We start from the raw sequence: 115,343 nt of genomic DNA, 5'->3' as shown, positions 1-115,343 counted from the left end.
GCGCCCAGGCTTTGGCAGTGCGCAAGGCCTCCATGGAGGGAGAGTGGTTCAGACGACTCCCCAACCATCGCCTTCGCCAGAAGTCAGCGATGCGCGCTGTGGCGTCTCGGAATCGTCCCGGCTCACGTACATACGCCGGGACATCGCAGGTTTCCCCCCGCAGGAATACATCTGCCTCAGGCCACAAGCGAGCGGCATACATGCGACGAGTCTGATCGTGACGCATGAGCACAGTGGGGTTGAATCCGAGGGCGAGCATACCGTTACGGAGCTTGCGAAATTTAGGACTGAACCCCTCACCAAAGATGCTGTTCACCTCTTTGAAATCTTGCAATTCACTCAAAGCGGCCTGCACTGCATGCACCGTGGCATCAGAAAACTGCACCGTACCATAGCCCTCGGTGTCACCAATATGTTTGAAACGCAGCTCGGACTGGTCTGGCGCAATAATGCCAGCCGGTAGGCGCAACCGCTCATACTGACTACTACCAAGTGAGTAAAGGCTGGTGGTGTTTAACCAAGCTAAGGTGCAATCCTTGATACGCTCTGCATTCTTTAATTGCGAGCTGATGATGGCAGCGCGGTGACCATAACGTTTCTGGTAATCATGCGCGATCTCTGGGCTAAGCAGTAGAAGCGCCACCAGTTTACCGCCGAGAAGCGTGTTGTAAGGCGCGATGGCCCCGCAGGTAGTGATCTCAAGAACATTTGTTCCTATTCGATCACTTTTCACTGATGTGAGAGCGGTGTTGATCGCTACTTGGAGCTTTTCGTCCTTCAAGGCCTGCATCGTCGTGACGGGATTCGCCAGCATTACGCTATTTTCCCGCAGAACCAGGCGAGCTTTTAACAGTCTGGCGAACTCAAACGCCCGCTTTTTTGCGACAAGAAACCTTCTTGCACGAGTTTCATGCGAATCTTCCAATGCCTTTTTCCCCTCCAGTTCCAACACCTCCAAAGACACCGGAGGCACCCCATAATCGCGAAGTTCAGTTTCATTCAACGTCAGAGGCACTCCGGCAGCTGCTGCCTCTGCTACCTCCCTCAGCGCTTCTTCACGCTTGCCAGCGAACTCTGCAGCGCGCCTCTGGAGCCTCGCGATCACATCTTCGGAGGGGTGTTCAATTTCCTTAGGGTGTATCAACTCCTTTGGGTTGATTTCGGCCAATGCACTGCTGATCAGCCTATCCAGGTAGTCGCAATATGATGCTAGCAGGATGCCGTCATTCCCTTGGGCTGCCTTGGACATTTGAAGACTGAATTTTTCCAGTGTCCACCCAATGGCATTGTCTCGGATGGGAGAAACGAGCGACGTATTGCTTAATGCCGCTATACCCATCACAGCGTGACAAGAGTGGGCTGCGTCCCTTACAAGGTAAAACATCTGCCTCCCTGGAATGCCCGTCTGTGGGATCGCCCAAGTGTAACGAAAGTAACGCCAAATGTCCCCCAAAGGAATCCTGGTGAACTCATCTAACACCACATCATCCCCCTCTCCCGGCACAAGCTGGAGGTAGGGCTGTATTGCCTTGGCAAGGCAATCTGCTTTATCCTCCGTACCCGCAACCTTCGCTTGCTGGATTCTGCCCGCGATCTCCTTACCGTCTGCGACGAGCTTCAAGATACTCTGCCGTCGCGCCCCTTTGGTGGGAGTCTCCATGTTGCGAATAAAGTCCTGCACCAGCGGGTCCGCGAACTGTTGGCGAAGCGCCGGGGTGAGTTCCTTTCGCACAGCCTCCTTAGATTCACGAACAGCATCCACACTCTTGGCTTTCAGCCGAGGATGTGGCGGGGATTCCAATTCGATGCCACACGAGTCGGCTCGAACCTTCCATTTCAAAAGCCTTAGGTCCGCTAAAAGACGGGCCGATGCTTCGTACGAGCAGCTTTGGCCGTTCAGCGCCTTCGTTCTCGAAACCCATGCTGCCTCACTCTTGACAAATTCCTGCACCGCCCCCTCATCATTTCCCTTATCCGCCAACCTGATTGCAAAATCACGAAGCCGCTCTGCGGCTATTCCATCAAGGGCTGGGTGGATAGTGATGTTCATCTGAGTCGTATTAACTGACTTCGGTCTGGATTTAATGCAAACTCAGCACAAATTCATTCAATCGAAAACACGCGCTGACATTCAAGAATGCAAAAAAAAAACGTGTGAAGGCCCTTGAAATCAGGATCGCGATGGAAGGCATTGTTTTTGGTGAACACAAGACGTTGTTCTAGAGTGTTCCTCAAGACTCGTCAACATTCCTCCGCAAGAAGGTGATCGGGGCTTTTTTCAAGATTAAGCCACCCGAGACCAGATGCCGTCACCCCGCCAGGCACGATCTCACAAGATTTTTGCCGGGTGATTCGCAGCGCTGCCCCCTGTTATGACGAAGATGTGTGCTCTGGCAGGCTTAATGGATGTGCCCTTCACTCATTCTAAATCGTCCTCCCCCCCTCCACCCGCAGCACCTCCAGCGTATAGCCCGCGCCATTGTCGAACGGCTTCACCTCCCCGGTGACCTGTACCACAGGGTAACGAATCGTGTTCAGTCCGAACTTACGGTAAGCATCGGCAAAAATTTCACACTCAACAATGCCCGTCCGGTCGCAAATCGAGATGAATTTCATGGGTTGGCCGTCCTGTTGCAGGTGTGAACGGCTGACAATGATCAAGCCACAGACGGTGACGCGCTGGTTGGGGTAGCGATGGAGGTCGACAATCGGGCAGTAGGTATGCCATGCAACCTGGGGGTGCAGGTCCAGCGGATGGCCGCTGACGGTGTAGCCGAAGAGATCTAGTTCATCTTGAAGCATCTGCAGCATGGTCGGTTCCTCGCGGAAACAGGCTCGGATGTCGTCTTCGCGAGCATCGCGAAACAGCCAATCACCCCCGGTGTTCAGGTCCCGTGAGCAATGCATGCAACGCCAAAACTGCTCGGTGCGGCCACCTCCCAGAGAGTCGAAGGCTCCAGCACGGATGAGGTTCAATGCTTCGGCCCCCTCAGGACGGACACGTTCGCAAAAATCCCGGATGGTGGAAAAGGGTGCTCTAGCAACTTCCGCACGCCAACGAGTTAGAGTGGCTTCACTGAGGTCTTTGATAACCCGTATTGGCAGACGTATCGCTTTGCCCAAAGGCACCGCAGGCGTGCCGTGTAGTGCCGTGGAACACTCGACGGTGAAGCCATCGGCAGGGGTGTTCACATCGGGTGAGAGGAAGCCGATACCCAGACGTCGGCATTCCAGGGTGTAAACCAACGAAGAATAGAACCCCTTGCCATTCGTGAGCACGCCGGCCATGAACTCGGCGGGATGGTAGTGCTTGGCGTAGGCTCCCTGATACGCCTCGACAGCGTAGGCAGTGCTATGAGCACGACAAAAGGCGTATCCCTGGAATCCTGCCACCAGATCCCACACGTGAGCGATACTGTATGCATCGCGTCGGCGTTTCTTGGCTGCCTGCATGAACTCAGTCTTCACCTCATTGATCTTGGCGCGGTCCTGCTTGACCAGGGCTCGCCGTAGGACATCCGCACGACCAGGAGGCAACCCGGCAAAGGCCTCACATATTTGCAAGATGTGCTCCTCATACGCCACAACCCCAAAGGTGGAGCGCAATACGGGAGCCAAGCTTTCATGCGTATAATCCACCGGTTCCAGCCCCTGGGCACGACGAGCAAACTGCGCTTTTTTGAGACCATTGGCAGCACCGGGCCGGATGACGGACACAATCGCGACCAGACGGTCGATGTCCCGCACATCAGCCATGCAGGCTAGACTGGTCATGGCCGGGCTTTCGATATGATGAACCCCACGTGCATTGCCCTTGGCGATCATGTTCCAGACGCCAGGGTCACTCCAAGGCTCTAAGGGCTCTGTCCGGACAGGTTCTTCTGTCCCGCCATGCAGGCCTACTTCCAAAGACTGCAGATCCAAAGCCTTCCCCTGAGCACCCAAGGTGATTTGCGTATCTCGCAAGACAGCAAGCCCCCCCTGGGCAAGAATATCCAGCTTGATCAATCCGACCGCCTCCACTGCATCCATATCGAAATGAGTAGTGGGCCAGCCTTTTGAGCTTATGAACGTAGGCGTCTGATCGCGAATCGGATCACGCGAAAGCACGACACCGCAGGGGTGCATTTTGGCGTATCGGGGAACTCCATCCAGCATCCCCGCCGTGAGCAATGCTGTGCGTAATGGCTCCTCCTGCCATGCAACAAGATCGCACTCACGCGAGACTGCCACGGCATCGGCAGCATGCCTGGCATCCGTCCAGGGCATGTGCTCGGTGAGACGGCGTATTTCATTTTCAGCAACCCCTAGCACTTTGGCGACATCACCGAAAGCTGAGCGTGCCTGAAAGGTATTGAACCCTCCAACGATGGCAGCGTGTTCGGGACCATAACGGTCGAGCAAGAGCCTGACTACATCGTCCTTATGATCATGCGCGAAGTCGATGTCAATGTCCGGCAGCTTTTGCAGGGCCATGCGGTCTCGGTTGAGGAAGCGCTTGAAATAAAGCTCAAAGCGTATGGGGCAAACATTGCTGATGCCAAGCGCATAGCAGACGAGGGAATCGGCAGCACTGCCACGAGTGATCCAGCCAATCCCCTGCCCCGCACACTCCTGAAGCAGGTGCCAGACGGTGAGAAAGTATTCCTCGTATCCGACTTCGGCGATAATCGAAAGCTCCTCCCACAGTTGTGTCACGTGTCGCTTTGCTTCGCCGCCGTAGCGTCGATTCAGCCCCTCATGCGCCAATTGATACAGCATGGCCGCAGGCGTGCTCCCATCAGCAGGCGTATAGCGAGGAAACCGCAGAGTCTTGAAGTCGAAGGCAAAGTCACATTGATCCACCACTTCCCGCACAGCCTGCAAAGCAGTGTTTGAATAGCGTTCGCACCATTTCCCGGGTGGATGAAAGGCAAAATCACCTCGCCGCTTTTCCGCATGCTTCTCATGCAGCAGAGTGAGCGTTCTCATGCTCTGCACGATGTCGAAGAACACCCGGTCTTCCGGTTTGTGGTAGCGAATTTCAGGCAGGGCCACATCAGCAGTATCGGCCGGAATGATGATCAAACCTTCGCGATACGTATCGAGTAGTGCCTGATGGATGCAGGCTTCGTTGTTGTGGGAAAGCAGGCGGCAGAGGTTCTGGTAGCCCCTCACATTTTGCACGTAGGCGAGCAGACGTTGCTTATTGCAGCACAGCTCCGCACCTATGATTGGCTTGATCCCTGCAGCTGCGGCCGCTTGGAAAAATGGCACAGCAGCGTGCAGATTTTTGTCTGTGATAGCCACGGCAGGCATGTCATTTGCAACCGCAGCTTCGATGATGGCAGGAATGGTGAGAGTGGAGTCGAGGAAGCTGAAACAGCTCTTCACGTTGAGCGCAGGAAACGCCAGCCTCCCTGCATGGCTGATTATTTGCGGACTGCCAGGCCGTTCCCGCAATACTCGATTCGTCACGCTTGCCGCTGCATCTGTGACCGGACGCGTCTTGGGCAGTGTCTGACGGGGAGAGTGCTTGTGCTGCGAAAGCCAAAGATCATGACCGCGCATGATGCTGCGCTGTTCCCGCCGCAAATCGTCCACCACGAGAGAGAGTGTATGCAGACGCCCCCGTTTGATGTCAGACTGCTCCAACGGCAAAACACTGCAAAAACCTGCCTCATAAATTTTGGTGAACCGCAGGCCGACTAGACGCACGCTCACTCGACGCTCCCACGCACGATTCAGCATGGCTTGCAGCAGCGGGTAAATATCGTGTTCGAGATCCGTTGGCTCATCAAGGCTGGCTGAGCGCGTCGCCTCGTCCATGTCGTTATAGCGAAGTCGCAACGTAATCGTGCGTATGCTTTTCCCATCCTGCCGCACGCGACTCATGAGAGCGTCGGTCATCGCTCGCAGGCGTGCGAGGATGAATGCCGTATCGGTGGTATCCTGAACGAATGTTTCCTGCTCGCCGTAGCTTTTGGCAGCAGGTGCATCACAAACCACGGGCCTCAAGTCGTTGCCCATTGCGTAATCATGAAGCGTCGGTGCCCCGTTACCGACCAGTAGGAAAAGTTCATCCACGGGTGTTTTGGCGATGTGCTCGATGTGCCGAAGTCCAGCAGTGTTGAGCTTGGCAGCGAGATGAGGGCCGACCTGCGGCAGCCATTTGTTCTCCAGCGGCCAGAGAAATCCCTGCTCATGTCCGGGTTCAACTTCAATGAAGCAGTGAGGTTTGCGAAGTTTGCTGGCGATCTGTGACACCAGTTTGTTCGCACCCACGCCCACCGATACGGACAGCTTCAAGCTCTGCCCGATGGCCTGTTGCAGTTTGGCTGCAGCCTCGCCGGCCCTGGTCTGCTTTGCGCCGTGAAGATCAAGGTAGCACTCATCAATGGATGCCTGCTCGACGATTGGTGTGAAGTCATACGCATAAGAAAACATGAGCCTCGACATCCGTTCGTAGAGGTCGAAATGACACGGCAGCACTATGAGGTTGGGACAGAGCTTGCGTGCCTTTGCAGTGGGCATAGGCGTATAGATGCCCAGTTTTCTGGCCTCATAGCTGGCTGAAGCGATGATGCCGCGCCGTTCACCACCCACAGCAATTGGGCGACCACGCAGCCGTTTATCAGCAGCTTGCTCTGCACTGGCAAAGAATGCATCCGCATCGCAATGGAGGATCATGACACGTCATTTTTGTGGGATGCGCAGCAGTGCTATCAGCACTCCTTGAATGACCAGTTCACGCGCCGGTATGAGATCGGGATAATTCGGGTTTGAAGCCCGCAAGTAAGGCACGCCTCCCTTGACGATGAAACGCTTCAAAGTCGTCTCCCCGTCGATGAGGGCTGCCACGATGTCACCATGCTTGGCCTCGCGAAGCTCCATGATGACAATATCCCCCTCCAGTATGGCCGCCCTGCACATCGAATCGCCCCGCACCTTCAGAGCAAAGGTGCGGGCGTTTTTCGGCAGTCTCAATGTCGTTGGGTCGATGTCGATGCAGCTGTCCACCCGCCCCTCTTGGAACTCCGGCCTGCCTGCAATGATGCTGCCAAGAAGCGGAACCTGATGTCGCAGCCAGGAACGGTCTTGGGACAGCCACAGCAGGTCGAAAGGGTGATTCTGGAGAATTTCGAGCATGGCGCACCAAATACTGTTCTTTGGAACAGTATCAAGTAATCTGTGAACCCAAGTTCTTCCCAGCCAGACGAGGGAGCGAATTCAGCTCAGCCCCCTCGGGAGGGCTCAGAGAGGAGCCCTGGGAGCATGGGCTGGCTGTCAGCATCCACAGCCCTGTCAAGGGGTGCAGACTCGTATGGCCCATGATGAGGTACAGGTGGTGCAATGGGACGCACCACTTCCTCTGTCTTATTGCGGACCTGACTAGCAGAAGTCGAAACACGGTAGGCTTCGAGCTGCTCGCTATCGTACGGTTTAAAGAAAGCCCGAAGATCATCGACCTGCATCTCCGGCTGCAGCCAACTGAGAGCGTTCTCCCCTTCTAGGATCAGCGGGCTACGGTCATGGAACTTGGCCATGTAGGGGCCAGGAGGCGTCGTGACAACACTCATGGAGGTGATGACAGGTCCGTCCTCAAAATCCTCTGGGTAGGGGCTTTCCCACATATCCCAAATACCCGCCAGCAAAAGAGGCTCATGATCCGAGCGATGAATAAAATACGGAGTGGTGCGTTCAGGCCACTCATGCCAGCCACGCACCGGAACAAGGCAGCGTTGACTGAGGATCGGCTGCCGGTATGACGCCAGTTCAAAGATGCTTTCACACCGGGCATTGAAAGTGAGACCAAATTTCTTCACGACCTCCTTCTTGCTGCCCTTGGCCCAAGCTGGCACAAGACCAAAGCGCATGCGCTCAATGCCCACCTCACCCGCCTGCAAGGTCAGGACGTCAGCATAATCCGTTGGGCAGATGTTGTTGAACACCTGAATTTCAGCCTTCTTATCCTCCTCCTTTTTCATTTTCCGCCGCTCAATTTTCAGTTCTTTCCCAGCAACTGCTAGCGCGGGGATGCTGGCGAACTGATTGAGGCGGCTGCACATGGGGAAAGAAACGCCCACGGCGACAGACAGGCAAGGGAATCCGCGTGCGCGGCTAGCATTTAAGGCTTCACAGGCAAGTTTACATATAAAAAACAGGTGTCTTCCAAGCGCCCACTATACATACACTTTTACCTAACAATTTTTCTCTTTTTTAACCAACTTTTTCATGGGCTACAGCGTTCTAATCATGTCAGCAAAACAACAATTAACGCATAAAATAATATGTATTATAAATCCACTTCCTCCTCGCCGTATAACCAAATGGACTGGCTCGTTCCTTCAGGTCGCTACCACGCCACGCTAGCTGATGTCGTTCCATACCACAAAAAGCCAGGCCAATTTCGGCTCATCTTCAAAATTCCTAGACAAGGGGCGCTCGATCAAGACAGGAAGGCTGCCAAAATCTATGATCCGGACGCTCCACACTGGCTTGAACGAGACCTTCGCGCTTGGCTTACAGAGGATCAGCTAAGCCAGTATTTCCCAGACGGGGAAGCAGGGCAAGCTGAGCTGAAGGCTCTTATCGGAGCACGAGCCGTGTTGGTCATCACGAATGAGGACAGAGGCCAGACCAACCCACTCGTCTGCATTTCTGAAATTTTGCCATGCAAAAGACAATTTCTCGAAGGCACGGCAACCGAACCCGCAGGGCGTAAATTCAGGTTTTCGTTCGCTGCTGCTGCGTAAGAAACCAAGGGTGGCCGCAACGAGGCCATGTTCTGTGTGATAAACAACTGACTAACCGAAGCCTTTGATGTCAGTCCGTTGATGGCTTCCTTTTCTAACTCCGGTTAAACCATCCACCATCCAGCCCGGTCTGATTCATTTCAGACCGGGCTTTTCGTAGGTTGGCTGAACCTACCACACCACCATGGCACGCCCTACACACTACACTCCAGCGCTCACCCGTTTTACAGTGAGCTTGCTTTACCACGAGGCACGTCACCGGGGCATCCCGATGACACGTCTGGCAGACGACTTGCTGCGAGAATCCCTCAAAGATTCACACGGCTGGCACAAAGCCACCACTCTCAGAGTGGCAGAGGAGACACCGCCGTATGTCACTGCTCAAGCGGCGGCATAGGAAGAAAAAACAACACATCACGAAACACGCAGCAGCCAGGCCAACGACGGTCTGGCTTTTTCGTGTCCATCCACAACCCACCACCCACACATCCACCCATATGGCCATCAAACTCAGCGCCAACTACAGCAAAAAACTTGGTCTGCCCCAGTACAGCAGTCACAGCTTTTCTGCATCCGTCGAAGTCGAACTCAACGACATCACCCAGGTCGAAGCCGAAGTGCAGAAGCTTTACGCCCTCCTGCAAACCAGCGTTGATCAGGAAATTCAGCATCCAGGCTATGTGCCTGATACCACCACCGGAAAGCCCCCGAGCAACGGACGGACCTACCAGCTCAACGGTGGGGGTCGCACCCATGCCAATGGCTCCAACGGGGCGTTACCGTATCGTGCTGCCAGCAGTGATGCCTGGAACTGCACAGACGGTCAGAAGGGGTTCATCCTTCGGATCGTCAACGAGAACCCCAGCATCACCAAACAGGTAGCGGAGGATCTGTCCCAGCAGCTCTTCGGCATCGGTGTGAAGCAGCTTAACAAGTTGCAGGCGTCCCAGCTCATCGAGGACCTCCTCGTGAAAGCAGGCAAGCCCGCACCTCGCCAGTCTCGCTGGCAGCAGCAACCCGCCAACCGCCAAGCCGCATGAATGCCACCGCAGAAGCTCCACCACCCGTTAGGGAGCCGAACGTGAATGAGATCATCGAAGCCTTGCAGAGAACAGTGTCAGCCTCGCGGTTGTCACTGTTCCTGCAATGCAGGCTGAAATGGTTCTTCCGCTACGTTCTGAAGCTATCCAAGCCGAAGACTCCATCCCTCCATCTCGGCAATTCGGTTCACTCCGTCTTGAAGAGCTGGAACAAAGCGCGCTGGCTCCAAAAGCCGCTGACGCTCAAGCAGGCTCATGATGCATACACCGCAGCATGGGCGGACACCTCCGAAGGCTCCGTCAAATGGGAGCCGGGAGAGGAAGAAGATGAAAAGACGACTGGCTGGCGTCTGGTGGACACTTACCTGCGTGAATCCCATGTTCCCGCAGAGGTGAAGCCCGATGCTGTCGAGGTCCCGGTTGAAGCAGACCTTCACCAGCATGGTCTGCCCAGGCTCATTGGCGTCCTCGATCTCGTGCAGCAACGCCAGATCATCGACTACAAGACAGCAGCCACCACTCCCAATACGGACAAAATAGCCCACAGCCACGAGATCCAGACCACCTCGTACTCCATCCTCTACCGGCACAATACGGGCCAGCAGGAAAATGGAATCCAGCTTCACCACCTGGTGAAGCTGAAAAACCCGAAGGTGGTCATCACTCACCTTCCCCCCATGAGCCAGCAGCAGGAGACCCGGCTGTTACGGCAGATGGAGGCTTACATCACAGGGCTTCAGTTGGAGCGGTTTGTGCCTTCACCGGGCATGCACTGCGCGAGCTGCGAGTTCCAAAACGAGTGCCGCAAATGGCATTGAACCACCCTCACCCACAACACCCAAATCATCCTACCCTTATGTTCCAACTCCTTCTCACCACCATCCTCGATCTTCTTGGCACACTCATCTTCACGATCTGCAGCATCATCGCCAAGCTGAGTCAGTGCCTCATGAAGTGATGCCAGCCAGCCCAGAAACCCCAACACAATAGGAGCCGGACGATTTCGCGATTGTCCGGCTCCTTCATTTTAGAAAGGACACCACCATGGATTCCACCACTCTCTATTTTCGTCAGGGGCCTTCGGACAAAGTGTATCAAGCCAGCATCCAGCCCAAGGATCAAGGCTTTATGGTCCACTTTGCGTATGGCCGCAGAGGCACCACGCTCACCACCGGCTGCAAAACCCAGGTGCCGGTCGAGTATCAGGTTGCCAAAGCCATTTACGACAAGCTCATCAGAGAAAAGACCGCGAAGGGATACGCACCCGGTCCTGACACCGCCAAGCCCAAGCCACCAGATGCACCCAGCCAGCACAGTGGCATCCACTGCCAGCTCCTCAATTCCATCACCGACCAGCAGCTCGATCAATTTCTGTTCAGTGATGAATACTGGATGCAGGAGAAGCTCGACGGCCGACGCCTTCTGCTCAGGAAGGATGGGGACGAAATCACCGGCATCAACCGCCTTGGATTTCCAACCGCAGTGCCGGAAACGATACGCCGTGATGCGGCGAAATACCCGCGCAACTTCCTGCTCGATGGCGAAGCGGTCGGAGACACCTTTCACGCCTTCGACCTGCTCACCATCGGTTCTGAGGACATGCGCAACAAGTGCTTCTCCGTGCGCTATCTGCGCATGCGCGATATGCTCAATGCCTTCTACCATCAGCACATCCGGGAGGTAAAGTGTCTCTCCACCCCAGGTATGGCAGGCTGGTTCCACCAGTTCAAACGCGAAGGCAAAGAAGGCGTTGTCTTCAAGCACAAGGATGCACCCTACACTCCTGGCCGTCCCAACAGCGGTGGCAGCCAGCTCAAGTACAAGTTCTATGAAACCGCCTCGTTCATTGTCACTAAGGTGAACGATCAACGGAGCGTTGCATTGAGCCTTTTTGAGAGCGGAACTTTGCATCCTGCAGGCAACGTCACCATCCCACCAAACCACGACATTCCCGAGGTCGGAGCTGTCGTGGACTGCCGTTATCTTTACGCCTTCAAGGAGTCCGGCAGCATCTACCAGCCCGTTTTCCTCGGCCCGCGTGGAGACATCCGCGCGGAGGAATGCACCATCAGCCAGCTCAAATACAAAGCTGAAGTGCCAGTATCGGTCTGATCAACTCACCGCTCAAGCTCATGCGCCTCATCCGGCTCATGGGCTTTTGCTTACTCACCCATCACCACCACTATGAAACCCATCACACTACCCATCGCAGAATTGAAGCCAGCTCTCGCCGGCCTCGGTAAAATCATCAACGCTAAGGCCACACTTCCTGTCCTCGGCACAATCAAAGTCGAACGCACTGCAGACGGCTGGATTGCGTTGACCAGTACGGACCTTGATCGCTGGGCCACCGTCCGTTTTGAACACCCCACGGAAGGACCACCCTCCATGGTTCTTCTGCCCTTCGACCAGCTTTCCCAACTGGTCAAAAGCTGCGGCAAGGGTGAGGCTCTTGAAGTGTCATCATCCCAGGAAGCCAGCGTCATCCGTTTCCCTCTTGGTGAGTCCAAAGGGGAATCCAGGGTGCCCTTCATCCAGCCGGGGGAATTCCCACTGGTTCCGAAAATGAAAAACGAGGCCATCCCCCTGCCAACGGGGCTGCGAGATTCCATCCTGGAAGCGATGGAATGCGCCAGCACCGACCAGACCCGGCACGTGCTCAACGGCACTTTCATCGACGCCAGGGACCCGAAGGCGCACTACATCGTCGCCTCCAACGGCAGGCAACTGTACTCCGCCAACTCCTTCACGCTGCCACTCAAGGAATCTGTCATCATTCCAGCCCACAAGTTCCTGGAATGGAAAGAATTCCGTTCAGATGGTGAATGGCAGATCCGCGTGGGAGAACAGCACCTCCAGGTCTGCACTCGCCGCTGGCGCTTCATCACCAAGACCATCGAAGGCAACTACCCTGACTGGAAAGCCCCCATTCCCAACCCAGCTGAGACAAAAACGGTTCTCACCCTCGACCCGGCAAAACTGGATGCGCTGATCAAGCTGATCCAGCGGATGCCCTGTCATGAGGATCGTTATCATACACTCGGCCTGGCTTGGGAGGACGACCAACTGGTGCTACTGGGCAGGGACAAGCCTGAAGACACCTGGCTGCGTGTGCCTGTGCCCGACACCAAGGGCACAGGGCCGGAAATGACGATCTTCCTAGATCGCCATCACATGCAGACAGCTCTTTCCTTCGGTCTCAACGTCATCAGCCTCATTGATCCAAGCTCTCCGCTTCGGTTCAGCAGCGGGGGTAAACAGCTTATCGCTGTTCCTGTGCGCCTGGAGACTCCCCCAGTCAGCACACCCACACCAACGGCACCGAAGAAGCAAGATCAGCAAACACCACCGTCTCCTGCAGAACAACCCACATCACCACCCATGCAAACATCCACCAACGGCAGCCATTCCCCTGCCCCAGCAAGCAACAACACAGCACCCTCGCCAACAAATGCCGGGGAGAAACAGGAAACCAAATCCCCTCTTGAAGCAGCCCTGCTTCAGATTGAGAGCATCAAGACTGGTTTCCGCGAATCGATCAACGGGCTCACGAAAGTGGGCGACCAAATCCGCCAGGCCATGCGTGAGCAGAAGGCCAGCGAGAAGGAAATCCAAGGCGTACGCCAGACGCTTCGCTCGCTGCAAAGCGTGCGTATCTAGCAGTTCACCGCATCACCTCCAACTCAAGGCACGGGCCGGCTGCATCTCAGATGCACCGGCCCGCCTTGTTTTACCGAACATTCACCCCAGGAAAACAACACCATGATTGCTCAACTCGATCAAGAAGCCGCCATTATCCTGCCTCCTCGCCGCAGCCCCAACCTGATTCTTCATTGCGGTGCCGAAGCCGTGGACCTGAAGGAGGTCCGTGCTGTCCATACACCTCGCTCCACCTCCAGCTGGCATCCCATTCCACACCATCAGCTCATCAGCACCGTTCAGAAGACGCTTGCGACCACCAGCCTGCGCATCGGGACACAGGCTCATTCCTTGTCCCACGAGGGACAGCGCTACTTCGGCCTGATGGAGATTCACTCGCAGCATTCCAATACGGATTACTGCTGGGTGCTGGGCCTGCGCAACAGCCATGACAAAACCTTTCCCGCCGGAATCGTGGCAGGTGCTAGCGTCTTCGTTTGCGATAACCTCTCGTTTTCGGGCGAGATCAAATTTGGCCGAAAGCACACCCGACACATCAATCGTGACCTGCCCCAGCTGGTCAGCAGATCCATCGGCCTCCTGGTCGCCAAGTGGCATCATCAGGACAAGAGGATCGCCACCTACAAACAGGCAGAAATCACCGACATCAATGCGCATGATTTGGTGATCCGCGCAACGGACGTCGGCGTCTGCTCAAACCGGCTGATTCCTCCAGTTCTGAAAGAATGGCGTGAGCCACGTCATGACGACTTCACGGCAAGGAACGTCTGGAGCCTGTTCAACGCGTTCACTGAATCGCTGAAGGACGGCAATCTGGCAGAACTGCCAAAGCGGACTGAAGCCCTGCATGGACTGCTCGATACATACGTCGGATTGTCCGCCTGACGGCTCAACCACTTCGCTCCGGCAGGCTGCGGTCTGCCGGGGTGTCGTGAATTTAGATATTGGTGAGGATTTTTAAATCTTGCCTCAACTTGGAAAGTCCGGGGGATTTATCGATCAGGTGGTCATGGCCTCCTTCTTCATGAAATGAGTCACCAGATTTACGACCTGCTTGCACTTTAACTGCTTATCGAACCATACCTCTGGCCGTTCAAATAACGGGTGCTCAATCCGCAAAACGGTGATCTCCCGCCCTTCAATAAATACTGAAACAGCGGTGGCAGAGCCACAGCCAATCGCCTCCCAAAATCCGGCCTTATCAGCGGTCTTAACCTGAATGGATGCAATGCTTCTAATCGGCCAAGATCCCCCCGGTCCTGAAAGGACTCCGCCTACAACTTTGAACCCGTAAGCAGTTTCTTCGCCCTCCACCCAGTCCGTCTTGAACAGCCTTGCCTCGGCACCTGCGGGACCCGCTTCATTCACGACATCCTCGTCACCCGCAATGGTGGCATCGTTGATTTCTTCGGTCATAACATTCAGCTCCATGAGGTGCGCAACTGTCTCGACGTGGTCCTAGGCTGTCATCAGATTCACCTACGCAGACGCATCGAACCATTGTCCCTGGGGCAGCGAGGCATGACAGCAGGCTGTAGCGAGTAGTTCTGGATAAGTCCGCAACGATCACATGTGAAGGTGTATGGACCGCCAGTTGGGGCTGGGTGAATATTTGAAGGAGCAGTTTGCTGCTGACCAGTCTGCGGACGTGCCCAATGAGGAACCCCCATGGACTGCATTCGCTGTGCGTATTCCAAAGCTTGTTGAGCCTCCTGCTGCTTCCTCCGCTGATTTGCTTCCTGTTGCTGGCGAGCAGCCTCCTGCTGCTGAGCAAGCTTTTCTTGCTGCATCTGAAGAAGAGGTGCCATCGCGATCCCCATGGCGTATGCATCCTCCGGGCTGATCTGTGGCTGGCTTCCCTGCCCTGGATTGGCACCACGAGCCATGGTTTTGGGGTCTGGCATGGAGAAGAGGCTCGAACTCACACCGGAAGGAGCGTAATAATCGCGAAGTGTCTTCTGCTCAGGGGATGGTGATGGTACAGGCTGTGCCGGGACACTTGCCGTATAGCCCGTAGGCATAGGTGGCTGCTCAGCAAGCATCGAACTGACAAGCAAAATAACCGGGATGAGCAGACCTAGCTGCCAGGGTTTCAGTCCCCGATGCGAGTTTTTAGTGGCGTTGCCTCTTTCACGTCTGGTACTGCTCACGGCTGCTTGGGCGGCAGCTGTGATCGTCGCCAGATATTCTTCAGGAGTGATCGCGCCTTCGATCAGTCGCTCATCCAATTGGAGTTTGGTTTGGGTATTCATGGCTTTAGGCTGGTTGCATTTCTGCGCTGGGGACCACTTCTCGATGGCGTATGATTCGGTAGCCAAAATAGATGGCGATTGGGAACGAAAGGAGACCGAGCGACAAAGCGCCACCCATCATGGCTGCCCACCAGCTGGTGCTCGCAAGTTTGCTTTTCCGATAGCAGCCGATCAAAAACGTTGGGAAACCCACCACGGCACCAACGAGGTAGCCGAGCATAAGATGGAGTGGCACCAACTGTCCCAACTTGGAGATCAAAACTGCTGATGTCACCAAAAGAGCTAGCTGGCATACGGTCAAAAACACTGCGATGCCCCGGTTCCTGGGCCTCTCGTAGTCGCTCGAAGGCTCAGTCGGCACAGGACCAACTGCTGATTGCTTTGTGGGAGGGGTACCCGTCCAATCCCCTGTTGCCTGTGCGAGAATGACGTCAGCAGCTTGAAGAGCCTCCAACTTGCGCTGGTATTCATCGTGGTCTTCAGGGCTCTGCTCTCCAGAGGCGAGTTGATCATCGAGTCTGCGTTTTATCTCCGGGTCCATGCATGAAAGGAGTTTTGTTTAGAAGGAGAGGCCAAGCTGGGTTCATCCTGAGGTTAAACCAGTAGGGTGTGGATTTATCCTCATCCCTAGGCGTGAATTTGTCAATCATGGTCATGGCGTGTCCAAGGATGCGGCCAATTTAATCAATGCCGAACTGAGCAAACGTCTCGCTCAGGAACGGGAGGCCCGTGGCATCTCCAAAAAGTCCCTTGCTGGTCTTGCCGACATCGACCGGGCCACAGTGAAATTCATTGAGGATGAGGAGCAAAACCCAACGATATTGAATCTCATTCGATATGGCCTGGCCCTCAAACTGGATGTCGGCAAGATCCTTTCAGAGTCTCTCCAGCCCCATTTGGCGGCAAAAGAGCCGGTCAAAAAGGCGGGTGGCAAAAAGACATGATTGGTCATGCAGCCAAGATCATTCCGGCAACATATTCGGGATGACAGACAGGGGAGAAGCTGCGGGTCAGCAGCGGATGGGAGGATGCCAGCCATCTTGGCTGACACTCAGGACCACCCTTCACCTGAAAATTCCACCGTTTTAAAATTAACGGCGATGCATTTGAGAAAGGCGGGGAGATCTTCAAAAGCCGAATCATCCTGAAAAATGCGGCCACTTTGAAAAAGCATGCGGGGTTTTTATATGCACAGGCACCGGAGTGCTGGTTATTTGATCTGGATGCCAGCATGATCAGCCCAGCAGCAATCCAAAACAGAGTGCACATGTTTCTGCACCATATGGCTGGGATTCCAATGGGAACCTCGCTTTTTCAAGAGCTTGCCGCATGCCACAGTCCCGTGATGCGAAAAACTTGATATTTAAAGTAACGACGACTCGAAAAAAAATAATTGGGCTATCAAGTAGGCAAAAGGCCGAAATAAGCACATTAATGCTTTATATGAATTGTATGCGTCGCCATCCATTTCGTCAGCTATGCCTAATTTTTACTGCCTTTTAAAAATACAGTATAGCTATTGAGGCCTGAATTCACCCTGGTGGCATCGGACGCATCGGACGCTAGATCGGCAGTATTGAGCATGAGCGTAGAAATCCCGAATTCGGATTCACGACGAACTTCGCGTAATGCGTCCGAGGTGTCCGAGGCGTCCGAGACGTGAGCACCAACACCAAAAAGGCTCCGTGTTCAGGCACCTGAATTCTTGAGATCCCCAGATGAAGCCCCAGTAGATGGATTGAGCGCCAATCGCCTGTACCCCCTCAAAGGCTTACCATCTCGCTTGATGTCATGACTTCTGACCAAATTGTAATGCCTCTTAATTTTTAGCGGCAGATCTCGTAAAAAGCGTCCTTTTGATTCAGATTTCCATCCACGATTTGTGCAAAAAAGTTCGTAGCCCTCAAAAAGCTCATCACTCGTAACGTCATGGTCTTCCCGCAAGCCTAGCCCCTTCTCGACAAAGTAGTCGATTGACTCACTGGCATGTAGCAAGGCTTCCACTCTGGCTCTTTGTTCGGTTGTTGCGGGGAAATCGCTCCCCTCTTGGCAAAGTGCTAAAATTTTTTGGGCTCCCGTAATGAACCAGTTCAGAATTCCGCTCGCTTCTTCAGCGATCAAAATTTTATCAAAATTCACGATTGGTGGACCGCTATGAGCGCGAGCAAACTCAATGATATGCATGCGGCGCTTCCAGGCTGAAACGTCGCCTTGGAGCTTCACCAGAAGTTTACTGTTGGTGGCAATGAGCACATTGTGATCTGCTTTTTGGTAGCCCTTGTCTCCACCCTTCTTCTCACTTGCCACCGTGTCCCCACCTGTAATTTTTTTTATAACCGCAGCCCCCTGATTTGAGAGGAAGTCTTCAGACACGTCTGACCCTAAAAGGAGTGTGGCTTTGCTGAGATCATCAAGCTCAAACCTACCCGCCAAGTGTTGGGTGCGAAGTTCCTTGATTTTGGAGCACCCGACAATTTCCTGAATAATCCTGACGATTGTTCCCTTCCCACTGCGAGCTGCCCCGCTGAGGACCAAAAACACCTGGAACAAATTTCTCCCGAGTAGAAACTGCCCACAAAAGTGCTGCAGCATTTCCGCATCTTGTTGATCCATTGCAGCAAGGACCAGTTCATTCAAAAATCGAGAACAGGTAGCAGTGCTGTCATAGGAAAATGTGGATTTTTGTCTGCTGAAATATGTATAAGAGAACAGATGTTTCTGGACGCCTGAACCGTCAATGTGCAGCATGCAGTCAGCCAGATGAAGCACGCCTTGTTTCTGCTCTGGAAAAGCTTCGAACCGTTTTGCCATCTTTTTCAGGCATTTTATCATTTCACCAAGCTTACCAGGACCTCGTTTTTTCATGAGTATAGGTTCTTTGGCCATCTTTGAAAGTTTTAGGAGATACCTAGCAATGTCATCCAGAAGGTCCTCGTGCCGCATTGCACACCATGTGCCGTCAGTATCTATGTACTGATAAAATTGTGACTCCACCGGAATGTACATGACCAAATTCTCCAAGGCATATCGGGCTGCCCAGTAATGAGTATCCCAGTCAACTACTTCGCCTTCACGTTTTGTAATAAATGGATCACCGTATCTCTCAGCTAAGGTCTTGTGAGTATCTGTCATTTTATCATTCCACAGCGCCTGAATAGGAAACTTTTCCAAAGCACTCGCTGGAGACTTCCCCCCTCCTTCTTCCTCGTCACTTCCGGCTGCTCCGTGGATTATTGCGTATAGTGCCTCAATTTTTTCTGACTTCTTTTTTTGCGTGGGTTTTTCTGTATCACGTGTGCTGAGTGATTTGGGCTGCTGTACAGCTGTACTGCCACCAGCACGCTTTGATGATTTCTTCGTCCGTTTTGTTGAAACTAGTTTCATTGTGAACATTTTTGAAAAGCTTGTGCGCTCGTGATGAGGGCGTGACTGACCGCACGAGCATGATGCTGCCGTGTGGACTATCTTGTGTTTGAACCTATGAAAGGCTCCGGATGCCCCTACCTTCTGGCTGGGGCAGGCGTTCAATCAGGAACTTTGTCCTGGGGGAGGGGGGGAGTTTAGTGGTGGAGAGTCATTTGTCAGTCAGCTGTTAGAGGTTGAGTGTTGTGATTTGGGATTATTTAATCCTCACGCACTCTTCGACGTGACTGATTGAGCGACTATAAGCACCCACCTTAATGCATGGCGAAGCAGAAAGGTGATACATAATCTTACACCGGCAGAAATTGTCAATAAAATTTGAGCGGGGTGCTGCAGCTTGCTGGTGAACTGTAATAATTATGGCTCACACCTTCCCCACCATTGGTGGCACTGCAGGCCATGCTCATAAGAATGCTGCATATACACCCCATTTTTCTTTGCAGCCAGTGTTAACGGCGATCCATTTCCTCGTCTTGGATTCGGACGACGAGCGGAGCAATGGAGAAGTTAATCTCATATGCATCCACTGTATATGTGAGGGCACAGTAAGCTTTCGCAGCTTCTCAACTCCCTCCTCGCTCCGCTCGTCGGTCGCTCGGCGCTTGCTCGGCTTACAAGCCCTCACAGTTAACGCTCCTTTCGCTCACTTCGTGAGCCCTCTCTTTTGAATAAGCTTTTTGTGCTCACTGATTCGCAGGACTAAAAGAACACCGGTGCTGATTTTCAATCGATCAACAAAAAAGGCCCGCCCTTTTTATCATGGCATTAAATTCATCTTCCACCTCTAAATCCTCCACTTCCACCACGGAGGGAATCGAGTCGGCTGGGACAAGATCATCAAGATTAAAGGTCTGCATTTTCCGAGCTTTGATTTTCGCCCTCAACTTGCTTCTGGTCTGTCGTTTTGAGCATCGCACTTGGCAGTATATCTCTGTAATTCCTGGATGACGCATTTCAGCAATAGCCAGAAAATCTTCAATTGAACGACCATTGGGTATGGCGCACTTGTCCGTATTTGCGAATCCAAGCAAAAGCTCTCTATACCGCTCGTAAAGGTCGTCGAAATGAAGGGCTGTTAATCCCATCTTCTTGTCCGCTTTGAACAACTCTGTCAAAAATGCTTTACCCTCGACCTTGAATTCTATTCTCGTAACACCACCAGGCTTGCGGTGCATCTTCAACTTTTTGTCATAAAACACCGCCTTTAAGTTTTTCCCAGAAAAAGTGACATTTTGATTACCGTGCACGGTGGCACTACAGTTAATACGCTTGTGCTTAGCCAAGCGCATTACCGGTGTTAACAGTGGCATAGCCATGTTGTACTGCCACACCAGATCGACACGCTTAAAGTACATCTGATCTACCGCAGATAAACCTTTTACCAAATTTTTGGCGTAATCATCCTCTAATACAGATTTTATCAAGCTATCCAACCTATACAGCGCTTTTTGGAGCAAGCCCTCATTACTGATAAGCCTTCCAGTGTGACCATACAAGAGATGAGGAAGGTCGCATTCAACCTTAAAAAGTTGATTATCTTTATTTAAATGAAACGTGGTGTTAATAGATGATAACTTATGAATTCCACGATCTTCGTTTTGATACATACGAACTGAATTGCTGCATCTTTTATCTCTTGGTAAACTCAACTTTAGCATCTCCAGTTTTCTTTTATTCACTGGCAGACTACCCATCAGTGTAACTGTGTCCGTCATACGTATTAGTGGCAAAAAAATGATTCAAAAGGGAGGTAAATACCCGGTCTGCAATCCGGGCGAACTTTATGCATCAACATTTGAGCTTTAATCGGAAAGGCTCATTCCTGGAAGAAATGGATGCTCGGACAGGTCGCCTACACCGCCGGTCCCTTCGGTTAGACTGTTTAAATGCTCAAGAAGGCTGGCCAGAACAATGAGGCGCACACCTCTGTTCGCTCCTCGTTGCCTGAGGACTACGGATTTCACCGGAGCATCGGCACCCAAGACGAGGGTGTTCAGGCTTGCTCGGCTAAGACTTGTCCAGGGACAACGACTGCCAGCACGTGGCAGCCGAATAAATTCCGGCCTTTGGGATGGCAGATTGTTGGCTGAGTTGGGTCTGGGATCAGACGATGCCGCATCTGTTGTGGAGTAACGGTGACGAAGGTTTATTTCAGTGATTTTGGCGTTCATGACGGCGCAATCGTGCCCTTACTGCCGACAAAATCACGGGTCCTTGCCGCCTACGCGAGAATGACCCACGCCTCTGGAGCCCTTGTCAAACAAGGGAAGGGGCGACCTAATTTATTTCTTTTTATAGGCTCGATAACCGGATGGAGCTGGTGGGGGCAGGTCGGGCTTGGCATGCATGGCGATGAAGGCGTCCTTATACTGCGTAGATTTTTTGCCATACTTCTTTGAAATGGCGTCTAGTTTCCGTCGGTCTTCAGCGAACACTTCTTCCTTCTCCTTGAGCTCCGCCGCTGTGAATCGACCGGGTGGCATGAATGAGAAGGGGTACTCCTTTCCGACCAGGATGGTGAAGGGACGGTCATCCACCTCGAAGCCTATTATCGTGGAACGATTTCCTTGTTTCCTTACTCCTACGATGGGAGTAGTTTTGCCACGGTTGAATCCTAGGCGTTTGAGCCGGTTATTCACCGCGTCCTGCGAAAAACCCACGCTCGGATCATGTGCTTTACAAGCTTTGCGGATTGCTGGCCTTTCCATGAGCCACAAAGGGCAATGGGGGTTGGTCCAGTGTGATGCCATGGTCCAGGCCTGGTCATCAATGATCAGCCTGCTTTTTCTTCGTTCCGCATTCCTAAAGTCATCAGTCAGCTCCTGAAGAAAAACGCTGCCTCTAGCCACGATCCCATCATGCAGGTACTCACTGACTGTTGTGCTACCATGGAGGATCGACGGGTCTTCAATGAACAAGACCCTACACAAGGCCTTTTCCAGGTCTCCCCGAGCTTCCCTGTGAAGAAAATACATAACCTGTTTGACCGCGCAGTCGAACAAGATGCCTCTCGCCGATCTGAGAGCCTGCTCATACTGGTGGTCGATGTCGTGGTGTCCTGCCTTGCGTAAAAGCTCCATCAGGTCTTCTTGGATGGAATCGGCAACGCGATTCCCACTCTGGGCAAAAAAAAGTGCCTCGTTACAATGACGGAGGAGCACATTGAGGGGATGATCGGTAAAGCGAGGTTGCGTTAAAAACTTCTTCGGACGGCCCGCCACGAACAACAGGCGCAACCGCCGAAGACGACATTCAGCGTGATATGCGACAGATGGTACTGGTCTGGGAGCTTTTGTGTGCGTCGCACGTTTTCGTTTTGAGGGAGCTCGCTTTTGAGGTGCCCTTTTCCGGCTTTTCATGGGAATCGACTACATAGTGCTGCTGCCCAGCCATTTTCAACTCCCGTTGAGCTGTTCTTTAACAGCTCCGTGCTCGGCAGCTCTTGAACAATCCCCAAGTGACGGCAGCATGCCTTATAATGGCTCAAATAGGAAATGGTGCTCGGTACGCCTGCCTCTTTTCAGCATTCCAAAGTGAGAATGTCCAGCCCAAGTGAAAGTTTCAAAACTGCCATCAAACTGCCATCAGCTTTTTTTGACGCCTCTTTTTCCGGCCATGTTTGCCCCTTTCAAAACCCCTGCTGTAGCTTCTTTGAGTGCCGGCGGTCGGACTCGAACCGACACATCCTCACGGATACAAGATTTTGAGTCTAGCGCGTCTACCAATTTCACCACGCCGGCATATCTCAAAGAAGAAGTTCTTAATTAGCGAACTCGCCGGAGGATTGCAAGGCTTTTGGCGGTCCAAGTATCTCCTGCATCAAAATAGCCTGCCGCATGAGCGCGGGATCACGGCGCAGATTCTGCAAACTGCTCATCACGCCACCAGCTGGAGCCGGGGCGCTGGTCTTGGGCACGACGGCGGCCACCGCAGTGACGGCAGGCGCAGGCATGGCCGCAGCCACGCTGGCGGAGGGGGCCGGAGTGGAACGCTGCGCCGGGGCTGAGAGCGCGGCACGCACGGAGTGCGGCTGTGTGCGAGCCGGTGCAGGCTGTTGCTGGCGCACGGTCTGGCGCTGCTGAGGACGCGCAGGGCGTGCTGGGGCGGAAGCGGGCGTTTTCATGGCCTCCTGCAGTTCGCCCCAGGCCTTGCGCAGTTCATCCCAGGGAGATGGGGCGGCCACAGGCGGGAGCGGCGGCGGCCTGCCGGGCGCGGGAGCCTGCGACTGCCCGGTCTGCCTGCGCCAGGCGGCCTCCCGCAGGCGCTGCTCCTCGGGGTCGGGCGGCAGGGGCGGCGGCGCGGACTGCTTCTGCTGCCAGCTTTCCCACAGCCATTTGATGAACCCGGCAAAGACGAAGAAGACGATGATCGCCATCTGCATGGGATCAACTTCGCTGCTGAGCAGGAGTGGATGCATGGTCTGCACAGCCGTGGGGGTTACTTGGCAGGAGAATCTCCGGCGATCTTGGTGCGCATCTCGGTATCGGCCAGCATGTTCTTGTACTTGGCAAAGTCCATGACGCCGAGCTGGCCGTTGCGGAAGGCTTCGGAGATGGCCAGCGGCACCTGGGCCTCGGCCTCGACCACACGGGCGCGCATTTCCTGGGTGCGGGCGGACATTTCCTGCTCCAGCGCCACAGCGGCGGCGCGGCGCATCTCGGCCATGGCCTGGGCGATCTTCTTGTCGGCCTCGGCCTGCTCGGTCTGGAGCTTGGCACCCACGTTTTCGCCCACGTCGATGTCGGCGATGTCGATGGAGAGAATCTCAAACGCCGTGCCGGCATCCACCCCTTTGTGCAGCACCAGCTTGGAGATGGCGTCCGGGTTTTCCAACACGTCCTTGTAAGAGGCGGAGGAGCCGATGCAGGTGACGATGCCTTCCCCCACACGGGCGATGACGGTCTCCTCCGTGGCACCGCCGACGAAGCGGTCCAGATTCGTGCGCACGGTCACTCGGGCACGCACACGCAGGGAGATGCCGTCTTTGGCCACGGCATCGATCTTGCCTCCGCGTCCCATGTCAGGGTGCGGGCAGTCAATGACCTTGGGATTGATGCTGGTGCGCACGGCTTCCAGCACGGTCTTGCTGGTGCCTTTGCAGGCGAGGTCGATGGCGCAGGCGCGGTTGAAGTCGAGCGGGATGCCCGCCTTGTCCGAGGCGATGAGGGAGAGCACCACATGGGTGACATCGCCACCTGCGAGGAAGTGTGCCTCCAGCTGGTCGGTGCCGATGGGGATGCCCGCCTTGGCTGCGGTGATGCGGGTATCGACGATCAGCGCATTGGGCACGCCGCGCAACCACATGGCCAGCAGCGTGGGAAAGCTGACTGGTGCATTGGCAATGCGTGCACGCAGCCAGAGATTGAAGAACTTGGCTACCAGCAGAAACAGGACAAGCGCGACGATGACGACGGCTCCGACAAGGAAGATCTCGAGTGTGGACATGGAGGAATACGGGTTGGGTGAAGGATGAAAGGGCAGGTCTTAAATAATGCGCACCAGAAGATTGCCCGGCTCTGTGGCGATGACTTCGACAGGTGCTCCGGCTTCAGCGAGGCCGCTCTGGCAGCGCACGTCAAAGCGGTGGCCATGAATCTCCGCACGCCCCAGCGGGCGCAGCTGCGTAAGCGCCACCCCACGCGATCCGGGCGGCACAGACGCAGCATGTGGAGTCTCGATGCTTGTGGTGAGCGTGAGCGCACGGCGCAGAAACTTGACGGCAAACCAGCGCAGCCAGGTGATGATGACTGCAACCGAGAGCACCAGAATGGCGAGCACGAGAGCCACGCGCTGCCCCGTGCTCCAGCCCACCAGTTCCTCGGAGGTAAGCCCCAGCCACACGGCGGCGGAGATGGACACCACCCCCAGGATGCCAGCCACCCAGCCGGGCAGAAAGGTCTCCAGCACGATAAGCAGGATGCCGAACAGGGCTAGAATGGCGATGCTGGCTAGCATGTGTCATTTAAGCTGAAGGCTGCGCAAGCATGCGTCAACCCAGGATCACCACACTACAAAAATCCTCACAGATTCCACCGGCTGCAAACCTCATGGCGCACGCAGCGGCACCATGGACTGCCGCCAGTCTTTGGCCCCGGTGGGTATGGCACCCAGATTCAGCAAAGTAGCCGAGGTCGGGCTGGCAAAGGCCATGCGGGAGACGTGGCTGCCTTCTGCGGCGGAGCCCTCGAGGAGATTCTGTGTGCCCATCCTCAATGCGGTGCCCACGGGTGCACGTGCCAGAATGGGATCTGCCCCCAGCTCGGCGCGGGGCTCGATGCGCGTCCAGGCATTGGCAGACCAGTAGTCTCCCTTCCAGGAGCGGCCGGTGCTGGTGGGCACATAGATGGCAAAGCGGTCAAACAACACCTCAGGCACGTAGCGGCTGCCCACGCGGCTGGCCAGTGGCGGATCATTGGGGTCAGGACGGCTTTCGGTGGACTCCAGCAGGTATTCCCTGTCCTCGAGCTTCACCACGCACCAGGCGTGTCCGCCCAAGTCGCCATAACGCCCCAGCGCCACGCGGACCTGAAAGCCGCGGGACATGAGCCAGTCTGCCAGAAAGATGGAGGAGTCTTCGCAGTCGCCACGCTGGAGGCGCTGCGTCTCGTCTGCAAACTGCCAGCAGTCGGTCTGTTCGTTTTTGGCGTAGCTGCTGCCCGGTTTAGCTCCGGGGTCATTGGTGTAGCGGCAGTTGGAATGCACGGCCGACCAGATGGTGAAGAGCTGCTGCACACGTGACTGGTTTTTGGCAAAGACAGCCGGAGGTGAGTAGCCGGTGAGGAACTCGTTCACGTAGTGGAATTTTCCGGTGCTGTCGGCGGCGATGACTGCGTACTTGCGGTGACACTTGGGGCACTCCAGAGCCATGCTGCGCTGGGCGCGGGAGAGCTTCATGAAATGCGGCTGCTTGCAGTGCACGCAGGAGCTGTAAAAGGGCTCGTCATCCTTGGACTGCGAGAGCGCCTCCGGACTGAAGTCTCTCAGGCGCTGGCCCAGCACCAGCAGGGCCTCGTTCATGAGGCCGCTGGCGCGCGGGCGCAGCACCACAGCCATGTGGGTCATCTCCGGCTGGGCACGCTGGGAGTAATCATGAAAACGCTGCAGCAGCTCGCGCAGGCTGGGGCTGCTGGCGGCACACACGGCTACGCGGTAGTAGCGTGGCATGCCCTCCTGCACCTGGGCGGTGACCTTGTTGAGATCGGTCGTGTCGATCTTGGGAAACTCCGTCTCCAGCCAGGCCTCCATCTCGGGGTCCACCCGCAGGGTGGGGATCTTGGCGGCCATGCGCGAGTAGTTAAACTGATCCACCAAATCCAGGCGGAACTTGGCCACGCTGTAGCGGCTGCCAGGGCTGGACATCATCTCCTTGAGCCGCATCTCCCAGCCATTGAGCCAGCCCTCCTTGACGGCAAAGCCCCCGCCCGCCATCAGGACGGTAAAGGCAAAGAGCCAGATGAGGAGGCGGCGGGACATACACCGGAAATTATAGTTTTTATAGCATCACGCGCAACGAAAACCCCACTCCTGACAAAGTCCTTACGTTTTGCCTCCAAATGCGGGGAAACATCCACGGAGTCATGGGCTACCTGCTACTTTTTCCCTTTCAATACGAAGGGAATACGTGGGGTATAGGGCCAGAGCTTCGGCGCGGCCACACCGATGGCGCTGAACAGCGTGGTGGGGTGGTCTTCGATGGTGTCATTCACGTCCCCAAACCATGCCGCCTGGGGATTGCCGGGCGCGTTGGACACATAAATGCCGCCGGTCTCTGACCTGCCGAGCAGGACACCCCGGGTGCGCAGCGGTCCCGGGGACTGGTAGTAGGTCCCTTTGGCAGAGACCACTTGGGCCGCGTAAAACCCTGCCGGGAAGTGCACCTGCCCCTGCCCGCAGACTCTCACCTCCGGGGCGGCCAGCACGATGCCGGTGGTCCCCTGAGCTACGGGCTTGATCGAGGTGCAGGCTCCGATGAGGGTGGTAGTCAGGAGGAGGCAGAGGGTGCGGGAGAGAGTCATGAGGTTGGCAACTATCCGGCCAATGGTGACCGTTTGTCAAAACCCGCATCAGAATTCATGCCATGAATCACTTTGTCTTGAGCGTCAAAGTCACTCGCCGCACCTCCATGACTGTCTTGCCTGGGATTTCCAGAGCCTTCAAGGTCAGCAACCCACGCTGGGCAGGCAGCGAAATGCTGCCGAGGGTGAGGGTGTGGAAATCGCGCATGTAGCTCTCTCCTTTGCGTGGGGCGCGGTCCTGGTCATCCAGCAGCCGAGGAAACCATCCTAGCGTTACTTTTCCCGTGGTCTTGGAGTCGCCAAAACTGAGCTCCACCGTGGCTCCGGCGTCGGCTTCAGGGCAGGCATAGTCGATGCTGACCTCATACTCCCCGGCGGTGTGGACGTCGATGTCCCAGGTCATGCTGTCGTCCTTGCTCGTCCAGTTCACAAAGTAGGAGCAGTTGGGGGCATTCGAGCTGCGTTTGACCTCGCCATGCGGGATGCCATCGCGCGCAGGCAGCATGGTGATGGGGAACTCCGTGTAGCCCACAGGATAGGGCCGGTCATCCTCAAAGGGTTCCGCTCCGGGGTTCTTGCCCTTGGGCTTGGCATTCCCCTTCCCTTTGCCTTTGGCCCCGGGAGCGCTGGGCACGTAGGGCTTTCCAAACACCTCCCGGTGCCAGGCGCTGGCCTGGGCGGAGAGTGCGGCGGCCACCTGCGGCTGCTCGGCGGTCACGTCCTTGGTCTGGTTGGGGTCTGCCACCATGTCGTAGAGCACGCCGCTGGCATCGAGGCGATGAGTCTGGCTGCGCACGCTGAGGCGACCGCTGTTGTAGTTCATGAGCGCACGCGGGCCGCGCTTCCACTCGCCCCCGAGCAGGAGCGTGGACATGTCCCAGCCGTCCAGCGGCTTGGTGCTCACCGGTTTCACCCCGGCCAGAGCCGTGAGCGTGGGATGCAGGTCAATGGCCCCGGCGATAGGGGTGATCTGCGAGCCCGCCTTGATCTTGCCCGACCAGCGCACGAAAAGCGTGGAGCGCACGCCGCCTTCATCTGTAGTGCCTTTTTTTCCTTTCATGCCACCGTTCCAGCGGAAGGTGTTGGGGCCGTTGTCGCTGAAATAGACCACGATGGTGTTGTCGCTCAGCTTCAGGTCGTCGAGCTTTTTTAGCACGCGGCCCACGTTCATGTCCAGGTTGTCCATCATGGCCAGGACGGTGCGGGTGATGGTGAGGTCCTCCTTGTCCCCCTCCTCTCCGCGCATGGAGACCGGGGAGTCTTTAAACTTGTCCCAATGCGCATCTGGCACGCTGAAGGGTGAGTGCGGGGTGGTCAGCGGAATATAGCAGAAGAAAGGCTTTTCACGATTGGTCTCGATGAATTCCAGCGCCTTGCCCACCAGCACGTCCACAATGAAGCCCTTGGCACGGAACATCTTGCCATTGTGCTCCAGCGGCGGGTCAAAGTACTCGCCCCAGTGGCCGGCGGTGTAGCCCACGTATTCCTGAAAGCCGCGGGCATTCGGGTGGTAGGGCCACTGGCTGCCATTGTGCCATTTGCCAAAGGCTCCGGTGGAATAGCCAGCAGCCAGAAAGCTGTCGGCGATGGTCTTTTCGTCCGCATTGAGCCTCTCCAGCCCGGTAGACACCCCTTTCACGCCACCGCGTGAATGATAGCGCCCGGTGAGAAACTCCCCACGCGTGGGAGCGCAAAGGGCGCAGACAAAGAAGCGGTCAAACCGCGCCCCGGACTGCGCCAGGGAGTCGATGTTCGGCGTCTTGAGATTGGTGTTCCCATTCACCGAGTAGTCCCCCCACCCCGAGTCATCCGCCAGCAGCACCACGACATTCGGTGCCGCCGCATGCAGCTGGGTGCAGACAATGAGAGAGAGAAGCAGGCAGAGTCGGTGGATCATGGTGGTGCCCGGTAACGGGGCGAGCACAGGGATGTTTTCAGTAGAAGAAGACGAGATGAAGATGCCCCTGCAGCCGCACGAGCTTACGCCGCACTCCCTCCTTGACCCAGGCCCAAAATCCACTATCCTGCCTGCCCCCACGCCCCGGCGAAAGCTGCGTACCGCGCCTCGTCTGATCACGTGGACCCTTCACCACCATGAAACAAGACATCCATCCCAAGACTCACGAGACCACGATCACCTGCACCTGCGGTGCCGTGTACAACACGATCTCGACCGTGCCGAACCTCCGTATCGGCATCTGCTCCGCCTGCCACCCCTACTTCACCGGTGAGCAGCGCTTCATCGACACCGCCGGCCGCGTGGACAAGTTCGCCCAGCGCTACGGTTCCATCCGCGCCCGCCGCACCGCTCCGAAGCTCGAAACCGCAGGCGCCTAGCCCAGCATCCCCCCTCTTTAGCCAAACGGTGCCCATGCCTCGTGCTGGGCACCGTTTTCTTTTTGTCGCAGCCCTCCCCTTCTCCTCTCTTCCCCGCTCATGGACTACTCAGGCGTCATCGCCGGAAAACGCACCCGCTTCGCCGACCTCGAAGACATCATCGGTCGCCCGAACTTTTACGACGACGCCAAGAAGGCCGGCGAGATGTTGCGGGAGCACCGCAGCCTGGACAGCCTGATGAAGTCCTGGGATGCGTTTCAGAAAACCCAGGAGGAACTGGCTGAGAACCGGGTGATGGCCAAGTCCCAGGAGGACAAGGAACTGGCTGAGATGGCCGCTGCCGAAATCCCCGTGCTGGAGCAGCGCCTTGTGGATCTGGAAAAATCCATCCAGGAATCCATCTTGCCGCCCGATCCGCTGGAAGGCCGCGACATCATTCTCGAAATCCGCGCCGGCACCGGCGGGGACGAAGCCTCACTTTTCGCCGCCGATCTGCTGCGCATGTACACACGCTTCTCCGAAGGTCGCGGGTGGAAGATCGAGCCGCTGGACTCCAGCCCGTCTGAAGTGGGCGGCTTCAAGGAAGTCATCATCAAGATCAGCGGAGAGGACGTGTACCGCGTCATGAAATACGAGAGCGGCGTGCACCGTGTGCAGCGCGTGCCCGCCACCGAGGCGCAGGGCCGCATCCACACCTCCGCCGCCACCGTGGCCGTGCTGCCAGAGGCCGAGGAGGTCGATTTTGAACTCAAGCCTGACGAGGTGCGTATCGAAGTCTGCCGCTCCTCCGGCGCGGGTGGACAGGGCGTGAACACCACGGACTCCGCCGTGCAGGTGCTGCACATCCCCACCGGCACCATCGTGCGCTGCCAGGACGGCCGCAGCCAGATCAAGAACAAGGAAAAGGCCCTGAGCATCCTGCGCTCCCGACTGCTGGAAAAGAAGCAGCAGGAAGAGGCCGCCAAGTACTCCGCCAACCGCCGCAATCTCATCGGCAGCGGCGGGCGCGAGGAAAAGATCCGCACCTACAACTACCCGCAAAACCGCGTGACCGACCACCGCATCGAGCTCACTCTTTACAACTTGGACCAGTTCATGGAAGGCCGGATCGACCAAATCCTGCAAGGCCTGCTGGCCAGCGACCTGAAGGAGCGTCTGGCCGAAGCCGGTCTGGGCTGATACTAGCGAGCTGCGGTGTGGGTGAAGTGATACACTCCCGCACCAGCAGCCGGGCGAAAGAGATAGCCGTCCTGCGTCTGATGGGAAAACCAGTGCGCCACTGGCAGATAGGAGGAAACCGGGAGGTAGATGTATTTCCCGCGCTCCTGGCCGTTTTGCACACTCTGCACCACAACGAGATTGACCCGGTGGGAACAGACCCGGACGGGGTGCAGCTTGCTGATGCCGGGCTCCCAGTAGGCGGCGGGGATTTCTGCACGCATCTTCTCTTTACCGGCTAGCACCGCCTGATTGTAGTTCTCCAGAGTCTTCCATGCACTGCGCTGCAAGCCCTTGCTGAAGGTTGATCCTGGATCCGCAGGTGCCTGCATGCAACCACTGAGGGTCAGCAAAGAAAAGCCGGTCAGCATCGCGCAGAGCAACCTCAGTGAAAGGCTGGAGTAAGGGGGCATAGCCATTTTGACTGCCACTCAGCATCAGCACCAGGCAAGATTCAACCGGCATCTGAAATACCACTGCTATTAGGCCTGAGCCCATAGCCCGGATTATGAAAAATAATACCGACGCCCAGCACCGGCACCACAAACCGGCCAACAACCAAGCTTTTTACTTAACAAGTAACAACAAATAACTACTCAATAGTTATTAAATCGAACACCCTTGGGCGTTGTCTGATTCTATGAATCACCTCTGTCAGCACTGCCCGCTTACTCAGGGATACCAGCCCCCGAGCTTGAGTCTAAATGCACTCATGCAAGCTACCCAAGAGACAATAAAGTCACATATTTTTCTGATTTTGGTTTTTGCTAAACATGCATTTTTGGGTGAATACAAATTCATAACCCCCACAAATAGCCTTTATCCACAACAAGCATGCCACTGACTGAGACAGCTTCTGCTCCAGACCTGAGCTTTGTCTTTCCATGTCTCAATGAAGAGCAGACCCTGGGTACTTGCATTCAACAGGTCAGGGATTCCTTGGATGCGGCGGGTATCCATTACGAGATCGTCATCGCAGACAATGGCAGCACAGACCGCTCCCGCGAAATCGCCGAGAGCCTTGGCTGCCGGGTAGTCCCAGTGCCTATGCGTGGCTACGGAGCAGCGCTGCGCGGCGGCATCGAGGCCAGCCAGGCGGAATACGTCATGTTTGCCGATTCCGACAGCACCTACCTGTATGCGGACGCCGCGCCTCTCTATCGCGCCGCCAAGCAAGGGAATGCAGACATGGCCATCGCCTCGCGCATGATCGGTCGCATCGAGCCCGGTGCCATGCCTCCCCTGCACCGCTGGGTGGGCACGCCCGTGCTGACCACGCTGATCAACCTGCTCTTCCATGGCAAGCTGACTGACTGCAACTCCGGCTTCCGCTGCATTCGCAAGTCGGAGTTTGCCAGGTGGCAGATCCGCTCCAACGGCATGGAATTTGCCTCCGAGCTGCTGATCAAGGCGCTCAAGGCCGGTGCCCGCACCGTGGAGATCCCATCAGGTCTGCGCAAAGGACCCGAGGGCCGCGTAGCCCACCTCCGCACCTGGCGCGACGGCATGCGCCACCTGCTATTCATCTTTTCGGAAAAGCCTCAGCTCTTTGAACTCTTCGGCTTTGTGATGGTGATGCTGACCACTCTGCTGCAGGTGACAGCCTTCTGCACCGGCCCCGTGAGCATCGGCGGTGTCTTCCATATCTTTGACCTGCACAGCGAGGCCCTGCTGCTGCTGGCCGGCATCATCGGCGCTCAGTTCTACCTCTTCAGCTGCATGCTCTATCTGCAAAGCAGCGACCGCTCCATGGGCATCACGCAAAAGCTCATCCACTTGGATGAGGGCGTGCTCTTCTTCACCCTTCAAGCCACGCTAGGAGCATGCGCCCTGCTGGCTGGTTACATCGGCGTCAGATGGACGCTCTCTGGTTTTGTAAATCTCCACCTGGCCCGTGATCTGCTCTTCTGGTCACATCCTCTGGCCATTTCCATCTCTTTCAGTGTGGGCCTGCTGGGGCTTCACATTCTTAAAAAAGCTCAGAAATAACTCATCCGCGCTGATCTTCACCACGCTGCATCTCCGCCATTTACTGAATCGCTGCAGAACAGAAAACGCCCGGACACCACGTCCAGTCCCCCCTGTCTCTGTGACCCATCTCCAATCGTCAGGCTGCTGCACCTCCATGGTCAGCACTGTTATCTAACCGTGATAAATTCTCATGCATAGCACCAACAGAGGACACTGGACCAAGATCGGCATACGTGCGCTGCGCGACGTAACTGTGTTTATCGGCGCGTACCTGCTTGCCAACTACGTGCGCTTTGCCGAGCTGTGGCACATCGAAGATTTCATCGCCCCCATCCTGGCTGGCGCGGCGGCCCTGAGTTCTTCCGTGTACATTCTGGGGCTTTACTCCGTGGAATCTCAGCGGCGGTCTAGCTTCCTCATTCACGGCATTCTGTTCACCTTTGCATTCCTGATCGCTTTTCTGATCATCACGCTGGTGGGCTACATGAGCTTCGATCTGCGCATCGGCCGCGGCTTCATGGCCCTTGGCTGCGTGTTTTCCTACCCCGTGCTGCTGGGAGGCCACTGGCTCATTTACCACAAGCATCGGATCGCCCCTGAAAGGATCGCCTTTGTCGCGGAATCTCCTGAGGAGTTGGCAGAATATGAACTGCTGCGCAGCCATTGCCCGCCGGGCGTGCAGCTGGTGGGCCGGATCGGCATTGATGATGATCCCGAAGGCCAGGAAGACTTCCTCGGCAGGCTGAGAAATGCCCGCAAGCTCATCCGCCAGCACAAGCTGGACAGGATCGTCTTTCTGGAAAAGAGGGCGGAAGACGAAAAGGCAAGACACGAATTCAGGCGGCTGCGCTATCTCGGCCTGGCATGCAACAGCCTGATCTCCGTCTGCGAGAAGCACCTGAACTATGTGCCTCTGCATCTGGTGACGATGGGCTGGCTGCTGCAGTCTGAATCGACTTCCCGTAGCTTCTACTTCAGCAAGCTGAAACGGTTCTTTGACGTCACCACTTCGATCATCCTGCTGCTGGTGCTGGCTCCGGTCATGCTCGTCGGCATGGCCATTGTGCGAATCTTCTCGCCTGAGGGCCCGGTGTTTTTCCGGCAGGAGCGCGTGGGCCGCTTCGGCAAGCGCTTCCAGATCTACAAGCTGCGCAGCATGCGCCTGGATGCGGAGAAAGGCGGAGCCGTCTGGTCCACCATTTCCAAAGACCCCCGAGTGTTTCCTGGTGGTGCCTTCCTCCGCCGTTACCGCATCGATGAAATCCCGCAGCTGCTGAACGTGCTGCGCGGAGAAATGTCCTTCGTGGGACCGCGCCCGGAGCGTCCGGAATTTGTGACCAAGCTCTCTCGTGTGCTGCCCCACTACCAGGAGCGCCACATGCTGCAGCCAGGCCTCACCGGCTGGGCCCAGGTGTGCTATCCCTACGGAGCCTCCATCAATGATTCCAAGTGCAAGCTGGAGTATGACCTCTACTATCTGAAGCACGCTGGCGTGCTCTTCGACAGCCTCATTCTCCTGGACACCGTGCGCGTCGTTCTCGGCGGCGGCCTGAAGACAGCCAACCAAAATCGCTACTCCACCGGGGTCGATTTTGACCTGGAAGCCTCCTCTGAAGCTGAACCCGTGGCTGATGTGCCGGAGATGACGACCAGCGAGGGCTCAACCATCGGTGGCCTTGCCCAAGCCTGATCAGGCAGAAGGCGGTGATCTCAAGCCGCACGCAGCAGCTCAAGATACTTCTGTGCACAGCTTTCCCATGAATGGCTGAGAGCGGACTCATGCAGCACATTCTCATCCGGGGGATTTGTCAGCGCATCCAGCAGTACGGTGGCGTAGGCCGTGGCATCCCGCCCTGGCACCAAAAACCGTCTGCCGAGAACGGGCTCCACCACTTCTGAGATGCCGCCCACATCCGTGCAGACGGGCACCCGTCCGCTGGAGAGAGATTCCAGCACCACATTGGGCACACCTTCGTTGTGACTCGTCATGCACACGGCATCGGCCGCCTGCATCCAGCGTGCCACCTGCGGTGCCCCATGCCGGCCGAGAAACAGGACTTCACTGGTGATTCCGAGCTCCGCCGCCTGGGCGCGCAGCGTTCCCTCCAGTGGTCCGCCACCAATCAAGGCCAGCCTCACAGGCTGCCCGAGAGCGGCCTTCACCTGGGCAAAGGCGGACAGCAACAGATCGAGCCCTTTGACCGGAAGGAAATTGCCCACAAAGAGCAGCAGCCGTGCGTCCTGCGGCTGTGCCAGCTCCGCACGAGCCTCTGAGCGGGACGCAGGCCTGAACGTGTGCACGTCCACCCCATTGTAAACGGTGTGCACCTTCCCGCTCTGAGCCCCATGCCTGACCAGCCGGTTTTCGAGATCCTGGCTGCGCGTGACGATGGCTTTGGCCTTACGGCTCATGGCCAGGATGGCGCGGCGCCTGAAGGACATGTCGAGATAGCGATGCACGTCCGAGCCCTGGGCCACAGCGACCATGCGCGCGCCCCATGAGGCATCCTGCGTGGCCACGCCACAGGCATCCGGAAACAACCATGGAACAAGCACCGCATCGGGAGAATAAGCAGGAGGCAGGGCTTTGCGTGCTCGTGCAAAAGCCTGCGCAAACAGCCAGTGGTTCATGCCGCCCAGACGAGGGATGTAGGGAGCCCAGAAATAATCAGGTGCCAGCGCGGCATCTTCGGCACGAGGCTTGAGGTTTGAAGCCTCACCAAAGTGCCTGAAGGAAGGACGGAAGGCCAGCACGCGCACCTTGAGCCCCGGATCGTGCCGTATGAGGGCGTGCACGAGCGTGGCGTTGTCGAGCCCACGCCAGGGCTCCTTTTGATCAGGAAACAGATTGGTGGCGACGAGAAGGTTCATCGATCAGGCTTTTTGCAGGCAGGCTGGGGGCGCATAAAGGTAGTCGCGCCACAGGCCGGCGTCTCCGGCCGCATGGCCGTCCTCCGCAGCATGGAGGATGTTCACCATTTCGCGGGAGCTCACGTAGTGGAGGCGGAATCCCTCCTGCGCTGCCAGCTGGAGCAGCTCGGCATGAAAACGACGCCGGGGCTCGCCGATGACCGAGGGATGATTCTTCTCCGGCGCGCCGTGGGTATGCAGCTTGATGAAGCACCAGTTTTCCGCACCACGCACGGAGATGTCCGCTTTACGCCACTGATGAAAGCGGCGGACGGTGGGCGGATTGGCAGGGCCGAGGTCGGAGTTTTCCACCCGCGGCATGAGGCCCCATTTACGCCGGGTGAAGTCCAGCATGAGCGGCCCTTGCACGAGCAGCAGATGATCAGGCTTTTCGCGCAACGATGGAGAGCCGCCAGCCAGGACTTTCACGGGCGTGCCGCGATGATGAGAGCAGCCAGCGAGCGTGCTCTGGGAGTAATAGAGACTATTGACGATGGGTGCCTGCGTGGGATGCGGTGCAGAAGGCATGGTCAGGTCTGCATAGCAGCCGGACTGCTTGAGCATGGCCAGCTCTCCACGCACGCCGCAGCCTCTGCCAGCAGGATCAGAATGATCGAGCGCCCAGTTCCCATGAATGAAGCCAAACACAGGCTGCCCATCGGGCGAACTGCCCAGCAGTCCGTGATGACGCAGATTTACCTTTCCCAGCTCGATGGCTGCGCAGAAGTTTTCCGCCGTATCATTGTGATGATGCAGGTGGATTTCCACCTCGTTCCGGCTGCTGGTGCAAAGCTCTGCCAGAGACTGCAGCACATCGGCATCATACTGCTCCACCGGGTAGAAAAAGGTGTGTCTTGGTGTCTGCCCATCGTGATCCACACCGGTGGCCAGGATCTCCGGCAGTCTTGTGTGCCACTCCTGCATGCGGCGCATGGCACCGGCTTTGTCCGTGTGGTGAAAGGGCTCAAAGTGGTCACACACCGACAGCATGACATCGGTGATCGGGGCCTTGTGGCGCAGGAAGGAATCCTTGAGCCAGGGCAGCAGCCAGCGGTCCATTGCTTTGATCATACGTTCAGGCTCTGCGGGTTCGGTTCCAGGTGGTCTTTTGTCCGCCTCTCAGCCAGCGTATGAAGCCCAGAAAAAGGGCCGCATTCATGCTGGCAAAGTAAGCGCACACCGCCGCCAGACGCCCCAGAGGACCAGGGAGACGATGCGAGTAAAATCCGGCGGTGGTCAGAAACACGAGCGACAGACTGACGACACCGAGCACGAGCGATCCGAATGCGCCAAGCAGAATCAGGACAAGCACCGCCAGCATTCCAATCAGCATGAACAACGGTGCCAGCCAGCGCAGCACTTTGTGCGAGAAAAACACCCAGGCAGCGAGACCATTCGCAGGATGAAGCAGCGCGAGACAGCGGGCGAGAATCTGGTAGTCTCCGGCTCCAATACGGACACGACGTCCGAACTCATCTGAAAGCGCCGGCGGCAGCTCTTCGTAAGCAAGCGCGCTGGGCTCAAACACCACCGCCCAGCCGTCCATCAGCAGACGCAGTGGAATGAAGAGGTCCTCCACCACAATCTCCGGGGGGCAGCCCGTCCAGAGATCACGCCGCAGAGCGAAGTTGGCCCCATTGGCACCGAGCAGCACACCACGCCCGCCCTCGTGCTGCTTGAGCCATGTTTCGAGCTTCCAGTAGAAGCCCTCGGACTGGGTGTGCGCCTCCCCTTCCCTGGGTCTGAAAATCAGCTTGCCGCAGACACAGGCCACCTTGTCATCGAGGAACCACGGCACCAGGCGACGCAGCGTATCGGAGTCAAAATCCACATTCGCATCGCTCAACACGAGCACGCTGCCCTGTGCCTGGGGGCAAACCTCATTGAGCACATGCACCTTGCCGCGACGCTGCGTGAAATCCAACACACGCACCCGGGCATCTCCAGCCGCAGCCTGCTCTGCCAGCCTGGCGGTGCCATCATCTGAACCATCCGAGGCGATGATGATCTCCAGCCGATCAGCGGGGTAGTCGCACTGCAGCAGATTTTCCACACGGCGTGCGATGCAGCCTGCCTCATTGTAGCCCGCCACGATGACAGATACATAGGGCAGCTCTTTTTCATCCTGGGAAGCAGGTCGCACCCGCATGGGTCTGCGACTGCCCAGCAGATGCCACCACAGCGGATAAAAAACGTAGCAGTGCACCACGGCGGCAACGCTGACGATGAGTATGATCCAGGCGGCGGCGATCATGAGCGGCTGCGCTTTTGAATCAGATCTGTGCAGGCTTTTTCAAAAATCTGCGCGGCTGCCGCCCAGGAGCACGGACGTGCCACCTCCTCCAGAGCATGATGCGCCAGTGAAGCACCTGCCTCTTGATTCCTCAAAACGTGCAACACCTGCGCAGCTGTATCCTCGGCACTGTCTGCCAGCAGCACATGGCGCCCGTGCTTCACGTCCAGGCCCTCTGCCCCTATGGTAGTAGATACCACCGGTACTTCAGCGGCCATGGCCTCGTATATTTTTAATCTGGTGCCGCCCCCGATGCGCAGTGGCACCACAATGACATCTGCGCCACGCAGGTAGGGCCGCACATCCGGCACGGTACCGGTGACCTCGATGTTGCTGCCGCTGGTGGCCAGAGCCTGGATTTCTGCAGGCGGCTTGCGCCCTACCACCTGAAATCTGGCCTGCGGGATCTCCTTCTGCACCAGCGGCCAGACGGCCTCCGCAAACCACTTCACGCCATCCACATTGGCATACCAGTCCATCGATCCCATGAACATGACCGTGGGTACTGCGGGCCTGGACCTGGGCACTGCCTGGAAGTAGTCCAAATCCACACCGGTGGGCACTGATCCAAGGACATTGGAGAGCTGCATCTCTTCTTTAAAAATGCGCGCATCCTCCTCGGAGACAGCCAGCACACCATCAAAGCGGCTGCTGGCCTTCTTTTCAAAGTGCAACATGCGATCGCGCTGAGTTCGATAGTACAGCGCACTGATGCCGGTCTTTCCTTCAGCCCTACGGCGCCAGATCATGGACTCCACATTGTGCTGAAAGAGAACCCAGGGGCAGCCGCTGGCATCCTTGAGCTCCCAAGGGAGACTGGCCGCAGGAAAGAGAAAATCCGCCACCACCAAATCGTATGCCTGCTCCTTGAGTTTTGCATTAAGGAGACGTCGCAGCTGTTTCGATCTGAAACGAGCGACAGCATAGGGCAGCGACGACGTCAGATTGACCAGCGCCCCGGCAAAAAACTTCCACTTGGCGAGCTGTAGCGAAGCCTTGGGCTCATGCACCCAGAACGCATGAGTAGAATACTCTGCAGCATGCCGTGAGCCAGCCACCTGGCCTTCATCCGCCGTCATGCCGATAAAGGTGATATCATGCCGCTGATGCAGGGGGCGCAAGAGATGAAAGGTGCGCAAATCTCCGCCGCGTGTAAGCGGATGCAGTGGGCTCGTTTTGATCCAAAGAATACGCATCGTCAGAACACCACAAAGTCCGTTGAGAAAAGCTCCCAGAAATAGATCAGCACTTCCATAATCAAGTACATGATCATTATGTCAATCAGACCAACGCGCGACCAATTAAGCTTGATCGCGCCGAATTGATCCGGAGTGTCCTTGTCGGCCAGCTCTTCATTTTCAGTATCCTGACTTCTTGTTGCAGCCAGCGCCTCGCTGACCTTCTCAGCAGCGGGCGCTCCTCCCACGGTCGCTGGCAGCAGCAGCTTGGACTCTGGCCCTGCCAGAGCCTCCGTCTCTGCAGCATCTTCCTCCCGCCCCTTGTTACCTGGGAGAAACCGTCGGTGAAAGGCTGATATGACCCCGGACAACAGAAAAAAGTCCATGTGATAGGCACGGTCCACCACCCAGCAGGAAAAGACCGTCGTTGCGATCAAAGCGTACAAGGTTCTTTGCACCCTCATCGCTTCGCTGCCAGGCACAGATTGAGCCACCAGCAGCACCCGAACTCCACCGTAAAAAACGCCCGCAAACAGAAGCAAGCCCATGTAACCCAAATCTGCTCCATTTCGGACATAAGAACCGTGCGTGGCGATCTGGATATAAAACGTACGGTGCAATTTGCCGTTACGAACGGGAACATACCCCTGGAACATCTTCAGCCCCGCCCCTGTGACAGTACTCTCCATGCTGAACTTGCCCTGCTGCCAGACGATCATACGGCCTTGGATGCCCTCGTCATTCTTGGACAGCGTGTCCATGCGCGGCAGACTTTTCAGGGCCGCAAGTCCCACGGCATAAACCAATGCGAGAAGCACCAGCTGCAGCCACACGGGCCGCTTGAACAAGAAGAGCATCGTGAGCCCGCCAGCACCCGCCAAAAAGGCTCCCTTGGACTCCGTTAGCAGCACACAGTGCACCGCCAGCGCGATGAGCGCGATGCCCAGCATTTTGTTCTTCCCCCCCGCCATGACCCACCACGCAATCCCGGCCGGGATCAGGGTCACTACGCCGTGGCCCAGTGCGTTAGGATTGCGAAACACCCACGTGTTTAATGTAAGACGGTCATGGAAATCCCTGATAAGTTCTGCTGAACCAGCGACCAACTCAAAGTCCCAGTGAGTGGAAACCGCCAGCAGCGCCAGCACAGCCAGACATCCCAGCCAAAGATTGAGGTATTTTTCAATTTTTGCCCAGCTGTTCAGCGCCAGGGCCGTGACCATGTGGAAGCTGAAATAGGTGAAAACCTCTTTGATAGCCGCTACATGGTCAGCCGTCGCGTAGATGATCCACAAACAGTATGCGCTGATCAGCCAGTCCATCGGCACAGCCCACAGAATAGCACGGCTGAACCCGCCAGCACGCCGCACGGTGGCGACGATGCCCACATACATCGCATACTTCACCACGCTGACACCGCCAATGACTGCAAAGATGTCCTGCGGGCGGACGTACCAAAAAAAAACGAGTAAGCAGGCGCAGATAAAATCCACTTATCGGCCCCCCATTGCGGTGATCTGCTTCCCACTGAGTTCGGCATAGACCGCCCCGTAATCAGCAGCGGTTTTTGCCAATGGATATTCAAGTTCGATGAATTCCCGCGCAGCGCCGCCCATCGTGCTCAGCAACTCTGGTCGCTCCAGCAGCGCGGTGACTGCAGCAGCCACATCATCAGCGGTTTCCATCGCAGCCAGGCTGCCATTGTGCCCGTGGTGGATGAGTTCCTCAGAGCCACAGGTAGCGTGCATGAGCACGGGGACGCCACAACTCATGGCTTCGAGGGTCACATTGGACATGCCTTCGGACGTTGAGGTTAGTACCAGAAGATCGAGGGCATTGTACACAGCCGCCATGTCATCCCGGTGCCCAAGCTGGATGATTCGATCGGCAAAGGGATGTCGCGCGATAAGTTCCTGAGTCGCTTCTTCGCAGTTGCCGCCAGCACCTGCGAGCAAGAGGCGGGCGTTTGGAAAGGTTGTGCCGATTTTTAAGAAGGCTTGGAGGAGGAGATGATGACGCTTTTCGGGGACGTAGCGGGCAGCCATTCCGAAGCAGGGGGAACCGGAGGGGATGCCGAGGGCGCGACGGCACTCGGCTTTATCTAGAAGATTGAACTTTAATGTATCAACACCGTTGCGAATGACGCGAAGGTCGAGGTGACGAGTGAGGCCAAGGGCGGCCATATCGTTGATCTGGCCCTGAGAAACGGTATGAACGATATCACAACGGGCATAGAAGAGGCGACGGAGCCTGAGTCGCCAGGGGGACCTCTCCCATCCGTAGAGCAGAGCATGCTCGCCATGCAGCAGTGGGGTGCTTTTGAGGCCGAGCGCAAGTAGAGAATAAACCAGAGCGTTCCAATTATGAGAGTGCACTACGTCGGGCTTGAGTTCACGGATGAGTTCACGCAGGCGCATGACGCAGCGGAAGTCTAATCCTGGGCGCTTCTGGAGCTCTATAACTGGAGTCCCGGGAGGCAGACGATGCTTGAAATCATCTGAGCCAACCAAGGCGCAGACGATAACCTTCAAGCCCGCTTGAGAAAGCCGCCATGCCATCTGTCCGATCATGTTCTCCATTCCCCCTTGGCGGAAGGAGTGAAGAACGTGGAGCACACTGATTCCCATGAAGTAAACGACGCGAGGTCACATCGATCAGGTCACGCATCATTAACAGGCTGCACGCCACCGCGTCTCGAACTGCTGTAATAGGTGGGGTCGTAATACCGTGAATAGTAAGTGCCGTAATAGTAGTAGTTTTCGAGGTTTTTAAGGTTCACACAGTTCAAGACAAAACCGTAAACTGGAGCGCCAGCCTGGTGCAAAATTTCAGAAGCGGTGGCAACGTCACGCTGGGTGGTCTGGTCTGCGCGAATCACAAAAATCAACCCGTCCACGACTTTACTGATGAGCAATGAATCGGCAAGGCCGAGCAGCGGTGGGGTGTCCACAATGATGCGATCAAAATCGGGACGCAGACTGTCGATCAAATGCTGGAACTGATTGCGTGACAGCAACTCAGGACTAACGCTTTTGCTCTTGCCACGTGCGACTAAACTCAGGCCGGGCGTCTTGGTGGATTGAATGGCATCTGCAAGTTTGGCCTGACCGTCGAGCAGTTCGGCAAGTCCGTCCTGCTTGCGGTCAAGATCTAAGAGACGATGCAAGGTGCCTCGACGCAGGTCACAGTCGATAAGCAGCACTTTGTCGCCACTCTCAGCAAATGATTTGGCCAGATGCATCGCCACAGTGCTTTTGCCATCACTTGGGCGGGCGCTGGTCACCATGATCACCTGTTTGCGGTTGTCCCCTGGCGCGTAGAACGGCAGAGAGCTTCGAATGATGCGGAAAGATTCGTGAGCGTGGCTGCCGGCAAAATCGTCTTCGTTGCCGTCCTTGCCATCTTCGATAGCGAGCTTAGCCTTCGGCTCCATCAAGGGTACAATGCCGCATGCAGGATACTGGCAGTATTTTTCAGCTTCACCGACAAAGGAGGAGGTGAAACGCAGCCGCTCGGTGAGGACAGGCCCGCCGATGCCAAGGCCGAGAGAGAGCGCCAAGGCATAGGTGAGGAGCTTTTGTTTATTCGGGGAGACGGGAATGTCATCACGCACTTCCGTGAAGCCTTTGAAAAAGAATTCCACCTGCACCTCAGGTCCTGTGTAGTCCATGGCCGAGATTCGGGATTTCATGGTAATGTAGGCTTGCTCCCAAGCAAGTCTGCCACTGGACTGGAGACGAAAGTCTCTGCGATAGTCATCGTAGCCCGCGATGAGCTTGTGGTATTCGGGCATCTGCTTCTGCAGGGAAGCAAGCTGCTGACGAATGTGATCCTTCTCAAGTTGGAAGGCTGCAATTTCCTTTTTCCACTCGGCTTCAAGAGCAAAGCTGTAACTGTCGATCTCTTTTTGCAGAGCGCGCATCTGCTCATGCCCAGGCAGCAAGTTGCTTGAAAGACGCTGATATTCACGCTGAGCTTCTCGCAGTTTCTCATCAATTTCTTCCCAGACTTCGGTGCGTTTTGAGTTCTCGGGAATGACAATGGTGCTGGTGGTTGCGGCCGAGGAGGCACCGGCTGCAGCGCGCTTCGGGGGTTCTACTGCGACAGCACCAGTACCGGCCATCAAGATGTCGGGCGCATTGGTCTTCGTTAAAAAGGGGTCAACTTCCGCACCACGACGCACGATGGTGCCAACAGCAAGAGGTTTGTCGCGATGCTTTTTGAGCAGGGACAGCTTTTCCGCTGGGCTGGGGGCGGTGGCGTCGATGTACTTTTCGACCTCTTCCATGGCATCCAGCTGAGAGCGGTAGGTGAGCATCTGGGTGGGCAACTGTTCCAATTTATTGTTGGCCACAAAGTTTTCCAGAATACGATTTTCGGACTCAAAACGGCGATCACGCTCAGTTTCGGCCTTCAAGTTTTCGCGGATGCGATCCATTTCCTTGGAGAACCCCTGGATTATCAGGTCACGATGCTTGATGCGAGATTCGGTAAGGAAATCATGATACTCAAGAAGCATGGCTTGAGGCCAGAGCTTGGCCAAGCGAGGTTCATAGACCCACACTTCGATCTCCAGCTGGTTGGCAACCGAACTGGTGATTTTGATCTTGGAAATGAAACGGCTCCAGATGGTGCCCAACTGGCTGACATTTTTAACGAGTTTCAGGCGCAGGGCTGTGCGTTCGGCAAGCCACCTTGATTGCAAACCAAGTACGACTTGCGAATGAATGTTGTCCCATTTCGTATTACCACGAACGTCTGAAATTTCAGACTTGATGGGCAGGTCGACATAACTGTATTCTACCGAACTCTTTGAGTAGTAGGATGGCTTGCCGTAGACGAAATAGGCGAGGGCGAGCGAGGCACCCAAGGTCGCGCAAAACACCCCTAAACGCCAGTACTTCACGTAACGTGAGAGGAACTGAAGGATGTCCTGAAAAGTAAGTAAGCGCTTGAAGCCCTGGTTTGCCATAAAAGAGATGTGCTTAGAGAAGTGCTGTTACAAACCAAAGATTTTCTTTGGCACAACAATGCAATCACCTTCCAACACAACGGGGTCAGAGGCCTTGCCAGCCTCAACAGCCTCGAAGTTAACATCGATGCGCTGCACACCAGCGTTGCCGTTGCGCAGGATGTATGACTTTTTCTTGTTTGCAAACGGCTTGAAACCACCCGAGTCAATGACCGCTTGGTAGGCGGAGACCGGGGAATCGCCAAGAGGGCGCACAGTAACACGCCCTGTCTGCGAAGTTTCACCACTGAGGCGCAAGGTCAGACCTCCTGCGGCGGTTTCACCGCGCATGCCAGGATCAACAATGACAGTGGCGAGCTTTAAATGGTTGGCCTGGAGGGTGGATTTGATGCGGCTCTCTGCCTCCGACAAGGAAAGCCCTTGTATCCCTACGCGACCAAGCTTTGGAACAATGATGTCGCCGCTGGGGCGGATGACGTACGAGCCATTGAAGGAGTTGTCCTCAAGAACGAACATATCAATCACATCGCCAATCTGGATGCGATAGTTGGCATTTCCAACGGGTGTAGTTTTCGGGAGAGGGGCGAGATCGGCAGAATCGTAATTTTGCGGAGCACTGCAGGAGACCAGACAAATGGTAGCGAAGAGGCAGGGAGCAAAGACTGATTTAAACATACAGGATTGGAATTTTCTAAAAGATCTTGGACACACCAAGGTATAGATAATGCTCTGTATAGCTGTATGTGTTGCCATGAAAGTCCAAATATTGGTAAAAAAGTTGTGAATTGACCGTGCTTGACATGGCGTAGCTGAGTCCGGCGCGGTACGTCCACTGAGTCCATTCAATACCATTGCTTGGAAGGGTGATGTTTTCCCAGCCAGCAGAGGCAAAGCTGGAGATTCTGCCGGAAATATTGGTGCTCATCATGAGCCCCGCATATTTGATCTGCTGGGTGATCTGTTTATTAAACTGTAGGTAGCGCTTGGAAATACCTGCATAAGCCGTCGTATTAATGCGACCTCCAAGGAGGTGAACAAGCCGGTACTCGGCAAAGTCTTCGAGTCCCACAGGTGCGTTGAACGGCCTGTAAACACGGCGCCCCACCTCAGCATATTGGTAGGTCAGCGGACCGAGACGGTTTTGGACGCCTACAAGGGCGGTCCAGCCATTGTAATGTGGCCCTTCCCCAGTGAGCCAGTAATAGCCCCCCTCAGCATAGGTTGTGAGGAAGTTGGTAAGACTTTTGCGGAAGCCCACAGAGGCCCAGTTGATGGTGGTCTTAAAGAAAGGGGCTCTAGTTGAGAAGTTGTAGCCGGCGTAGGAGGTGAAGAAAGGATCGCCGTTACGGATATAAGCCCCGCCATTGAGGGCTGAGTAGAGGGTGTCGAAGTTTTTGTTCCACGCATCTACACGATCAATGTAGAACATGCTCTGGGTGGCATTGCCGTGACGGCCAAAAAGCCTGGCTCCGATGATGTTGTAGTAGCCTGCCAAGCCGCTCCACCGGTCACGGCCGAGGCCGAAGCGCGCACTGGGATCATAGTTGTGCATTGCGCTTGCACCATAACCCACACCGTATCGGCCGACGCGCTCAATTGGAGAGAGATCCCCCCAAGATTGATTAGCATTCACGTATACGTCCCAAAGATTGTAAGGCTGGATGTAGGGTGTGAACTGGTCACTGACGACAAGACGCCAATTGGCCCATTCTTTCTTCCAGATTCCCTGGAACAAGGATCTGGCACCAAACTGCGGCAGCATCATGCCAGCCATGGGACCAGGCAGAGCCCAGCCGACCTGACCTTTGTCGGGCAACCAGTACAGATAGGGGTTTATGCTTAGGGCCAGTGAATCGCCTAGAACCAAAGTAGCGCGAAAACTCATCCATACGATCTGCGCCCAGCCATCGTCAGGGAGGGAAGCGATTCCTGGATAGTTACCTTGAATGTCTGTGTAGATCAATCCATAGCCGGCGTAAAAACTATCCAATACAAAGGGACCAGCAATCATGGTGAAGCGATTGCTTTGAATACCGCCATAGCCGGATCCAAGTTGAACGCCGAAGGCAGGAATGCCCAGGTTAAGCCCCAGAGATGTACCTAAAAAGTAGCTGTCTGTGGCACTGTAGAGTGACCAACTAGTGTAGCGATTGATATTGCTGATTGGTGCCAGCACATCACGCGTGTTCTGCCTGAGATCCCCAATAGAATCAGCAATGGAGGTTTGCTGATAAATATTTTTCTGAGGCACATAGCGATATTCGCCATATGGGCGAGTAACATCCTGCCCCAAAGCATGGCTAGTGGCAGCATCCGGCTGGGTATCCACGAGAGATGCACGCGAGCGTCGTGCCTTTGAGTATGATGTCCCAACCTGATTTGTCTGAGCGCTGGCAGGAAGCTGCAAGAAAAGCAGCATGAGAGCAACCCCCCCCAGGCAGCAGACAGTAGGATCAATTAGATATTTCTTTATTGTGACCACTGAGCTTGTGTATGTTTAATATTAATTTCTCAGAGGAGAAAAACACAACCCGAAGGGCTGAGTCACGGCTTTCGCGCCACAAGAAGGGAGCGAACAATCGAAAAAACGCTGTATAAAAGCCCCGCGAGGATTGGGACACAAATAAGTATGGGACACCACACCACTTTCCAAGGGAATGAGAGAGTCGCGTCTGTGAACAGATCAATCAAGAGAACCAACGCCAAAACAAGCCAAGCGCCAGCGGCCACGAACAAGACCAACATCGAAATGTTTTGTGGGTCGGCCACCAAGGCATTTTGAAATAAATACACTGAGTTTTAGGTTTTTAAATTATTATGCCTCATGCTAGGCGTTTCTAATATTCAACCAGTTAGAAACGCTTCCAAACGGGCGACTTGTCAATGAAGGGCTTGGTCTTAGGACTGGGCCATACAGAGAACATCATTGCATCCCAAGCGGCTTTCTCGCCCCAAAGCTTATCGGCCACAGGGCTGAGGTTGTTGTTGTCAAGGAGCAGGGTCAACATCATCACCGTACCAGAGTCGCCAACACTGACGCCTTCGACATAAACGTGCTTGGGTGGAAGACTGGAGGCAGCAGGCCACTCCACGCGGCGTTTGCTAGGATCTGCAGAATCGAGCAAAAGAGTAGTACGGTTGGTGTCAAGCCAAACACGAACACGACCGCTACGGCTCTGTTCTTCTTCGTAAGATGGGAAGCGACCACGCTTATGACCGAGATTTACCGGGCGGAGATCGAGGATGGCAGCGGTTTTGTAATACAAGAACTTGAGATCAGGCGAACCGTTGGTCTGAAGCGCAGTATTATGAATAACGCTAAGATCAACACGAGCGAGTTCACGAGTGCCCACGATCAAACCTGGAGGATTGCGCTTAACATTATCACTGGCCTCAGTGTCGCTGGAATTCAAGAATCCATCATAGTTGCTGTCTGCAGCGATCTGCACCCGGCCCAAGGTGCGATCTTGCTGAGGAAAGTAACCGAGACCAAAAGCAAAACCACCATAGGCACCACCAAATGCGAAAAGATCAACGGCACCAATCACGAGCAAAGAGGCAACCGCGCAGATGGGCAGCAGATTTTTGTTAAAATTCAGATTCATAGAGTGTGTGATGGGGTTATGTAATGAACTACAGCTTATCTACAGCGAAGGATTAAATTCAAATTTAGATTGTGCAATTAACATTTTTGGGACAAAATTTGCCAAGGAATATCAATTCGTGGAATATCAAGTAAGCATTTGCCATGCCACTAGTAACTCAGTACGCTAGCACTCATTACTTTATAGCTTTTTGATTGAGATTTAGCTGAGCAGCTACGGGCAGGTGTTGAGAGGTTTCTTTCGAAGGGCTTGGACAAGAGACTATCTCCCATTGCGCCGAGGCAAGGACGTGATCAATGCGTATCCAAGGAGCAAAATACCTGCCAATGGATTTGAAATTGCTCGGGAATGTGAAACCAAACCCGCTGCCAGCGGCTAGATGTGCGTCTTGCAGGACGGAACGCAACGCACGGTATCCGCACCCCACTGGGGGGGTGTTAAGATCGCCCATCATAACGACAGGGAGTGACTCCTTGCGCACTCGAGCGGCGAGTTGATCTGCCAGCCTGACTCGTGCCGTCCAGTAGGACAGGTAGTGCTGATGCCGCACATGAAATGGAGTTCCAGGGACAAGACCTAGCAGACCATAAAGAAAGGTGCCACGCCTTGCATACCAGTAGAGTAGGTCTCTAGGGGTGGGCAGATGAATGTTGTAGACGGCGATACGTCGGCCGTTCCAGTCGATGACAGAACGTGTGCCAACACGCCAGAATCCTGTTTTACCAGCGGGCCAGTCGAGCTCGATGGCTTCTTTTTCAACCACCGGCCAGCGGCTTAGCAAAACATACTCACCACTCTCATACCGATATTGGTGCTGGGCAAAGCAAGGCAGTGAAGCAATGCGGCCAAGTCGGTGGCCAGCGTCCTGAAAGACAGCAATATCGGGCTGGTGTGCTGTAGCACAATTGATCAAAACGGCTTCGGAACCCTGGCCGCGGTTATATGTCATGACCGAGAGGGTATCCGGGCCGCGTACAGTGGGGGTGTTCTGCCCGAGAGAGAAGCTGAAGCCCCCCAGCCAGAGTACGATGATAATGGCTGAAGAGACCGAGAGCAGAGCGGAGCGCCAGCAGAGGAAAACCAGACTGGCGAAGAGTGTTGCCAGCAGGGGAAGTGACAGCACCCAAGCCGGGAGAAAAGCGAGAAAGATGGTCAGCAGATTACTTTCCGCCCGATAACGGATGAGCATAGCCAAGCCGAGCAAGCAACCAACGGTGAGAAGTGTGCCCCTAAATAACCAACCACGCAACAAATGCCAGACGGCACCTATGCGGGCCACTATGAGCACGGGGACCGTAAGATTGTCAGCCAGAACGTCCTGTTTTAAAGGTGAATCCATGAAATCAGCAAGGCGCTCAGCCCCGCCTATTCCAAGGGGTTCTTCTTGGGCGGAGTGTTGGGAGCCCTCGGGACAAACTGACTGTCAGGCAAAACCCTGGGCTTCTGCAAGTCGTCCACACGAGGCTTCAAGACATCCAGACTAAGCGGCTCGCCTTGATATTCCGGAGCTTTGTCACCTTCAGTGACGACCATGGCACCAGCCTCTTTCCAGCCAAGACGCACCATGCTGACGGGAATCACAATCCAAAGCAGCACTATAGATACCGTCATGACGACGAGCGCTTCCAAAATAGTCAGACCACTGCGGTTTTTAATCATAGGTATTCTTTAAAACGGTGAGGAGCCGCCATTGTTCAGTCGAGGCCCTGTTGATGAGAGTTGGCCGAAGGAGTGTGAGATAATCGTGTCAGGTTGAGAGGGCAAGGAACAACGGTTTTAAACTGCATTTTTTGACAGCGCTGAGTGTTGCTGGCATTAAGAGCAGCCTTACTCTGTATGCCCCACCACTGCCCAGGAACCCCCTTCCCTGCTTGACACATGAAATTTATTTTTATAAGCGCCAATCAAGGCGGTGGCGGCAGCGAGGAGCTTTGGGTGCAAACTGCTGGCCGGCTGCAAAGCAAGGGGCATGCAGTCATGGCTTTGACGGAGTGGAAGGCGGGAGCTCAGCGGCGTCTGCAGCAACTTGAGAGTTTCGGAGTTCCCCACCGCCCGCTGGACCTCACAGGCAGGCGAGCCGTGATTAGTAAAATTTTGGAACGCATGACTGGCGGCATGCCGAGACGTCTACGCCGCCTGCAAGCCTTACTGAAGCTGGAGCAGCCAGACCTGATTATCTTCAACTCTGGAACTCTGGTGGATGGCATCCCACTGCTGGAGGTCATTCATGAAGGCCGGCATCCCTGTGTGGTGGTGACACATCTGGTGTCTACGGACAATTGGCCGGACGACACGCTGGCGGAAAGGATTCACCGCACTTACAGCCAAGCTCTGGAGGCCTGTTTTGTGTCGGAACACAACCGGGAGCTGTTTGTTCGGCAAACGGGACGCCGGCTCCCGAATGCCCGCATCGTGCGGAACCCCTTTCTGGTGAGCGTTGCGGCCATCCCGATGCCGCAGCTTGGCCCAGAAATGCCTGTGAAATTGGCGCTGCCGGCGCGGCTTCACCCCAAAACGAAGGGGCATGACATGCTGTTCGAAGCACTAGCCCGCCCTGAGTGGCGGGAGCGGAAGATCCAAGTCTCCCTTCTAGGCAACGGCGGCTGTGAACGCACGCTGCGTGCCCTTTGTCAGGAGTTACAGATCGCGGACAAAGTGGTGTTCTCTGGTCATGTGGATGACATGAACGCGGTGTGGCGTGAACATCATGCCCTGCTGCTTCCGTCGCGACATGAGGGGTTGCCTATTGCACTGATCGAAGCCATGTGGGCAGGGCGGGCAGTCATTGCCACGCCTGCGGGCGGCATCCCGGAGATGATACAGCCGGGGAGTTCGGGATTTCTCGCCACCGGCTGTGATACCGAGGCGCTGCATGAGGTCATGGATCGTGCCTGGTCTAACCGCGATCACTGGGAAGCCATGGGGGCAGCTGGCCGCCGCTTGGTTCAGGAGCGCATACCTGCGGACCCGGTCAAGGTGTGGACGGAGCGTTTGCTGGAACTGGCTGCAGAGCACGGCAGGCCTTGAGCCAGATGCGCGCCGCCAGATCTTTGCGGGCAACTAACTTATCCATGGCAGCCATGAACGAGGGGTGACGCAGGCGGGCGATGGGCGGCATGCCATCCAAACGCTGAAAGTGACGTGCCATGCGCCAGAGCGCAGGCAGGGCGAAGCTGCTCGCCCGGTCATGCAATTGCATGGCCGTTGGCGTTGGCAGGTCGGTGAAAGCGGCGGCGTGGCGCTCCCAAACCCGGCGCCGCGCAAGGGCGGCGCGCTTTTCACGCATGGCCTTCTGCGTTACCCCTTCAGGGTTGATGCGGTAGTGCAGCAAGCGCTCCGGCATGGTCGCGGCCAGATGATGAGTCAGCAGGCGCATCCACAGGTCGTAGTCCTCAGACCAGTAAGGCTCCTCCGCTGTGCTATGATCCTGATAATTGCCGACTTGAAGAACGGCACTGCGTTTGAAAATCACGGTTGGATGCCAGATGCGCGGTCCCACCAATGTGGCATGGAGCACCTCTGTGGGCGTGAAGGGGAGCACTGACCATCCCTCCATAATGTTGCCAGACATGTCGATGCAAACGCGGTCTGTTCCGACGAGGGCGAGGTTGGGATGCTGACGAAGGAAGGCAAGCTGTCGCTCAAACCTCTCAGGATGGCAAATGTCGTCCGCATCCATGCGGGCGCAAAATTCTGTATTTGCGACCTCGACAAGACGCGCCAGGGAGAGCCCCAATGAAAGCGGTTCACTGCGAAACACACGCCCAGGGAGACGTGCAGGCAACCAGCGGTCAAGAATCTCCAGCGTGCCATCAGTGGAGCCATTGTCCCAAACGAGCACCTCGAAATTGCTGTTCGTCTGCTGCTGGAGCGAGGCCAAGGCTTCTTCGATAAACTGTGCCCCATTGAGCACTGGAATCAACACGCTGAGTTTTTCAGAATTCATGCGACATCGCCCAAGCGGGAAAGTAAATGATACAGGCTGGCATACTCGTCCAGTGTTTTTTGCAACGCGTGGTCCCGCACAATGAGCTCGCGTGCAGCGCATCCCATCCGGCGCCTCGTCGGTTCATCATGCAATAGCGCAGAAATGGCCTGGGACCATGAAGGGGGCTCTGCGCCTACCACTTGTATCACCCCCTGCCGCTCACCGAGCTGACCTTCTGGAAAGCCCATGAAGCGGCGGGTGAGACAGGGCAGGCCTGTGCTCATGGCCTCCAACAGGGCATTGGGAAAGCCTTCTTGTGTGGAAGGAAAGATAAACATATCCGCCATTTGATACCAGCGGTGAATATCTTTCTGCTCGGGCACGTGAAGCACCTGTGGCAGAGAATTCAATTTCTTGAACAAAGCGTTTTGATAAGTCTCTATTTCCTGCCGTTCCCGTTCAGAAGAAATTGTGGGGCGCTGTAGTGCGCCGACGAGGACGAGCCAGGCATCAGGATGGCGCATGGCCACTTCGGGCCAGGCCTCTAATAGCGTGAGAACGCCTTTGCGCGGGATCAAATGCCCCACATAGAGGCAGACTTTCGCGCCGGCAGGCAGCACTTTTTCAACCAAGGCGGGCAGCGGTTGGTCAGGTTCCGCAGGCTGAAAGCGGTGGGTGTCCACACCATGAGAGATGATGTGCAGTCGGCATTCGCCAACCCCCATGCGGCGTTGTGCCGCTGCCATCACGGGTGAGCCGACGACAACTGCATCGAAAAGGCGCTGCGATAGAATTTGCAACTGGAGATTGGCCCAACGATGCAATGCCGTACGCCCCCAGGTCTCGGGCTCCACCATGGTGGAGACAAACATGAGCGCCCGGCCTTGGCGTTTAATCGAGAGCAGACTGCGAAAAAGACGACGGTCTATTTTGATGGTCTGCACCACCTGCGCCCCTGCCATGCCCTGCCTCTGGAGATGAGCTGCTGCAGCTCGGAACAGACGCTGATCGCGCGCCCGCGCATCAAGCCCCACCTCCATGCGGGAAACACTAACGAGCCCCTCCAACGTTTCCTCCAGAGGCAGCGAGGGATCACTACGTGAGGTAATCACGGAAGTCTTAACGCCACGCGCATGAAGCCCAGGCGCATAGCGACGGAAACGCTCAGCCGCGCCGGCCAGAACAGGAGCGTAATGCGGAAAAATCTGGCATATCTGGACTTCGTCACTCATGAGGCAGAACGGACTGCTGAGCTGTCCTGGAACGCGTCAGCCTTCGGCCAAGCTCAATAGCTGGCATCTCGATTGTGAAATGAAGCAGCAGGCCGAGTCCTACCGTCAATCCCAAGGCAAGCATGAAAGCCAGCAGTGGCGAAGCTGGGATAGCCGACCCGCAGAGTTTTTTCAACGCCACCAACACCGGGTAGTGGAGGATATAGATGCTGTAGGAGAGGTCCACACGCAGAAGCTGCTGCAGCCGTGTCAATAAAGAACGCATGCGCGGCCAATGGATCGTGCCCGCGATGAAGATGAGCGAACCAAGGCCACAAAGATAGTAGCCAAGCCAAATGCTGGGCATCACATAGCGCCAGGAGATGGCGGCATACAGCCCGAGGCCCAGAAGCATCAGGCCCCACCATGCGGCTTGATTCAGCCGGCTCCATGCAGTGGAAGGCAAGCGGCACAGCAACGTGCCGAGAGCAAACATGCCGAGAAAAGCTGCGGTGCCGACGACATGCTGGTCCAGCCAAGCGCTGCCAAGCACCAAAGCGGCAACCAGAGCGCCAGCCAGCCAGCCAGGACTGCGCAAGATCACCCATGCAAGCAATGGAAAGACCATGGAGACCTTGGCCTCGGTCATCAGCGTCCATACCGTGGGCAAGGAAAAGTCGGACTTCATGCCAGGGGCGACGAGCGTGCTCTGCAGCAACCATTGTTTCCATTGCATGTCTCTGCTATCAAGAAACCAGGCGGGCAGTCCTGTCACCTGCCCTGCCCCATGCTTTTGCACACACCACAAGACAGCAAAAGCCAACAGTAGAGCAGCCCAATAGACAGGAAAGAGACGAAAGAGACGGCGCACGACAAACTTCACATATGCCATGAATGAGGGAAGCCTGCTTCCGAGAGACAAGGCAAGCACATAGCCGCTGAGCACAAAAAACAGCATCACCGCCCCTTTGGAGTCGAACAAGCCTTTGCGCAGCCACTCGGGCCAGTTGAGTTCGAAGACCAGACGAAAATGCTGCGCTAACACGATGAAGGCAGCGATGACTCGCAATGCGTCCAGAGCAATGATGCGCTCATGCGAGGCTTGGGGCCTAACGATTTCCGTACTGATATCGCGCTTCTGCATAATGCTTATTCGCCCACCGATTCTTTGACAATGCTGGATTGGATTGTGTCTTCTAAAAGCACCGAGCTGTTAAGCTCTTGAGCGATGAAGTACAAGGGGCGGGTCCGCACTTCCCCAAGGATGACACCCACATACTCGCTGAGAACAGCAAGGATGAGGCAAATAAGAAAAAACATGCCGCTGGCTTGGAGCGAAAGGGTCGTCCATCCTTCTGCCACCGAGGGCCGCAGCAAGTAAACCACCATGACATAGCAGGCGTAAGAAAGATTTAACAATGCGCCCAAGACTCCGACGGCGGTCACAATCCGCAGCGGGTGGCGCGTATTTGCTGCAAGCAAATTGACGGCAGTGACAACTTCATTGTGCCATGCCGGAGGACGGTAGCCCTTGCGATGCTTAACCTGATACGGATAAAAATCGTGCTGATATCCAAGCGAGAGGGTCATCACTCGCAGATAGCGGCTCTGCTCACGCACTTGCAGCAAGGCGTTCACCGCCTGACGGCTCATGACGCGAAAATCAGAGACACCGTGTTTGAGGTCAACACCAAGGTGTTTGCGGCAGTAGCTGCGGAACAAGCTGCCGCACCATTCACGAAAAAACCACCGCCTCAGCAGATTCTCCGCCATGCCATGAACAATTCCCCCGCTCTTTCGACAGCTGTCAATCATCAATGGAATAAGATCAAATGGGTCTGTTCGCGGATCGAGGGTGACGACGTAGTCGCCGATGGCAGATTCAATGCCGGCCGTCAGAGCCACCTCCCTGCCAAAAGTCTTTGAGAGCAACATGTAGCGAATGCGCCGAATTTTCTTCAGCAGTGGCTGTATAGCTGCATTGGTGCCATCACTGGAGCCGTCATCCACGAGAACGATCTCAAAAAAGCGGTAACGATCTTTCAGGACAAGGTCAATTCCATTCACCACTTCCTCCACGAGACCAGCATCCTGCTGCAAGGGAACGACGATGCTGATTACGGTGTTGTTGTCCATGAAATGAAACTGCGGTCAGAAAAACAGGAAAGGCGCAATCGCCTCCTAGTTCCGTCACATTAGATCATTCATCCAGCATTTTTCAGCAATTCATCGATCTCGACTTCCACATCGAAGATGTTGTCGATCTTGCCGCCCATCACATGAATGACGGAAGGCATGACGGGATCGCGATGAAAAAGTATTGGGCGGCCATCGTCGATCTCGCTCAAAGGCAGGATGGTTTTGATTGTCCATAACGAATCATGGTATCTGGCACCGCTGAGAGCGGGCAAGAAGCGGGAAGCATCGGCCAACATCAGTTTAAAGTGACTATGTTTGCCCATGGCATTGAAAGTCTCATAGGGAGTTTCGGCCAGCCTATGGTCCTTTTCAGTCCAGCTGGCATGCGGTGTGTAGCGCACATGACTTAGCGTAGTCAAACCCAAAGATGGAAACGGCAGGAATGAAAAAAACGGGCCGCACATCATTGTCACTGAAATTCCATCTAATTCTGGCGGCAATTTCACCAGGGCGAGTTCTGCGAGTTCATATTTCAGTGGAACAGGAGGAAGACCTGAAGCGGCTGTGATGCGGTTCAAGCCGGCATAAGTGACGTTGAGAATGAACCGACATTCAATTTCCGAACCATCCGAAAGTCCAGCCACGGCCCCGGAAAGATGTGGAGAAGCAGTAAGAACTGTTGAGCGCAAACGGACTTCAATTCCTGCGGCTTCCATTTTTTGGCGCAGGGTGTCCCTGAGGACAGAGAAGTCGAAAGCGCATTCCTGTGCGATCCATGATCGCTCGGTAAGCGCAGGGTCAAACAGGCGTTGGATCGCAGCAGGCGGCTCTTTCAACGGAGCTCCCACACGCTTCATGAAGGTCTCAAACTGGTTCGCGGTGACTTTTGAAAAGTTCCGTGCCACGGCATAAACTTTCGTAAACTCATCCACAATGGCCGACCGATTCGACTGGCGGAAGCGCTCATAGTTCTGACGTGAGCGATAGGCCGTCATAAGGCTGCGCGGATAGTGATAACCGCCATGAACCCGCGCCTGGTTGATCCGGGAGGCCTGCGTGAGCAGATCGTCTGCTTCTTCAATCACGATGGCACGCCAGCCCCTGGCATGGAGCATCAGCGCGATGGAGCAGCCAAAATAGCCGCCGCCTGCAATGATGATCGAGCGCATGGTGATAGCGAATACTGGCCAGATTAAAGAACCGCTGATAGAACAGTGTTAACTGCGAGCCAAAATCCGAAGAACTATGAGAAAACCGTCAGTCAGGCTCTGCGCTCATAAGTATCCTGACGCATGAGTCCCAGACGATGCAGAAGGAACTTAAACGCTGATTTGAAAATCGTGAGCTGGCACGCCACTGCTTTGCCGAAAGGAAGCTGGGAATGCTCCTTGCCATAGCGTGTCGGGTGGGGAATTTCGGCAATTCGAGACTTTTTAACAGCTGCCTGGATCATCATGTCAAAGTCAAAGTCAAAGCGGTTGCTCAACTGATCCAGCGGAACCGAACGCAAGAAGGAGCCGCTGTAGGCGCGATAGCCATCATGATAGTCGCTGATGCTGGTGCCCAGCATGAGGTTTTGCAGCCACGTCGTGGCCCGAATGGGGATGTACTTCCAGATCGGCATGTTGTTGCTAAGCGCATCTCCCAGCACCATGCGAGTGCCCGTGACCACATCGAAACCCTCGTCACGGATTTTGGCAATGAAGAGCTCTGCAAAGGAGGGGTCATATTGATTGTCCCCGTGGACGAGCACCACGATGTCAGAGTTGCTTTCAATCGCGGCCTTGTAACCTGATTTCTGAGCACCGCCATAGCCCTTGTTGGTGGTGTGGGTGATGACCGTTCCTCCTGCCTCCGCAGCAACCTTGCCTGTGCCGTCGTGGCTTCCATCGTCCACGACAAAAATCTCATCAACACAATGGGGGGGCAGTGCAGCAATGGCTTGTGCGACGACCCCAGCGACATTGTAAGCTGGCATTACAACAGCAACACGTGGCGGACTTTTCGCATTGGTTTGGGGAGCTTTGTTCATCTTTTTGTTTCGGGGTTGGTCAGGAAACGCGCGCACGACGCTGCTGCGCCACAAACGCGGCGATGTCTATCATCGCTGTGGCCTTGTCGTGAAAATAGCCGTTACTGCCATTGAAAAGAGCTGCGTATTTCGTGCGGAAATCATACTTAGCTGCTGTCTCCGCAGCCCCATTTGTCAGCTCGACATTGAAAAGCTCCCGTGCAACCGCGCTGATGCCCAGGGGTTCGGTCGCTACATTAACCAAGGGCAGTTCGTGAGCGAGGCAGATCTCAATGTCATGCCAAAGCCGATCGAGGCAATAGAACTGGTAAACCGCATGGGCATTGATCTTTTCGACCTCGTGGTCGTGAATCAGATCGAAGAGCGCATTCTTTTTCAATCCCCAACCGTATATGGCAGGCAGACGAATGATCGTCACATTCGGAAAATGCTCGCAGATTGACTTTTCAAAATGGTGCCGGTGCCTGCCATAAGGTGTCTGATACTGCGGATCAACCACCGAATCTTCATTCACTTGACTGGGATTCCCATACACGTCCACGGTCGAAATCAGAATCAGCCGACGTGCCGTGACATGCCTGAGGTGATGCATCAGCTGATCAATGTTGTCCTTGTCCTTGTCAGGATGAAGGTTTGCGATCCATTTTGTTCCAGATACTCCACTGCACACCAGCAGATCGTAGTGGTTGCCGACTATATCTCCAATATTACTGGAATTGAAGAATTCGTCAAAATGGTGCTGACGAGCCAAATTGCCACCAACCAGACCGGTGTGACCGATCAATGCTGACTTTGACGCGGTTGATAAATTCACTGAGCGGAAAGGTCTTGGATGTGGCCGGTATCGAGAAGGTAAACGCCGGGCTGCACCTGCTTTCCGGCTTTTCTAGCATAAGCCAGCAGCCACGGCTGCGGGGTTTGCTTCAGCATGTCCCGCATCTGCTGCTCAAAAGGCGCAAAGTGCATTCCTGGCGCCATGTCCGGCCGATAGTATTTTTCCTCCACCACGAGCCATGAAATTTTATTGTCTTTGCAGAAGCAGCGCACGTCTGTGGAGCTGGGTGAATAGAAAGCCTTGAGCAGTGCGGAGTGGCGCTCCATGATGAGTTGCCGGCAGCGTGTAAACATGACGGCGTGAGAAGATTCATTGCTAACGAAGACGCTGCGGTGGCACAGCACCGGAATGAGATCGGCCGTGCGGGGGAAAGAGGCAATCAGCTCCCCCGCGCCTGTGTGTGCCAGTGCGGAGTACAAGGGGGAGTATTCGGAGCTGTCCTCGGCACCTTGGCCGCGGATGGCCGGAGCTCTGGCTACGTATAAGACCGCCAGCAGTGCGAACAGCACCTGAAGCGCACGCTTTGACGATACAAGACCGATTGCGGAATCGAGCAGCACGGACCAAGCAATGAGGCCCAGCGGCGGTATGCTCCACATGAGATAGCGCGATGCTTCGAATAGTTTGGGCAACAGCAACACAGCAACCTGAAAAGCCACCGTGGAGACCACCGCGAGAGCCAGTAACACCACAGTTTTTTCCCGGCTGCGACGCCAGAGGATAAACATTGACAGCACGAACGCGAGAACAGCTGCAACATACAGCAGCAGGACACTCGCACCAGCCAGTGCGGCGGACTTTGCGGCCAGATGCCGCAGCACCGGCTCAACCAGCACCTTTCCCCACGGAAACAGAGACCCAGGCAACATGACGTAGAGAGGTGGCTGCGGCCACAACACCACACGGCCACCGACACCAAAGAGAGGATCTGTCTGGATCTGAGCCAACGTAACTTGAGGTCCCATGAAGGGGTGCATGGCCATCTCCCTGCTTTTCAGCAGCACCAGAGCACTGCCTGCGAGGACAGCCAGAAGCAGAGGCCACTGCGCCTGCCATTGAGTGCGCAGGTTGAAGGTTTGCCGCCAGCCGGTGCGAAACTCTTCATAGAGCCATACAATGGCATAAACGGGCGCGAGAAGCACAAAGAGCATGGGATACAGCGGTGCAGCCAGGAAAAGGCAGAGCGCGGCAATGCCAGGACGGCGGCTGAGGAGTGCCAGCAGGAATCCCGAAACAAGGGGCCAGGCAAAGCTGCGTGAGAAACCTCCGCTTATGCCGATCCACCCATCGGAGAGAAAGAAGAGGCCCATGGCAATCCAGCCGAGGCGCGTGCCGCCGAGACGAATGCCAATCTGGAAGACTAGAAAAGCGGTTAAGGCCAGGAGAACCAGCGCAATGGCTTTTCCCACCAGCAGCGTGGGCAGAACAAGATGCACCGCCTGAAACGCTGCTGCAGCCAAGTAAGGCTGGTAAACCTTGGAGCATTTGATCCAGGGATCGTCAGGCTGAAAGCCACTGCCGGGCACGGCATCCAGCCACACATGGTGCTGTGCAATATCATCCGTGATGAGCATGGGGCGCAGCAACGTATGCCCCTGCAGGAGCAAGGTCATAAGACAGGCCACAGCCAGAGCAAACAGGGCAGAAAAGGAAAATTTACTCATCAAACGTGGTTCGGGGATGAAATGAGGTCGGGGGAGGCAGTCAGAGTCTCAGCGCTCGGGTCCGGGAAAGTCCGCGCAGAGATTTGCATGAGCGCCTCAGAGACACCTTCGCTCTCGACCAACAAACGTCTCCACTCCAGAAGCCAGCCTTGGATTCAGGGTAATTGTTCAGGAATACACGCGCCAAATTTGTATGAATGTTTATTTTCCCACACCTGTCATTTCTCACTGCTGCCGCACTTCTTTCGAGCTACAACAATGTTGTTGAAGTAAAGGCGCTCATCCTTGGGCAGCAAAAAATTTAATACCAAGGCAAGCGGATTGAGGATGGTGCAATAAATGATCTTGCCCACGCGATTGAGACGACCCTCCTGGGGAAGGAGATTCTGCACGCTGTAAGTCAGAAGAAGTTGAATCTGCAGGAGTGTCCAATTGCCAGATTTCTCGATAGACTTCAGTTCCAAACCAGCGGCCTGAACAAGGTGCTGCAATGCGAATGGGGTGTAGCGAGCATAGTCGTAGGGTTCCTCATGCAATGGCCAGGAAAAGGGACAAGTAATGAGCACACAACCACCGGGTCGGAGGATACGATGGAACTCAGCCAGCACCTGCGCTGGATTGAAAACATGCTCCAGCACTTCCGTCATTAAAATGCTGTCCACACTTTCATTTTCCAGCGGTATGAGATCACCGGAGTAAAGCAATGTCGAATGCGCGTTCTTCAATGGATACCCGGGGGAGTCAATCTCCAGCCCCAAGTAGTGGTCGATTTTGAAAAGTTGCCGGTAAGGGGCGGTCCCGCAGCCAAAATCCACCATCGTCCCGCGCATCTCGCCGCTGTGCTTTACGACAGCCTTACCAAGCGCGCGGCGGATCAGATAAGAGGAATTAACGAACATCCCAAGACGAGTAGGAAGAAACTCTTCTTTCTTAAGAAGTTTATAAAACCAGCCCATTTCTTGAGGTGTCTATCGCGTACTTGAAAATGAACATCGTTGGATGTGCCATTAACCAACAGATGACCAGATAAATAATCGTTTATCGCGCAATCCGCCACATGTTTCAAGCTTATTATCTTAGGTCAGTGTTTTTAAATCTCGATTTCGAAATTAACCGATGGTTCTGCGTTCTCATTTGCCCTGGGTAGTGGATGGCGTGAGGCGACATCGGCAGGATTTGTTTTCTTCACTCCAAAATCGGCGTGTTGAACAACTCGATGCGACTGACCAGCCCCCCCAAAAAAGGATGTGATTCAGCTGGCGGTGTCGTAAACCCAAGGTTGGTGCGAACTGGAAAGAGGAGATCCCCCCTGCATTGTAAGCTGCATGGCTATTGCCCACTTCATAGTGCGAGCCCCCCACACAAGAATGTTCTCAGCACCATTCACGATTTGATTAGCTTGTGTTTTCGGCATGAACATGCCGAAAAAGGTGACTCGGTGATGCAAGCTACGGTAACGAAAGCGGCGGCTTGTTTGGTGTTCTGCCAGAAAGGTGCTGCTTTTACTTCTATCTGCTATTGATCTGAGATGGCCCCTCTGCTGCCGCTTTTAGCTCCTCGACTGCATTCCGAACCCGCGCAGGCGGATATGGTACATTTCTCGATGGTGCCGCAGATTCGACTCTAGGATCAATCCCACCAAAAGAACGACCGTAGAAATGACCATGATGCTGGCAGCCAGAATAGCCATGGGCACTCGACTCACATAGGCCGTCTGAATAAACTCATACACAGGCAGTGCCCCCGCCAGGGCTCCAAGCAGGAAACCACAGGCGGCGATTAGCCCAAAGAACCGCATTGGCCGATAATCGCGGAAAAGAACCAACAGCACGCGTAAAATGCGAGTACCGTCCCTGAAAGTCTTGAGTTTGGAACTCGTGCCTTCAGCCCGATCACCGAAGGGAATGGGAAGATCCACGGTGCTGAAGCCTTTGTCGATAGCCTGAATGGTCAGCTCGATCTCCAGTTCAAAGCCGCGCGAAAGCACCGGTGCGTTCATATAGAAGCGGCGGGAAAACAGGCGCAGGCCTGAAAAAACATCTCCTGGCTGATGACCGAACACCGCTTTGACAAAGCTTGCAAACAGGGATGTACCCCACTGATGTCCGGGGCGGAAAACGTCCTGCTCGGTCTGACGCACGCCAGTGATCATATCCACGGGAGATTCGCAGTAACGTTCATAGAGCAGCTTGCCGCCGGCGGCCGGATAACTACCGTCTCCGTCCACCATGAGCACGAGATCCGTGTTAATGTGGCTCAGCGCAGTAGCAACAGCCTTGGCCTTGCCTCGGCGTGATTCAACAAGCACGTCCGCTCCGGCGGCGCGTGCGCGTGCGCTGGTGGCATCGGTGGAACCATTGTCTACGACGAGAATGCGGGCCTGCGGAAAAGCTTGCTGGTATTCGGCAACCACCACAGGAATGGCCACCTCCTCGTTGAGGCAGGGAATGAGGATGGTGAGGGATGGAGCGGTCATGGCTGGGCAGTTGAGTCGAGGATCGGACCGGTGTTGAGCAAGTAGACGCCGGGCTGGACTTGTTTGCCAGCTTTTCTGGCATAAGCGAGCAGCCAAGGTACGGGTGTTTGCTTGAGCATGTCGCGCATCTGCTCTTGGAAGGGGGCAAAATGGGCTTCAGGTGCAGGTTCGGGGCTGTAATATTTATCCTCGACGACGAGCCAGCTAATGTTGTGCTGTCGGCAGAAGGTGCGAACTACCGCCACCGAGGGGGAATAGAAAGCCTGGAGCAAGGCAGTGTGACGGGTCATGACCAGATCGCGGTAGCGGGAAAAGAGCACGCCGTGGGATGACTCGTTGCTGATAAAGACGCTGCGGTGGCAGAAGAGGGGGATGAAGTCGCTGGTACGAGGGAAGCTGGCGATGATCTCCTCCCCGCCTGTGCGAGCCAGTTCAACGTACAAGGGGGAGTATTCCGAAGCGTCCTCCGCGCCTTTGCCACGAATGGACGGCGCGCGGGCAATCATCGCGAGCAGCAGTAATATCCAGCCCGCCTGCCGAAGGCGGCCCGAGGGCAGCCGTGCCACGGCGGCCTCCAGCAGAATGGCCGAGCAGAGGACAGCGAGCACCGGCATGCTCCAGCTCAAATAGCGGGAAGGCTCGTAGAGTTTGGGCAGAAGAAGCTGCGCGAGCCAATAGATGACCACGGAACTGAGGGCTAGAGCTATCAGGACATGGGCCAGGCGACGGTCGCGCCGGAAGACGAGGATAATGGCCAGGACAGGGATGGCAAACGAAAGGACGTTTAGCAACAACATCAAGCTACTGTTCAGGAATGCTGGGAAGGAAGCGGCATGGCGCAGCACGGGCTCCAGCACCCCTTTGACCCAAGGCATGAGCGCCCAGGCAAAGGACGGCACAAAAGGAGAGGGCGGCCACACGGGAACTCTGCCGCCTAGGCCATAAAGCGGGTCGGTCTTAATCTGCGCCAGCGTGACCTGCGGGCCGACCCAAGGGTGCAGGCCAAGCTCATGGCTTTTGATCAGAACGAGGGAGCTACCTGCCGCGACGGCGACCATCAGAGGCCACTGCCCTCGAAACTGTCCACGCCAATCAATGAGTCGTCGCCAGCCCCCCGCGAGCAGTTCCGACTGCAACCACAGCAGGAGATAGGCTGGCACCAACAGGACAAACATGATGGGATAAAGGGCCGCAGCAAAGAAGAGACAAACCGCTGCCCAGCACCGCCTCCCGCTTGCCATGGCCAGGAGGAAGCCACAGACCAGCGGCCAGGCAAAGGCGCGCGCGAAACCGCCGCCAATGCCGATCCAGGAGTCCGAGATAAAAAACAACCCCATGGCGACCCACCCCAGCCGCGCCGAGCCGAAGCGAGCGGCCAATTTGAACATGAGGAACCCGGTCAGTGCGAGCACGCCAAGGGCCAAAACCTTGCCCACGAGCAGAGTTGGCAGCACGAGATGCAGCAATTGAAACACCGCCGCTGACAAATAGGGTTGAATGGCCTTCGAGGTGGAGACCCAGGGATCATCGGGGCTAAAACCGCTGCCCGCGCCGGCATCCAGCCAGATGTGATGCTGGGCGATGTCATCATTGAGAGACATCGGGCGCAGCAGGGTGTAGCCCTGCAGGAGCAAAGCGATGCTGCAGGAGGCAAAGAAAGCAAGGCGCGTGACAGCCGAAGCGGGAAGAGGAGTCATAAGGTCAGACCTGAGGTGTCTGTGAAGAATCGGAACCAGCAAGGCGCGACGGAAAATTCACCACCAGCGATTTACAGAAGCTGAGTAGAGGACGCTCCCAATATTTATAAACAGCGAGCCCGAACAACAAGGCGAGGATGACCAGCAGCAGCAAAAAGACATCAGTCCAAAAGGGATCGCCACCGCACATTTGCGGTTTGCCCATGGCAAAGCCGACCATGAGGACAAACCCATGGGACAAAAAAATGGAGTAACTGGCGCGCCCCAGACTCCAATAGTCCTGCAGCCACCAGCGCTCCGGACGGCAAGAGCGCTCTAAAAGCGCCATTCCACCTAAACCTACGGCAAAAATAACCGCCCAGATGGACTTCTGCCAGATGACAGCAATGGAGTTGAGCCTGAGATGCTCTGTGGAGCCGAGCACCAGTCCGACAATGGCGACGGCGCAGAGCAAAATGCCCCCTCCTCTGCTTCCGCGCTGCCTGACACATTCTGCGGCCACGGCTCCAGCAGCAAATTCCAGAATGAACGGGTGAGTGAGGAACCCCAGCCCGTGGATGGCTGGGTGGACGTCGAACAACATGCCGCCCACTGGAAGCAGTCCGGCCACCAATACCATGGCAGGGAGCGCAGCTTTTGCAGGCAATCCCAAGCATGCGGCAAGAATGATCATAAAATACATCTCAAAGGAAAGCGTCCATGCAGACACGATGACAGGGAAGGAACTCTGAGGAAAAGCGAGCAAAGATGGGATGATCTGATAGCTATCGGAACTTCTGCCGGGGAAGCAAGTAATGAGAAGCACCTTGAACAAGGTCATGGTCATGAGCAGCGGGTAGAGGCGTAAGCCACGCCTCAGGAGAAAGCTGCGCGCGGCAGCAGGCCGTCCGGCATCCCCGCTGTGTGATGCCCACAGCACGAAACCGCTCAAAACGAAGAAGAAATCGATACGGAAGGTGTTGTGATAGAACCAGCCGCCTAGCCAGTCATGCGACCAGAGACGCGCAGAACGCACCCCAATGTGGTGGCAAACCACCAGAACAGCGAAAATTCCGCGCAATGCCTGAATGCCGCAAAGGAACTGAGTGCGGGAGGAAGGCGAGGCCGTCATGGTTGGCCGAGGGCGGGAAAAATCGGTAAAAAGCTACGACGCAACACCGGCGTCAGCATTTTTTCCGCGCCTACAGGGTTAAGATGGTGCTTGTCGCCATAGAGCGCCTGCCCGTCCATGGATATCCGGAAGTAGCGGCCAGTAGAGTCGAGAAATGCGGAACGCGCATCAATGATGCGTGCGCCAGCGTGCTCAACCTGACGCAGGAAATCAGGCCCCTGCCCTGCCAGGCCGTTCCAGGAGTCTGGGGTGGCGGAGAAGCGTTTCTCATCTGCACCGAAGATGAGGCAGTAGGCATGCGCCTTGGGAACGATCCAAGGATGCACCGGCACTTGCAGCATAATCCAAGGCTGGCAGCCGATCTCGACCAGCTTCTGCACGGTGGCTAGAATGCGGCCCTGGTAATGAGCGAGGTAATCGCTGGGTGCGACTCCCTGCACCCTGCCCTTCTGCTCATATACTTGCCAATAGGCCGCGAGTACGACGTGGCGGACGCGGTGCTCACGCAGCCACTCAAACGCGGCCTGATTCAGGGCGACGGTATCAGTCACGGGACCATTGGGCACTTTGACATGGAAATCGAGCAGCGGAGCTGTGCTGGAATGAGTGATGGAGCAGCCGGAGACGCCGGCGGCACGCAGCACGCTATCGAAGGCGGGATGGGCGGCGAGTGCATGGCTGTCCCCCCACAACACGAACTGGCTATTGCTAATGGGGCCAGGCACGCCGAGTTGCACCAACTGATCTTTCGCCAGATCCGCCAGGGCGGTCTGGTGGGTAAGCATGAAGCTGGACTCGGAGTGCCTAGGATAGCCGTGATTCACACCGGGGGGCACGCGCCAAGGCAAACCCTGAAATTGGGTGATCCCCACCCCTGACAGCAGGAGTATTAGAACAGCCATGCCGCTGGCAAAGAGCATGGAGGGTCGGCTAGCGCAAATACGGCGCAGGCGGAAGGGAGTCTCAACGAAGCGCCAAGAGAGTAGAGCGAGCAAAAAGATCAGCAGGATGAGCAAGAGCTTGCCGCCTTTGGCCAGCGGGACGAAACTCCAGTAATTGACAAAGGCTAGCAAGGGCCAGTGCCAGAGATAAAGTGAATAGGAGAGCAAGCCTATGAAAGCAAGCGGGCGGGTGGCGAGCAGACGACCACACCACGTGGGTGGCGGCGTGCCAGCGGGCCGTTGATTGGCTGCGAGGAACAAGGCTGCGCCGAGCACGGGAGGAAGGGCGGCGAGGCCAGGAAAGCGGGTGTCCGCCTTATACAGTGCATAGGAGCTGATGATGGCCCCCACCCCAAGCAATGCCGAAATTTCACGCCAGCGACCCAGAACGGGGGGCTTGCCCATGGGCTGCACCGCCAGGAGGGCACCCACCAGCAGTTCCCAAGCGCGACTGGGCAGCAGGAAAAATGCGGAGGCTGGGTCACTCCGCAGCATGTTGACGCTCCAACCGAGGCTGGCAATCAGCAAGGCGGTTAGAGTGAAGCCTATATGCCTGCGGCTGCCAACCGGACGCACGCGCACCAGCGCCGCGAGCAGCAATGGCATACCCAGATAAAACTGCTCCTCCACGGCAAGGGACCAAGTGTGTAGCAGAGGCTTTTCCGAGGCTTCGGCAGCAAAGTAACCGGTGTCATGCCAAAAATAAACATTGCTAGCAAACAGGGCCTGCCACAAAGCGGACCTGCCGAGCTTGAGGTAGTCGTCTGGCAACAAGAGGAAGCCGGCGGCAAGGAGGGTGACGAGTACCATGACCACAAGTGCGGGCATAATGCGGCGGCAGCGACGCTCCCAAAACTGTAGGAGGCTGAAGCAGCCGGCTTCCAAGTCCCGCAGAAGGATGGAGGTGATCAAATATCCGGAAATGACGAAAAAAACGTCCACTCCAACGAAACCGCCGGGGCATTTCACGTCCACGTGAAAGAGGATGACCCCGAGCACAGCAATGGCGCGCAGGCCGTCGATTTCTGACCGATAGTCTGACAGGTGAGGCTGGGAGTGCATCAGGACACGGGGATGGGAATGGGCAGGCGACCCGGCTGGGGTTCATCGCGGAACGGCCGCAAAGTCGCAGGAACCGAGCTCTGGCACCACGCGTCTGGCAGCAGCCTCATCCGGGATGCGCGTTTTCCTGTCGCAGAGCCAGATGTCGTAGTTCAATGAGTTGAAAAAAGCACTAAAGTCGGCGAAGCTGTAGCCGCGCTTTTCATTTTCGTAAAAGCAGAATTCAAAGACCAGCACTGGACGCCAGCGCTCGAGGGTGGTGCGTGCGCCTTTAAGAATTTCGAATTCGTGGCCGTCAGTGTCGATCTTGATGAAGTCGATGTGATCGAGGCCTTCCTGCTCGACGAGGCCATCAATGGAGAGTGTAGGACAGGTGACCACGTGCGCCTGCCCCAGGTGGACGGAGTGGCGCTCGCCTGCGACCTTGTCGAGACGCCAGCTGGGATAGGCGATCATGCCCGGGGCTGCCGCCTGGGAGCCGTCTCCCATGAAGGCCTGAATGGTTTTGATACGGGACTGAATCGCGGGATTGAGCTCGATATTGCGTTGGAGCCGCTTGAACGCGTGGTCGGTGGGCTCCACGGCAATGATGCGCGAACCGGGGTAGCGGCAGGCTAGAGGGAGGCAGATGGCGCCGATATTGGCACCGATGTCGATGGCGCAAAAGTTGTCTTTGTTAGGGAGCAGGGTTTGATCAATGACCCATTTCTGAAAGCTGCCAAAGAGAAATAGGGAGAGGTCTATGCCCTCGGCAAGGTCAACGTCAAAGCGCACGCCATGTCGGAGGATGATGCGCTTCCGGCTGACGCCAACAAGCCGCAATGCATGATAGAGGAGTTTGGCGAGGCCAATCTTGGTTTTAGTATTCACGGCTGGGAGGATGAAGTGGTGATGGCAACACTACGCTTGCGAAAAAAGCGAGCGCAGCCTGTGTTGCGCCAGTTGAGGGGGTCTGGGGTGAGGTCGTTAAAGAACAGCGTTTTTGGGCGGGACTTCAGCGGTGGGACGAGCACGTCCTGCTCGCGGGTGGAGCGCAGGAGTTCATGCCGTTTGGTGAGCTCTGCGGAGTAACGGGCGGCATCGCCTGAAAGAAGGTCACGCCAGGCGGTCTTCACATTATTAGGGGAGCTGGCAAAGCTGACGAGTAGAATGCAGACGAGGCCGAATGAAAGAAAGAGGCCGGGCCGTGGCAACTCGACGGCGGCGGTGCGGAGCAGCGCAATGAGACCTGCCAACAGGGCGAGCCAGTCGATGATAAAGAAAAAGAGCACCAAGTTCACCCCACGCATCGGGATGCAGTGCCCCATGCTCCAGGTGCCAAGAAAATAGGCACCGAACACTGTGCATGCCATGAGCACGAGGGCGGCAGCAATGAGTTCCCAGCAGCGCTGACGTGAGACAGGGGCGTGCTCTGGCCAAGCGACGACAGCTACGAATGAGAGCAGCGCGAACGGGACAAAAACGAGCCAAAGGAGCACCTGCTTGATGCCGAGCTTGACCGCGAGCGCAACTGCTGCGGGAAGAACGTGTTTAACGCCGTTGGAGTAATACTCACTGCGGAGAGCATTGCCAGGTGAAAGGACGACCATCACTGCACCAAGGATGGTCGCGAGCAGCAGGATCGCCAAGGGACGGCTGATGCGGCGGTTGATCCAGAAATAAACGGCATTCCACGCGGCGACATGGAGCAGGAGCAGGGCCATGGCGACTTCAGTGCAACCGGTGGTGGCGACGGCGAGAAGGGAGGCGAGCACGAGCACTGCAGGATGCGGCCGCCAGGCAGGATTCAAGCTGCGTCGGCCGAACAAGCCTGCGATGGCGAGGGTGAACAAGGCTGATTGGGTATAGCCCGCTGAACCAGTTCCCCAGTAAAAACCCTGCACCGGAGCCGCCATGCCCCACAGGAACGCCACGACGAGCGTGAGTGCCGCCGTCCACTTCCAGGTATTGGATGCGGCGGGAAACCATGCACCTACTGCCCAGCGTGTGCAGAGGACCAGACCTGCAACGAGGGAGAGGCTGTAACATTTGAAAGCTCCGAAGGAGAGCAGCATGGGATTCATGAAAAGGAAGGCGGAGGAGAAGAACCTGCCAGTAGTGCGCGTGTAGTAATCCACGTTGGACTGCAGGAAACCTTTTTCCATGGTGTCGGCAGCTAGGTGCCAATCATCTGCTGAAGGGTAGGAGTAAGCGCTGAGAAGAAGGAATGGCAAAACACCTACGGCGGCTGCGAGCCAAGGCAGAAAAGCCTGCCACATGGTTGCCAGACGACGAAAGTCAGAGAGGGATGGCATTTGTTCGAGGAATTAGTTTAGACTGAAGAATGGGCAAAGAACGACGGCATCAAGGAAGAGCGCTGGGGTGATCGGACACTGGGGCGGACCAGGTCGGGCTTGACGTCAATGCTGCGCAAAAAAAGAACCCAAAAACCACCTGCTGGACGGCGGCGAGCTGTCTCGTGCGAAATGCTTGGGCAAACAGCGCCCTGTGTGCCAACTGGAAACAACACAAACACCGCAACGAGATGCAGAGCACCATCATGAAAACGACAAACACTGCCCTAGCAGTCAAGATGCTCTAGTCTCACCTTTGGCAATTGCATGCGCTATCATGGGCAACGGGGCTTATGATTCAAAAAGAGCAGTTCTTTGGCGATCATGCTGCTTGTCATGAGCCAGACTTTCTCTCGAGCACAACCAGCAGCCGTCCGGCAAAGATGGATGGCAGAAAGGAGAGGCACTTTTCAAGCCATTGCACGGCTGGCAGCAACACATCTGGATAAAGTTGCGGCCCGCGCAGACCACCGCACATCAACCAAGCCCAGCCGGGCTCACGCCCCACATGCAGCACCTTCCAGTCGCGCAGCACATGCTGGGAAAGCCCTTCCTTCCGAACAAACACACGCCAGCTGTTTCCCTGTGCGGCATAGTAGGGATGGTTCGCTGGGTCAAAGTCCTGCGGAGCATCCCACTCAATCGGCTGCCCAAAGCCGAGCGGTTCATGATGAAAGAACCGCATGATTAGCCGTGGAAGCAAGCCCATACCAGGCTCAAAAAGGATGACCCTGCCGCCGGGGCGCACTACACGCGCCATCTCTGTGAAAGCTCGGCCCGGATGCTGCAGATGGTGAAAGACGTCAAAGAGGATCAAGTTTTCGACCGTTTTGTCCGACCAGTTCAGGGCGTAGGCATTCTCGACACGGTCCAGCCACGGATTGGGAAATAGATCGGAGGTCAAGCAGTCGGGAAGCGTGTTCTTGATGTTTCCCATGCCAGAGCCAAGCTCCAGTGTCACGCCCTCTCCTCCCGAAAGAGTCCAGCGGGCGATGCCCTGGTAGAATGCTTCATACACAAGACGCAGCACGGGCTTTCGCTCCCAATGTGCGCGGTTCTCCTGAATCTCGATGTCGTGCTGAGCAATTTCTAACATGTGCTTTGTTCGTTACTCAGATCTGTGGCAGCTTGAGCTTTAGAAACGCAGCCCAGCAGAAGCGCAGCATGACAAGCCCGTTTTTGAAGCGGCGTGTCATCTTCGTGTCGCCATAGACGCGCTCCTGATAGTGCACGGGCAAGTCAACGATGCGTAAGTTAAGCTTTGCTGCACCGAATAGCAGCTCGTAGTCGCCCCAGCGGTCTTCCGCTCCCCAGGTGTCAATCATAAGACGAATTTTTTCCCAGTCTTTGCGCCACAACACCTTGGTGCCGCACAAGGTGTCACGCACCGTGGAACCCAGCAAGTAGGAGAAAAGGGAGGCGAAGCCCTTGTTGCCCAACATGTTGGCGAACTTCATGGCTTGGCCCTGCATGGGATATACCATTCGGGAGCCATTGATGAACTCCCCTTTGCCTGAAGCAATGGCGGCGACGAACCGCGGCAGTTCCTCAGGCATGACCGTAAGGTCCGCGTCCAAGATCATGAGAATGTCACCTGTGGCAGCAGCAAAACCGGCCCAGACATTACGTGATTTCGAGATGGCTGGCCCATCGACCAGACGGATATTTTTGTGCGGAAACTCGGCTTGCATGCGCCGCACCTCATCAGGCGTGCCATCGGTGGATTTATCATCACAGAAAATGATCTCGGTCTCGCGGCCGAGTTCGGGCATACGCTCCACGGCACTGCGTATGTTGCCCTTTTCATCTTTGCAGGGGATGATGACGGAGATCTTGTATTCCGAGGGGGGGCGAGGTTGTGGATCTGGCCGGGCCACGATAAAGTGGCAGAGATTCAACCGGTCGATGAGCGGCATCCAGGAAATGAATTTGTTGATCAGATGGCCGAGCAAAGGAACTTTGAAGGGCATCAGCACACGGCGCGAGACGTGTAGCAGTTCGAAGCCGGACAGTCTCAGCAATCCTTCATAGTCTGAAACGGAGAGCCAGTTCGGTTCCACCTTGGGGGTCTTCAGGCGCGACTTTTCGGCCATGCCGATCAGCGGCTCCCAAAGGTGGTTGTAAGTGTGAATGACGACCCGCGTGTGCGGGAGACAGGCTGCACGGACATGGTCCAGCATTGCCTGGATATCGACCATGTCCGTGGTGTCCTGAATGAGCACGGTGTCAAATGGCCCCGCTGGAAGCTCCTTCTCGGGGTCCATGACACGGATGTCAGCATGCGGATGCTTCTGACGTGCGAGTTCTGCCATCAGGGGGCTCACTTCCACTGCATGCACCGAGTCCGCACGCACAAACTCCAGCAGCTTGCCGGTCTGGCAGCGCACAAACAGCAGACGTCCAGCATCCCCGATGAGTGTCTTGAGTTCCTTGCCAACAAGGTCGTAGAAGTACTTGTTGCGGCTGATGTGGTAATCGCGTTCGGCGGCGTGCGCTTCTGCACTTTCAAGGATCCGTTTGCGCATGCCCTCAATGGCAGCCATACCCCAGAGAACAGGGATTTCGGGAGTCGTGGGGGTGGAGGGATCAGACATGGGAAGGCGTGCGGTAAGAGGGAATGAGAACAATTAGGATGCCTGAGTGCGCGCAAGCCAGGATTGGTAAATTTCCTGGAAGGTAGTCTGGAGGTCTTTGGTGATGTCCCAGCCGGGATAGTGGGCCTTCATCTTCTCGAGATTGGAGATGTAGCAGATATGATCGCCCTGGCGGTTTTGATCCACGTATTCATACTTCATGGGCTTGCCGGAAATGGCTGCGATGAGGTCAAAGGCTTCAAGGATGGAGATGGAATTGGCACGACCGCCGCCGATGTTATAAACCTCGCCCTGGCGTGGTGCGGCGATGAAGTGCTCCATAAAGGCAACGACGTCGTGGCTGTGGATGTTGTCGCGGACCTGCTTGCCTTTGTAGCCGAACACGCGGTAGGTTTTGCCTTCGAGATTGCAGCGTATGAGGTAGCTAAGGAAGCCGTGCAACTCTACGCCGCTGTGATTGGGGCCGGTGAGGCAGCCGCCGCGGAGTGCGCAGGTGGGCATGCCAAAATAGCGGCCGTATTCCTGGACCATCACGTCAGCGGCGACTTTGGATGCACCAAAGAGAGAGTGCTTGCACTGATCGATGCGGTAGGTTTCCCGGATGCCGTCATGGTAAGTGCTGTCAGCGTAGTCCCAGCGTTTTTCGAGCTCAACAAGGGCAATCTCATTGGGAGCGTCGCCATAGACTTTATTGGTGCTCATGTGGACGAATGGGGACTCCGGACAGGCGAGGCGCGCGGCTTCGAGAAAGTTGAGGGTGCCGACGGCGTTGACATCGAAGTCGTCAAAGGGACGGCTGGCGGCAAGGTCGTGGCTCGGTTGTGCTGCGGTGTGAACAATCGCGTCTGGACGGAGTTCCTTGAGGAGATTCTGCACCCCTGCACGGTCGCGGATGTCGAGCTCATGATGGTGAAAAGAGGGGAATTGGTCTTTGAGGCGCTGGGTGTTCCACCGGGTATCGCCGCCAGGGCCAAAGAAATCGGCTCGCATGTTGTTGTCAACGCCATGGACGGTCCAGCCGGACTCGGAAAAATGGGTGACAACTTCAGAGCCGATGAGGCCGGAGGATCCAGTGACAAGGAGACTTTTCATGGTGGTAGGTTGGGTGGAAAAAAGGAGCTATTTTCAGGGGTCAGAAGAGCGTGGATTTGATGCTGGAACAGAAGGTTCCACTGATTTTGAAGTCAGTTCTGAACGACTCCTCGACTGCGCGTCTAATACTGGGCCAAAAGCCGTGGCTGTCATTGCCAACGATGATAGGTACGCCAGCCTGTTTCGCCGATCTGACATCCCCTGGGACGTTATCGTATTTTGTGGCTGGCATAGATCAAAATCACTTATGACGTGGGCTTTTGGCAAGTGGCGCAGAATTCGGTGCTTAGCCCGTCAAAACAGCAGTACGGCTTTTCTGCGTCAAGTGTTAGAGGCAGCGCCGGGTGAGTTGAAGTCATGGGGACGGCGAAGCAACTTTGAATAAATTTTTTTCAAGCCCGCAGGTTTTCAGTCAAAAATGGATTTTACTAGAGGGCGTAGGAAGCGCGCCCCCTGAGTGCTGATGTGACTGCTGTCGGTGTAGAGTGCTCTGCCATCGGCAGCGACCCGGCAGAAGCCTTGGGGATTGAGGAAGATGCCGACGGGATCGAGCAGGGTGTAATGCTGAGGTGCCAGACTCTGCAAGACTTCATGTTGCTGGATGGAATCGGCACGATGTGTGGCCAGAGGCAGGCCGATGAGGTTCACATCGCCACGGTAAAACATGACCTCGGCAGCGAGACGGCGGGGAACGTCAAATGGCTGGTTGGGCACGTCTTCCATGACCCAGACGCTGGCACCGACGTTTTTCAGTGAGGTGACAGTGTCGAGCAGGGCCTGCCGAATCCTGCCGCTGTTGTCTGCCTCGAAGTAATAGTTCCAGGAGGCGGTGAGGACCACCCTGGGGATTTTCTTGGAACGCACGAAGTCCAGAACAGCAGCGCCGAAAAGCGGGGTCTTGTCTTTCAGGCTGTAAGGGCCAGCGGGCACGTAGCTGAGGAGAGGCGGGGTCTGGTAGTGCACAGCGGCGAAGCCTTGGACACCTTTCTCTTTGCATAGTTCATCGATGACCGGCAGGAGAGCCATGGCGTGGCTGTCGCCCCAGACCAGAACACCGGGAGCGCGGTGTTCCTTGCCGCCAAGAATGACGAATTCTCCGCGCTGCGCCTGCTCCAGACTGACCTCCTTGCGAAAGATGCTGTCAGACCTGCCTGCGGCGTAGATTTGTGCTGCAGCCGGAATACGCGCGGGCACGCCGTGCGAAAGGTGCAGAGCCAAGCCGAGCGCAAGCATGAGACCCGAGCAAACTGCGGCAAATGCATAGATGGAGCGGCGACTGCCGCAGACGACGCGTTTACGAAACGGTTGTTCAACCCATTTCCAAGACAGCGCCGCGAGGATGCCAGTGGCAGCCAGCAGCATGATCCGCTGCCAGACGGTGAGTGGCACGGATGCCCAGTATTTGGAGAAAACCAGCAAGGGCCAGTGCCAAAGGTACAACGAATAAGAGACCAGACCAATTCCCACCAGCCACGGCAATGCGAGCAGGCGGCCAGCCATGGATCTCGTGCCACAAGCGATGACCAGAGCGCTGCCAATGCAAGGGAGCAGCGCGGCTTCTCCAGGAAAGCGCGTGCGGGTGCTGAACGCAAACACGGCATACAAAATCATTCCCAGTCCGGTCATGCCCAGCAACTCTGGAAGCCAGCGTCGGGACGGTGAAAAGGAGCAGGATGACATGGCGAGCAAGGCCCCAATCAGGAGTTCCCAGGCGCGGGACGGCAGCAGGTAGAAGCCAGCCTCTGGACGGGTACGGCACCAATAAATGCCAATAACGAGCGAGGTCATAAGCAGGATGAGAAGCAGGGGGCGCAGCAAAGATGGGAAAAACTTCCGCAGCGCCACGAGCACAAGGGGGAAAAACAGATAGAACTGCTCCTCCACCGCAAGAGACCAAGTATGCAGCAGGGGCTTGAGGTCAGCGCTCTGTTCAAAGTAGCCCGACTCGCGCCAGAAGAACACATTCGAAAGCAGCAGCGCCTGAGCTACAGCAGACTGGCCGAGTTCTTTGAAGTCCTCCGCCAGCAGCAGCAGCCAGCCTGCGGCCAGGGTAAAAAGCAGCATCACCACCAGCGGGGGCATGATGCGACGGATGCGCCTCTCCCAGAAGGCGCGCAGACTAAACTTGCCCTGCTCCATATCCTGCAAAATCAGACCGGTGATGAGGTAGCCTGAGATTACGAAGAATACGTCCACGCCGACATAGCCCCCCTGCACGCCGAGTCCGGCATGAAAAAGGATCACCGCCAGCACGGCGAGTGCGCGCAGGCCGTCAATGTCAGCCCGGTAGTTTATAGACTGTTTCAGTCCCATGGGTCAGGAAAACCACGCAGGGTTCGATGTCTGGCGCGCAAACCGCGAAGGAGTCGCATTAGCACGCGGTGGCCCAGGCGCTGGCTGGAGGGGGGCAGATGTGGCTGAAGAAGGCCGCAGATGGACGGCAGCAGGAGCGAGGGAGTCGTCCATGCCAGCCTCCGAGCTTCACGGAACAGGTCCTGAGATTCAGCATTCACCACACCGAGCATGACCCCAAGCCAGAAGAAATAATACCCACGAGTGAACCGGCGGCGAGAAGCAGCGGCACCGGCATAGCCACGGTGCTTGCGCAGGCAGTGATTAAAGCGGCGCATCATCATCTGCATCTTGGCCTCAGGCACCTTGGCTGGGGTGGTGTAGCAAACCGTCGCTTCACGCACGTGAACAAACTTCATTCCGGCGGCAGCGGCACGCAGTGACATGTCCCAGTCCTCCGCATGCTGAATCAGCGGGTCTTCGTCAAAGAGGCCGGTCTTCTCAAAAAAGCCGCCGCGCACGAGCGTAGCCGAAGGGAGGACAAAGTTGTAATAAAAAAGGCATTCAGAAGTATTTTGCTCCTCATAAGGCGTGGGACCGAAGCTGCTGCGACCGGACGGCGGAGCTTCAGGGCCGGCCCGGATGTCGCCACGGGAATAGGCGATGTCTGCGCCGGAGGACTCCAGCGCGGCCTGCAGCGTTGCCAAATGCCCTGGATACCAGACGTCGTCCGAGTCCAGCAAGGCAATCTGCTCCCCACGCGCTGCACGAATGGCCGCATTTCGTGCCGCTGACACGCCACGGTTGGTGAACTGTGGCAGGTAAACAACGGACACATTTTCCTTTGCAGGAAGCTGCTGCACTGCGGCGGCGGTGTCGTCAGTGGAGCAGTCGTCTGCCACGAGGAATTCGAGGGGACGATGCGCCTGCTGCACTACGGAGTCATAGCATCTGCGGATCAAGCCCGCACGATTGAAGGTTGGAACTACGACACTGACCAATCCCATGGCTTAGAAGATGCCTCGATTGCACAGCCGCATGAAGGAAACGGGCGGCGACTCGCTTGGTTCAACAGACTTGATCAGCATTTTTGATACAAGCCCGTACACCAGGCAAGCCGATTGTTCTGATATATTTTTTCATACATGTCCACCAATGCGTACCCATGTTCGCGCAAGAAGGCGTCCACCTGACCGAAAGTGGGCTGACCGACGTACATGGGGATAAAGTTGATCTCCAGCATCACAAGAGAGATGCGGCCTGCAGAGAGCTGCTGGCGTGCGCCCTGGAGAACCTGAAGATCAAATCCCTGGGTGTCAATTTTCAACAGATCGAGCTGGGGCAGACCGTGCTCGGTGACATAACCATCCACCGTCCAAACAGGGACGGTAGTGCTAGAACTGACCACTCTGTCTTTAAACGGGTTTTGCTCGCTGGACTCCATGGGAAGGAACGAGCTGAGTTCATTATTATCACATTCATTGAAGGTGAGGGCACCATTCTCCGCCCCCAATGCGGCAGCATTGATCACGACCTTCGTGCTGCCCGCATGCGCCGGGGTGAGCACCTTTTCCACCAAGGATTTGTTAGGCTCAAACGCATGAATGACAGGCTGGTCAAAAACACGCTGAAACATGGCCAGGGTCTGGCCCTTGTTGGCCCCGACATCGAACATGAGCGGGCCGGTCTGGGGTAGCAAGACGCGCAGATCCTGCTCCAGATTCACATGGGAGATGCGATCTTTGCGATAAGACTGCAGCACCTGATTGGAGCGCCCCAGCAGCATGCTGATGAGGCAACGCAGCACGAACCAAGGACTGGAAATGTGGGTGGCGTGGGAGGTGAGTTTCATCAGATGAGGGGTAAAGAATGCCGTCGATCGCGGTGGAGTAAATGTTCAGATTTTCTGGTACAAGCCGTTGCACCATCCAATGCGGTTCTCGACCCAGATTTTTTCATACAAGTCCACCAATGCATAACCGCGCTTGCTCAAAAAGGAATCCAACTCAAAAAACTCCGGCTGCCCGACATAGAGCGGAATGAAATTAATCTCCAGCATGATGAAGTTCACCCTGCCGGCAGCGAGAAGCCCTTCCGCGCCGAGCAGCACCTGTAGATCATAGCCCTGGGTGTCTATTTTAAGCAGATCAATCTCTCCAAGTGAATGCTTATGCGCATACTGATCGAGTGTCCAGACCGGCACCTCCGAACTGCTGACCACGGCCTCGCCTGCATAAGGATTGAGCTGGCCATTATCCAAGGGCAGGAAGGAGCACATCTGATCCTTTTCGAAATGATTGAGCTTGAGGACACCTGGTTCAGCGCCGAGCCCGGCGGCGTTGAGGACGATGTTTTTGTTGTGCCCATAGTCCTTTGCCAGCCGGGTTTCCACGAGGGTCTTGTTGGGCTCGAAGGCGTGAATCACCGGCTGGTCAAAAACACGTTTGAACATGGAGATGGTTTGTCCTGCATTGGCTCCCACATCTATGAGCAGCGGATTTTTCTTGGTGAGCAGCAAGGGGAGATCCAGCTCCAGTTCCACATGAGATATCCGGTCCTTGCGGTAGGACTGTAACACCTGATTGGAGCGTCCTAGCAATTGGCTGATGAGGCAGCGCAGCACAAACCAAGGACTGGGTTTTCGAATGGCATTGGGACTGAGTTTCATGTGCCAGAGTCGGGAGATAAGAAAAAAGAAGGGACCCAGAGGGGAGCGGTCAACTATCAGCGATCATCGATCTGAATCCAAGATGCAGGAATCACATCGGAAGTGTCGCAGTTCCGGAAGTTGAGCCAGCGCTGGTGCGGTGGGCTCAGTACGATTTTGTTCGGATCAGGATTCAGCCAGGCGGCCCACCAACTAAATGAACTGGGGCCAATGATGTGATGACGACACTGGCTCATCAGGCTAAGATTTTCTTCCCAATTCCATTCTTCCAAATCCTGGCCCACGCTGTTATGGGCGACGTATTGAATGTCAGATGCCTCAGGCAGATGCTGCCGTGTCCACTCCCAGTCATCGGAAAAAACAAAGAATTTCGGAGAGTCCAGCCGGGAACGAAACCACTCGACGGCACGGAGGCAGTATACCGAATCGCTTGCATTAAAGTCCTTGGCTATCGCCTTGTCGCTACGGCGAACATGTAGGGAGACGGAAAGAGTCTGTTTCATCTGTTCCGCGACTTTGGCATCCTCCCCTGCAAATGGTGCGCGCAACTGCAGATCTGCCCGCAACTGAGGAGCGATGTCGGTGAAATATTTTTCCGACTGCCAGTAACCCATGAGCACTAGGTCGCCCGAGAGATTCTCCACCTCGGGGTCATAATGGAACTGGCGCTGAGAGACCGTCCTGCCGACCTGCAAGGGCGGCTGGGGCTGGCCCGGCTCGTACTTGTAAAAGCGATAGTCGCACGAAGACTTGAACCCCAAACGCTCGAACCGGTAAAGCAGACGCTTAGCCTGTGGAGCAGAAAGGTTGCGGCGAGCCAGACGGGTTAGAAACTCCCCTGGATTATAACGGATCACATAGTGCCAAGGGACACGAGGAGCCTGAACTCGAAACTTATCCAGGCGGTATTTTCTGGCAGGATGCATCTGCACACCCAGCAGATACGTATCGGCCAGCACGATGCCATCCCCCTTGGTCGCCAGTTTGCGCGCTAAAGCATATTGAAACATCTGGTTTCCTAATCCACCAGCTATTTGAACCAGAATCATACGTGAAAAATCTAAAGGCTGCCACTGACAAACGATTGAGTTTTTGATTCGAATTTGATCAATGGACCTCCCGGAGTGAAATTTTATTTAGCAGCGTCTTTTGCAGGAGCAAATTTACGCTTATGCCAGATTTAATTTGAAGCACATTTCCAACACCTCGTTTCCGAGTCTTGCGGATCAAACGGCCTTCAAAGGTCGTCGATCTGAACCCATGTATCCGGAAAGATGTCAACGGTGTCACAATTGGGAAAATTGAACCACCGCTTATGAGGCGGACAGACGACTAGCTTGTCAGGGCTGGGATTGAGCCAGGCCCCCCACCAACTGAAGGAACTGAGAGCAATGATGTGATGTCGGCACTGGCTCATGAGACGGAGGTCTTCATATTCCTGATCCTGGCTATTGTGGTTCACATGTATGACATCAGGCGCTGCAGGCAGATGCTGCTGGACCCAGTCCCAGTCATCAGTGAAGACAAAGAAGACCGGGTTGGAAAGGCGCTCACGAAACCATGCCATGGCGCGCTGGTGATACTCCGCAGTGGAGCCGTTGAAATCTTTTGCCACCGCTTTATCACCCCGCCGGATATGCAGCGATACTGACTGCTGTGCACGCATCTGACAGCCAACCGCCAAGTTTTGTCCTGTCTGTGGAGTCTTAACTTGAAGCTCGGCGCGGAGCTGCGGCGCGATGTCTGCAAAGTACTTTTCTGTCTGCCAGTAACCCATCAGCAACAGGTCTCCAGACAGATCCAGCACCTCCGGATCAAAGTGAAACTGCCGCTCAGAGACAACCATGCCGATTTGCAGCATGGGCTTAGGCCGCCCGGAGACACAGGCATCAAAGCGATAGGCACAGGGGGACTTTAAGCCCCTGCGGGCAGCCAGCGACAATAGTCTGCGCGCTAGTTTTTTCGGTAGATATCGGCGTGTCAGCCGGTCCAGGAACTCCCTTTTGCTGTAACGCCAAACGCAGTGCCATGGGAGAGGCTGGACGCACGAATGGAAAAGATCTAGGCGGAATTTTCGTGGAGGCTGATTCTGCGGCAGGCCGAGCTGATAAAGGTCCGCATGCATGATGCCGTCTCCCCGCAGGGCCAGCCTGCGCGCCATGGCATACTGAAACAATTGGTTGCCCAGCCCGCCTGATATTTCAACCAAAGTCATAGGTTACAGCCAGCGGCATCGTAGAAGAGAAACTCAAGACACGATGAAATTGCGATGCCGGTCGGGGCTTTTGGTCGCAAAAACATTCGCGTACTCGAACTCCCTGGACTGGTTGAGCGGCTGCAGCTTGCCGTTTTCCATATCAATCACGAAAGTGGTGTAGCCGAGGGAGCGCAGGGCATTGTAAAGCGCCTCACAAGAAGAAGCACTGGCGAGCAGTGCCTTGTCACAAAATTCGATGATCAGTTCCGGGGCGTCCGGACGGGCGAAGATGGAGCCGCCAGCCAGCACCTGGCATTCCCAGCCTTCGGTGTCGATCTTCACGAGCCGGATTGGGCGTCCTGCCAGATGCTGCGCAATCAGGCTGTCGAAGGTTATGACGGGAACCTTGGTCGGGGTGTATTCACCTTCCCAAATGGGCGGGCTGAAGCTGTTGAAAGTATCGTTGATGTTAGTGCCCTGAAATAATTCCAGCTCTCCGCTCTCTTTCGATATGCCGACTTGGCAGATTTTTACATTCTGCAGCTTATTGAGGTCGAGCTGGGATTGGAGAATTTTGCAAGTGGGCAAGGATGGCTCCACCGCGAGAACGACCCCCTGCGAACCAACGCACTTCCCGGCAATCACAGCGAATAGGCCGATATTGGCCCCGACATCCACAAACACATCGCCGGGTTTCAGCAGGCGGGCGAGCAGCTTGCGCTCGCCGAGTTCGAATTTGCCACGGACGATGGGCCGGCAAAGAAAGGAGTCTTTGTGCAAACGGAGTTTGGCACCAGCGCCAACGGGCCAGAAGATCTCCGTGATCTCGCCGCGCTCGAGGCGATGCCACTCGCGGTAGCGAATTTTTTCAACCAGTGGAAAGAGAAAGTCAGGCAGCTTGCCGGAAAGGACTTTTTGGAGCCCTCGAACGAGCTTGAATTTGGAGTAAGCCATAAGGAAAGAGGATGTCAGGCGAAGGTTTTCAGAGGATCACAGCCGAAAAGCTCATGTTTAAGATGCCAACGTGTTCCGCCGGATAGTTGGTAATCTCCATCCCGGTCTCTGAGGTGAGCTGAAAGTCTCCCAGATTTTCGTGGTTCAACCAGGAGGAGAGGGTGCGGAGATAGAGTCCGACGACATAGTCTCCCGGCATTAGCGGCAGCGGTCCGGTGTTGAACTGCAAACAATAGCGGCCTTTGGCGAAGCTTCTAGGGAGGCCGAACTTGTTACGCCCATCCATGATGCCGATCCTGACGCCAGCATGATTGTAAATGAACGGGGCAAAGTCGGTGATGGTGGTCGCGCTGGAGAACTCCACCTCAAAGGTTAGCGTGGTGGACTGGCCGGTAGGGAAGATGGAAGGGGCGAGCTCCAAGCCGAGAATGCGCGTACCGTCCTGCAATTCCACCGGGAAGGAGGGCTGAGCGGTGCGGCAGTCGTGAAGATACTTGTTGATCTCCTGCTCGACGTTACGGCTTTTGACACCGGCCTCGCCATTGGAGATTCGCAAGATGGAAGTGCACAAGGACTGCATGGCACTCATGTTATGACTGACAAAAATCACGGTCTTGCCGAGTTTGGAAACCTTGTCCATGCGGGATAGACAGCGCTTCTGAAATTCGGCGTCTCCAACGGCGAGCACTTCATCGACAATGAGTATCTCGGGCTCGAGATAGGCTGCGACAGCGAAGGCTAGGCGCACATACATGCCGCTGGAGTAGCGCTTTACCGGGGTGTCGAGGTAGGCGGAACAGCCGGAAAAATCCACGATTTCATCCAGCCTGGAGACAATTTCCTGCTTGCGCATGCCAAGGATGGCGCCGTTGAGAAAGATGTTTTCCCGGCCGGAGAGTTCTGGATGAAAGCCTGTGCCGACCTCCAGAAGGGAGGCGATGCGTCCTTTGACCTTGATGGAGCCGGAGGAGGGGGAGGTGACGCGTGAAAGCAACTTGAGCAGGGTGCTCTTCCCTGCACCATTGCGACCAATGATGCCAAGAACCTCGCCCTGCAGGACCTCGAAGCTCACGTCTTTCAACGCCCAGACATAGTCGTCCTTGGGAGATTTTTTTTCCTTGCGGGTGCGGTCGTTGACGGTGGCAATCTTGGCGTAGGGATCCTCCTTGCCACGGATGCGATGCCACCAGCGATTGATGTCATGCTGGATGGTACCTGTGCCGACTTCACCGAGGCGGTAGAGCTTGGAGACGTCTTCAACTTGTATGACAGGAGTGCTCATCAAACGGTGTCCATGAAGGATTTTTCAACCTTGTTAAATACAATAATGCCAAGGAACAGCAGAATCCCGGTAACCAGGGCGGAGTAGCTTAAAAGCAGCCAGGAAAAGCTACCGGCGCCGAGATAGAGCGCGCGGAAGGCTTCGACGATGCCGGTCATGGGATTGAGCTCGATCCAAAAGCGATATTTGTCCGGCACAATGGAGAGCGGATAAACGACGGGAGTGGCATACATGGCAAGTTGGACACCAAAGGCGACTAGAAAGCCGAGATCCCGGTACTTTGTAGTAAGAGAGGAGATGATGATTCCAGAACCGAGACCTAGACCGCCCAGCATTAAGATAAGCACCGGGGTGCCGATAAATATGCCCGCATAGTCGGGCCGGATGTCCCTGCCCTGCCAGATGAACCAAGCGAGGACGATGCCGAGCAAGGCGAACTGGATGACAAACTGAATGAGGGTGGAAATGACCACCGACAATGGCGTGATGAGCCTTGGGAAATAGACTTTGCCAAAGAGGCTGGCATTATCTTTGAAAGTTGTGGAGGTTTTGGTCAGACAGGTGGCAAAGTAGTTCCACGGCGTGGTGCCTGCGAGGTAGAAGAGGAGCGGAGGGAGGCCATCTGTGGAGAGCTTGGCAACGCCACTGAAGATGATGGTGAAAGTGGCGGTGGTGAGCAGGGGCTGGATAAAAAACCAGATGGGGCCAAGGATGGTCTGCTTGTAGACGGCGACAAAGTCCCTCCACACAAACATGCTGAGGAGGTCGCGGTAATGCCAGAGGTCCTGCAGGTGAAGATTAAACCAGCCGGAACGGGCGCGAATGACCATATCCCATTCTTCTTCTGCTTCTGTGACTAGGTCTGGTGTGGTCTGCGACATGTTGTAATTCAAAAAGATGAACCGGCGCGGCCCTTAGCCAATGCGGGTACGCTGCCGCCCTCGGTTGCGAAAACCGGTGGCGTGAAAGCTGAGATGAGGTTGTTGCGCACGAGGGTGGGCAACGTTGCCGCCAAGCGGCGGCGTTAAACAGGGTTAAAGGAGATTATCCACCAAGGGGTTGGAGAAGAGCGCATTGACTTTCTGATAGAGGCCGCGCGCGAGGTGTAGCCTGCGGCAGATCTCCTTGTGGTGATCACTGATGGCGGCGGGGGCTTCATTCAGATCTTCCTGCGAAGGAGAGACGCCGAGGGTACGGTCAATCTGTACGCCGGCGGATCGCAGCTTTTTCTGCAATCCGGGCAGGAGCCCTTTGCGCAAAATGACGCCGAAGCTGAGCTCTGCCTGGTAGAAATCACGACGACCGGCAGCTTCGATTTCCTCGACTTTATGAACGGCATGCAAGGCAGCGAGCTGACGGACAGTAATGCTAGCGCTGGCCTTGCTGATTTTGAGCTTTTTGGCTATCTGATCGAGACACATTGGCTCGGGAGTGAGGTAGAGCAGGGCAAAAAGCCTGCCGATCAGACGACCAAGACCGAAGGAATGCGTAGTGGCACCGCTGGCTTCAATGAATCGTGTGACCTCGCGATTCCATGCCACCTGATTCCGGGATGGAGAGTCAGTCCGGGGCTGGGGGGAGTCGACGACGGCAGGCATTGTTTAGAAAAAGCTAAACGTTGTTAGCGTGGTTTGCCGGGGCTGTAAAGCAGCGAATATGCCCGGTTTGCAACAAAAACAAATAGCCAGGCTGGGCCGCAATACCGTAACTCAATGTAACCGCTTTATTAGAAAACCATCTAAAAATAACTACTTACTCAGACTGCAAAGAGGGGGCTCCTGATGCATGGCATCTAAAGCGTGACCGAGATGGGTGACGACGGCAGGCCAGGTAAAGTGGTCGAGGCCTCGCTGGCGGGCGGCTTTGCCGTAGGCGGCGGCTTTGGCGGGATCGCTGAGCAGTTCGTGCAAGGCAGCGGCGAGACCATCTTCGTCCCCGGCTTTCACATGGAGGCCAGAAACGCCGGGGACAACTTTTTCCGCAACACCCCAGTCACCGGTGATGATGGGCGCAATGCCGTACAGCATGGCCTCGGACACTGAGATGCCAAACGGTTCATAAAAAGATGGCAGCACAAAAACCGAGCAGCGGCGGTACAAATTCTCAATGACCGCAGCCTCTGCAGGCACTTCCTTGCGCATAAAACCGTGCCACCGGACGTTTTCGAGCGGTAGATCCGCAGGGGGCTCCCCGCGCGTGCCGATGACGTGCAGCACGGCTCCAGGCACCTGCTGACGCACGCGCTGAAAGGCTGGCAGCAGCACACGCCCGCCTTTACGCTCAAACTCCACTGCGACAAACAGCACTTCCAATGAAGCATAGTTCTTATGCGGATCAGGCATGGGTATCTCGTCCAGATTGGCCCCGTGGCTGATGTTGACAATGCGATGCGGTGAGACACCCAGATCCTCCTCAAAGGACTTGGCGAGGTAGTCCCCCATGACAAACACCCGATCCATCTTCTGCGCCACTTTGCGCTCGTATGCCAGCGCCTGGGCCGCCCGGCGTTCATCAAAACCACGTGCGCCATAGGGGCTGCGCAGGCGCATGGCGATGTTGCCATCGTGATAGGATGTGCAATAGGCATTTTTTTGGAGCAGCTCCCCGCCGTCAAACATGGCACCGATCTGGAGCAGTGTACCGATGCGCTGGTCCCGTGGAAGCTTCCGGGCCAGAATGTGCGTCAACTGGCCGCGATAACGTGAATCGAGATAGTAGCGCATGCGCCACAGCGCCTTCTGCCGGTGATAGTTGAGCGCAAGCAACTGCCACTTGCGCCAGCCCTCCAGTTCACATCCCGCCGCCCCCAGCAGCAGGCCTTGGCGCTCGCATTCCTTGAAAAAATAATAGCTGATACCGGAAAAACTCCGGCGGTCAAAAGGATCTCGTCCAACCAATCCGCTGCCAATGAGTCCATAAAAAGCGGACCGGTGCGAGGAAGTGGCGGAGATGTCAGACGGGTCTGTCGGCATTCCAGCGAATAGTCATGCCGCAGCTTTATGCAATCCACAAAAATCACCGCTCACACATATTCACCATCAGTGGAAGAATCTTTGCTTTACACACCGCCATGCCACATGTTTTTGCAGGCATTGCCGATGTCCAACTGTCAAAATCAATTCAAACCGGGCGCTGGAAGTGGCTCCAAGCTGCTGCCAGCGGTGCTTGTGGTTTCCATCCTTTTCACCCTGGCATTTGCGGTTGGGGCTGGCGGATTTTCTTCAGATCTGGGTGGCGACCCCGATGAAGCGGCGCACGCCGTAACCTCACTGATGCTGCGGGACTATCTGGGCAGCGGCCTTGGCCAACATCCGATGCACTTCGCCAAAGCCTACTACGCTGATTTCCCCCGTGTAGCGCTGGGCCATTATCCGCCTTTGTATTATGTGCTGACCGCTCCTCTGCTGCTGGTGCACAACAGTGTGAGCACGCTGCTGGTCTTTCAGGCCTTGACGCTTTCTCTGCTTGCGGCTTTGACGTACTTCATCGGCTGTCGTTGTTTGAAACCGCTATCTGCCGCCGTTGCAAGCCTGAGCATGCTCCTGCTGCCACTGGCACTGAAACTGACCCTGCATGTCATGTCTGACATTCTGCTGGCAACCCTATGTGTCTGGGCGGTAATGCTGTGGGCCTCGTATCTTCAGCACCCCACGGTTAGCAGAGCGCTCACCTGGGGTTGCGTGGCCGCTGCAGCCATTCTCACGAAAGGCTCCGCCATGGGCCTCTGTTTGCTGCCGCCGCTAGGCACGCTGCTGACCGGTCGTTGGCGGCTCATCTTCACCTGGTCATGGTGGTGCGCAGCTGCACCCGTGGCGATTTTGGCTGGCCCTTGGATGATCTACTCTACTGGCATCTCCAAAGAAGGAATGACCCTGCTTACCCCGGCGCAGTATTTCGTGCAGGCAGTTCCGTTCTATCTCAAAGCCATGCCTGGGGTTTTTGGTTGGCCGCTGACCCTGCTGGCCGTGGCCGGAGTGGTTCACAGCCTCGTGGCGGGTTGGCGGCAGCAGGCGCTCGACCCTGTGCATGCGTCGCTTTTTGCGATGGCGGTGGGCATGACGCTGGTTTTGCTGCTCGTTCCAGTGGGGCTTAGCACCCGTTACCTGCTCACGCTGGCACCGCCGGTCATGCTTGCCGCCGCATACGGTCTGACACTTCTCCCCTGGCCGGTGAAGTTGGAGCGCTGGGCACAACCTGCACTCCTGATTTGCTTTGCACTCCTGCCGCTGCTGAATGCCGACATCTGGCCAACGAAAGACGTACACGGCTTTGATTCGGCGGTTTCACGCTCCGGCTTGCCCAAGCATGGCGACGCGAAACAAAACTGGCTGGTAGCCTCGGATCCAAACGGCGAAGGCGCGGTCATCGCTGCAGCGGCATTTGGCTGCCCCCAGCGCTCACCTTCCCTGCTGCGCGTCTATCGCGGCAGCAAGGAGCTTTCATCCAGTGACTGGATGGGGCGAGGTTATGTTACAGCAGTCGGCAGTGTTCCAGAACTGCTGGATCATCTCGACAAAGCAGGCATAACCCGCGTTTTTGTGGACCTGTCCATCCCTGAAGCACAACGCCCTGCCCATCTAAAACTGCTGCTCTCCGCCATGCAGTCGGGAGACGCACGCTGGAAGCCGAGTTTCGAACAACCCGTGATGCGCGTTTGGTGGGAAAACGGCACAATGCTGGTTTACGAACGTTCCTGAAAGGCTCTGGCAGGTCGTTTCGATCCCGCCATAAGACACGAAGTCGTGCATCTTAATGCCGGGACCGCTGCGATTCCACAAACTGGATGAACTCCTGCGCCTTAGCGTCCCATCCTTCACTGGCAATCATCAGCTTCACTGCTTGAGCATCGAACGGCAGCTTGCCATCTGCGGCCGCAGCGATGGCCTGAACAAATGACGTCCGGTCCCTGGCCACATGCACGTAAAGCGCAAGCCGCTCAGCTTCAGGAACTGCCGTGGCCACCACTGGACGTCCGCACGCTAGATACTCTTTAATTTTCAGAGGGCTGCAGCTTTTCGAAAGCTCGTTCAACATGAATGGTAGAATGAACAAATCCGCCGTGGTCAAAGATGCTGGCAGCACGGCAAAGGGCACCTGCGGCTCCAGTCTGACATTCGACAATTCGCGCAGCCTGGCGGGATTGACGAGTACCGGACCAATCATTCGGATGAGGACTTGCGGCAGACTTTGCGCCAAATCGACCAGCAAATCCAGATCCAATCGTGCATCGATCATGCCGAAATACACGACCTCAAACCGCCCGGAATTCTGCGGTGGCAAAGAGCGCGCAAAATGCGCTGCGTTCACCCCCTGCGTCAGCACCAGCACCGGCTTGCCGCTGTTCTTAAACCTTTCCCCCAGAAGCTCCGAAACCGCCACAATGACATCCACTCGCCCGGTCAATTCCTGCTCCATGCGCAGAACCTGCTGTGCGTTCATTCCCGGCCACAGCGCATAGTTGTCCGGACAGTAGAAAATACTCAGCCGTTCCCGCAGCTTGCCTACCACATCACAGTGGCTGGGGGCCGTGACCACCAGTGTGTGCTGCACGAACCCCAGCCGCTGGCATGCCCTGGCTACGGAGCGCTGAATCTGCCACAGATTGAAGCGCCTTACCCAGTGATATTGAGTAAATGGCAGTGTCAGCGGACAAACGACCGTAAGATTTGACTGGGCAGATGCCGCATGCCGCCGCCCGGTGCAGTAATCCACCAGTTTCTGCCAGCTGCGCCGTAAATCCCGCAGGTTCAGTCTCGGCAGACGCAGGCCCACAGTCTCGACCCAGATAACTGAATTTGAATGAAGCAGCTCACTGAAAAGATGCTGGCTCGTGGATGGGTGCCTTCCCCAATCAGGGCCAAAGACCACAAACTGGTGGCGCTGGCGGTGGCTGGTAGATTCTTCACTCATTCAGGACATGTCATTGGTCTGATTAATATTTTGTGTCAACCGGCGGATTGGAATACCTTTATAGATGCCCAGCAGCAGTGCCTTGACACACAACCAGACACAGTCAAACGCGCCTGCCACACCTGCCGTAACAAGCTTGAAATAAACCAATCCTGGAAGGTACCACCACACTTTCGGACTGCGGAAACCAGCCAGCACATCCCGCCAGGACAGGCGTGGGTCAGCCCAGGACCAATAAGAAGCCGAATCATTGTATTCAGCCGCAGCCTGCGCCGCAGGCACGAGCAGCACCGGTAATCCTGCCCGATGGGCTCGCAGGGTGTACTCGATGTCAGCAAACGTGTGTTTCATCCAGCAGGATTCATTCAACCCGATTCTACTCCAAACTGCGGCCGGAATAGCGACCATATTGCCATGCAGCCATTCCTGAGGCAGCGGATCGGCATCGATCCCAGGGACTGATTTCAAGCGCTCGGGCCAGCGCCTGCGCATGACTCCGCCTGAATAAAAAAACGACTCTGCATGCGTGCGTGCAATCCCGCCGCATATGCCGGCCCGTTCCGCCGACAGGTTGACAAGCCGCTCCAAAGCACCGCTCTGCGGCAGCGTATCATCATTCAGCCAGACGATGCAGACAGCCCCGCTCTGAATGGCCGTTTCCATGCCAAGCCGGATCGCACCACTCCACCACAACTGACCATTTCCCGCAACAACCCGCACCCAGGGGAAATCTTGCTCCAGCATGTTCCGTGTTCCATCTGATGAACCATCATCCACCACCAGCACATGCGCCCATAGCAGCACCCCCAGTTCGCTTAAATGCTTCAAGCACCGCGCCGTGGTGGTGCGTCGGTTGTGAACTGGAATGACTATCCACACATTTTCCGCTGAGACTGCGTGATTGGATTCGAACCCCATCGACTGCAAATAGAAGCTTGCTAGAAGCGCCGCAAGCAGAGATTAATGCCTCTGATGACACTCCTTGAGCGTGTGCTCCACCACTTTTTCCCACGTGCTGGCAAAGCATTGGCAGTCATACACACCTTGTTCATCAAGCGGGCGTTGTGGGAGAGCATGCGCACCGGCATACCTTTGGATGGGCATGGACAGCCTGCCCCCTGGATCACCTTCCCCGCATTGGACTACCTCTCAAGGCTTGACTTCTCGCAAGCGCACGTGCTCGAGTACGGCGGTGGCCAAAGCTCGCTATGGTGGGCAGCCCGCGCCAAGACGGTCACCACGGTCGAGGGAAGAAAGGAGTGGGCCGAAAGAATACGCCGAAATGCTCCCGGAAATCTTAGCCTGATCGGCCCAGTGGAAGGACTGGACTATGTGGAGTCCCCTCTGAAAGGCGGTCTCATGTTTGAGGTGATCGTGATTGATGGCTTCCTCCGTCTTGAATGCGCCAGGGCGGCTCTGCCATTTCTAGTAGAACATGGCCTGCTGATTTTGGACAATTCCGATTGGAACGCCCCCGCCTGCCGCTGGTTGCGTGAACAAGGGATGATGCAGATCGACTTTCATGGCTTTGGGCCTGTGAACGACTACACCTGGTGTACTTCTGTCTTCACACGTCGGCAGAGTGCAGTGCCGCACCGTGGAGACCCCTGGACAGAAGCGGTGTATGGTAACCTTGTACAGCCTGCGTGAAACAAGCCCCCCTCCCCTACCGCTCCATCTACTCGCGACGCGACCGGCTTTTTAATCTGGTCAGGCCGCTGCTGGAACGATGCCACATCGGCTGGCTGTCACACCCCGCACTCAACGGTCTTGACCGACAGCTCGAACGCTTGCTGCCAAGGCGTGGTGGCTGGTATGTCGAGGCCGGGGCATATGATGGCTTTCAGCAGAGCAATACATACTACTTGGCCAAGATGAAGGGCTGGCAGGGAGTTTTGATCGAGCCACTGCCGCCGCTCGCCGCCCTGTGCAAAAAGCGGCGCGGAGAGTCAAAAATCGTCTGTTGTGCACTCGGCGCGCCTGAAGACTCGGGCCGCACGCTGCAGCTAAGGCACGCAGGTCTTATGACGATGGTCCGTGGTGCGCTGGCAGATGATGCCACGGAACATGCGCGTGCCAGCAGCGGCCTGGAAGGACAAGGCCTGCCACCTCTGGAACAGTTCGTCGAGGCAACTGTGCGCACGCTGACCGAGGTGCTGATAGAAACAGACACGCCACCTGACTTTGATCTTCTGAGCCTGGATGTGGAAGGTTTTGAGGTCGATGCACTGCGCGGCTTGGATCTCTCACGATTTATTCCGCGGGCCATCTGTGTGGAGGTCAGGCACGAAAATATGTCCGCCGTGATGACGATGCTCGAAACTCACTACGAAAAGCCGGCCATTCTGACGAAAAATGCGAGCTATGCTGACTGCTTCTTTGCCGCGAGAACGCACTGCACGCCCGCGGCAGCGTAAACGGACTGCAGAGCTGCCGCCACAGCCGAGGGCTGAATATGTGTGATGCAAAAAGGTTCTGCGTGGCTGCAGCGCCACTGGCACTGATAGCAGTCCGTATGGTGATTCAGCCATACCTGCAATGTGCTGCGCCGCCAGGGGGCAAACATGCCGTAGTGCCCACCTCCGAGCAAAAAAACACCGGGTTTGTTCATGGCTGTGGTGAGATGCGCGGGTGCAGAATCAGGCGCAAGCACCAGGCGCGCAGAGCTGATGGCCTGCCTGAGTTCTCCGAGGTTTGCCGGATACACCCAAAATACAGAGCTGACACCTGCGTTTTGCAGAGACTGCTCATAGGGGGTGCGAAGTGTTCCTGGCGGCAGACACACAACCACACGCATCTCAGGAACAGCCTGAAGAAACAAGGCTATGGCCAGGGCTAGACTGGCAGGCGGGTACTGGCGGATGGCCGCGCCGGCTTGAGGGCAAACCAACAAAGTCTCATCGCCTGTAGCGAAACTCGAATGCAAGACTGGGATTATGTCATTAAATGACACAGACCGGCCAAGCACACTCTGCGTAACTCGGCGGTGGGCCTCCAGTTCAAGACAACCTTCAGCAGAATACTCTGGATAGGGAACCCTCCGACAGCGCGTATAGGCCAGGCACACACTCTCTCCGGCTCCAAGCCACTCTGAAGCATGCATCTGTCGTGCGCGCACCAGCGATGCAATGGCATGAAGGTAATCTGAGGGCTGATGCCGCAAACACACCAGATCATCCGCCTGAATGGCACGAAGCCAGGATGCATGCCAGATCATGGTCTGAACGAAATCGGGCCAGAAAGACTGGCTGAAAGGCGGCAGCACCAGCATGTCCACTCCGGGAAACTCATTCCGAAAGAGGGGTTCGGCCACATTGGAGATGATGAGCAGAGTCTGATCAGCGCCGAATTCTTTAACCAGCAGACGTACCGAACCAAGGGAGAGGACACCATCCCCCAGGCGATCAAGTTTCAGGATGGCCAGTCGATAGCGACGCCCCTTGGCTCTGGGCATAAGATGTAAAACAGCCAGAGTAATCCGGTAGCAAAGAAGTCGAATCCAGCGAATCATGGAGACAACAAGGGGCGCAGGAGTTCCAGATAGCGTGACTTGGTTGCAGCTATGAAAGCCTCAGGCTTTTCTCTGGCTGGCAGGCACAGCAAAGCCGCCACACGCTCATCAAATGAGTGTAGAACTTCATCAACTGGCTGCACGGTTATACCCGGCACTTCTGCGGCCATGAGCAAGCGCGAATCGTTTCCAGTGAGCAGCACCTGCTTTCCCATGGCGGCGGCCACCACCGCTCCGTGAACTCGATTTACTACTGCAGAGCTACAGCACGAGTAGGCCTGCAGATAAGCCCGCCAGTCCTCGCTGTAGAAACGAGGGATCTCAGGGAGAAGACGCTTCGCCTCCTCCAACTCTCTGCGATCATGGCAGATGAGCAGACACTCCTGCCGCCGCGCAAGGTCCCGTGCTGTGATACAGAACGCCTGCTGCCATCGTTGCAGCGCGACGCCACCGTAACCTGAAAGATCATAATGCCCGCCAAGAGGCATGTAATTGAGCGCGATATACCGCCCGGGCCGGCTTTGCACACTCAGCGCTTCTGGAGCAAAAATAGAAGGGCATGGCAACAAAGGCACCTCATGCCCGCATTGGTGCAGAATGCTCTGGGCCAGCTTGTCGCGCACTGTCGTCACAGAACTCCAGCGGGTAAAGCGGTCAATAAAAGACCGGCAGTCCGGATCTGAAACAATCTCGGAACCAGCGCTTCCCCAGGCCTGGCAGGAACCGGCCCCAAGATTCAGCAGCGGCACGCTTCGCTCGAGCTTCCTATACCGCTGTTCGATGAGCGGCGCGAACCATTCAGTTTGCGCACAGGTGGACCAAGCATTCTTCCAATACACCGGGGCACCACACTGAACGACCAAGTCACTGCCCACCACGAGATCCACCGCTGGATTGCCGGGCAGCAAATCAGCCACGCGGGCGATGTGAGTACGCCAGTTCAACCAATTAGGCATGTGCCGTGTCAGTCGATCCAACTGCGGCCACGGCTCGCCACGCACCGTGACTGGAAAATGTTTGTGAATGACTCTGGCTTCCACCTCGCCAAGCAAGTCACGAAGTAGGAAAAGAATGCCTTCACGCACAAAGTCGTCGCCGACATTGTGATTCACGGTCGAAATAAGGCAGACTCGCTTCATAACTTAAAAAGTGAGCGGAGGCTGCGGCGTATCCCCTTGGCGGACCAGATGCTTTCCGGCAGGCCAACGACTTGGGTTAAATAAGCACGGTCTGCCTCCTGCCACGCAATAATCTTATCTGCATGCCGCAAGGGGGAAGCAAGCTCATGTATTTCCATTTCTGCTCGTGGATCATCTGCGTTAGTGGTGTGGGTGGCATCCTCCCCAAAGCCGATGTTTGATACCAGATTGACCGCAGGCACGATGTTCAGACCGCCTGAGCGAAGCTTGGCAAAAGCCCACTGATAGTCCCATGTATCCACTTCGCCTCGATATACCGCTTCAAGCACTTCATGCCGCCAGCCAGCCTCAAAGGGTTCGGGGCAGAGCTGGTGCAATCGCGTGGAATTTCTCAGCGTGCTCCATTCTTTCATCTCGACATCATAAGCCTGCCAGGCGCGCCGCCAGGAGGCCCAGCCCCAGATGGGACCAAACCGCGAAAAAAAATAGCTCTGCTCCGCTGGTCGCATGCCGGTGAGATTGCTTCCACAGATCTGCATTACCTCAGACTCGTTTTTGTACCGATCGAGCATGGCTGAACAAAATGCAAAGAAACAGGCATGCGGCACGCAGTCGTCTTCTAGAATGATAAGCTGCTCATGTAAACCAAAGGCCCAGTCCAAAGCAGAGGAGACTGCATTGCGACAGCCCATTTGCTCATCCAGGAATCGCGTTGCCACCTGACATGGCCAGTCGATTTTGTTGAGCATCTGCTCTCTGACATCTGCACACCTCGCGTCATCATGCGGGCCGTCTGCCGCTATAAGCAGCACTTCAGGCCGAGCCAATTTCAATGCCGACATGACCCGTGTGGCAGGCCCGAGACGACGGTGGATCAAAAATAGCACAGGAGTGCGGCATGAGCTGCTTTCGACTGACATTATCAGCCACTATTCTACCGAATGATTCCAAGCGAAAGCGCAAGATGGATTCATCTCGGCACCAGCCCCAGGTGCTGTTATCATCGAATTACAGCGAAAGTGGCCCCTGGCGCGGCAACACTACTCGACACGCGTGCGGAAAAACCGGCTGGTCTGGCCATTGCTCAGCATAGGAAACTCCAGCGTTAGGTTTTCCATCGTGCCATCATCACTAAGAACCTGTGGGCTAAACGAACTTGCCTCCCATCCCTGCAGGTCGTTGCTGAACTCATAGATGTAGTTGAGCCCCGCACTCTGATAGTCTTTGCGGCGTCGGAACATCACTTTCATCCTGCCTGCGTCACTTTCAATGCGATTACCCACATCAGGATTGCCAATTTTCGGATCCAGACCAAAGGCAAATTCCGCAAAGTTGTTCAAACCATCTCCGTCTGGATCTGCACTGTTCAATGCAGCACCACTGTTCTGGCTGCTGCCAAAATGAGTCTGCCGCCACTGCTGCACAGAGGAGGCTGGATTGATCTGCAACGATATCGACACTACAGCACTTTCTCCAGCCGGATCCGTGGCGATGAGTTGCACAGGGTTGGTGCCGGTGGGAAGCGTGCTAGTATCACAAGTCCATTGTAAATCACCAGTGTCGTCGCTGCGCACGAACTGCCCAATGGTTTGCCCTGTAGCCACATGCACAGCCCGGATGTCGACGCCGCCGTTGCCGTCGGCATCGAAGAACTGAGCGTTAAACGAAGCGGCATCCCCCTGAACCACGCTCAAGCTTGGTCCGGAATTGATAATCTCCGTAGCACTGCTGCGTAAAGCAAAACCATGACTGAGGATCAGCAGCACAAGAAGGTTTTTGAGATGTAGGGAATTCATGATCTGTAGCTGATTAAAATAGATGAAATAAGCCGATATTTCAAAGCATCTTATAGGCTGGGAATGTGGCGCAGGGTAAGCACCTCCAAAAACCCGCTGCTGTTGGTCGCTGAGCCCGTCATCCAGACGTTACCGTTGGGGTCCACTTGCACTTTTTTGATGCTGTCGTTTTTGTTATTGTCACCATCAAAAGTCTTCTCCCAGCGAATGTCCCCTGCAGCTTTGTTATGCTTGGCAAGATAGACGTCGGTGGTCGCGTCAGAGTTCGTGGTGTAGCCGCTGATCACAGGATTGCCGATGCCGTCTAGAGAGATGGAGGTGTTTTCATCATTGCCGCCGCTCGAACCATTGAAGCGCTTTTCCCAAACCAGCGCACCATCGAGACCGGCATATTTCAGCGTCATTCCATCGCGCACGCTGGCCGAGCGGTAAGATGTACCGGTGACAAAAACATTGGCATTTCCGTCCACCACCAAATCCCACGGTGCATCGGAAGAGTTGAAGCTGCTGTTGTAACGCTGGCCCCAGATTAAACTACCGTCCAACGCTGCGTACTTGGCAGTGTACATGTCGTAGTTGGCCCCTTGCGAGTAGGCGGCAATGATCACGTTATCGGCGGCATCAAGCGCGAGGCCACGAACGGCATCGGGTTTGTTTGCGTAATTGTACACCTGCTGCCAGATCCTGCTGCCGGTGGCAGAGGCAAGTTTAATCGTCCAAGCGTCACTGCCGGAGGCGCCTGCAAGCACAACGCCACCGTCCGTGCCCACGGCGACTTTGACGGGCACATCCGAAGTGGTGCCGCTGCGGGGCTGCACACTTGTCCACACAACCGCACCCGTGCTCTGGTTGAGCTTGGCGGCGAAGAAATCGTTACCTGCACCCGTGCTCACCACGTAAGCCCCCACCGCCACATTGGTGGTGCCTTCCAAGGCCAAGGATACGCCGACATCATTTCCATTGGCCGTGCCATTGTAGGTGTAGGACCAGATTCTAGCACCCGTGCCGCCGTTGTACTTGGCCACATAGACATCTTGGCCAGTTCCTGTGGTGACGTACCCGGCAACGAGCACATCCCCGTTGCCATCAACCTTCACACTCATGGCCTCGTCGTTGCCACTGGTGCCGCTGATGACGGTCCACACCAGCGTGCCATCAGCGAGATATTTGGCGAGGTAAAGGTCTTTGCCTGTGCTGGTGGTGGTGTAGCCGCCCACGAAACCGGCCACGGCAGTGTTGCCACTGAGTTGCAACGCAAGATCATTGCCCTGCCCTGCTCCGCTGCCTGCATAGCGGTCCCGCCAGTTCTCAGCAATATTATCCAAGATGATGATCGGCGCATTATTCACTGATGTTATCGTGGCATCCACATTTGCGGCGGCGTTGAACCTTGCATCTCCTGCCTGACTGGCTCGGACAACAACGGCACCAGCGCCGCTGAAACTCAACACTCCACTGGTGATGGTACCAGGCCCGCTCTGCACACTGTAAGAAAGCGGCAAGCCGCTGGTGGACAGCCCCGTAAGCGGCCACTGCGCCGTAGACGCCAAACTGGCGGGCGGAGTGAAGGTAATGGTCTGACCGCTCTTGATGACGGAGAATGTCTGATCCACGGGAGTCGCCTTCGCATACGTGCTGTTTCCCTGCTGGCTGGCACGAACAGTCACCGTACCTGCTCCAGTAAAGCTAAGCATGTTGCCGCTGTCAGTGACTGTTGCAGGTCCGCTGACAATAGTGAACTTGACCGGCAGCCCGCTGGAGGCTGAGGCTGAAAGCGGCAGGTCGGACCCGGCAACGCGAGGCCCACCGGGGTTGGAGAACGCGATGAACTGAGAGGTCTGCACCGCAGGAATGACCGCCTGATAGTTTTTGACCATGAAATCCAAGGTTCCAGCTGAACTGCCAGCGTAGCCGCCAACATAAATGTTGCCATCTGGCGATACCGCCACGGAAGCGCCATTATCCCAACGGTTGGCGACACCGTTGTACCTTTTTTCCCATACCAAGCCGCCGTCTGTGGCAAATATCTTGGCGGTTAACACATCCGAATTGGGGGTGGCATTATATGAGAAACCTGTCGCCACCACATTACCCAAGCCATCCAGATCCACTGAGTTGATGGCGTCCTGATTTGAAACCGAGCCATTGAACCGGCGCTCCCAGACCAATGCCCCCGTGCCAGCGGCATACTCTGCCACATAGCCATCCATCACACTGGCAGCGCGGTAGCTTGTTCCCCCCACAATTACATTTCCTGAATTATCCACTGCAATGTCGTAGCCGGCGTCCGAAGAGTTGAACGAACTGTTCCATTGCTTCTGCCAGACCAGCGCTCCAGCAGCAGTCAGCTTGACAGTGTAAAGATCAAAGTTTGCCGCACTCACTGTTCCGGTTGCGACCACCTGCCCGGTGGAGTCAAAAGCCACCGCGAATGCCTCGTCATTTGAGTTTGTGCTGCCGTTCACATTCCACTGCCATGCCGTGGCGCCGCTGGTACCGCTGAGCTTCATCACTCTGAAGTCCTTGGCTGAACCACGCACATAGCCTGCGATTGCCAGATCGCCGGCGCTGTCCACAGCAACACTGCGAGCCAGATCATCTCCATTGCCACCACCTTCGATCAGGCGCTCAAAGAGCACACTGCCATCGGAGCCTGAATAACCTGCGGCAAACATGTCAGCACCGCTGCTGGTCCTGCCGTAGCCCGCCACCAGGACGCGTCCGGAGGAATGCACCGCAATGCTGTTGCCTTCATCAAAACTTCCACCACTGCCTGCATAAGTGCGCTCCCAAACCAAGGAACCATCTGCCCCGGAGTATTTGGCCACATACACATCCGAATTGTTGGCAGCGACGGTGGTGTAACCGGTGATCACCACATCTCCATTGGCATCCACCGCGATTGCAGCGGCCTCGTCATCCATACCGGCGGCACCTGCAAAAATGCGTTCCCAAGATTTTGCCCCGGTCACCGGATCATACTTGGCCGTGTAAATGTCCCGATTGGAGGCCGCATTCGTCGTATAACCTGTGGCAAAAACCGCCACCGCCTCGTCACGAGTCGTGCTTTTCTGCACTGCCACGGCCATTGCCACACCATCACGACGTGTGGCGGGCGCATTCACTCCACCATACAAAACCGTCCAAGGTTCACTGACATCGCGGGCGATCGTGCCCACACCGGTCAGTGCTAGGTTGAAGGGATTTTCATCCAAGTCATTACTGTCTATCACGATGTCTGCATTCCGCGTTCCGATGCGGCTTGGATCAAACGTGATTTTAAAGGTGGTGCTAGCTCCGGGGATGAGCGTGGAGGCAGTGCCAGTCAAATCCAAGGTGTAATCGGAAGCAGCAGCGCCCGTTGGAGTGTGGATCACAATCCCCATCAGATCGACTTCACCATCGTTCTTGATCGTGAAGGTCTTGGTCAGAGGCACAGAGGGCACGACCTTGTCCACATCGCCAAAGTCGTAGGTCCCCCCGTCTGTCTGGTTGTTTCCAGATTCAGTGATAGTGATCTCAGGAGTCACAATCTTGAGGATGACATCGTTGCCAGAGCTGGCCAACGTGCCCGGTGCCAGAGAGCTGCCGGAGTAGTTGATGCGACCATAATAGCTTGAACCAAGCACGTTTTCTACATAATCCACTCCACTCAGCGTGATCAACTTCGTGCCGCTAAAGGTGCCTTTGGCAAACTTTCCGGTAATAGCGTCCGTCAAATCGTTGCTCACAAGGGTGAAGGCATTGTTCAGAGTTGCTGTGTAGCCATTGATGGCGTCCAGCACAAGCTTGGCACCGGCACCGCCTGCGGCAAGGTTGATCGTTCCATTGGTGTTGAGCTGGTCATAGCTACCGGCACCGGTGCCGCCAATGTTGAAGTGGAGCTGACCATCCACGATGGAAATATTTCCTGTGCTCAGCGTCCCCGCAGAGGAGGCTCCTCCAGGATTGATTGCACCGCCGCTGTTGAGCTGGATGGCACCCACAGTACCTGTTCCCATCAAGGTTCCTCCATCGATCGTTGTCAAACTGCTGCTGCCGATGCTTCCATTGACCACAAGGTTTCCATTGGTCAAGGACGTGCCTCCTGTGTAGGTGTTGCTGCCACTCAGTGTCACGGTGCCGGAAGTCGTCTTGTTCAGTCCTACGCTGCCGCCGAGGATGGCGCTTACCGAGCCATTCTGCATGTCGTAGGTGCTGCTGCTAGTCAGCACACCTGTGGACCCCGTGATGCCGCCCGAGGTTAGTTGAACGCCTGCCACGGTGTCACTCACCGTTCCAATATCGAAGGTACCGCCGGAGACCACGACGGATGAATTGTCGGAGATCTGACCTGAACCGCTAAGCGTTAGAGTTCCCCCGCTGACGGTTGTCGTTCCGGTATAGGTGTTAGAGTTCGACAGAGTCACCGTGCCGCCAGTGGACTTCGTCAATCCCACCGTGCCCCCAAGAATGGCGCTAACGCTTCCGGAGCGCACGTCATAGGTGCTGGTGCTGGTAAGAACACCTGTGGTTCCGGTGATGTTGCCGCCAGTCAATTGCACGGCCGAAACAGTGTCGCTGTAGGTTCCAATAGCAAGAGACCCACCGGACACGGTCACCGTGGCGCTGTCCCCGATCTGATTGGACGCCCCCAGCGCCAAGCTGCCACCGCTGACACTCACCGCAGTCGCACTGTTGATAGCACTGCTGGCGCCCAGGGTCAGCGTGCCTGCCGTGACGTTCACCGTCCCCGCCGCCGCTGTACCATTGAGAGCCACCGTCCCGGAGCTGTTGATCGTGCCTGTTCCCAGGTTGGCATTGACCGTGCCACCACTCAAAGTGTAAGTCGTGGCTGTCAGTGTGCCACTGCCGCTGACCGTTCCACTGCTCAAGCTCAGCACGCTGATGGTGTCGTTGTTGGCCCCCATGGCCAGAGAACCACCGGACACCGTCACCGTAGCGCCGTCCCCAATCTGATTGGATGCTCCCAGCACCAGGCTGCCACCGCTGACGCTCACCGTTGTCGCACTGTTGATCGCACTGCTGGCGCCCAGGGTCAGTGTGCCTGCCGTGACATTCACCGTCCCTGCCGCCGCTGTGCCATTGAGGGCCACCGTCCCGGAGCTGTTGATCGTGCCTGTTCCCAGGTTGGCATTGACCGTGCCTCCACTCAAAGTGTAAGTCGTGGCTGTCAGCGTGCCACTGCCGCTGACCGTTCCACTGCTCAGGCTCAGCACGCTGATGGTGTCGTTGTTGGTTCCCATGGCCAGAGTTCCACCGGACACCGTCACCGTAGCGCTGTTGCCAATCTGGTTGGACGCTCCCAGCACCAGGCTGCCACCACCGCTGACGCTCACCGCTGTCGCACTGTTGATCGCACTGCTGGCGCCCAGGGTCAGCGTGCCTGCCGTGACATTCACCGTCCCCGCCGCTGCGGTGCCATTGAGAGCCACCGTCCCGGAGCTGTTGATCGTGCCTGTTCCCAAGTTGGCATCCACCGTGCCTCCGCTCAACCCATAGGTCGTGGCTGTCAGCGTGCCACTGCCACTGACCGTTCCACTGCTCAGGCTCAACACACTGATGGTGTCGTTGTTGGTTCCCATAGCCAGAGTACCACCGGACACCGTCACCGTAGCGCTGTTGCCGATCTGGTTGGACGCCCCCAGCGCCAAGCTACCACCGCTGACGCTCACCGCTGTCGCACTGTTGATCGCACTGCTGGCGCCCAAAGTAAGCGTGCCTGCCGTGACATTCACCGTCCCCGCCGCTGCAGTGCCATTGAGAGCCACCGTCCCGGAGCTGTTGATCGTGCCTGTTCCCAAGTTGGCATCCACCGTGCCTCCGCTCAACCCATAGGTCGTAGCTGTCAGTGTGCCACTGCCACTGACCGTTCCACTGCTCAGGCTCAGCACGCTGATGGTGTCGTTGTTGGTTCCCATGGCCAGAGTTCCACCGGACACTGTCACCGTAGCGCTGTTGCCGATCTGGTTGGACGCTCCCAGCGCCAAGCTACCACCGCTGACGCTCACCGTTGTCGCACTGTTGATCGCGCTGCTGGCGCCCAGGGTCAGCGTGCCTGCCGTGACATTCACCGTCCCTGCCGCCGCTGTGCCATTGAGGGCCACCGTCCCGGAGCTGTTGATCGTACCTGTTCCCAGGTTGGCATTGACCGTGCCTCCACTCAAAGTGTAAGTCGTGGCTGTCAGCGTGCCACTGCCGCTGACCGTTCCACTGCTCAGGCTCAGCACGCTGATGGTGTCGTTGTTGGTTCCCATGGCCAGAGTTCCACCGGACACCGTCACCGTAGCGCTGTCCCCAATCTGATTGGACGCTCCCAGCGCTAGGCTGCCACCGCTGACGCTCACCGCTGTCGCACTGTTGATCGCGCTGCTGGCGCCCAGGGTCAGCGTGCCTGCCGTGACATTCACCGTCCCCGCCGCCGCTGTGCCATTGAGGGCCACTGTGCCGGAGCTGTTGATCGTGCCCGTGCCCAGATTGCCATTCACCGTGCCACCGCTCAGGTCGTAGGTCGTTGCTGTCAGTGTCGCTGTTCCGCCAATCGTGCCGCTGCTCATCGTGAGCGTGCCAATCGTGTCCGATCCACCCACCGTCAACGTCCCGCCAGACACCGTCACTGCGGCTGCGTTTGCCAGCTTGTCAGCTCCGCTGGTGGTGAGCGAGCCACCACTGACTGCTATCGTCGCCGAGCTGTTGATGTCTCCCGTGATCGACAAAGTCCCCGCGCTCACCGTCGTCGTGCCGCTGTAGCCGTTGCTGCCGCTGAGCACCAGAGTGCTGGCTCCGTCCTTGGTCAATCCGCCCGTGCCGCCAATCGCGCCCGCAAAGGTCGTGTTGCTGCTCGCATCCCCCACAGTGAGAGTGTTTGCATTCAGGGTGATGGTCGCGGCACTTGCAGCCGTCAGCGAGGCCACAGATTGAGCTGCGCCAAGGGTAAGCACCGAGGGGCCAGTGCCATCAAAGGTCACGGCGGTGCGGCCGTTGGCCGTAGGCAGGGCATTGGTCACGTTCGCGTTGAGCGTGGCGCTGTTGCGGATGAATGTCGGGCCGTTGTAGGTGTTGGCCACGTTCAGGTTCACCGTCGTGCCATCGATCACCAGATCGGAATTAGCAGACGATCCGCTGATGGCCGTCGTGTTGACATTAATCGTGCCGCCACCATTGAAGGTAGCCACCGTGCCGTTCTTTACCACACCACCCGTCAGGTTGAGCACCGAGCCGCTGGCTGCTGAGATGGAGCTGCTGGATGCCACGGTGATCGCGCCGCCGTAGGTGTTGGTGCCGCTGACGTTGACCAAGGCGCCGGTCTGGCCGCTGGCCGCGCCGCCATTCAGAGTCAGCGCCTCCGCCCCCACCGTGATGCCGCCTTGCAGCTGCAGAGTCGCGCCATTGGTGACGGATGTACCAGCCGCCGTGGTGCCGAGACCCGTGGCGTTTTGAATGTTGAGAATGCCCGCGCTCACCGTGGTGGTGCCGGAATAGGTGTTTGCACCAGAAAGCACCTGGGTTCCCGTGCCAGCCTTGGTCAGGTTGCCGGTGGCGACAGCGCCCCCGAAATCAGAATAACCACCCAAACTGGCGACCCCATCAGTAATGCTCCCTGAGAAAGTGCCGCCTCCATTGTCAACCCCGACCGTCAAACTCGTGTAGCCGCTGCCGCTGTAACCGGTGGAAAGAGTTCCGCCACCAGTCAGCGCATTGACTCTGACATTGGCTTCCACACCCGCAAAGAAGGCTCCGCTGGCGATGTTCAAATCCGACTTGTTGTTCGTCCAAACTTCGTTGGCAAAGTTCCCCCCAACCATCAAACCGCCCTGGATGTCGATAAGAGCCCCCGAAGTCAGCGCGAAGGTAGCAGCATTACCTCCCCACCTGAGTTCACCTGTGCCGGTCTTCAGAAGCTTTCCAGCTCCGGAGAAGGTGGTCGTTCCATAATCCAAAGATGAAGCGGAATTGAATTCAAGCGTAGCTCCCGATGAGATGGCAAAACCGCTGGAAGCATACGTTCCCTGCAAAGTCAGATTGCCAGCGCTAATCGTTGTAGCACCCGTATAACTGTTGTTGGAACCAAGGATTTGAGTGCTGGCGCCGTCTTTCACCAGCCCACCAGTGCCACCGATGGAACCCGCGAAAGTCGTGCTTCCGGAAGCGCTGCCAACGGTCAGAGTATTGCTGCCTAAAGTCACCGTTGCCCCGCCAGCGGAAGTCAACGAAGCCACCGATTGAGAAGCCCCCAAGGCAAGGACTGATGTGCCGGTTCCGTCAAAGGTCACTGCGGTACGACCATTAGCTGTCGGAAGCGCATTGGCCACATTGGCGTTGAGCGTACCACTGTTTCGGATGAAGGTCGGACCATTGTAGGTGTTGGCCACGTTCAGGTTCACAGTCACTCCATCTACAATGACATCGGAGTTTGCAGAAGCTCCGCTGATGGCCGTCGTGCTGACATTAATCGTGCCGCCACCAGTGAAGGTAGCCACCGTGCCGTTCTTTACCACACCACCCGTCAGAGTGAGCGTTGAGCCGCTGGCTGCCGAAATCGAGCTGCTCGCAGCCACAGTGATCGCACCGCCATAGGTGTTGCTACCGCTGACGTTGACCAAGGCGCCAGACTGGCCGCTGGCTGCGCCACCATTGAGCGTAAGCGCTTCCGCCCCAACCGTGATACCGCCTTGCAACTGCAGAGTTGCACCATTGCTCACTGAAGTGCCGCCTGCTGTCGTACCGAGGCCCGCATTGGCTTGGAGGTTGAGGATGCCCGCGCTCACCGTGGTGGCGCCAGTATATGAACTGCCTCTAAGTAGCGTCAGAGTTCCTGTGCCGTCTTTGACCAATGCGCCGCTGCCCGTACCGATGTTGCTGCTAATAATGACATTACCAGCCCCTCCAACAGTCAAGTCGAGTCCGGCTCCGGTAATCGTTCCCACATTGCTCAATTCCAAGTTGTTTGCATCAGAGTTGATCCGCGTAGAGCTTCCAAGGGTAATCAACCCAGCGTAATTGTTGTTGCCACTGATGTTGCGCAAGGCACCATCGTTGCTCACGCCCGTTCCGTTCAGTGTCAGAGCCTCAGAGGCGGTGGTGATGTTGCCCTGGATCTGCAGCGCAGCTCCAGAAGTGACGCTGGTTCCCGCAGCGGTCGTTCCCAGCGCACCGGCGCTTCGAATATTCAGCACACCAGTGCTCACTGTCGTCAAGCCTGAGTAAGTGTTGCTGCCATTGAGCACCAGTGTTCCACTACCGGCCTGGGTCAGTTTGCCCGTGCCGCTGATGACGCTGTTAAAGTCAGAGCCCTGGGTGACTGTATTGCTGCGGTTGAAAACCAGCGTACCATTGTTAGTGATGGAACTGCCGGATGCGAGCGCCCCGGTCGTGCCGCCAGCACCCACCTGCAAAGTACCAGCGCTGATCGTGGTCGTTCCTGTGTAAGTACTCACGCCAGTCAGGATCAAAGCTCCGGACCCGGTCTTTGTCAGGGCTCCAGTAGTTGCGGCTCCTGTGGCGCCGACCAAGGTAAGGTCATTGCTCGTGTCAATCGTTGCCGTCTTGCCAGCATTGATCGTGAAGGCACGGTCGGAAGTCGCGGTGCTGCCAGTATATTGCAGGGTGCCGCCGTCAAAGACGAGGTTGGCAGCAGCGTTTGAGGCTTGGCCCAGGTTCCCGGCCACGCCACCATTGCCAATGGTGCCCACGCTCAGTGTGCCTGCGCTGATGGTCGTCACGCCAGTGTAGGTGCTCACTCCTGTAAGCTTTACTGTACCCAGCCCAGTCTTGGAAAGCGCCCCAGCCCCAGTGTAATTCTTAAATACCGAAGAAGCAGTGAGCGAGTCGCCACCCAATGGCGTCGCGAGAGTCAAGGTAGCACCAGCCTGAATGCCAAAATCTACCGCGCTGATAGTATTGCCAGTGCCGTTGGCCGTAATGACGCCACCGAAGATACTCTGAATAAACGATCCATAGGTCGAATTGCCCGAGGTGCTGGTTATAGTGCCACCGTTCAGAGTAATACCACCAAATGGAACGTTATGAGCCGCACCACCCGTGGAGTTCACCGTTCCCGCCACAACCCATTTTTCCGTCCCGTTATAGCCCAGAGCATTGTTGCTAGTGCCACTCAACAACGCAGTCGCACCGGAAGCGATGGTGACAGTTGCGCTATTCGAGGACTGGAGTATGCCGCCAGTGCCAGAAATTTCGAGAGTCCCTGATGTGACGTTCACATTGCCAGTGAAGGTATTTGAACCGGTGAGCCGAAGCGTACCGCTGCCTGCCTGCGTCAGCCCGCCGCTGCCGCTGATGACGCTGTTAAAGTCAGAGCCCTGGGTGACTGTATTGCTGCGGTTGAAAACCAGCGTACCATTGTTAATGATGGCACTACCGGATGCGAGCGCCCCGGTCGTGCCGCCAGCACCCACCTGCAAAGTACCAGCGCTGATCGTGGTCGTTCCTGTGTAAGTACTCACGCCAGTCAGGATCAAAGCTCCGGACCCGGTCTTTGTCAGGGCTCCAGTAGTTGCGGCTCCTGTGGCGCCGACCAAGGTAAGGTCATTGCTCGTGTCAATCGTTGCCGTCTTGCCAGCATTGATCGTGAAGGCACGGTCGGAAGTCGCGGTGCTGCCAGTATATTGCAGGGTGCCGCCGTCAAAGACGAGGTTGGCAGCAGCGTTTGAGGCTTGGCCCAGGTTCCCGGCCACGCCACCATTGCCAATGGTGCCCACGCTCAGTGTGCCTGCGCTGATGGTCGTCACGCCAGTGTAGGTGCTGGCGGCGGTAAGTGCCAGGGTTCCCGCACCGTCCTTAGTCAGCGTGCCTGTGCCAGTGCCGATGATGCTGTTGATCGTCGTGTTCCCCGCTCCGCCGACAGTCAGCGCCAGTCCAGAGCCGGTGATCGTTCCCGTGTTGCTGAGAGTCAGCGCGCCTGCGTCTGAGTTGATGCGTGAGGAACTGCCCAGAGTGACCAGACCGCCATAAGTGTTGGTGCCGCTGATGTTGCGCAGTGCGCCGTCGTTGCTGACACCCGTACCGTTCAAGGTCAATGCCTCGGCCCCCACAACAATGCCGCCCTGGATCTGCAAGGCCGTCCCCGACAGCACAGTGGTGCCCGCAGCCGTAGTGCCCAGAGCTGTAGCATTCTGGATGTTCAGCACGCCCGTGCTCACGGTCGTTGCTCCTGTGTAAGTGTTGGCTCCGTTCAGGATCGTCGTGCCGACGCCTGCCTGGCTCACCGCACCACTGCCGCTGATCACACTGGCAAAGTCCGCTCCCTGCGTCAGCGTGTTGCTGCGCCAGAATGCCAGGGTGGCATTGTTGACGATGGCGCTGCTTGTGGACAAAGAACCCGTCGTGCTGCCGCTGCCGATAACCAGCCTGCCGCCGCTGATGGTGGTCGTGCCGGTGTAGGTGTTGGCACCCGTCAGATACAGATCGCCAGCGCCGTCTTTGGTAACGGCACCTGTGCCGGTGCCGATAATCCCGGCGATCGTGGTGTTGCCAGCGCCACCCGCTGTGAGGTCAAAACCTGATCCGGTGATCGTGCCGGTGTTGGTCAGATACAGCGTGCTGCCAGCATCGGAGTTGATGCGTGCGGAGCTGCCGAGCGTGACCAGACCGCCATAGGTGTTGGTGCCGCTGATGTTGCGCAGTGCGCCGTCATTGCTGACACCCGTGTCGTTCAAGGTCAATGCCTCGGCTCCCACGACGATGCCGCCCTGAATCTGCAAGGCCGTCCCCGACAGCACAGTGGTGCCCGCAGCCGTAGTGCCCAGAGCTGTAGCATTCTGGATGTTCAGCACGCCCGTGCTCACGGTCGTTGCTCCTGTGTAAGTGTTGGCTCCGTTCAGGATCGTCGTGCCGACGCCTGCCTGGCTCACCGCACCACTGCCGCTGATCACACTGGCAAAGTCCGCTCCCTGCGTCAGCGTGTTGCTGCGCCAGAATGCCAGGGTGGCATTGTTGACGATGGCGCTGCTGGTGGACAAAGAACCCGTCGTGCTGCCGCTGCCGATAACCAGCCTGCCACCGCTGATGGTGGTCGTGCCGGTGTAGGTGTTGGCTCCAGTCAGATACAGATCGCCAGCGCCATCTTTAGTCAGGGTACCTGTGCCAGTGCCGATGATGCCGGCGATCGTGGTGTTGCCAGCGCCACCGGCTGTGAGGCCAAAACCTGATCCGGTGATCGTGCCGGTGTTGGTCAGATACAGCGTGCTGCCAGCATCGGAGTTGATGCGTGTGGAGCTGCCGAGCGTGACCAGACCGCCATAAGTGTTGGTGCCGCTGATGGTGCGCAGTGCGCCGTCATTGCTCACACCCGTACCGTTCAAGGTCAATGCCTCGGCTCCCACGACGATGCCGCCCTGAATCTGCAGGGCAGCACCTGAACTCACACTCGTACCACCGGCTACGGTACCCAGGGCTGCAGCATTTTGAATGTTCACCACCCCCGCGCTGACCGTCGTCGCACCGGTGTAAGTATTGGCCCCAGAGAGGATGAGAGAGCCGCTGCCAGCCTGCGTCACACTGCCGCTGCCGCTAATGGCGCTGGCGAAGTCAGTACCTTGGGTGACCGTGTTGCTGCGGTTGAAGGCCAGCGCAGCGTTGTTGGTGATGGCGCTGCTGGTGGACAACGCGCCTGTCGTTCCACCGCCGCCAATCTGAAGAGTGCCGGCGCTGATCGTGGTGGCTCCCGTATAGGTATTGCTGCCGCTGAGGGTCAGCGTCGATGACGCGTTGTTCATCGTCAGCGTCTTGCCGCTGCCGGCGATCACGCCGCCAAAGGTGCTGCTGCTGGCGCTGGTGTAGTTCACACTGCCGGTGATCGTGCTTGTGCTGCTGCCGCTGGCAAGAGTGCCGCCCGTCACGTTGAGGTTGCCATTGGCAGTCAGATTGGCACCGCTGCCGATGGTGAAGGTGCCACTGCTGGAGGTCACCAGACCGGTCACACTGCCCGTTCCGTTCCAGCTGCCTCCAGTCACTCCCAGGGTGCCGCCGATGCTGCCACCGTTCTTGTTGATGACGCCGCTGCCAGTGAGGGTGACGTTGCCGCTGACCGTTCCCGAACCCGTCAGGGCACCCGCCGTTCCCACACCCACGGTGCTGCCGGAAGCCAGCGAGCCATCCACCTGCAAAGCCCCACCGCTGATTGTTGTGGCCCCGGTGTAGGTGCTGGCACCAGTCATGATCATGGTTCCTGCACCTGTCTTTGTCAGAGCACCGACGCCGCCGATATCCTTGAAAACACTCGATGTCGTGAGTGTGTCACCTGCAAGCGGCGTGGATATCGTGGCCGTGGTGTTGCCAATGCCAACATCGACGGCACTGATCGTGTTACCGGTGCCATTGGCCGTGATAACACCACTGCTGGCGTTCACATGATAAGAGCCGAAAAAGGCATTACCGGTACTGCTGGTAAGAGTGCCCCCGTTCAAAGCGATACCACCAAAGGGAATCGTCTGAGCAGCACCACCGGTGTTGTTGATGGTTCCAGCAACCACCCATTGTTCATAGGAGCCCGAAATCCCGCTGCCGCCCCAGCCTAGGACGTTGTTGGCACTGCCGCTCAGCAAGGCCGTGGCACCTGATGCCACAGTGACGGTGGAGGCATTGTTGTTCTGGAGGACAGTTCCTGTGCCAGAAATTTCCAGGGTGCCAGAATTGATGTTCAAATCACCGGTAAACGTGCTGGCGGCGGAAAGCACCAGCTTATTCGTGCCCGCCAAAGTGAGGCCGGTCGAACCGCCGAGGATGGCAGCGATGGTGGCATCCGTGTTGACTGTGATGAGTGAACTGGAGAGGGTGAGAACATTACCAGCACCATCAATCGTGTAATTTCCCGTGCCAGCGTTGAAAGTCATGTTCCCGACGGTGATGCCACCGCCCAGAGTGATCGTACCTGCAAGCCCGCCGAAGATGGCGCTGTCAGGCGTAACGTTGTTCCACAGCACATCCGTAGAACCGTTGTTCCAGTTGCCACTGGCGTCAATCCAGGCACCCGAGCCGCCAGTAATGACGCCACTATCCCCGCTGACAGTGTCCCAGGTAAGGACAGCAGCTTGCAGGTTGCCGCGGCTGAACAGCACTGCCGTCAAAATGGCAGCAAAGGCGCGGGTCAGAGTAAGGATGCTTTTCATGGGATGTCAGGCGGAACTAGTGTCCGGGAACAGAGTCGAGTGAGAAGTGAACAAAAGTGGTTGTGCAGCCGTGGGCTGAAGATACCGCAGCCAGTTTTTGCGAGCGGAGAGGAGGACCGGCGAGCCACGACACCCCGCATCTTTCATGCGACGCAAGATCACCACGCCTGTTAGAGGCCTGGATGCTAAACGTAGCTTTAGTGATGAAGTCAAAAAAAGGGATGTTTGTCATAAGACATATCAAATCGCCACGCAGAGTACGCGGAGAATTATTTGTCTGAGAATCAAGCTCAACCTAGTCAAAATTAGCGCAATAGGGGTGCCAGTTGCCACAAAATCAGCCACTTTCCGCCAAAATCTCACACAAAAGCGAGCGCGTCGGGAAGGGCGCGATCTAAATAAAGCTTGTGAAATGATGGGGATCATGAGCGAGAAAAACAGCCGAACGCCTATTAATACCTTCCCAATGCTTCAGCAATCAAGAGAACTAAACCGACCCACCTAGCGAGGCAACCTTCCTATATCAAGGGAAAAAGCTGTAACATCAGGATTAGCAATGTCTTCGCAAAAAATGTTAGCTCAAGAAGGCTTTGCCCCCTTCCTTTAGTGCCCCCTTGCCGACGAGTTTTATCAGCGCAATAAATTACAAAATTTACTATGAATTCAAAAATTACATAGGGCTCAAGTAGCTAGAGCCTAGGGCCAATCTTCATTAAATCACTGAAGCCCCAACCATTCGCCCGAAATCAGACCCAGCCTCGAAAGTAGTAAACCCAAGATCCAACGATCTCGTGCAGCCATGCGCCAAAAACATCCAATCCACGCGGGCTGGGTAAATGCAACCATCTTTGTTCTCCCAGATGGTTCAGGCTGCTAATATAATTGCAGGGTACGGGTATGACGTTGATTCCAACTTTGCGAAAAGCCGCCATGGTGCGTGGCATGTGGTTGGCACTGGTCACGAGAAGCAGCCGGTTCAGCCCTCGCTGCTTGGTCAGGGCGGCCACTTTCACAGCTTCGTCATGGGTATCTTTGCAGACCCCCATGCTGAGCAGTTCAGTCTTGAGGCTGAAGTGGGAGCGAATATAACTGCTAACGGTGTCTGCTTCAGAAAAAACATGCCCCTCATGAGGATAGCCGCCGCCCCCTAATATCAACAGCGGCGCCTTACCTTCGACGGCCAAGGTCAGAGCAGTTGTCAGCCTATCGGCACCAGATTGCAATTGAAAGCCGGCTGGTTCCACCAACGAGGGGACGAAACCACCACCCAAGCATACAATGGCCTCGGCTTGAGGCAATTCTGCCACCTTGACACTCGTTACTTGATTTTCGAGGCCAGCAATGAGCCATGAGGCAAACGGGGTGCACGTAAGAAGGGTGAGGATCAGCCAGGCCGCCCCAGGAAACCACAGCCCCAACGTACGCCGGTTGTAGAGCATCCGAAGCAACCACAAGCCGAGCACCAGCCATATGACGCAGAGAGGATGGACGAGGTGGAGCAGCGTCTTCAGAATCAATGTCATACTCAATGCTACAACGTTTCCAGCCATCTCTGCAACTTTTGCAGCAAGAAACTGCCGCTCATTTGGGGGCAAAAAAGGTAAAACTCCCAGTATCTACGGCTCGCCAGCCCGGCCTGGAGCGTTATCATACCAACAAAACAGCCGTTATGCCCTGATTGATTTGAAGCGCTCGCTCCTCCCTTCCCTAATCTGTCTGGCCATCCTAGCACTGGCTTTGCTTCTGTTTTTTCTGCCTCTGCCGCATGGTTGGTCAGCGGGCTGGCGTGGTGAGTTGACCAATCGTCTGCACGCTCCACTGATGGCAGTATGCGTGTTTACTGTGGCATACCTGTTCACAAAATATTTGGCAGCGATCCCGAGCCTGTTGCTTGCCGCGCCTGTGGCTATGGTGATAGCGGCTCTGATCGAATGGGTGCAGCCTTGGTTTGGTCGCACGAGCAGCCTGGCTGATTTCCTATGGGGAATGGCAGGAATCCTCGGGGGTTGCCTCTGGCAGGGAGCCGCCCAGCAGAACTCAAAGCCGGTGGCTCTCACTACCTATATGCTGGCGCTGTTCTGCGCGCTGGCCCCCCCCACTCTTTGGTGTGTGCAGGTTTGGCTCGTGCAAGCCGAGGCTCAGCGCTTGTTTCCAACGCTTGTTCAAAGCTCCCGCCCAGGCATGCATTTATTGTGGACGATAGAGCCTTCTCAGGTGCGAGATCGAGGAAAGGGCCCCTGCCTGCTGCTGACGCGAGACGCAAACCACCCTGGCAGCATCCATCTGGACACCTTGGACCGCGACTGGAGCGACTACGAAGGCCTTGAGATCTCTGGCACACTGCAGTCAGATTCGGCGGTGGAAGTGGGTGTGCGGCTGGACGTGAATGAAGATGGGGCCAGGCGTATTCGTGCGGGTGGCTGGATGCAGGCGGGAACCAGTAGCATCCAGATCGTCTGGCCCCGGAACGCTGACAGACGGCTTGTTCACCAGCTGGTGGTCTTTCTCCAGGCCAGTTCCAAGGCAGCGCAGCTGGAAATCCACCGTCTGCGTCTGATCGGTGCCAGGGAGTTGCCGCCTAAGGAGACAAGCTGCCGCAATTCCAGCACAAAAAAAATACCGTCTGCTGGTTTACATTATGCGCTGATCGCTCAATAAACAGGTTCCCATCCTATCTTCTTTTCCCCGCAGCCGTATTTGCATGAACATTTCTGTCCTAGGCCTTGGTTACGTTGGCGCCGTTACTGCCGCCTGTCTGGCAAAAAAGGGGCACCGCATCATCGGTGTGGACCTGCATGCAGCCAAGGTCGCAGCCTTTAACCAAGGGATCTCCCCTATCGTGGAGCCAGGTCTGGATGCTCTCCTAAAAGACGGCAGCACCAGTGGCAGAATCACTGCCACCCAGGATGTGGCGCAGGCCGTGGCGCAGTCGGACGCCAGCATCATCTGCGTGGGCACCCCCTCCCAGCCCTCCGGCAGCCTGGACCTGAGCTTTGTGCGCTCCGTGACACGCCAGCTTGCTGAGGCCCTGTCTTCGCTGACCAAAAAACACGTCATCATCTTTCGTAGCACCATGCTGCCCGGCAGCACCCGCAGCATCGTGGGAGAGGTGCTGGCAGACCTCATTCAGGCTGGCCGCGTGGAGATCTACTACTGCCCCGAGTTTCTGCGCGAAGGCACGGCCGTGCGCGACTTTGACGAGCCCTCCCTCTCCGTCATCGGCAACGAAGACGGTAGCTCGCCCGTGCCGGAGGAGATCGCCGGGCTGCTCGGCGGCAAGCCGGAGCTGCTGCGCTGGGAAGGCGCGGAGATGATCAAGTACTCCTGCAACTACTTCCATGCCCTCAAGGTGGGCTTTGCCAACGAGATCGGCCGCCTCTGCAAGCAGCTCGGCGAGGATGGCAAACGTGTGATGCAGGTGGTATGCGAGGACAAGAAGCTGAACATCTCCAGCTACTACATGCGCCCGGGCGCGCCCTTTGGCGGCTCGTGCCTGCCCAAGGACGTCTCCGCACTGCATGCCTTTGTGCGCCAGCAGGGCCTCAGCCTGCCGCTGCTGGAAAACACCCTCTCCACCAATGCTGCGCACCAGCAGCTTTTTGTGCAGCTCATTGAAGGAAAGCAGAAGCGCCGCATCGGCTTCCTCGGGCTGGCCTTCAAGGCGGACACCGACGACCTGCGCGGCAGCCCCCTAGTGGCTGCGGCCGAGACTCTCTACGGCCGCGGACACACGCTGAGCATCTTTGATCCCCAGATCAATCTCTCCCGCCTCATCGGCTCCAATGAGCAGCAGATCCAGCAGCGCATGCCGCACCTGGCCCAGCTCATGAAGTCCACCGCCGGCGAGGTTCTGGAAAACAGCGATGTCATCGTCATCTCCCAAAAGTGCGCCAGCATCGATGACCTGCGGGCCAGCGCGCGCGCAGACCATGCCGTCATCGATGTCAGCGGCTGGGAGGATCTGAAAAGCCTGCCGTGGCAGTACGACGGAATCTGCTGGTAATCCCCGGTGCAAAGCCGCTGAAAAGCTCCTCCGGCGAGCACCGTTCCACTCTGCCCCGTGAAACAGGCACATCCGCTTGTTTCGTCGTGTCGCCTCGTTTTGCTTTTCTCTCTTTACCATGCTCTCCCTGCGCCACATCCTCAGTCTGTCCTTGCCGCTTCTCATCGCCACGTCAGCACCAGCCGATGAGAGCCTGAAAAAAGTGGCCGCAGCCATCGACGGCTACCGCTTTGAGTTTCCCTGCCGCGATCCCATGCCGGAGAATCCCAAGCCCGGCGCAGACGGCATCTCCGCCCGCATGACCAATGACCCGGCCACGAATGATAAATTCACCGACGTCAGGAAATTCGGCGGCGATCCCGCCAAGCGTTACAAGGTCACCGTCCGGGTGCGTGGTGTGGTGGAGCCCATGATGTACAAAGACGGCCAGCAGGAGGGAGAGCGCTTCTACATCGGAGGCACTCCCAACAACGCCACCTACAACATCTACCAGCTCAGCGTCTCCTCGCCCTCCTCCCACTTCTTTTTCAACCGGGACGACAAGGTGGGACACCGCATCTTCACCATCGACTACACCGCCAGTCTGGAGATCGACGGCGGTGCCACGCTCGCCTTCCACGGCGACGGCCAGAACGGCCACATGATCACCAATTTCTCCAAGCTCGTCGTGCCCGGCATCCCGCCCGCACCGCAGCCCTACAACGGCCAGTTCATCCAGTTGGATGTCGTCGATGTGGCCGAGATGAAAAAGCCCGAGCGCCCGCAGCCGCCCACCCGTCCGCTCGATGCCCCCAGCGCCCCCAAATTCACCCGCCTGGATGGCAAGCCGGGCGCCGTCCCGCCCGTCAATACCGACGGCGACTACGTCATCGGTCCCGACTACCTCCCAGCCCCTGAAACCAAAGTGGTGCCAGGTGTGCCTCAGGGCAAGGTTCAGCAGTTCCAGATCGACTCCAAGGACTGCAAGCTCTTCAACCCCGGCATCGCACGTGAGGTGTTTGGCATCGTCGATCCCAAGAACCCCAAGACCCTTATCGTCGAAACCCACCCCGTGGATTACAAACGCACTGTCACCGTCTACGTGCCTGCGCAGTACTCCGCCGGCACTGCGGCCCCCTTTATCGTCACGCATGACGGCCCCGGCATGGGCAAACCCGACATGAATCTAGCCCGCATCCTCGACAATCTCATCGCCCAGAAGCGCGTGCCCGCCATGGTCGCCATCATGATCTCCAGCGGCGGCGGCGATGCCCAGGGCCATGAGCGCGGTCGCGAATACGATACCATGTCCGGCCTCTACGCCGAATTCATCGAAAACGAAGTGCTCCCGCTGGTGGAGAAAAACTACAGCGTCAAACTCACCAAAGATCCCGAAGGCCGCGCCACCATGGGCAACAGCTCCGGCGGCTCCGCCGCACTCGCCATGGCCTGGTATCATCCCGATCTCTACCACCGTGTGCTCACCTTCTCCGGCACTTATGTGAACCAGCAGTGGCCCTTCAATCCCGAGACCCCTGATGGTGCCTGGGGCTTCCACAACAAACTCATCCCTGAAAGCCCCGTAAAACCTCTGCGCATCTGGATGGCCGTGGGCGATCGCGACCTGCTCAACCCCAACGTCATGCGCGACAACATGCACGACTGGGTGGAGGCCAATCATCGCATGGCCAAAGTCCTGAAGGCCAAAGGCTACCACTACCAGTACGTCTATTGCCTCAACGCCGGCCACGGCATCGGCCCCGCCCGCCCCCAAATCCTCCCCCAGGCCCTGGAATGGCTCTGGCAGGGGTATGCGGCGAAGTAAGCGGAGCCAGGAAGTTGAGCTGGGCGTTCCTGCCTGCCGAAAACAGGTCTGTATCTATGCCTACGGTGGCCTTCCACTCCTGAAGACATGAGACAGAAAGAGCATGCAAGACCAGGTCTCATGCGCTGAGAAGCGGGCGCTTTCGGAAAGGGGGAATGCGATGGGGCAGCAGACCACGCTGGGAGGAAGGATTCCAGGGACGCGCACAGCGCATCCCTACCATCGAGAGCAGCAGCGCGTGCCGCTGGGCAGGTAGGCAAAACTGCTGTACAGGCTCAAGACACGGGTCTGTGGCATCGAGAGCTCAAAAAGGTGCGCCCTCTTTGAAATGAAGTAAGGCAGAGAGCTGAGGCATTGAGCTCCATTGATGGCGAAGTGCGCTCATGCGATTCATAAAACACAGCTCAGCATCACGGCCTTCTCTCTCGATATTCCCGTAGGGTGCCTCTGACAGGCTTTTCGAGAACTGGTTTAAATTCGTGCGTGTCCGTGTGTCCTTTTGAGCCGCGTTGGGCCTGTTGTGTTTCACGGGCGTTGATGGGTTGGTGTGCAGCACTGCGTGGCGGCGTGTCGTTTGTGCGCCGGGCTGCGGTGTGCGCAGTGGTGATTGTCAGCGTGTTTTCGTCATGCGATTTGGCGCAACACGCAACATACAAAAAACCCCGCATCCTTTTTGAGGGGATGCGGGGTGATGTTTAATCTGGCAACGTCCTACTTTCGCATGGCCTGTCGCCATACTATCATCGGCGCAACAGCGTTTCACTTCCGTGTTCGGAATGGGAACGGGTGGTACCACTGTGCCATGGTCACCAGACTGCGGCTCATATCGGCTTTGGGCCGGATGAACCGAGTGTCTGGAGACACTTTTTCAGGGAGGGTTCCCTGACAACTGCACATAGGGAAAAAATTCGTCTTGAGCCCGGGAACCAGGCTTCAG

87 protein-coding genes, 1 tRNA gene and 1 rRNA gene (1 of these 89 running past the window's edge) are annotated in these 115,343 nt (G+C 56.4%); 20 read left to right on the top strand and 69 right to left on the bottom strand.

What is annotated here, in order from left to right; translation table 11 throughout:
- The 4 genes from HNQ65_RS00455 to HNQ65_RS00440 all read right to left on the bottom strand — a co-directional run.
- Positions 1-2,050, bottom strand: partial view of a Druantia anti-phage system protein DruA gene (locus HNQ65_RS00455; RefSeq protein WP_184337298.1) — the 5' portion only. The gene continues 1,706 nt to the left of window position 1, outside the view; 2,050 of the gene's 3,756 nt are visible here — the first part of the coding sequence; its start codon is at positions 2,048-2,050; its stop codon lies beyond the left edge, outside the window.
- Positions 2,051-2,424: 374 nt separating this feature from the next.
- On the bottom strand, positions 2,425-6,669 hold the full coding sequence (gene dnaE / locus HNQ65_RS00450; protein WP_184337297.1) for a DNA polymerase III subunit alpha: 4,245 nt from the start codon (positions 6,667-6,669) through the stop codon (positions 2,425-2,427).
- A 6-nt stretch (positions 6,670-6,675) separates the two neighbouring features.
- Complete coding sequence (locus HNQ65_RS00445) at positions 6,676-7,128, bottom strand: LexA family protein (protein ID WP_184337296.1); 453 nt, start codon at positions 7,126-7,128, stop codon at positions 6,676-6,678.
- An 86-nt stretch (positions 7,129-7,214) separates the two neighbouring features.
- The gene (locus HNQ65_RS00440) at positions 7,215-8,048 is read right to left on the bottom strand and encodes an SOS response-associated peptidase (protein WP_184337295.1); all 834 of its coding nucleotides are present in this window, start codon (positions 8,046-8,048) and stop codon (positions 7,215-7,217) included.
- Between the two features lie 261 nt (positions 8,049-8,309).
- Between HNQ65_RS00440 and HNQ65_RS00435 the strand changes: the two genes are divergently transcribed.
- The 7 genes from HNQ65_RS00435 to HNQ65_RS00405 all read left to right on the top strand — a co-directional run bounded on the left by HNQ65_RS00435 (position 8,310) and on the right by HNQ65_RS00405 (position 14,320).
- Positions 8,310-8,735 carry a hypothetical protein gene (locus tag HNQ65_RS00435; protein ID WP_184337294.1) on the top strand — a complete coding sequence of 142 codons (426 nt, stop codon included), beginning with the start codon at positions 8,310-8,312 and terminating at the stop codon, positions 8,733-8,735.
- Between the two features lie 184 nt (positions 8,736-8,919).
- Positions 8,920-9,132 (top strand): hypothetical protein, encoded by a 213-nt coding sequence (locus tag HNQ65_RS00430; RefSeq protein ID WP_184337293.1) that lies wholly within the window; start codon positions 8,920-8,922, stop codon positions 9,130-9,132.
- Between the two features lie 100 nt (positions 9,133-9,232).
- A complete protein-coding gene (locus HNQ65_RS00425; RefSeq protein WP_184337292.1) occupies positions 9,233-9,775 on the top strand; it encodes a hypothetical protein in 543 nt (180 codons plus the stop codon).
- The gene (locus HNQ65_RS00420; protein WP_184337291.1) at positions 9,772-10,593 is read left to right on the top strand and encodes a RecB family exonuclease; all 822 of its coding nucleotides are present in this window, start codon (positions 9,772-9,774) and stop codon (positions 10,591-10,593) included. Before HNQ65_RS00425 ends, HNQ65_RS00420 begins: the two co-directional genes overlap by 4 nt.
- 226 nt (positions 10,594-10,819) lie before the next feature.
- The gene (locus HNQ65_RS00415) at positions 10,820-11,887 is read left to right on the top strand and encodes a WGR domain-containing protein (RefSeq protein WP_184337290.1); all 1,068 of its coding nucleotides are present in this window, start codon (positions 10,820-10,822) and stop codon (positions 11,885-11,887) included.
- A gap of 72 nt (positions 11,888-11,959) precedes the next feature.
- The gene (locus HNQ65_RS00410; RefSeq protein ID WP_184337289.1) at positions 11,960-13,435 is read left to right on the top strand and encodes a DNA polymerase III subunit beta; all 1,476 of its coding nucleotides are present in this window, start codon (positions 11,960-11,962) and stop codon (positions 13,433-13,435) included.
- A gap of 102 nt (positions 13,436-13,537) precedes the next feature.
- On the top strand, positions 13,538-14,320 hold the full coding sequence (locus HNQ65_RS00405; protein ID WP_184337288.1) for a DUF932 domain-containing protein: 783 nt from the start codon (positions 13,538-13,540) through the stop codon (positions 14,318-14,320).
- Positions 14,321-14,434: 114 nt separating this feature from the next.
- Here HNQ65_RS00405 and HNQ65_RS00400 read toward each other — a convergent pair whose 3' ends face one another.
- The 3 genes from HNQ65_RS00400 to HNQ65_RS00390 are packed head-to-tail and all read right to left on the bottom strand — an operon-like array spanning position 14,435 to position 16,228.
- Positions 14,435-14,851, bottom strand: coding sequence for a hypothetical protein (locus HNQ65_RS00400; protein WP_221306001.1), 417 nt, complete (start codon positions 14,849-14,851; stop codon positions 14,435-14,437).
- A 59-nt stretch (positions 14,852-14,910) separates the two neighbouring features.
- Positions 14,911-15,687, bottom strand: a complete 777-nt coding sequence (locus tag HNQ65_RS00395) for a hypothetical protein (RefSeq protein ID WP_184337286.1) — start codon at positions 15,685-15,687, stop codon at positions 14,911-14,913.
- Between the two features lie 4 nt (positions 15,688-15,691).
- Positions 15,692-16,228 (bottom strand): hypothetical protein, encoded by a 537-nt coding sequence (locus tag HNQ65_RS00390; RefSeq protein WP_184337285.1) that lies wholly within the window; start codon positions 16,226-16,228, stop codon positions 15,692-15,694.
- A 118-nt stretch (positions 16,229-16,346) separates the two neighbouring features.
- Between HNQ65_RS00390 and HNQ65_RS00385 the strand changes: the two genes are divergently transcribed.
- Entirely contained in the window at positions 16,347-16,631 is a 285-nt protein-coding gene (locus HNQ65_RS00385; RefSeq protein WP_184337284.1) for a helix-turn-helix domain-containing protein, read from the top strand.
- 4 nt (positions 16,632-16,635) lie between these two features.
- On the opposite strand, the gene HNQ65_RS00380 is transcribed toward HNQ65_RS00385, so the two are convergent.
- The 11 genes from HNQ65_RS00380 to HNQ65_RS00325 all read right to left on the bottom strand — a co-directional run bounded on the left by HNQ65_RS00380 (position 16,636) and on the right by HNQ65_RS00325 (position 29,022).
- Positions 16,636-16,956, bottom strand: coding sequence for a hypothetical protein (locus HNQ65_RS00380; RefSeq protein WP_184337283.1), 321 nt, complete (start codon positions 16,954-16,956; stop codon positions 16,636-16,638).
- A 420-nt stretch (positions 16,957-17,376) separates the two neighbouring features.
- Positions 17,377-19,071 (bottom strand): DUF5906 domain-containing protein, encoded by a 1,695-nt coding sequence (locus HNQ65_RS00375; protein ID WP_184337282.1) that lies wholly within the window; start codon positions 19,069-19,071, stop codon positions 17,377-17,379.
- Between the two features lie 770 nt (positions 19,072-19,841).
- The gene (locus HNQ65_RS00370; RefSeq protein WP_184337281.1) at positions 19,842-20,825 is read right to left on the bottom strand and encodes a hypothetical protein; all 984 of its coding nucleotides are present in this window, start codon (positions 20,823-20,825) and stop codon (positions 19,842-19,844) included.
- 567 nt (positions 20,826-21,392) lie between these two features.
- Entirely contained in the window at positions 21,393-22,469 is a 1,077-nt protein-coding gene (locus HNQ65_RS00360; RefSeq protein ID WP_184337279.1) for a hypothetical protein, read from the bottom strand.
- 297 nt (positions 22,470-22,766) lie between these two features.
- A tRNA-Leu gene (locus HNQ65_RS00355) sits at positions 22,767-22,850 on the bottom strand.
- A gap of 20 nt (positions 22,851-22,870) precedes the next feature.
- The gene (locus HNQ65_RS00350) at positions 22,871-23,527 is read right to left on the bottom strand and encodes a hypothetical protein (RefSeq protein WP_184337278.1); all 657 of its coding nucleotides are present in this window, start codon (positions 23,525-23,527) and stop codon (positions 22,871-22,873) included.
- A 20-nt stretch (positions 23,528-23,547) separates the two neighbouring features.
- Complete coding sequence (gene floA / locus HNQ65_RS00345; protein WP_184337277.1) at positions 23,548-24,555, bottom strand: flotillin-like protein FloA; 1,008 nt, start codon at positions 24,553-24,555, stop codon at positions 23,548-23,550.
- Positions 24,556-24,594: 39 nt separating this feature from the next.
- Positions 24,595-25,065 carry an NfeD family protein gene (locus HNQ65_RS00340; RefSeq protein WP_184337276.1) on the bottom strand — a complete coding sequence of 157 codons (471 nt, stop codon included), beginning with the start codon at positions 25,063-25,065 and terminating at the stop codon, positions 24,595-24,597.
- Positions 25,066-25,155: 90 nt separating this feature from the next.
- Complete coding sequence (locus HNQ65_RS00335) at positions 25,156-26,583, bottom strand: hypothetical protein (protein WP_184337275.1); 1,428 nt, start codon at positions 26,581-26,583, stop codon at positions 25,156-25,158.
- A gap of 116 nt (positions 26,584-26,699) precedes the next feature.
- Positions 26,700-27,125 (bottom strand): hypothetical protein, encoded by a 426-nt coding sequence (locus tag HNQ65_RS00330; protein ID WP_184337274.1) that lies wholly within the window; start codon positions 27,123-27,125, stop codon positions 26,700-26,702.
- Positions 27,126-27,192: 67 nt separating this feature from the next.
- Complete coding sequence (locus HNQ65_RS00325; protein ID WP_184337273.1) at positions 27,193-29,022, bottom strand: sulfatase-like hydrolase/transferase; 1,830 nt, start codon at positions 29,020-29,022, stop codon at positions 27,193-27,195.
- Between the two features lie 197 nt (positions 29,023-29,219).
- On the opposite strand from HNQ65_RS00325, the gene rpmE reads away from it, so the two are divergent.
- Entirely contained in the window at positions 29,220-29,462 is a 243-nt protein-coding gene (gene rpmE / locus HNQ65_RS00320; protein WP_184337272.1) for a 50S ribosomal protein L31, read from the top strand.
- A gap of 99 nt (positions 29,463-29,561) precedes the next feature.
- Entirely contained in the window at positions 29,562-30,641 is a 1,080-nt protein-coding gene (gene prfA / locus HNQ65_RS00315) for a peptide chain release factor 1 (protein ID WP_184337271.1), read from the top strand.
- A 2-nt stretch (positions 30,642-30,643) separates the two neighbouring features.
- Here the strand turns inward: prfA and HNQ65_RS00310 are convergent, their stop codons facing one another.
- Positions 30,644-31,051: a hypothetical protein gene (locus HNQ65_RS00310; RefSeq protein ID WP_184337270.1), complete on the bottom strand. Its 408-nt coding sequence runs from the start codon at positions 31,049-31,051 to the stop codon at positions 30,644-30,646.
- Between the two features lie 463 nt (positions 31,052-31,514).
- On the opposite strand from HNQ65_RS00310, the gene HNQ65_RS00305 reads away from it, so the two are divergent.
- Both HNQ65_RS00305 and HNQ65_RS00300 read left to right on the top strand, forming a co-directional pair.
- Positions 31,515-32,669 carry a glycosyltransferase family 2 protein gene (locus HNQ65_RS00305; RefSeq protein WP_184337269.1) on the top strand — a complete coding sequence of 385 codons (1,155 nt, stop codon included), beginning with the start codon at positions 31,515-31,517 and terminating at the stop codon, positions 32,667-32,669.
- Between the two features lie 172 nt (positions 32,670-32,841).
- Positions 32,842-34,341: an exopolysaccharide biosynthesis polyprenyl glycosylphosphotransferase gene (locus HNQ65_RS00300; RefSeq protein ID WP_184337268.1), complete on the top strand. Its 1,500-nt coding sequence runs from the start codon at positions 32,842-32,844 to the stop codon at positions 34,339-34,341.
- Between the two features lie 20 nt (positions 34,342-34,361).
- Here HNQ65_RS00300 and HNQ65_RS00295 read toward each other — a convergent pair whose 3' ends face one another.
- From HNQ65_RS00295 to HNQ65_RS00240, 12 genes are all read right to left on the bottom strand, one after another.
- A complete protein-coding gene (locus tag HNQ65_RS00295; RefSeq protein WP_184337267.1) occupies positions 34,362-35,522 on the bottom strand; it encodes a glycosyltransferase in 1,161 nt (386 codons plus the stop codon).
- 3 nt (positions 35,523-35,525) lie between these two features.
- Positions 35,526-36,620 (bottom strand): hypothetical protein, encoded by a 1,095-nt coding sequence (locus tag HNQ65_RS00290; RefSeq protein ID WP_184337266.1) that lies wholly within the window; start codon positions 36,618-36,620, stop codon positions 35,526-35,528.
- Positions 36,621-36,636: 16 nt separating this feature from the next.
- Positions 36,637-37,815, bottom strand: a complete 1,179-nt coding sequence (locus tag HNQ65_RS00285; protein WP_184337265.1) for a glycosyltransferase family 2 protein — start codon at positions 37,813-37,815, stop codon at positions 36,637-36,639.
- Positions 37,812-38,975: a glycosyltransferase gene (locus tag HNQ65_RS00280; protein WP_184337264.1), complete on the bottom strand. Its 1,164-nt coding sequence runs from the start codon at positions 38,973-38,975 to the stop codon at positions 37,812-37,814. The genes HNQ65_RS00285 and HNQ65_RS00280 overlap by 4 nt, the downstream gene beginning before the upstream one ends.
- A gap of 77 nt (positions 38,976-39,052) precedes the next feature.
- The gene (locus HNQ65_RS00275; protein WP_184337263.1) at positions 39,053-40,525 is read right to left on the bottom strand and encodes an O-antigen ligase family protein; all 1,473 of its coding nucleotides are present in this window, start codon (positions 40,523-40,525) and stop codon (positions 39,053-39,055) included.
- The gene (locus HNQ65_RS00270) at positions 40,526-41,611 is read right to left on the bottom strand and encodes a glycosyltransferase family 4 protein (RefSeq protein ID WP_184337262.1); all 1,086 of its coding nucleotides are present in this window, start codon (positions 41,609-41,611) and stop codon (positions 40,526-40,528) included.
- An 80-nt stretch (positions 41,612-41,691) separates the two neighbouring features.
- Positions 41,692-44,004: a polysaccharide biosynthesis tyrosine autokinase gene (locus HNQ65_RS00265; RefSeq protein ID WP_184337261.1), complete on the bottom strand. Its 2,313-nt coding sequence runs from the start codon at positions 44,002-44,004 to the stop codon at positions 41,692-41,694.
- Between the two features lie 27 nt (positions 44,005-44,031).
- Complete coding sequence (locus tag HNQ65_RS00260; protein ID WP_184337260.1) at positions 44,032-44,679, bottom strand: polysaccharide biosynthesis/export family protein; 648 nt, start codon at positions 44,677-44,679, stop codon at positions 44,032-44,034.
- 16 nt (positions 44,680-44,695) lie between these two features.
- The gene (locus HNQ65_RS00255) at positions 44,696-46,333 is read right to left on the bottom strand and encodes a porin family protein (protein WP_184337259.1); all 1,638 of its coding nucleotides are present in this window, start codon (positions 46,331-46,333) and stop codon (positions 44,696-44,698) included.
- Positions 46,334-46,856: 523 nt separating this feature from the next.
- Positions 46,857-47,609, bottom strand: coding sequence for a hypothetical protein (locus tag HNQ65_RS00250; protein WP_184337258.1), 753 nt, complete (start codon positions 47,607-47,609; stop codon positions 46,857-46,859).
- A 175-nt stretch (positions 47,610-47,784) separates the two neighbouring features.
- Entirely contained in the window at positions 47,785-48,948 is a 1,164-nt protein-coding gene (locus HNQ65_RS00245) for an endonuclease/exonuclease/phosphatase family protein (protein ID WP_184337257.1), read from the bottom strand.
- Positions 48,949-48,974: 26 nt separating this feature from the next.
- A complete protein-coding gene (locus HNQ65_RS00240) occupies positions 48,975-49,268 on the bottom strand; it encodes a hypothetical protein (RefSeq protein WP_184337256.1) in 294 nt (97 codons plus the stop codon).
- A gap of 219 nt (positions 49,269-49,487) precedes the next feature.
- Here HNQ65_RS00240 and HNQ65_RS00235 point away from each other — a divergent pair, with 219 nt between their 5' ends.
- Entirely contained in the window at positions 49,488-50,636 is a 1,149-nt protein-coding gene (locus HNQ65_RS00235) for a glycosyltransferase family 4 protein (protein WP_184337255.1), read from the top strand.
- Here HNQ65_RS00235 and HNQ65_RS00230 read toward each other — a convergent pair.
- The 29 genes from HNQ65_RS00230 to HNQ65_RS00090 all read right to left on the bottom strand — a co-directional run bounded on the left by HNQ65_RS00230 (position 50,581) and on the right by HNQ65_RS00090 (position 85,089).
- Positions 50,581-51,555 (bottom strand): glycosyltransferase, encoded by a 975-nt coding sequence (locus tag HNQ65_RS00230; RefSeq protein WP_184337254.1) that lies wholly within the window; start codon positions 51,553-51,555, stop codon positions 50,581-50,583. The genes HNQ65_RS00235 and HNQ65_RS00230 overlap by 56 nt on opposite strands.
- Positions 51,552-52,769, bottom strand: coding sequence for a glycosyltransferase family 4 protein (locus tag HNQ65_RS00225; RefSeq protein WP_184337253.1), 1,218 nt, complete (start codon positions 52,767-52,769; stop codon positions 51,552-51,554). The genes HNQ65_RS00230 and HNQ65_RS00225 overlap by 4 nt, the downstream gene beginning before the upstream one ends.
- Complete coding sequence (locus HNQ65_RS00220; RefSeq protein WP_184337252.1) at positions 52,762-53,892, bottom strand: acyltransferase family protein; 1,131 nt, start codon at positions 53,890-53,892, stop codon at positions 52,762-52,764. The genes HNQ65_RS00225 and HNQ65_RS00220 overlap by 8 nt, the downstream gene beginning before the upstream one ends.
- Positions 53,893-53,897: 5 nt before the next feature.
- A complete protein-coding gene (locus HNQ65_RS00215) occupies positions 53,898-54,884 on the bottom strand; it encodes a glycosyltransferase (RefSeq protein WP_184337251.1) in 987 nt (328 codons plus the stop codon).
- 68 nt (positions 54,885-54,952) lie between these two features.
- Positions 54,953-56,056, bottom strand: coding sequence for an NAD(P)/FAD-dependent oxidoreductase (locus HNQ65_RS00210; protein ID WP_184337250.1), 1,104 nt, complete (start codon positions 56,054-56,056; stop codon positions 54,953-54,955).
- Positions 56,057-56,148: 92 nt separating this feature from the next.
- A complete protein-coding gene (locus HNQ65_RS00205; RefSeq protein ID WP_184337249.1) occupies positions 56,149-56,919 on the bottom strand; it encodes a glycosyltransferase in 771 nt (256 codons plus the stop codon).
- A 19-nt stretch (positions 56,920-56,938) separates the two neighbouring features.
- Positions 56,939-57,733 (bottom strand): NAD-dependent epimerase/dehydratase family protein, encoded by a 795-nt coding sequence (locus tag HNQ65_RS00200; protein WP_184337248.1) that lies wholly within the window; start codon positions 57,731-57,733, stop codon positions 56,939-56,941.
- On the bottom strand, positions 57,730-59,367 hold the full coding sequence (locus tag HNQ65_RS00195; protein WP_184337247.1) for a hypothetical protein: 1,638 nt from the start codon (positions 59,365-59,367) through the stop codon (positions 57,730-57,732). Before HNQ65_RS00195 ends, HNQ65_RS00200 begins: the two co-directional genes overlap by 4 nt.
- A gap of 269 nt (positions 59,368-59,636) precedes the next feature.
- Positions 59,637-60,374, bottom strand: a complete 738-nt coding sequence (locus HNQ65_RS00190; protein WP_184337246.1) for a class I SAM-dependent methyltransferase — start codon at positions 60,372-60,374, stop codon at positions 59,637-59,639.
- Positions 60,375-60,967: 593 nt separating this feature from the next.
- Entirely contained in the window at positions 60,968-61,894 is a 927-nt protein-coding gene (locus tag HNQ65_RS00185; protein WP_184337245.1) for a glycosyltransferase family 2 protein, read from the bottom strand.
- The gene (locus tag HNQ65_RS00180) at positions 61,891-63,591 is read right to left on the bottom strand and encodes a hypothetical protein (RefSeq protein WP_184337244.1); all 1,701 of its coding nucleotides are present in this window, start codon (positions 63,589-63,591) and stop codon (positions 61,891-61,893) included. The genes HNQ65_RS00185 and HNQ65_RS00180 overlap by 4 nt, the downstream gene beginning before the upstream one ends.
- Before the next feature lie 4 nt (positions 63,592-63,595).
- On the bottom strand, positions 63,596-64,702 hold the full coding sequence (locus HNQ65_RS00175; RefSeq protein ID WP_184337243.1) for an acyltransferase family protein: 1,107 nt from the start codon (positions 64,700-64,702) through the stop codon (positions 63,596-63,598).
- Complete coding sequence (locus HNQ65_RS00170; protein WP_184337242.1) at positions 64,699-66,705, bottom strand: acyltransferase family protein; 2,007 nt, start codon at positions 66,703-66,705, stop codon at positions 64,699-64,701. Before HNQ65_RS00170 ends, HNQ65_RS00175 begins: the two co-directional genes overlap by 4 nt.
- Before the next feature lie 42 nt (positions 66,706-66,747).
- Entirely contained in the window at positions 66,748-67,575 is an 828-nt protein-coding gene (locus tag HNQ65_RS00165; protein WP_184337241.1) for an FkbM family methyltransferase, read from the bottom strand.
- On the bottom strand, positions 67,572-68,963 hold the full coding sequence (locus HNQ65_RS00160) for a DUF6056 family protein (RefSeq protein ID WP_343076548.1): 1,392 nt from the start codon (positions 68,961-68,963) through the stop codon (positions 67,572-67,574). The genes HNQ65_RS00165 and HNQ65_RS00160 overlap by 4 nt, the downstream gene beginning before the upstream one ends.
- A gap of 409 nt (positions 68,964-69,372) precedes the next feature.
- On the bottom strand, positions 69,373-70,134 hold the full coding sequence (locus HNQ65_RS00155) for a methyltransferase domain-containing protein (protein ID WP_184337239.1): 762 nt from the start codon (positions 70,132-70,134) through the stop codon (positions 69,373-69,375).
- 16 nt (positions 70,135-70,150) lie between these two features.
- Positions 70,151-71,632 carry a bifunctional class I SAM-dependent methyltransferase/glycosyltransferase family 2 protein gene (locus HNQ65_RS00150; protein ID WP_184337238.1) on the bottom strand — a complete coding sequence of 494 codons (1,482 nt, stop codon included), beginning with the start codon at positions 71,630-71,632 and terminating at the stop codon, positions 70,151-70,153.
- Between the two features lie 33 nt (positions 71,633-71,665).
- Positions 71,666-72,724: an NAD-dependent epimerase/dehydratase family protein gene (locus HNQ65_RS00145; RefSeq protein ID WP_184337237.1), complete on the bottom strand. Its 1,059-nt coding sequence runs from the start codon at positions 72,722-72,724 to the stop codon at positions 71,666-71,668.
- Between the two features lie 408 nt (positions 72,725-73,132).
- Entirely contained in the window at positions 73,133-75,037 is a 1,905-nt protein-coding gene (locus tag HNQ65_RS00140) for an acyltransferase family protein (protein WP_184337236.1), read from the bottom strand.
- Positions 75,028-76,023, bottom strand: a complete 996-nt coding sequence (locus tag HNQ65_RS00135; protein WP_184337235.1) for a glycosyltransferase family 2 protein — start codon at positions 76,021-76,023, stop codon at positions 75,028-75,030. Before HNQ65_RS00135 ends, HNQ65_RS00140 begins: the two co-directional genes overlap by 10 nt.
- A gap of 74 nt (positions 76,024-76,097) precedes the next feature.
- Positions 76,098-76,868 carry an FkbM family methyltransferase gene (locus HNQ65_RS00130; RefSeq protein WP_184337234.1) on the bottom strand — a complete coding sequence of 257 codons (771 nt, stop codon included), beginning with the start codon at positions 76,866-76,868 and terminating at the stop codon, positions 76,098-76,100.
- Between the two features lie 45 nt (positions 76,869-76,913).
- Positions 76,914-77,639 (bottom strand): FkbM family methyltransferase, encoded by a 726-nt coding sequence (locus tag HNQ65_RS00125; RefSeq protein WP_184337233.1) that lies wholly within the window; start codon positions 77,637-77,639, stop codon positions 76,914-76,916.
- Positions 77,640-77,740: 101 nt separating this feature from the next.
- The gene (locus tag HNQ65_RS00120; protein WP_184337232.1) at positions 77,741-78,733 is read right to left on the bottom strand and encodes an alpha-1,2-fucosyltransferase; all 993 of its coding nucleotides are present in this window, start codon (positions 78,731-78,733) and stop codon (positions 77,741-77,743) included.
- Positions 78,734-78,921: 188 nt separating this feature from the next.
- Entirely contained in the window at positions 78,922-79,899 is a 978-nt protein-coding gene (locus HNQ65_RS00115; protein ID WP_184337231.1) for an alpha-1,2-fucosyltransferase, read from the bottom strand.
- A gap of 33 nt (positions 79,900-79,932) precedes the next feature.
- Positions 79,933-80,835, bottom strand: coding sequence for an FkbM family methyltransferase (locus tag HNQ65_RS00110; protein WP_184337230.1), 903 nt, complete (start codon positions 80,833-80,835; stop codon positions 79,933-79,935).
- A gap of 28 nt (positions 80,836-80,863) precedes the next feature.
- Positions 80,864-82,117: an ABC transporter ATP-binding protein gene (locus HNQ65_RS00105; RefSeq protein WP_184337229.1), complete on the bottom strand. Its 1,254-nt coding sequence runs from the start codon at positions 82,115-82,117 to the stop codon at positions 80,864-80,866.
- On the bottom strand, positions 82,117-82,998 hold the full coding sequence (locus HNQ65_RS00100; protein WP_184337228.1) for an ABC transporter permease: 882 nt from the start codon (positions 82,996-82,998) through the stop codon (positions 82,117-82,119). The genes HNQ65_RS00105 and HNQ65_RS00100 overlap by 1 nt, the downstream gene beginning before the upstream one ends.
- Before the next feature lie 153 nt (positions 82,999-83,151).
- Positions 83,152-83,715: a GbsR/MarR family transcriptional regulator gene (locus HNQ65_RS00095; protein ID WP_184337227.1), complete on the bottom strand. Its 564-nt coding sequence runs from the start codon at positions 83,713-83,715 to the stop codon at positions 83,152-83,154.
- A gap of 150 nt (positions 83,716-83,865) precedes the next feature.
- On the bottom strand, positions 83,866-85,089 hold the full coding sequence (locus tag HNQ65_RS00090; RefSeq protein WP_184337226.1) for a glycosyltransferase family 4 protein: 1,224 nt from the start codon (positions 85,087-85,089) through the stop codon (positions 83,866-83,868).
- 27 nt (positions 85,090-85,116) lie between these two features.
- On the opposite strand from HNQ65_RS00090, the gene HNQ65_RS00085 reads away from it, so the two are divergent.
- Positions 85,117-86,814 (top strand): glycosyltransferase family 39 protein, encoded by a 1,698-nt coding sequence (locus HNQ65_RS00085; RefSeq protein WP_184337225.1) that lies wholly within the window; start codon positions 85,117-85,119, stop codon positions 86,812-86,814.
- A gap of 52 nt (positions 86,815-86,866) precedes the next feature.
- Here the strand turns inward: HNQ65_RS00085 and HNQ65_RS00080 are convergent, their stop codons facing one another.
- Together HNQ65_RS00080 and HNQ65_RS00075 are read right to left on the bottom strand one after the other, a co-directional pair.
- Positions 86,867-88,027 carry a glycosyltransferase gene (locus tag HNQ65_RS00080; protein ID WP_184337224.1) on the bottom strand — a complete coding sequence of 387 codons (1,161 nt, stop codon included), beginning with the start codon at positions 88,025-88,027 and terminating at the stop codon, positions 86,867-86,869.
- Positions 88,028-88,945, bottom strand: coding sequence for a glycosyltransferase family 2 protein (locus tag HNQ65_RS00075; protein ID WP_184337223.1), 918 nt, complete (start codon positions 88,943-88,945; stop codon positions 88,028-88,030).
- Positions 88,946-88,999: 54 nt separating this feature from the next.
- Here HNQ65_RS00075 and HNQ65_RS00070 point away from each other — a divergent pair, with 54 nt between their 5' ends.
- On the top strand, positions 89,000-89,677 hold the full coding sequence (locus HNQ65_RS00070) for an O-methyltransferase (protein WP_184337222.1): 678 nt from the start codon (positions 89,000-89,002) through the stop codon (positions 89,675-89,677).
- Positions 89,674-90,444 carry an FkbM family methyltransferase gene (locus tag HNQ65_RS00065; protein WP_184337221.1) on the top strand — a complete coding sequence of 257 codons (771 nt, stop codon included), beginning with the start codon at positions 89,674-89,676 and terminating at the stop codon, positions 90,442-90,444. Before HNQ65_RS00070 ends, HNQ65_RS00065 begins: the two co-directional genes overlap by 4 nt.
- On the opposite strand, the gene HNQ65_RS00060 is transcribed toward HNQ65_RS00065, so the two are convergent.
- The 5 genes from HNQ65_RS00060 to HNQ65_RS00040 all read right to left on the bottom strand — a co-directional run bounded on the left by HNQ65_RS00060 (position 90,390) and on the right by HNQ65_RS00040 (position 108,599).
- Positions 90,390-91,538, bottom strand: coding sequence for a glycosyltransferase family 9 protein (locus HNQ65_RS00060; RefSeq protein WP_184337220.1), 1,149 nt, complete (start codon positions 91,536-91,538; stop codon positions 90,390-90,392). The two genes, HNQ65_RS00065 and HNQ65_RS00060, sit on opposite strands and share 55 nt — an antisense overlap.
- Positions 91,535-92,650 carry a polysaccharide pyruvyl transferase family protein gene (locus HNQ65_RS00055; protein WP_184337219.1) on the bottom strand — a complete coding sequence of 372 codons (1,116 nt, stop codon included), beginning with the start codon at positions 92,648-92,650 and terminating at the stop codon, positions 91,535-91,537. The genes HNQ65_RS00060 and HNQ65_RS00055 overlap by 4 nt, the downstream gene beginning before the upstream one ends.
- A gap of 23 nt (positions 92,651-92,673) precedes the next feature.
- Positions 92,674-93,519: a glycosyltransferase family 2 protein gene (locus HNQ65_RS00050; RefSeq protein WP_184337218.1), complete on the bottom strand. Its 846-nt coding sequence runs from the start codon at positions 93,517-93,519 to the stop codon at positions 92,674-92,676.
- Between the two features lie 198 nt (positions 93,520-93,717).
- Positions 93,718-94,473, bottom strand: a complete 756-nt coding sequence (locus HNQ65_RS00045; protein WP_184337217.1) for a hypothetical protein — start codon at positions 94,471-94,473, stop codon at positions 93,718-93,720.
- A gap of 50 nt (positions 94,474-94,523) precedes the next feature.
- Positions 94,524-108,599, bottom strand: coding sequence for an autotransporter-associated beta strand repeat-containing protein (locus tag HNQ65_RS00040; RefSeq protein WP_184337216.1), 14,076 nt, complete (start codon positions 108,597-108,599; stop codon positions 94,524-94,526).
- Positions 108,600-108,744: 145 nt separating this feature from the next.
- Between HNQ65_RS00040 and HNQ65_RS00035 the strand changes: the two genes are divergently transcribed.
- The gene (locus tag HNQ65_RS00035; RefSeq protein ID WP_184337215.1) at positions 108,745-109,104 is read left to right on the top strand and encodes a hypothetical protein; all 360 of its coding nucleotides are present in this window, start codon (positions 108,745-108,747) and stop codon (positions 109,102-109,104) included.
- Between the two features lie 241 nt (positions 109,105-109,345).
- Here HNQ65_RS00035 and HNQ65_RS00030 read toward each other — a convergent pair whose 3' ends face one another.
- The gene (locus tag HNQ65_RS00030; RefSeq protein ID WP_184337214.1) at positions 109,346-110,122 is read right to left on the bottom strand and encodes a YdcF family protein; all 777 of its coding nucleotides are present in this window, start codon (positions 110,120-110,122) and stop codon (positions 109,346-109,348) included.
- 160 nt (positions 110,123-110,282) lie between these two features.
- Here HNQ65_RS00030 and HNQ65_RS00025 point away from each other — a divergent pair, with 160 nt between their 5' ends.
- The 3 genes from HNQ65_RS00025 (at position 110,283) to HNQ65_RS26925 (ending at position 114,406) form a co-directional block, all read left to right on the top strand.
- Positions 110,283-111,257 (top strand): VanZ family protein, encoded by a 975-nt coding sequence (locus HNQ65_RS00025; protein WP_184337213.1) that lies wholly within the window; start codon positions 110,283-110,285, stop codon positions 111,255-111,257.
- A 43-nt stretch (positions 111,258-111,300) separates the two neighbouring features.
- Positions 111,301-112,602 (top strand): nucleotide sugar dehydrogenase, encoded by a 1,302-nt coding sequence (locus HNQ65_RS00020; RefSeq protein ID WP_184337212.1) that lies wholly within the window; start codon positions 111,301-111,303, stop codon positions 112,600-112,602.
- A gap of 742 nt (positions 112,603-113,344) precedes the next feature.
- Positions 113,345-114,406 carry an alpha/beta hydrolase-fold protein gene (locus tag HNQ65_RS26925; protein WP_184338415.1) on the top strand — a complete coding sequence of 354 codons (1,062 nt, stop codon included), beginning with the start codon at positions 113,345-113,347 and terminating at the stop codon, positions 114,404-114,406.
- 698 nt (positions 114,407-115,104) lie between these two features.
- On the opposite strand, the gene rrf is transcribed toward HNQ65_RS26925, so the two are convergent.
- Positions 115,105-115,220, bottom strand: a 5S ribosomal RNA gene (gene rrf / locus HNQ65_RS00005).
- Between the last annotated feature and the right edge of the window lie 123 nt (positions 115,221-115,343).

The organism is Prosthecobacter vanneervenii, from assembly GCF_014203095.1.
GTDB classification, from domain to species: Bacteria; Verrucomicrobiota; Verrucomicrobiia; order Verrucomicrobiales; family Verrucomicrobiaceae; genus Prosthecobacter; species Prosthecobacter vanneervenii.
The sequence above is the reverse complement of the archived record's forward strand: the minus strand, read 5'-3'. Positions and strand labels throughout refer to the sequence as shown.

What these genes read in the sequence shown, in the direction of transcription:
- HNQ65_RS00180 (WP_184337244.1), bottom strand. Translation starts at nt 63,591, where the DNA reads ATGACTCCTCTTCCCGCTTCGGCTGTCACGCGCCTTGCTTTCTTTGCC.
- HNQ65_RS00295 (WP_184337267.1), bottom strand. Translation starts at nt 35,522, where the DNA reads ATGAACCTTCTCGTCGCCACCAATCTGTTTCCTGATCAAAAGGAGCCC.
- HNQ65_RS00360 (WP_184337279.1), bottom strand. Translation starts at nt 22,469, where the DNA reads ATGAAAAGCCGGAAAAGGGCACCTCAAAAGCGAGCTCCCTCAAAACGA.
- HNQ65_RS00240 (WP_184337256.1), bottom strand. Translation starts at nt 49,268, where the DNA reads ATGATTAAAAACCGCAGTGGTCTGACTATTTTGGAAGCGCTCGTCGTC.
- HNQ65_RS00350 (WP_184337278.1), bottom strand. Translation starts at nt 23,527, where the DNA reads ATGCATCCACTCCTGCTCAGCAGCGAAGTTGATCCCATGCAGATGGCG.
- HNQ65_RS00265 (WP_184337261.1), bottom strand. Translation starts at nt 44,004, where the DNA reads ATGGCAAACCAGGGCTTCAAGCGCTTACTTACTTTTCAGGACATCCTT.
- HNQ65_RS00135 (WP_184337235.1), bottom strand. Translation starts at nt 76,023, where the DNA reads ATGGGATTGGTCAGTGTCGTAGTTCCAACCTTCAATCGTGCGGGCTTG.
- HNQ65_RS00150 (WP_184337238.1), bottom strand. Translation starts at nt 71,632, where the DNA reads ATGTCTGATCCCTCCACCCCCACGACTCCCGAAATCCCTGTTCTCTGG.
- HNQ65_RS26925 (WP_184338415.1), top strand. Translation starts at nt 113,345, where the DNA reads ATGAAAAAGCCCGAGCGCCCGCAGCCGCCCACCCGTCCGCTCGATGCC.
- HNQ65_RS00325 (WP_184337273.1), bottom strand. Translation starts at nt 29,022, where the DNA reads ATGATCCACCGACTCTGCCTGCTTCTCTCTCTCATTGTCTGCACCCAG.
- HNQ65_RS00195 (WP_184337247.1), bottom strand. Translation starts at nt 59,367, where the DNA reads ATGACCTTGCTCCTGCAGGGGCATACGTTGCTGCGCCCCATGCTCATC.
- HNQ65_RS00395 (WP_184337286.1), bottom strand. Translation starts at nt 15,687, where the DNA reads ATGAATACCCAAACCAAACTCCAATTGGATGAGCGACTGATCGAAGGC.
- HNQ65_RS00380 (WP_184337283.1), bottom strand. Translation starts at nt 16,956, where the DNA reads ATGTGCACTCTGTTTTGGATTGCTGCTGGGCTGATCATGCTGGCATCC.
- HNQ65_RS00095 (WP_184337227.1), bottom strand. Translation starts at nt 83,715, where the DNA reads ATGCCTGCCGTCGTCGACTCCCCCCAGCCCCGGACTGACTCTCCATCC.
- HNQ65_RS00290 (WP_184337266.1), bottom strand. Translation starts at nt 36,620, where the DNA reads ATGGACCGCTGGCTGCTGCCCTGGCTCAAGGATTCCTTCCTGCGCCAC.
- HNQ65_RS00435 (WP_184337294.1), top strand. Translation starts at nt 8,310, where the DNA reads ATGGACTGGCTCGTTCCTTCAGGTCGCTACCACGCCACGCTAGCTGAT.
- HNQ65_RS00100 (WP_184337228.1), bottom strand. Translation starts at nt 82,998, where the DNA reads ATGTCGCAGACCACACCAGACCTAGTCACAGAAGCAGAAGAAGAATGG.
- HNQ65_RS00080 (WP_184337224.1), bottom strand. Translation starts at nt 88,027, where the DNA reads ATGAGTGAAGAATCTACCAGCCACCGCCAGCGCCACCAGTTTGTGGTC.
- HNQ65_RS00090 (WP_184337226.1), bottom strand. Translation starts at nt 85,089, where the DNA reads ATGCCGACAGACCCGTCTGACATCTCCGCCACTTCCTCGCACCGGTCC.
- prfA (WP_184337271.1), top strand. Translation starts at nt 29,562, where the DNA reads ATGGACTACTCAGGCGTCATCGCCGGAAAACGCACCCGCTTCGCCGAC.
- HNQ65_RS00285 (WP_184337265.1), bottom strand. Translation starts at nt 37,815, where the DNA reads ATGATCGCCGCCGCCTGGATCATACTCATCGTCAGCGTTGCCGCCGTG.
- HNQ65_RS00245 (WP_184337257.1), bottom strand. Translation starts at nt 48,948, where the DNA reads ATGGATTCACCTTTAAAACAGGACGTTCTGGCTGACAATCTTACGGTC.
- floA (WP_184337277.1), bottom strand. Translation starts at nt 24,555, where the DNA reads ATGTCCACACTCGAGATCTTCCTTGTCGGAGCCGTCGTCATCGTCGCG.
- HNQ65_RS00190 (WP_184337246.1), bottom strand. Translation starts at nt 60,374, where the DNA reads ATGGGCTGGTTTTATAAACTTCTTAAGAAAGAAGAGTTTCTTCCTACT.
- HNQ65_RS00160 (WP_343076548.1), bottom strand. Translation starts at nt 68,963, where the DNA reads ATGTGGCAGGCTTTTCTGCCTTGGCTCGCAGCCGCCGTAGGTGTTTTG.
- HNQ65_RS00270 (WP_184337262.1), bottom strand. Translation starts at nt 41,611, where the DNA reads ATGGAGAACATGATCGGACAGATGGCATGGCGGCTTTCTCAAGCGGGC.
- HNQ65_RS00420 (WP_184337291.1), top strand. Translation starts at nt 9,772, where the DNA reads ATGAATGCCACCGCAGAAGCTCCACCACCCGTTAGGGAGCCGAACGTG.
- HNQ65_RS00400 (WP_221306001.1), bottom strand. Translation starts at nt 14,851, where the DNA reads ATGACCGAAGAAATCAACGATGCCACCATTGCGGGTGACGAGGATGTC.
- HNQ65_RS00430 (WP_184337293.1), top strand. Translation starts at nt 8,920, where the DNA reads ATGGCACGCCCTACACACTACACTCCAGCGCTCACCCGTTTTACAGTG.
- HNQ65_RS00175 (WP_184337243.1), bottom strand. Translation starts at nt 64,702, where the DNA reads ATGACGGCCTCGCCTTCCTCCCGCACTCAGTTCCTTTGCGGCATTCAG.
- HNQ65_RS00035 (WP_184337215.1), top strand. Translation starts at nt 108,745, where the DNA reads ATGCGACGCAAGATCACCACGCCTGTTAGAGGCCTGGATGCTAAACGT.
- HNQ65_RS00235 (WP_184337255.1), top strand. Translation starts at nt 49,488, where the DNA reads ATGAAATTTATTTTTATAAGCGCCAATCAAGGCGGTGGCGGCAGCGAG.
- HNQ65_RS00045 (WP_184337217.1), bottom strand. Translation starts at nt 94,473, where the DNA reads ATGAATTCCCTACATCTCAAAAACCTTCTTGTGCTGCTGATCCTCAGT.
- rpmE (WP_184337272.1), top strand. Translation starts at nt 29,220, where the DNA reads ATGAAACAAGACATCCATCCCAAGACTCACGAGACCACGATCACCTGC.
- HNQ65_RS00115 (WP_184337231.1), bottom strand. Translation starts at nt 79,899, where the DNA reads ATGACTTTGGTTGAAATATCAGGCGGGCTGGGCAACCAATTGTTTCAG.
- HNQ65_RS00145 (WP_184337237.1), bottom strand. Translation starts at nt 72,724, where the DNA reads ATGAAAAGTCTCCTTGTCACTGGATCCTCCGGCCTCATCGGCTCTGAA.
- HNQ65_RS00060 (WP_184337220.1), bottom strand. Translation starts at nt 91,538, where the DNA reads ATGATTCGCTGGATTCGACTTCTTTGCTACCGGATTACTCTGGCTGTT.
- HNQ65_RS00075 (WP_184337223.1), bottom strand. Translation starts at nt 88,945, where the DNA reads ATGGGGTTCGAATCCAATCACGCAGTCTCAGCGGAAAATGTGTGGATA.
- HNQ65_RS00020 (WP_184337212.1), top strand. Translation starts at nt 111,301, where the DNA reads ATGAACATTTCTGTCCTAGGCCTTGGTTACGTTGGCGCCGTTACTGCC.
- HNQ65_RS00370 (WP_184337281.1), bottom strand. Translation starts at nt 20,825, where the DNA reads ATGACGGACACAGTTACACTGATGGGTAGTCTGCCAGTGAATAAAAGA.
- HNQ65_RS00440 (WP_184337295.1), bottom strand. Translation starts at nt 8,048, where the DNA reads ATGTGCAGCCGCCTCAATCAGTTCGCCAGCATCCCCGCGCTAGCAGTT.
- dnaE (WP_184337297.1), bottom strand. Translation starts at nt 6,669, where the DNA reads ATGATCCTCCATTGCGATGCGGATGCATTCTTTGCCAGTGCAGAGCAA.
- HNQ65_RS00030 (WP_184337214.1), bottom strand. Translation starts at nt 110,122, where the DNA reads ATGACATTGATTCTGAAGACGCTGCTCCACCTCGTCCATCCTCTCTGC.
- HNQ65_RS00300 (WP_184337268.1), top strand. Translation starts at nt 32,842, where the DNA reads ATGCATAGCACCAACAGAGGACACTGGACCAAGATCGGCATACGTGCG.
- HNQ65_RS00375 (WP_184337282.1), bottom strand. Translation starts at nt 19,071, where the DNA reads ATGAAACTAGTTTCAACAAAACGGACGAAGAAATCATCAAAGCGTGCT.
- HNQ65_RS00140 (WP_184337236.1), bottom strand. Translation starts at nt 75,037, where the DNA reads ATGGGACTGAAACAGTCTATAAACTACCGGGCTGACATTGACGGCCTG.
- HNQ65_RS00120 (WP_184337232.1), bottom strand. Translation starts at nt 78,733, where the DNA reads ATGATTCTGGTTCAAATAGCTGGTGGATTAGGAAACCAGATGTTTCAA.
- HNQ65_RS00425 (WP_184337292.1), top strand. Translation starts at nt 9,233, where the DNA reads ATGGCCATCAAACTCAGCGCCAACTACAGCAAAAAACTTGGTCTGCCC.
- HNQ65_RS00050 (WP_184337218.1), bottom strand. Translation starts at nt 93,519, where the DNA reads ATGTCGGCATTGAAATTGGCTCGGCCTGAAGTGCTGCTTATAGCGGCA.
- HNQ65_RS00390 (WP_184337285.1), bottom strand. Translation starts at nt 16,228, where the DNA reads ATGGACCCGGAGATAAAACGCAGACTCGATGATCAACTCGCCTCTGGA.
- HNQ65_RS00340 (WP_184337276.1), bottom strand. Translation starts at nt 25,065, where the DNA reads ATGCTAGCCAGCATCGCCATTCTAGCCCTGTTCGGCATCCTGCTTATC.
- HNQ65_RS00220 (WP_184337252.1), bottom strand. Translation starts at nt 53,892, where the DNA reads ATGCAGAAGCGCGATATCAGTACGGAAATCGTTAGGCCCCAAGCCTCG.
- HNQ65_RS00170 (WP_184337242.1), bottom strand. Translation starts at nt 66,705, where the DNA reads ATGCACTCCCAGCCTCACCTGTCAGACTATCGGTCAGAAATCGACGGC.
- HNQ65_RS00205 (WP_184337249.1), bottom strand. Translation starts at nt 56,919, where the DNA reads ATGAACAAAGCTCCCCAAACCAATGCGAAAAGTCCGCCACGTGTTGCT.
- HNQ65_RS00085 (WP_184337225.1), top strand. Translation starts at nt 85,117, where the DNA reads ATGCAATCCACAAAAATCACCGCTCACACATATTCACCATCAGTGGAA.
- HNQ65_RS00305 (WP_184337269.1), top strand. Translation starts at nt 31,515, where the DNA reads ATGCCACTGACTGAGACAGCTTCTGCTCCAGACCTGAGCTTTGTCTTT.
- HNQ65_RS00185 (WP_184337245.1), bottom strand. Translation starts at nt 61,894, where the DNA reads ATGACCGCTCCATCCCTCACCATCCTCATTCCCTGCCTCAACGAGGAG.
- HNQ65_RS00410 (WP_184337289.1), top strand. Translation starts at nt 11,960, where the DNA reads ATGAAACCCATCACACTACCCATCGCAGAATTGAAGCCAGCTCTCGCC.
- HNQ65_RS00415 (WP_184337290.1), top strand. Translation starts at nt 10,820, where the DNA reads ATGGATTCCACCACTCTCTATTTTCGTCAGGGGCCTTCGGACAAAGTG.
- HNQ65_RS00260 (WP_184337260.1), bottom strand. Translation starts at nt 44,679, where the DNA reads ATGTTTAAATCAGTCTTTGCTCCCTGCCTCTTCGCTACCATTTGTCTG.
- HNQ65_RS00330 (WP_184337274.1), bottom strand. Translation starts at nt 27,125, where the DNA reads ATGACTCTCTCCCGCACCCTCTGCCTCCTCCTGACTACCACCCTCATC.
- HNQ65_RS00215 (WP_184337251.1), bottom strand. Translation starts at nt 54,884, where the DNA reads ATGGACAACAACACCGTAATCAGCATCGTCGTTCCCTTGCAGCAGGAT.
- HNQ65_RS00210 (WP_184337250.1), bottom strand. Translation starts at nt 56,056, where the DNA reads ATGCGCTCGATCATCATTGCAGGCGGCGGCTATTTTGGCTGCTCCATC.
- HNQ65_RS00130 (WP_184337234.1), bottom strand. Translation starts at nt 76,868, where the DNA reads ATGAAACTCACCTCCCACGCCACCCACATTTCCAGTCCTTGGTTCGTG.
- HNQ65_RS00105 (WP_184337229.1), bottom strand. Translation starts at nt 82,117, where the DNA reads ATGAGCACTCCTGTCATACAAGTTGAAGACGTCTCCAAGCTCTACCGC.
- HNQ65_RS00155 (WP_184337239.1), bottom strand. Translation starts at nt 70,134, where the DNA reads ATGTTAGAAATTGCTCAGCACGACATCGAGATTCAGGAGAACCGCGCA.
- HNQ65_RS00225 (WP_184337253.1), bottom strand. Translation starts at nt 52,769, where the DNA reads ATGAGTGACGAAGTCCAGATATGCCAGATTTTTCCGCATTACGCTCCT.
- HNQ65_RS00040 (WP_184337216.1), bottom strand. Translation starts at nt 108,599, where the DNA reads ATGAAAAGCATCCTTACTCTGACCCGCGCCTTTGCTGCCATTTTGACG.
- HNQ65_RS00250 (WP_184337258.1), bottom strand. Translation starts at nt 47,609, where the DNA reads ATGAATCTGAATTTTAACAAAAATCTGCTGCCCATCTGCGCGGTTGCC.
- HNQ65_RS00335 (WP_184337275.1), bottom strand. Translation starts at nt 26,583, where the DNA reads ATGTCCCGCCGCCTCCTCATCTGGCTCTTTGCCTTTACCGTCCTGATG.
- HNQ65_RS00110 (WP_184337230.1), bottom strand. Translation starts at nt 80,835, where the DNA reads ATGGCTTACTCCAAATTCAAGCTCGTTCGAGGGCTCCAAAAAGTCCTT.
- HNQ65_RS00070 (WP_184337222.1), top strand. Translation starts at nt 89,000, where the DNA reads ATGACACTCCTTGAGCGTGTGCTCCACCACTTTTTCCCACGTGCTGGC.
- HNQ65_RS00230 (WP_184337254.1), bottom strand. Translation starts at nt 51,555, where the DNA reads ATGAATTCTGAAAAACTCAGCGTGTTGATTCCAGTGCTCAATGGGGCA.
- HNQ65_RS00310 (WP_184337270.1), bottom strand. Translation starts at nt 31,051, where the DNA reads ATGCTGACCGGCTTTTCTTTGCTGACCCTCAGTGGTTGCATGCAGGCA.
- HNQ65_RS00445 (WP_184337296.1), bottom strand. Translation starts at nt 7,128, where the DNA reads ATGCTCGAAATTCTCCAGAATCACCCTTTCGACCTGCTGTGGCTGTCC.
- HNQ65_RS00405 (WP_184337288.1), top strand. Translation starts at nt 13,538, where the DNA reads ATGATTGCTCAACTCGATCAAGAAGCCGCCATTATCCTGCCTCCTCGC.